This is a genomic window from Rhodanobacter sp. AS-Z3 (assembly GCF_029224025.1).
GTDB lineage: Bacteria > Pseudomonadota > Gammaproteobacteria > Xanthomonadales > Rhodanobacteraceae > Rhodanobacter.
In genome coordinates, this window is sequence record NZ_CP119392.1 from 3,320,190 (window position 1) to 3,435,532 (window position 115,343).

General features: G+C 61.9%; 109 protein-coding genes, 2 tRNA genes and 1 pseudogene (2 of these 112 cut by a window edge). 36 read left to right on the forward strand and 76 right to left on the reverse strand.

The window, feature by feature from the left end:
• The 8 genes from tssF to uvrB all read right to left on the reverse strand — a co-directional run.
• Positions 1–1,740, reverse strand: partial view of a type VI secretion system baseplate subunit TssF gene (gene tssF, locus PY254_RS14820; RefSeq protein WP_281012804.1) — the 5' portion only. Its footprint begins 144 nt before the window's first position; only the first 1,740 of its 1,884 coding nucleotides appear in the window; the start codon lies at positions 1,738–1,740; its stop codon lies off the left edge, out of view.
• 5 nt (positions 1,741–1,745) lie between these two features.
• The gene (gene tssE, locus PY254_RS14825) at positions 1,746–2,249 is read right to left on the reverse strand and encodes a type VI secretion system baseplate subunit TssE (RefSeq protein ID WP_281012805.1); all 504 of its coding nucleotides are present in this window, start codon (positions 2,247–2,249) and stop codon (positions 1,746–1,748) included.
• A gap of 17 nt (positions 2,250–2,266) precedes the next feature.
• On the reverse strand, positions 2,267–3,064 hold the full coding sequence (locus tag PY254_RS14830; protein WP_281012806.1) for a type VI secretion system accessory protein TagJ: 798 nt from the start codon (positions 3,062–3,064) through the stop codon (positions 2,267–2,269).
• A 48-nt stretch (positions 3,065–3,112) separates the two neighbouring features.
• Positions 3,113–3,607: an Hcp family type VI secretion system effector gene (locus PY254_RS14835; RefSeq protein ID WP_281012807.1), complete on the reverse strand. Its 495-nt coding sequence runs from the start codon at positions 3,605–3,607 to the stop codon at positions 3,113–3,115.
• 221 nt (positions 3,608–3,828) lie between these two features.
• Positions 3,829–5,322 (reverse strand): type VI secretion system contractile sheath large subunit, encoded by a 1,494-nt coding sequence (tssC, locus tag PY254_RS14840; RefSeq protein WP_281012808.1) that lies wholly within the window; start codon positions 5,320–5,322, stop codon positions 3,829–3,831.
• Positions 5,323–5,327: 5 nt separating this feature from the next.
• Entirely contained in the window at positions 5,328–5,846 is a 519-nt protein-coding gene (gene tssB / locus PY254_RS14845) for a type VI secretion system contractile sheath small subunit (RefSeq protein ID WP_281012809.1), read from the reverse strand.
• Positions 5,847–6,812: 966 nt separating this feature from the next.
• Positions 6,813–6,887 (reverse strand) — tRNA-Val (locus PY254_RS14850).
• An 88-nt stretch (positions 6,888–6,975) separates the two neighbouring features.
• Positions 6,976–9,000 carry an excinuclease ABC subunit UvrB gene (uvrB, locus tag PY254_RS14855; RefSeq protein WP_281012810.1) on the reverse strand — a complete coding sequence of 675 codons (2,025 nt, stop codon included), beginning with the start codon at positions 8,998–9,000 and terminating at the stop codon, positions 6,976–6,978.
• Between the two features lie 153 nt (positions 9,001–9,153).
• Between uvrB and PY254_RS14860 the strand changes: the two genes are divergently transcribed.
• The 7 genes from PY254_RS14860 to PY254_RS14890 all read left to right on the forward strand — a co-directional run bounded on the left by PY254_RS14860 (position 9,154) and on the right by PY254_RS14890 (position 16,795).
• Entirely contained in the window at positions 9,154–9,714 is a 561-nt protein-coding gene (locus tag PY254_RS14860; RefSeq protein WP_281012811.1) for a GspH/FimT family pseudopilin, read from the forward strand.
• Between the two features lie 222 nt (positions 9,715–9,936).
• Complete coding sequence (locus PY254_RS14865; RefSeq protein ID WP_281012812.1) at positions 9,937–10,374, forward strand: universal stress protein; 438 nt, start codon at positions 9,937–9,939, stop codon at positions 10,372–10,374.
• Between the two features lie 42 nt (positions 10,375–10,416).
• Positions 10,417–12,945 carry a cation-translocating P-type ATPase gene (locus tag PY254_RS14870; protein WP_281012813.1) on the forward strand — a complete coding sequence of 843 codons (2,529 nt, stop codon included), beginning with the start codon at positions 10,417–10,419 and terminating at the stop codon, positions 12,943–12,945.
• Between the two features lie 179 nt (positions 12,946–13,124).
• Entirely contained in the window at positions 13,125–13,736 is a 612-nt protein-coding gene (locus tag PY254_RS14875; protein ID WP_281012814.1) for a TetR/AcrR family transcriptional regulator, read from the forward strand.
• Entirely contained in the window at positions 13,733–14,884 is a 1,152-nt protein-coding gene (locus tag PY254_RS14880) for an efflux RND transporter periplasmic adaptor subunit (protein ID WP_281012815.1), read from the forward strand. Before PY254_RS14875 ends, PY254_RS14880 begins: the two co-directional genes overlap by 4 nt.
• A complete protein-coding gene (locus PY254_RS14885) occupies positions 14,881–16,083 on the forward strand; it encodes an ABC transporter permease (protein WP_281012816.1) in 1,203 nt (400 codons plus the stop codon). The genes PY254_RS14880 and PY254_RS14885 overlap by 4 nt, the downstream gene beginning before the upstream one ends.
• A 1-nt stretch (position 16,084) precedes the next feature.
• Positions 16,085–16,795, forward strand: a complete 711-nt coding sequence (locus PY254_RS14890) for an ABC transporter ATP-binding protein (protein WP_281012817.1) — start codon at positions 16,085–16,087, stop codon at positions 16,793–16,795.
• A gap of 33 nt (positions 16,796–16,828) precedes the next feature.
• Here PY254_RS14890 and PY254_RS14895 read toward each other — a convergent pair whose 3' ends face one another.
• The 5 genes from PY254_RS14895 to PY254_RS14915 form a co-directional block, all read right to left on the reverse strand.
• Positions 16,829–18,187: a sensor histidine kinase gene (locus tag PY254_RS14895; protein ID WP_281012818.1), complete on the reverse strand. Its 1,359-nt coding sequence runs from the start codon at positions 18,185–18,187 to the stop codon at positions 16,829–16,831.
• The gene (locus PY254_RS14900) at positions 18,187–18,861 is read right to left on the reverse strand and encodes a response regulator transcription factor (RefSeq protein ID WP_281012819.1); all 675 of its coding nucleotides are present in this window, start codon (positions 18,859–18,861) and stop codon (positions 18,187–18,189) included. Before PY254_RS14900 ends, PY254_RS14895 begins: the two co-directional genes overlap by 1 nt.
• 4 nt (positions 18,862–18,865) lie before the next feature.
• On the reverse strand, positions 18,866–19,462 hold the full coding sequence (locus PY254_RS14905; RefSeq protein ID WP_281012820.1) for a cytochrome b/b6 domain-containing protein: 597 nt from the start codon (positions 19,460–19,462) through the stop codon (positions 18,866–18,868).
• A gap of 26 nt (positions 19,463–19,488) precedes the next feature.
• Complete coding sequence (locus PY254_RS14910; RefSeq protein WP_281012821.1) at positions 19,489–19,761, reverse strand: PepSY domain-containing protein; 273 nt, start codon at positions 19,759–19,761, stop codon at positions 19,489–19,491.
• Positions 19,762–20,017: 256 nt separating this feature from the next.
• Positions 20,018–21,415 carry a GGDEF domain-containing protein gene (locus PY254_RS14915; RefSeq protein ID WP_281012822.1) on the reverse strand — a complete coding sequence of 466 codons (1,398 nt, stop codon included), beginning with the start codon at positions 21,413–21,415 and terminating at the stop codon, positions 20,018–20,020.
• A 177-nt stretch (positions 21,416–21,592) separates the two neighbouring features.
• Between PY254_RS14915 and PY254_RS14920 the strand changes: the two genes are divergently transcribed.
• From PY254_RS14920 to PY254_RS14965, 10 genes are all read left to right on the forward strand, one after another.
• Positions 21,593–22,984 (forward strand): MBL fold metallo-hydrolase RNA specificity domain-containing protein, encoded by a 1,392-nt coding sequence (locus PY254_RS14920; RefSeq protein WP_281012823.1) that lies wholly within the window; start codon positions 21,593–21,595, stop codon positions 22,982–22,984.
• A 211-nt stretch (positions 22,985–23,195) separates the two neighbouring features.
• Positions 23,196–23,447, forward strand: a complete 252-nt coding sequence (locus tag PY254_RS14925) for a hypothetical protein (RefSeq protein WP_281012824.1) — start codon at positions 23,196–23,198, stop codon at positions 23,445–23,447.
• Positions 23,444–24,406: a c-type cytochrome gene (locus PY254_RS14930; protein ID WP_281012825.1), complete on the forward strand. Its 963-nt coding sequence runs from the start codon at positions 23,444–23,446 to the stop codon at positions 24,404–24,406. Before PY254_RS14925 ends, PY254_RS14930 begins: the two co-directional genes overlap by 4 nt.
• Positions 24,406–26,103, forward strand: coding sequence for a cbb3-type cytochrome c oxidase subunit I (locus tag PY254_RS14935; RefSeq protein WP_281012826.1), 1,698 nt, complete (start codon positions 24,406–24,408; stop codon positions 26,101–26,103). Before PY254_RS14930 ends, PY254_RS14935 begins: the two co-directional genes overlap by 1 nt.
• A 205-nt stretch (positions 26,104–26,308) precedes the next feature.
• Entirely contained in the window at positions 26,309–27,070 is a 762-nt protein-coding gene (locus PY254_RS14940; protein WP_281012827.1) for a cyclic nucleotide-binding domain-containing protein, read from the forward strand.
• Between the two features lie 211 nt (positions 27,071–27,281).
• Positions 27,282–29,564, forward strand: a complete 2,283-nt coding sequence (locus PY254_RS14945) for a nitric-oxide reductase large subunit (RefSeq protein ID WP_281012828.1) — start codon at positions 27,282–27,284, stop codon at positions 29,562–29,564.
• An 84-nt stretch (positions 29,565–29,648) separates the two neighbouring features.
• The gene (locus PY254_RS14950) at positions 29,649–30,053 is read left to right on the forward strand and encodes a SirB2 family protein (protein ID WP_281012829.1); all 405 of its coding nucleotides are present in this window, start codon (positions 29,649–29,651) and stop codon (positions 30,051–30,053) included.
• The gene (locus tag PY254_RS14955) at positions 30,050–32,005 is read left to right on the forward strand and encodes a pyridoxal phosphate-dependent decarboxylase family protein (protein WP_281012830.1); all 1,956 of its coding nucleotides are present in this window, start codon (positions 30,050–30,052) and stop codon (positions 32,003–32,005) included. Before PY254_RS14950 ends, PY254_RS14955 begins: the two co-directional genes overlap by 4 nt.
• 14 nt (positions 32,006–32,019) lie before the next feature.
• A complete protein-coding gene (locus PY254_RS14960) occupies positions 32,020–33,126 on the forward strand; it encodes a PLP-dependent cysteine synthase family protein (RefSeq protein WP_281015242.1) in 1,107 nt (368 codons plus the stop codon).
• Entirely contained in the window at positions 33,123–33,923 is an 801-nt protein-coding gene (locus tag PY254_RS14965; protein ID WP_281012831.1) for a prephenate dehydrogenase/arogenate dehydrogenase family protein, read from the forward strand. The genes PY254_RS14960 and PY254_RS14965 overlap by 4 nt, the downstream gene beginning before the upstream one ends.
• 129 nt (positions 33,924–34,052) lie before the next feature.
• Here PY254_RS14965 and tatC read toward each other — a convergent pair whose 3' ends face one another.
• From tatC to PY254_RS15025, 12 genes are all read right to left on the reverse strand, one after another.
• A complete protein-coding gene (tatC, locus tag PY254_RS14970; RefSeq protein WP_281012832.1) occupies positions 34,053–34,817 on the reverse strand; it encodes a twin-arginine translocase subunit TatC in 765 nt (254 codons plus the stop codon).
• A complete protein-coding gene (gene tatB / locus PY254_RS14975; protein WP_281012833.1) occupies positions 34,814–35,224 on the reverse strand; it encodes a Sec-independent protein translocase protein TatB in 411 nt (136 codons plus the stop codon). Before tatB ends, tatC begins: the two co-directional genes overlap by 4 nt.
• A 9-nt stretch (positions 35,225–35,233) precedes the next feature.
• Complete coding sequence (tatA, locus tag PY254_RS14980; RefSeq protein WP_281012834.1) at positions 35,234–35,470, reverse strand: twin-arginine translocase TatA/TatE family subunit; 237 nt, start codon at positions 35,468–35,470, stop codon at positions 35,234–35,236.
• Between the two features lie 84 nt (positions 35,471–35,554).
• Positions 35,555–36,289 carry a nitrous oxide reductase accessory protein NosL gene (locus PY254_RS14985; protein WP_281012835.1) on the reverse strand — a complete coding sequence of 245 codons (735 nt, stop codon included), beginning with the start codon at positions 36,287–36,289 and terminating at the stop codon, positions 35,555–35,557.
• 2 nt (positions 36,290–36,291) lie between these two features.
• A complete protein-coding gene (locus tag PY254_RS14990) occupies positions 36,292–37,125 on the reverse strand; it encodes an ABC transporter permease (RefSeq protein WP_281012836.1) in 834 nt (277 codons plus the stop codon).
• Entirely contained in the window at positions 37,122–38,060 is a 939-nt protein-coding gene (locus PY254_RS14995; protein WP_281012837.1) for an ABC transporter ATP-binding protein, read from the reverse strand. Before PY254_RS14995 ends, PY254_RS14990 begins: the two co-directional genes overlap by 4 nt.
• Positions 38,044–39,288 carry a nitrous oxide reductase family maturation protein NosD gene (locus PY254_RS15000; protein ID WP_281012838.1) on the reverse strand — a complete coding sequence of 415 codons (1,245 nt, stop codon included), beginning with the start codon at positions 39,286–39,288 and terminating at the stop codon, positions 38,044–38,046. The genes PY254_RS14995 and PY254_RS15000 overlap by 17 nt, the downstream gene beginning before the upstream one ends.
• Before the next feature lie 131 nt (positions 39,289–39,419).
• Complete coding sequence (gene nosZ / locus PY254_RS15005; protein WP_281012839.1) at positions 39,420–41,420, reverse strand: TAT-dependent nitrous-oxide reductase; 2,001 nt, start codon at positions 41,418–41,420, stop codon at positions 39,420–39,422.
• 47 nt (positions 41,421–41,467) lie between these two features.
• Entirely contained in the window at positions 41,468–43,675 is a 2,208-nt protein-coding gene (locus PY254_RS15010; RefSeq protein WP_281012840.1) for a NosR/NirI family protein, read from the reverse strand.
• Positions 43,675–44,742: an FAD:protein FMN transferase gene (locus PY254_RS15015; protein WP_281012841.1), complete on the reverse strand. Its 1,068-nt coding sequence runs from the start codon at positions 44,740–44,742 to the stop codon at positions 43,675–43,677. The genes PY254_RS15010 and PY254_RS15015 overlap by 1 nt, the downstream gene beginning before the upstream one ends.
• Positions 44,743–44,810: 68 nt before the next feature.
• On the reverse strand, positions 44,811–45,116 hold the full coding sequence (locus PY254_RS15020) for a high-potential iron-sulfur protein (RefSeq protein WP_281012842.1): 306 nt from the start codon (positions 45,114–45,116) through the stop codon (positions 44,811–44,813).
• Between the two features lie 75 nt (positions 45,117–45,191).
• Complete coding sequence (locus PY254_RS15025) at positions 45,192–46,301, reverse strand: NAD(P)/FAD-dependent oxidoreductase (RefSeq protein WP_281012843.1); 1,110 nt, start codon at positions 46,299–46,301, stop codon at positions 45,192–45,194.
• Positions 46,302–46,742: 441 nt separating this feature from the next.
• Here PY254_RS15025 and PY254_RS15030 point away from each other — a divergent pair, with 441 nt between their 5' ends.
• From PY254_RS15030 to PY254_RS15040, 3 genes are all read left to right on the forward strand, one after another.
• A complete protein-coding gene (locus tag PY254_RS15030; RefSeq protein WP_281012844.1) occupies positions 46,743–47,729 on the forward strand; it encodes a universal stress protein in 987 nt (328 codons plus the stop codon).
• 227 nt (positions 47,730–47,956) lie between these two features.
• Positions 47,957–48,280 (forward strand): ferredoxin FdxA, encoded by a 324-nt coding sequence (gene fdxA / locus PY254_RS15035; RefSeq protein ID WP_281012845.1) that lies wholly within the window; start codon positions 47,957–47,959, stop codon positions 48,278–48,280.
• A 67-nt stretch (positions 48,281–48,347) separates the two neighbouring features.
• Positions 48,348–48,683 carry a cupin domain-containing protein gene (locus PY254_RS15040; RefSeq protein WP_281012846.1) on the forward strand — a complete coding sequence of 112 codons (336 nt, stop codon included), beginning with the start codon at positions 48,348–48,350 and terminating at the stop codon, positions 48,681–48,683.
• 135 nt (positions 48,684–48,818) lie between these two features.
• On the opposite strand, the gene PY254_RS15045 is transcribed toward PY254_RS15040, so the two are convergent.
• The 21 genes from PY254_RS15045 to grxD all read right to left on the reverse strand — a co-directional run bounded on the left by PY254_RS15045 (position 48,819) and on the right by grxD (position 71,813).
• Positions 48,819–49,316, reverse strand: a complete 498-nt coding sequence (locus PY254_RS15045) for a DnrO protein (protein ID WP_281012847.1) — start codon at positions 49,314–49,316, stop codon at positions 48,819–48,821.
• A 162-nt stretch (positions 49,317–49,478) separates the two neighbouring features.
• Positions 49,479–50,195 carry a purine-nucleoside phosphorylase gene (gene deoD / locus PY254_RS15050; protein ID WP_281012848.1) on the reverse strand — a complete coding sequence of 239 codons (717 nt, stop codon included), beginning with the start codon at positions 50,193–50,195 and terminating at the stop codon, positions 49,479–49,481.
• Between the two features lie 10 nt (positions 50,196–50,205).
• The gene (locus PY254_RS15055) at positions 50,206–51,414 is read right to left on the reverse strand and encodes a phosphopentomutase (RefSeq protein WP_281012849.1); all 1,209 of its coding nucleotides are present in this window, start codon (positions 51,412–51,414) and stop codon (positions 50,206–50,208) included.
• Complete coding sequence (locus PY254_RS15060; RefSeq protein ID WP_281012850.1) at positions 51,411–52,745, reverse strand: thymidine phosphorylase; 1,335 nt, start codon at positions 52,743–52,745, stop codon at positions 51,411–51,413. The genes PY254_RS15055 and PY254_RS15060 overlap by 4 nt, the downstream gene beginning before the upstream one ends.
• On the reverse strand, positions 52,742–53,494 hold the full coding sequence (deoC, locus tag PY254_RS15065; protein WP_281012851.1) for a deoxyribose-phosphate aldolase: 753 nt from the start codon (positions 53,492–53,494) through the stop codon (positions 52,742–52,744). The genes PY254_RS15060 and deoC overlap by 4 nt, the downstream gene beginning before the upstream one ends.
• Before the next feature lie 75 nt (positions 53,495–53,569).
• Complete coding sequence (locus tag PY254_RS15070; protein WP_281012852.1) at positions 53,570–54,229, reverse strand: PAQR family membrane homeostasis protein TrhA; 660 nt, start codon at positions 54,227–54,229, stop codon at positions 53,570–53,572.
• A gap of 61 nt (positions 54,230–54,290) precedes the next feature.
• Positions 54,291–55,499 carry a beta-ketoacyl-ACP synthase I gene (gene fabB / locus PY254_RS15075; RefSeq protein WP_281012853.1) on the reverse strand — a complete coding sequence of 403 codons (1,209 nt, stop codon included), beginning with the start codon at positions 55,497–55,499 and terminating at the stop codon, positions 54,291–54,293.
• A gap of 1 nt (position 55,500) precedes the next feature.
• Positions 55,501–56,016, reverse strand: a complete 516-nt coding sequence (gene fabA / locus PY254_RS15080; protein ID WP_281012854.1) for a bifunctional 3-hydroxydecanoyl-ACP dehydratase/trans-2-decenoyl-ACP isomerase — start codon at positions 56,014–56,016, stop codon at positions 55,501–55,503.
• Positions 56,017–56,145: 129 nt separating this feature from the next.
• Positions 56,146–57,594: an L-aspartate oxidase gene (locus tag PY254_RS15085; RefSeq protein WP_281012855.1), complete on the reverse strand. Its 1,449-nt coding sequence runs from the start codon at positions 57,592–57,594 to the stop codon at positions 56,146–56,148.
• Positions 57,591–58,616: a quinolinate synthase NadA gene (nadA, locus tag PY254_RS15090; RefSeq protein ID WP_281012856.1), complete on the reverse strand. Its 1,026-nt coding sequence runs from the start codon at positions 58,614–58,616 to the stop codon at positions 57,591–57,593. Before nadA ends, PY254_RS15085 begins: the two co-directional genes overlap by 4 nt.
• A 280-nt stretch (positions 58,617–58,896) precedes the next feature.
• Complete coding sequence (locus PY254_RS15095; RefSeq protein WP_281012857.1) at positions 58,897–60,135, reverse strand: hypothetical protein; 1,239 nt, start codon at positions 60,133–60,135, stop codon at positions 58,897–58,899.
• Entirely contained in the window at positions 60,116–60,397 is a 282-nt protein-coding gene (locus PY254_RS15100; protein ID WP_281012858.1) for a DUF2249 domain-containing protein, read from the reverse strand. Before PY254_RS15100 ends, PY254_RS15095 begins: the two co-directional genes overlap by 20 nt.
• Before the next feature lie 75 nt (positions 60,398–60,472).
• A complete protein-coding gene (locus tag PY254_RS15105) occupies positions 60,473–61,732 on the reverse strand; it encodes an alginate export family protein (protein WP_281012859.1) in 1,260 nt (419 codons plus the stop codon).
• A gap of 210 nt (positions 61,733–61,942) precedes the next feature.
• Positions 61,943–63,460, reverse strand: a complete 1,518-nt coding sequence (nirK, locus tag PY254_RS15110; RefSeq protein WP_281012860.1) for a copper-containing nitrite reductase — start codon at positions 63,458–63,460, stop codon at positions 61,943–61,945.
• A 125-nt stretch (positions 63,461–63,585) separates the two neighbouring features.
• Positions 63,586–64,347: a helix-turn-helix domain-containing protein gene (locus PY254_RS15115; RefSeq protein ID WP_281012861.1), complete on the reverse strand. Its 762-nt coding sequence runs from the start codon at positions 64,345–64,347 to the stop codon at positions 63,586–63,588.
• 217 nt (positions 64,348–64,564) lie between these two features.
• A tRNA-Asn gene (locus tag PY254_RS15120) sits at positions 64,565–64,641 on the reverse strand.
• Between the two features lie 69 nt (positions 64,642–64,710).
• On the reverse strand, positions 64,711–66,111 hold the full coding sequence (gene ppnN, locus PY254_RS15125; RefSeq protein WP_281012862.1) for a nucleotide 5'-monophosphate nucleosidase PpnN: 1,401 nt from the start codon (positions 66,109–66,111) through the stop codon (positions 64,711–64,713).
• Between the two features lie 129 nt (positions 66,112–66,240).
• Entirely contained in the window at positions 66,241–69,576 is a 3,336-nt protein-coding gene (locus tag PY254_RS15130; protein WP_281012863.1) for a TonB-dependent receptor, read from the reverse strand.
• A gap of 481 nt (positions 69,577–70,057) precedes the next feature.
• Positions 70,058–70,657 carry a YhgN family NAAT transporter gene (locus PY254_RS15135; RefSeq protein WP_281012864.1) on the reverse strand — a complete coding sequence of 200 codons (600 nt, stop codon included), beginning with the start codon at positions 70,655–70,657 and terminating at the stop codon, positions 70,058–70,060.
• A gap of 65 nt (positions 70,658–70,722) precedes the next feature.
• Positions 70,723–71,493: an SDR family NAD(P)-dependent oxidoreductase gene (locus PY254_RS15140; RefSeq protein WP_281012865.1), complete on the reverse strand. Its 771-nt coding sequence runs from the start codon at positions 71,491–71,493 to the stop codon at positions 70,723–70,725.
• Entirely contained in the window at positions 71,490–71,813 is a 324-nt protein-coding gene (grxD, locus tag PY254_RS15145; RefSeq protein WP_281012866.1) for a Grx4 family monothiol glutaredoxin, read from the reverse strand. Before grxD ends, PY254_RS15140 begins: the two co-directional genes overlap by 4 nt.
• A gap of 112 nt (positions 71,814–71,925) precedes the next feature.
• On the opposite strand from grxD, the gene PY254_RS15150 reads away from it, so the two are divergent.
• On the forward strand, positions 71,926–72,504 hold the full coding sequence (locus PY254_RS15150; protein WP_281012867.1) for a superoxide dismutase: 579 nt from the start codon (positions 71,926–71,928) through the stop codon (positions 72,502–72,504).
• Between the two features lie 75 nt (positions 72,505–72,579).
• Here the strand turns inward: PY254_RS15150 and PY254_RS15155 are convergent, their stop codons facing one another.
• The 3 genes from PY254_RS15155 to purE all read right to left on the reverse strand — a co-directional run bounded on the left by PY254_RS15155 (position 72,580) and on the right by purE (position 75,924).
• Positions 72,580–74,082 (reverse strand): SulP family inorganic anion transporter, encoded by a 1,503-nt coding sequence (locus PY254_RS15155; RefSeq protein ID WP_281012868.1) that lies wholly within the window; start codon positions 74,080–74,082, stop codon positions 72,580–72,582.
• A gap of 187 nt (positions 74,083–74,269) precedes the next feature.
• Complete coding sequence (locus tag PY254_RS15160) at positions 74,270–75,424, reverse strand: 5-(carboxyamino)imidazole ribonucleotide synthase (RefSeq protein WP_281012869.1); 1,155 nt, start codon at positions 75,422–75,424, stop codon at positions 74,270–74,272.
• The gene (gene purE / locus PY254_RS15165; protein ID WP_281012870.1) at positions 75,421–75,924 is read right to left on the reverse strand and encodes a 5-(carboxyamino)imidazole ribonucleotide mutase; all 504 of its coding nucleotides are present in this window, start codon (positions 75,922–75,924) and stop codon (positions 75,421–75,423) included. The genes PY254_RS15160 and purE overlap by 4 nt, the downstream gene beginning before the upstream one ends.
• A gap of 64 nt (positions 75,925–75,988) precedes the next feature.
• On the opposite strand from purE, the gene PY254_RS15170 reads away from it, so the two are divergent.
• From PY254_RS15170 to PY254_RS15185, 4 genes are all read left to right on the forward strand, one after another.
• Positions 75,989–76,258 (forward strand): Trm112 family protein, encoded by a 270-nt coding sequence (locus PY254_RS15170; RefSeq protein ID WP_281012871.1) that lies wholly within the window; start codon positions 75,989–75,991, stop codon positions 76,256–76,258.
• A 122-nt stretch (positions 76,259–76,380) separates the two neighbouring features.
• On the forward strand, positions 76,381–78,690 hold the full coding sequence (locus PY254_RS15175) for a DUF1631 domain-containing protein (protein ID WP_281012872.1): 2,310 nt from the start codon (positions 76,381–76,383) through the stop codon (positions 78,688–78,690).
• Entirely contained in the window at positions 78,687–79,544 is an 858-nt protein-coding gene (gene nadC, locus PY254_RS15180) for a carboxylating nicotinate-nucleotide diphosphorylase (RefSeq protein WP_281012873.1), read from the forward strand. The genes PY254_RS15175 and nadC overlap by 4 nt, the downstream gene beginning before the upstream one ends.
• A 72-nt stretch (positions 79,545–79,616) precedes the next feature.
• Positions 79,617–80,009: a DUF3301 domain-containing protein gene (locus PY254_RS15185; protein WP_281012874.1), complete on the forward strand. Its 393-nt coding sequence runs from the start codon at positions 79,617–79,619 to the stop codon at positions 80,007–80,009.
• 20 nt (positions 80,010–80,029) lie between these two features.
• Here PY254_RS15185 and PY254_RS15190 read toward each other — a convergent pair whose 3' ends face one another.
• The 5 genes from PY254_RS15190 to petA form a co-directional block, all read right to left on the reverse strand.
• Positions 80,030–80,467 (reverse strand): ClpXP protease specificity-enhancing factor, encoded by a 438-nt coding sequence (locus tag PY254_RS15190; protein WP_281012875.1) that lies wholly within the window; start codon positions 80,465–80,467, stop codon positions 80,030–80,032.
• A 10-nt stretch (positions 80,468–80,477) separates the two neighbouring features.
• Positions 80,478–81,116 (reverse strand): glutathione S-transferase N-terminal domain-containing protein, encoded by a 639-nt coding sequence (locus PY254_RS15195; RefSeq protein ID WP_281012876.1) that lies wholly within the window; start codon positions 81,114–81,116, stop codon positions 80,478–80,480.
• A 68-nt stretch (positions 81,117–81,184) separates the two neighbouring features.
• Complete coding sequence (locus tag PY254_RS15200) at positions 81,185–81,925, reverse strand: cytochrome c1 (protein ID WP_281012877.1); 741 nt, start codon at positions 81,923–81,925, stop codon at positions 81,185–81,187.
• A 13-nt stretch (positions 81,926–81,938) separates the two neighbouring features.
• A complete protein-coding gene (locus PY254_RS15205) occupies positions 81,939–83,240 on the reverse strand; it encodes a cytochrome b (RefSeq protein ID WP_281012878.1) in 1,302 nt (433 codons plus the stop codon).
• Entirely contained in the window at positions 83,240–83,845 is a 606-nt protein-coding gene (petA, locus tag PY254_RS15210) for a ubiquinol-cytochrome c reductase iron-sulfur subunit (protein ID WP_281012879.1), read from the reverse strand. The genes PY254_RS15205 and petA overlap by 1 nt, the downstream gene beginning before the upstream one ends.
• Positions 83,846–84,009: 164 nt before the next feature.
• Here petA and PY254_RS15215 point away from each other — a divergent pair, with 164 nt between their 5' ends.
• Positions 84,010–85,188 carry a S1C family serine protease gene (locus PY254_RS15215; protein ID WP_281012880.1) on the forward strand — a complete coding sequence of 393 codons (1,179 nt, stop codon included), beginning with the start codon at positions 84,010–84,012 and terminating at the stop codon, positions 85,186–85,188.
• A gap of 9 nt (positions 85,189–85,197) precedes the next feature.
• Here the strand turns inward: PY254_RS15215 and PY254_RS15220 are convergent, their stop codons facing one another.
• Complete coding sequence (locus PY254_RS15220) at positions 85,198–86,097, reverse strand: lytic transglycosylase domain-containing protein (RefSeq protein ID WP_281012881.1); 900 nt, start codon at positions 86,095–86,097, stop codon at positions 85,198–85,200.
• 454 nt (positions 86,098–86,551) lie between these two features.
• Here PY254_RS15220 and miaB point away from each other — a divergent pair.
• From miaB to PY254_RS15260, 8 genes and pseudogenes are all read left to right on the forward strand, one after another.
• A pseudogene (miaB, locus tag PY254_RS15225) lies at positions 86,552–87,886 on the forward strand (tRNA (N6-isopentenyl adenosine(37)-C2)-methylthiotransferase MiaB); the annotation flags it as partial.
• A 116-nt stretch (positions 87,887–88,002) separates the two neighbouring features.
• Complete coding sequence (locus PY254_RS15230; RefSeq protein ID WP_281012882.1) at positions 88,003–88,983, forward strand: PhoH family protein; 981 nt, start codon at positions 88,003–88,005, stop codon at positions 88,981–88,983.
• A gap of 38 nt (positions 88,984–89,021) precedes the next feature.
• Positions 89,022–89,498, forward strand: a complete 477-nt coding sequence (gene ybeY / locus PY254_RS15235) for an rRNA maturation RNase YbeY (protein ID WP_281012883.1) — start codon at positions 89,022–89,024, stop codon at positions 89,496–89,498.
• Positions 89,499–89,622: 124 nt separating this feature from the next.
• Positions 89,623–90,462, forward strand: coding sequence for a CorC family transporter (locus PY254_RS15240; RefSeq protein ID WP_281012884.1), 840 nt, complete (start codon positions 89,623–89,625; stop codon positions 90,460–90,462).
• 163 nt (positions 90,463–90,625) lie between these two features.
• Complete coding sequence (locus PY254_RS15245) at positions 90,626–91,828, forward strand: lipoprotein N-acyltransferase Lnb domain-containing protein (RefSeq protein ID WP_281012885.1); 1,203 nt, start codon at positions 90,626–90,628, stop codon at positions 91,826–91,828.
• 41 nt (positions 91,829–91,869) lie between these two features.
• On the forward strand, positions 91,870–92,889 hold the full coding sequence (corA, locus tag PY254_RS15250) for a magnesium/cobalt transporter CorA (RefSeq protein WP_281012886.1): 1,020 nt from the start codon (positions 91,870–91,872) through the stop codon (positions 92,887–92,889).
• An 86-nt stretch (positions 92,890–92,975) separates the two neighbouring features.
• Positions 92,976–93,533 carry an NUDIX hydrolase gene (locus PY254_RS15255; protein WP_281012887.1) on the forward strand — a complete coding sequence of 186 codons (558 nt, stop codon included), beginning with the start codon at positions 92,976–92,978 and terminating at the stop codon, positions 93,531–93,533.
• 232 nt (positions 93,534–93,765) lie between these two features.
• Positions 93,766–94,125 (forward strand): hypothetical protein, encoded by a 360-nt coding sequence (locus PY254_RS15260; RefSeq protein ID WP_281012888.1) that lies wholly within the window; start codon positions 93,766–93,768, stop codon positions 94,123–94,125.
• Positions 94,126–94,282: 157 nt separating this feature from the next.
• On the opposite strand, the gene PY254_RS15265 is transcribed toward PY254_RS15260, so the two are convergent.
• From PY254_RS15265 to PY254_RS15320, 12 genes are all read right to left on the reverse strand, one after another.
• The gene (locus PY254_RS15265; RefSeq protein WP_281012889.1) at positions 94,283–94,582 is read right to left on the reverse strand and encodes an STAS domain-containing protein; all 300 of its coding nucleotides are present in this window, start codon (positions 94,580–94,582) and stop codon (positions 94,283–94,285) included.
• Between the two features lie 11 nt (positions 94,583–94,593).
• Positions 94,594–95,778 (reverse strand): methyl-accepting chemotaxis protein, encoded by a 1,185-nt coding sequence (locus PY254_RS15270; protein ID WP_281012890.1) that lies wholly within the window; start codon positions 95,776–95,778, stop codon positions 94,594–94,596.
• A 16-nt stretch (positions 95,779–95,794) separates the two neighbouring features.
• Positions 95,795–96,886 (reverse strand): protein-glutamate methylesterase/protein-glutamine glutaminase, encoded by a 1,092-nt coding sequence (locus PY254_RS15275; protein ID WP_281012891.1) that lies wholly within the window; start codon positions 96,884–96,886, stop codon positions 95,795–95,797.
• Between the two features lie 83 nt (positions 96,887–96,969).
• Entirely contained in the window at positions 96,970–97,620 is a 651-nt protein-coding gene (cheD, locus tag PY254_RS15280; RefSeq protein ID WP_281012892.1) for a chemoreceptor glutamine deamidase CheD, read from the reverse strand.
• The gene (locus tag PY254_RS15285; RefSeq protein ID WP_281012893.1) at positions 97,620–98,498 is read right to left on the reverse strand and encodes a CheR family methyltransferase; all 879 of its coding nucleotides are present in this window, start codon (positions 98,496–98,498) and stop codon (positions 97,620–97,622) included. The genes cheD and PY254_RS15285 overlap by 1 nt, the downstream gene beginning before the upstream one ends.
• Positions 98,499–100,226, reverse strand: a complete 1,728-nt coding sequence (locus PY254_RS15290) for a methyl-accepting chemotaxis protein (protein WP_281012894.1) — start codon at positions 100,224–100,226, stop codon at positions 98,499–98,501. It lies immediately after the preceding gene.
• 13 nt (positions 100,227–100,239) lie between these two features.
• On the reverse strand, positions 100,240–100,746 hold the full coding sequence (locus PY254_RS15295; protein WP_281012895.1) for a chemotaxis protein CheW: 507 nt from the start codon (positions 100,744–100,746) through the stop codon (positions 100,240–100,242).
• A 112-nt stretch (positions 100,747–100,858) separates the two neighbouring features.
• On the reverse strand, positions 100,859–101,896 hold the full coding sequence (locus tag PY254_RS15300) for a porin family protein (RefSeq protein ID WP_281012896.1): 1,038 nt from the start codon (positions 101,894–101,896) through the stop codon (positions 100,859–100,861).
• 144 nt (positions 101,897–102,040) lie between these two features.
• Positions 102,041–103,777 carry a methyl-accepting chemotaxis protein gene (locus PY254_RS15305; RefSeq protein ID WP_281012897.1) on the reverse strand — a complete coding sequence of 579 codons (1,737 nt, stop codon included), beginning with the start codon at positions 103,775–103,777 and terminating at the stop codon, positions 102,041–102,043.
• 263 nt (positions 103,778–104,040) lie between these two features.
• Positions 104,041–106,038 (reverse strand): chemotaxis protein CheA, encoded by a 1,998-nt coding sequence (locus tag PY254_RS15310; protein ID WP_281012898.1) that lies wholly within the window; start codon positions 106,036–106,038, stop codon positions 104,041–104,043.
• A gap of 9 nt (positions 106,039–106,047) precedes the next feature.
• Entirely contained in the window at positions 106,048–106,410 is a 363-nt protein-coding gene (locus tag PY254_RS15315) for a response regulator (protein WP_281012900.1), read from the reverse strand.
• A 14-nt stretch (positions 106,411–106,424) separates the two neighbouring features.
• Positions 106,425–106,823 carry an STAS domain-containing protein gene (locus PY254_RS15320; RefSeq protein ID WP_281012902.1) on the reverse strand — a complete coding sequence of 133 codons (399 nt, stop codon included), beginning with the start codon at positions 106,821–106,823 and terminating at the stop codon, positions 106,425–106,427.
• 171 nt (positions 106,824–106,994) lie between these two features.
• Here PY254_RS15320 and PY254_RS15325 point away from each other — a divergent pair, with 171 nt between their 5' ends.
• Both PY254_RS15325 and PY254_RS15330 read left to right on the forward strand, forming a co-directional pair.
• Positions 106,995–108,191, forward strand: coding sequence for a flagellar hook-length control protein FliK (locus PY254_RS15325; RefSeq protein ID WP_281012903.1), 1,197 nt, complete (start codon positions 106,995–106,997; stop codon positions 108,189–108,191).
• Positions 108,188–108,439 carry a flagellar biosynthesis protein gene (locus PY254_RS15330; protein WP_281012904.1) on the forward strand — a complete coding sequence of 84 codons (252 nt, stop codon included), beginning with the start codon at positions 108,188–108,190 and terminating at the stop codon, positions 108,437–108,439. Before PY254_RS15325 ends, PY254_RS15330 begins: the two co-directional genes overlap by 4 nt.
• Positions 108,440–108,530: 91 nt before the next feature.
• Here PY254_RS15330 and PY254_RS15335 read toward each other — a convergent pair whose 3' ends face one another.
• The 9 genes from PY254_RS15335 to PY254_RS15375 all read right to left on the reverse strand — a co-directional run.
• A complete protein-coding gene (locus PY254_RS15335; protein ID WP_281012905.1) occupies positions 108,531–108,911 on the reverse strand; it encodes a DUF2802 domain-containing protein in 381 nt (126 codons plus the stop codon).
• Positions 108,901–109,377: a chemotaxis protein CheW gene (locus PY254_RS15340; protein WP_281012906.1), complete on the reverse strand. Its 477-nt coding sequence runs from the start codon at positions 109,375–109,377 to the stop codon at positions 108,901–108,903. The genes PY254_RS15335 and PY254_RS15340 overlap by 11 nt, the downstream gene beginning before the upstream one ends.
• A gap of 39 nt (positions 109,378–109,416) precedes the next feature.
• A complete protein-coding gene (gene motD, locus PY254_RS15345) occupies positions 109,417–110,472 on the reverse strand; it encodes a flagellar motor protein MotD (protein WP_281012907.1) in 1,056 nt (351 codons plus the stop codon).
• Positions 110,469–111,209 carry a flagellar motor protein gene (locus PY254_RS15350; RefSeq protein WP_281012908.1) on the reverse strand — a complete coding sequence of 247 codons (741 nt, stop codon included), beginning with the start codon at positions 111,207–111,209 and terminating at the stop codon, positions 110,469–110,471. The genes motD and PY254_RS15350 overlap by 4 nt, the downstream gene beginning before the upstream one ends.
• A 5-nt stretch (positions 111,210–111,214) precedes the next feature.
• Positions 111,215–113,086: a chemotaxis protein CheA gene (locus tag PY254_RS15355; protein WP_281012909.1), complete on the reverse strand. Its 1,872-nt coding sequence runs from the start codon at positions 113,084–113,086 to the stop codon at positions 111,215–111,217.
• A 13-nt stretch (positions 113,087–113,099) separates the two neighbouring features.
• Positions 113,100–113,738 carry a protein phosphatase CheZ gene (locus tag PY254_RS15360; RefSeq protein ID WP_281012910.1) on the reverse strand — a complete coding sequence of 213 codons (639 nt, stop codon included), beginning with the start codon at positions 113,736–113,738 and terminating at the stop codon, positions 113,100–113,102.
• On the reverse strand, positions 113,735–114,142 hold the full coding sequence (cheY, locus tag PY254_RS15365; protein WP_281012911.1) for a chemotaxis response regulator CheY: 408 nt from the start codon (positions 114,140–114,142) through the stop codon (positions 113,735–113,737). Before cheY ends, PY254_RS15360 begins: the two co-directional genes overlap by 4 nt.
• Before the next feature lie 64 nt (positions 114,143–114,206).
• Positions 114,207–114,935, reverse strand: coding sequence for an RNA polymerase sigma factor FliA (locus tag PY254_RS15370; protein WP_281012912.1), 729 nt, complete (start codon positions 114,933–114,935; stop codon positions 114,207–114,209).
• Positions 114,932–115,343, reverse strand: partial view of a MinD/ParA family ATP-binding protein gene (locus PY254_RS15375; protein WP_281012913.1) — the end only. Its footprint extends 542 nt past the window's final position; 412 of the gene's 954 nt are visible here — the last part of the coding sequence; its start codon lies off the right edge, out of view; its stop codon occupies positions 114,932–114,934. Before PY254_RS15375 ends, PY254_RS15370 begins: the two co-directional genes overlap by 4 nt.

Consider the following 115,343-nt stretch of genomic DNA (forward strand, 5'->3'; position numbering starts at 1 on the left):
GCCGGTACCTTCGAAAGCGCCGTCGTCGCAGGTCAAGGTGATCTCAAGCCCCCGTCCGAACGTGATCGGTCCGGGCACGGGCACACGCCTTACGATCGCTTGCGAACTGACGCCCTTTACGCCTTCGATCTGGCGTAATGCACTGGAGTCGAATTCATCGCAGTACAGAGTCAGCATTTCGCGCAATGCCGCGGCGCCTTCGCCAACATTGTTTTCCAGCAGCGACACGTAATTCAGCTGAAGATGACTCAACAAACGCCACGCAGTTTCACCGGAGGCCACCGACGCGCGCGGCTTGGTAGGGCCGGCAACACACCGAATGGCATCGACCGGCGCGCCCGTATCCAGGGTGAAATCCGTTTTTGACTTCCCTACCGGCATCTGCAGTGGCAGGTCACGGTTGGTGCACATCAACTGCATGCCGATCTGTCGCAACTGCGTCGAGTAGGGTGCGTCGTTGGAATCAACCAGCGAAATGAACATCTCGTTGCCGACGTAGCTTGAACGAGCGCCTTGCCGCCGTTGCCGCGAAGAGAGCAGCCGAGGTTCGCGTCGAATCGCGTAGTACGCCGAGTGCTGGCTGTGCCAGGTGCGCTCATCACAACCATAGAATGGCAGGAAACGTTGTTCGGGCTCCTGCTTGTCGCCGAAGCCCTCGACCTGGCCGATGCTGTGGATCTCGAAATCCATTGGCCGCGTGCGATCGGCCAGTACGTGATATTCGGTCTTGCCTTGCTGCAAGTGGATGCGATCAGCACGGCGCGGAAACAGATTGATGGCTGGCGTGCAGAACAGCTTGAAGTTGCTCGCATCCACCGCGTTGTGCAAGCTGGCGACGCTGCGGTCGAACAGCACCACAATCTCGAAGGCGTTGCCCTGCGCGCGCGAAAGCACCGATTTGAGCTGGGTGAATTCAGCGAACAGAAAGCGCGCCGGGCAAGCAAAATATTCCTGCAGCAGTCGATAGCCACTGAATGACCGACCACTGTAGGGAATCAAGCCCTCGTCATCGGCGAAACCCTTGCGATGAATATGGCTGGCGTCGAAGTGGCGGCTGATCGGACCACTGCTGCCCTTGGACTGCACCAGATAACCCACCGCGTTACCCAGAATTTGCTCGTAAAGGCGCTTGGGCAACTCATCTGCACCGGCGATAAATACGGGCAAGCTGTCCAGCGCCAGCATGTTTACCTGCGCACCGGCTGCCACCTGGAACTTCAGACGCAGACCGGCGCGCACGGTCTTGCCGGCAGGTGGCACCACGCCCGCCGCAGCAAGCGCCGCCGGCGTCTCAAAATACTTGGCCTCGGTCAATTCCACCGGCCACAGAGTCACGTCATGCGCCGTGCGGTATTCGCAGGCGGTGCGGTCATCATTGGCCGTCTGACTGCGCAGCGACGTATGCCGCGCAACTTTGCAGCCGGCCAGTAGCGCACTTTCCTTCATGTCGGGCTGCAACTGCACCACGGCCATCGACGGGATGGGCGTCAGGTAATGCGGGTACACCATTTCCAGCAAGTGCTGGGTAAACACCGGATATTGTGCATCGAGCTTGAGTTGAACTCTGGCCGCAAGAAAAGCAAAACCTTCCAGCAGCCGTTCCACATACGGGTCGGCGCATTCGAAGCCTTCGAGCCCCAGCCGCCCGGCAATCTTGGGATATTCGCGCGCGAACTCGCCGCCCATTTCCCGGACATGTTGCAGTTCACGGTTGTAGTAGCGAAGGAGATGCGGGTCCATGGCCGTCAACCGAAACTGTCGGAAATGCGGAATGTACCCGTTTCAAGATCGACTTCAGTCTTCAGATACAGATTCAGCGGTATCGGCTGCGCCCACATCTCTGACTCGATATTGAATACCAGCGATTGCCGATCCATGCGTAAACTGTCCGTATTGACCGTCACCTGGAGTGTGTTGGCGGTCAGCCGTGGCTCAAACGCCACGATAGCCGCGCGAATGCTTCGCTGCAGCGCGCTGGTGTCAACGCCCGAAAGTGCCGAACCGGTAAGGTCAGGAATACCAAAATTGAGCACCGATGCCGCGACCTCTGGATAAGGCTGCAGATCTTCTTCGGCACAAAGATTTACTGTGTTGAGCAGCCAGGAAATATCCCGAGTGACGCATTCACGCAGCCGGTTGGCTGATATGACGCGCTTTTCACGGCTTTCTTCCTGCTTGCCAGGCTCACTGTCAGTAAGCCGGTCCAGCAATGACGGTTGCAATCGTTCCTGAGTGGTCAGCTCGGCCATTTGGCTGTCCCTCCCGCTCAGTCAACATTGAAAGTGATGGAGCGGATATCCAGCAGCGGGTATTCAGCAGCATCCGTGGCAAACATGCGCTGCCCTTCGCCAACGAAAAACTCTCCACCCAAATCAGTCCACTCGGTTTTGCGCGCCAACACAACGTCACCGTCCGCGGAAGTCTCCGCGCCGGGATAGCGACAGGGTATGAAGCCAACCGCCTGCCCGCCATTCGACCAGGTAATCTGCACCGGCGCCCAGACCTTGTCACGCAGATCGCTGGGCGGATCGAATTTCAGTTCACTGATTCGCGAAAACGGGACCCATGCGTAACCACTCTTGGTCATGATTTCAAGGCAGGGGCCAAAGCGTGGGTCGGCGTCAGCAATCCATTCGAAAGGTACGCCGTCAATGCTGCCACTGACCGCATCAGCCTCTTCAAACGCCTGCTCGCGCAGTACTGACGCCTGCGCATGATGGCCTTCACCATTGAGCTTCAGCGCCTGCAACAGCAAGGCAAGCCATTGAGCCGGCTCACCGATCACCACCGGTGCGCGCCGCCCACTCAACACTTCCGCACGGGCCTTCTCGCCTTCCAACGCCACGTTGTAGGCGCTGACCATCAAGGTCGTGCCTGGGTCCAGTTCACCAGCCACCTTGAGCTGGTTCTGCGCCCGTTCCCACTGCCCCAGCAATGACAGCAACTGGAACATGAAAACCCGGCGTTTGGCATCCGCCGGGTTGCTTCGCACCTGCACCGTAAGAGCTTGCAGCGCCTCGTTCAGCCGGCCTTCCTTGAGCAAATTTTCGGGAGTGTTGTCCACGTAATAGCCTTGGTTGACGAGAGGAACGAGAGCGCTGCAGCGAAGCGATCAGGCAACTTCTTGCATGTTGTACACAAAGTCCTTGGAACCGCCGTCCTTCGCACCCTTGTCATCCTGCGGCTGGAACGAGAACTTGAACTTGCCGAAGTGCAAGGTGATGTTCTCGGTGAGGCGATCCTCACCGCCGCTGCCGCCGGTCGAGTACGAGGTCACCAGGATGCCTTCGCTCATTTCAATGGTCATGAAATCAGTCTGCTCACCGGTAGCATTGGTGACATAGAGCCACGCTGTATCGATGCGACCACCCCGGCACACCGCGTCCAACAGCGCGTTGGAGCAGCTGTCGACGTACTTGGTGATGGAAATATCCTGAACGTGGGCCTTGCCACCGCTGGCGCCGGCGCCGCCGTGAAGATCTCCGGTGTTGCTCGCGCCCCACGACCAAGCGAGGATCGGTACCTCACCCTTGTGGTGCTTGTGCTTGGACGAGCCCTCGATCTTGACCTTGCCCGAACCGAACTTGATGTGCATGTCGAATGCCATGGAAATTCTCCTGGATCACCTGCTGATGGATGAATGACGCCGCCGGAGGAGCTCTCCGAGCGGTCGGTCCGTTGTTGCCACACTGCTTCAATGGGGACGTCGCCGGCCATGAGCCGCCTTGAGCACCTTCCGGAAGCGACCGTCCCCCGTCGCATTCCTGCTTCACCACACTTTTGACGAAATCAGGCGGCACCAGCCCAGACCGGCGCCGCTGTTCCGTTTTACGCTTTGGCCGCCGACGGCAGACGCGACACCAGCCGCAACGAGACCGTCAGACCTTCAAGCTGATAATGCGGCTTGAGGAAGAACTTGGAGGTGTAGTAACCCGGTGCTCCCTCCACTTCCTCAACCACGACTTCAGCGGCAGACAGCGGCTTGCGAGCCTTGGTTTCTTCGCTGGAGTTGGCCGGATCACCGTCCACGTAGTTCATCACCCAGTTGGTGAGCCAGCTTTCCACCTGCTCACGACTGCTGAAGGAGCCGATCTTGTCGCGCACGATGCATTTCAGATAATGCGCAAAACGGCTGGCCGCAAACAGGTAGGGCAGACGGCAGCTCAGTGCCGCATTGGCCGTCGCGTCCGGATCGTCATATTCCTCCGGCTTGGCCAGCGACTGGGCGCTGATGAAGGCCGCCATATCCGAATTCTTGCGATGCACCAGCGGCATCAGACCCATCTTGTCCAGTTCGGCCGAACGACGGTCAGTGATGGCGATTTCAGTCGGGCACTGCATGTCCACACCACCATCATCGGTGGGGAAGGTATGCGTCGGCAGGCCTTCGACCGCACCACCGGACTCGATGCCGCGAATACGCGAGCACCAGCCATACTCCTTGAAGGAGCGGTTGATGTTCACCGCCATCGCGTAGGCTGCATTTTGCCAGGTGTACTTGGACGCATCATTCCCGGAAGTGTCTTCCTCGAAATCAAACTCTTCCACGGGATCGGTGGCAGCACCGTAAGGCAGGCGAGCCAGCGTACGCGGCATGGCGAGCGCCAGGTACTTGGCATCGTCCGACTCGCGCAGCGAACGCCACGCGGCGTAGTCAGGCGTCGAGAAGATTTTGGCCAGATCGCGAGGATTGGACAGCTCGTTCCAGCTGTCCATGCCCATCAATGAGGAATTGGCTGCAGCAATGAACGGCGCGTGCGATGCAGCAGCGACCTGCGCGATCCCGCCGAGCAATTCCACATCCTGCGGGCTGTGGTCAAAATAGTAATCGCCGACCAGGCAGCCATAGGGCTCGCCACCCAACTGACCGTACTCTTCTTCATACATTTTCTTGAAGATCGGGCTCTGGTCCCAGGCGGTGCCCTTGTAACGCTTCAGGGTCTTGCCCAGCTCTTTCTTGGAAATGTTCATCACGCGGATCTTCAGCTGCTGATCCGTCTCGGTATTGTTCACCAGGTGATGCAGGCCACGCCACGCGCTCTCGAGCTTCTGGAACTCCTCGTGATGCATGACATGGTTGAGTTGCTCGCTGATCTTGCGATCAATTTCAGCAACGTACGCATTGATGGTCTGGGTGACATCGTCAGACACGATATCGGACTTGTTCAATACCTGCTCGGCCAGCGTACGAACGGCGGACTCGACTTCGTCCTTGGCACGATCGCTTTTCGGCTTGAATTCCTTGTTGAGCAGCGCGGCAAAATCACCCGCATCGAGGGTCTCGGTAGCGCCGCCCTGTTCGGCCAGTTTCTCGGTTGCCATCGTGATTACTCCCCGTCCTTGCTGTCGTCGCCGGGCTTTGCAGCCGACACCAGTGATTGCAGCAATGCCGGATCGTTGATGGCCTGCGCGATCAGCTTCTCGGCACCCGCCTTGCCATCCATATAGGTGCCAAGGTTGGCCAACTGGGTGCGTGCCTCGAGCAACTTGGCGATCGGGCCAACCTTGCGCGCCACGGCCGCAGGTGAGAAGTCGTCCATGCTTTCGAAGGTGACATCCACATTGAGATTGCCTTCACCCGTCAATGTGTTCGGTACGGCGAACGAAACGCGCGGCTTCATCGACTGCAGACGCTGATCGAAATTATCGACATCGATCTCAAGTGCCTTGCGATCCTCTATGCCCGGGAGTTCGGCATTGTTGGCACCGGACAGGTCCGACATCACGCCCATCACGAACGGAACCTGCACCTTCTTCTGGGCGCCGTAAACCTCAACATCGTATTCAATCTGCACGCGTGGCGCACGATTGCGTGCAATGAACTTCTGACTGCTTTGCTTGGCCATGCCTTGTCTCCCGGTAAATGCTCTTCCAGTTCGAACGAAGTGCTCAATTCGGCGCGGCGTAAATCTGTCGCGTCGCAGAAACGCGGTAAATCGACGTAAGTGAAACGGCGCGCCACGCTGCCCCTGCGGCCATCATCTGTCGCGCTCACCTTTGCTTATATCGGGTAATGCTGCGAGTGCTGGCTGGACAACCCAGACTACGCAGATGCTGCGCCGCCAGATATTTCCATCAGGCAGGCACAACATTAAATTCGAGTTATTAGCAATTTCTTAATGCCGCGATCTGCAATGGCGAGTGTCACCCCGGCACACAAGGGAGGCACTGAATAATCCATCGGATATATCCGATTTCGGCAAATGCGTTCGCTGCCCCCCCCCCCTTTCGTTCCATGCAGTGGCCAGATTCAACAGGGCCTCTTGCTTCCCCGTCCATATCATTTCTACTTCGGGCTACGGCCCTTTCGGCGTTCCAACCATTCCATCGGTCTGCCAGGTGTAGCAGTCAGATGTAGTGCAAATCCATGAACCGTCGCCGTCGCAGTGACGCCTGACGCCATCACCCGTTGCGCAATGAACGAAGCCCCTGAATCCAACCCGCCGAAGCGCTCCCAAACCTGCACTTCACACGAATCCTGAACCCTGTTGGTTCGCCGGATAACGTACATCCGTAACCGCGTGTCTGCAAGCTGAATTTGGCGCTGATGCCCACGGCTCACCAGAGCCGCCCGATAGAGTCCCGCGATCCAGTCTGCCGAACACGACAATTACTGCCTGTTGACACTCATCGAAAGCACGCAATGCCGGCAATTCGTGTAGGCATGAGCCATCAAGGGCCGCATCCTGGCTGCAACCATCTGCCGCCTCGCCGACTGCAACAGACAACAAAAAAGCTGCCCCTAAGGCAGCTTCTTGTTTGTGCAATGCTAGGTGGACATCAACCGACAAATTCTGTCCACCTGCGAAAGGTGGTGGGCGGTACAAGGATCGAACTTGTGACCCCTACCATGTCAAGGTAGTGCTCTACCGCTGAGCTAACCGCCCGTATCGCGCCAGACCAGCTACGCGAGCCGCGCAGTATACGGGAGCCAACGGCGCTCCACAATATCCCGTGCCGAACCGGTTCGCTGCTTCAACGCAATGACTGCTCGCGCAACTGATGGATCTGGTCACGCAGCCGGGCTGCGTCTTCAAACTCCAGATTCTGGGCATGCTTGTACATTTGAGCTTCCAGCTTCTTCAGCATGGCTGATATCTGTTGCGGACTCAGGCCGGCGTAATCGGCCGCTTGCTCGGCCACGACACCATGGCTGCGGGATGAGGTCTTGTTGCCGCGACGATTGCCGGTCTCGCTGCGGGCCCCCTCCATGATATCGGCAATGCGCCGCACCACGGTCTTCGGGGTGATGCCATTGGCTTCATTCCAGGCCAGTTGCCGCTCGCGACGCCGGGCCGTTTCGTCCATCGCCGCCCGCATCGAGCGGGTGATGTTGTCGGCATACAGGATCGCCTTGCCGCGCACGTTGCGTGCCGCTCGACCGATAGTCTGGATCAGCGAACCGGTGGAACGCAGGAAGCCTTCCTTGTCCGCATCGAGCACCGCCACCAGCGACACCTCCGGCATATCCAGGCCCTCGCGCAGCAGGTTGATGCCGACGAGGACGTCAAATTCGCCCAGGCGCAGGTCGCGGATGATTTCGCTGCGCTCGACCGTTTCGATGTCCGAGTGCAGATAGCGCACCTTGATGTCGTGCTCGGACAGGTATTCGGTGAGGTTTTCGGCCATGCGCTTGGTCAGCGTGGTGACCAGTATGCGGTCACCCATGGCAATGCGCTTGTGCGCTTCGCTGAGCAGGTCGTCGACCTGGGTCCGCACCGGCCGCACTTCGACCTCCGGATCAACCAGGCCGGTCGGGCGCACCACCAGTTCGGTCACCGCGTCCCCGGACTTGTCCAACTCATAAGGCCTGGGCGTGGCGGAGACATAGATGGCGCGTGGAACACGGGCTTCCCATTCCTCGAAACGCAGCGGTCGGTTGTCCATCGCCGAGGGCATGCGGAAACCGAACTCCACCAGGGTCTCCTTGCGCGAGCGGTCGCCCTTGTACATGGCACCCAGCTGCGGCACGGTGACGTGCGATTCGTCGACCACCAGCAGGCCGTCGGCGGGCAGGTAATCAAACAACGTGGGCGGTGGCTCGCCCGGCTCGCGCCGGGTCAGGTGGCGCGAGTAGTTTTCGATACCCTGGCAGTAACCGACCTCAACCATCATCTCCAGGTCGAAACGGGTGCGCTGCTCCAGCCGCTGCGCCTCGACCAGCTTGTTCTCGCGATACAGGTATTCGAGGCGATCCTTCAGCTCGACCTTGATCGTCTCGATCGCATTGAGCACGCTTTCGCGCGTGCTGGCGTAATGGGTGCGCGGATAAACGGTGTAGCGCTGCACCTTGCGAAGGGTCTCGCCGGTGAGCGGATCGAACAACGCCATTTTCTCCACTTCGCCATCGAACAATTCGATCCGCAGCGCCTCGGTTTCCGACTCGGCCGGAAACACGTCGATGACCTCGCCGCGCACGCGGTAGCTGCCGCGACGCAATTCCATTTCATTGCGCGTGTATTGCAGCTCGGTCAACTGATGGATCAGCTTGCGCTGGTCGATACGCTCGCCAGTGGCCAAAATCAGCCGCAGTGACAGGTAGTCCTCCGGATTGCCCAGTCCGTAGATCGCCGACACGGTGGCCACGATGATCGAATCACGCCGCGACAGCAGCGCCTTGGTCGCTGAAAGCCGCATCTGCTCGATGTGTTCGTTGATCGACGAATCCTTCTCGATGAAGGTATCCGACGCCACCACGTAGGCTTCCGGCTGGTAATAGTCGTAATAGCTGACGAAGTATTCCACCGCATTGTTCGGAAAGAATTCCCTGAACTCACCGTAGAGCTGCGCCGCCAGCGTCTTGTTCGGCGCCATCACGATGGTCGGCCGCTGCACCCGCTCGATCACGTTGGCGATGGTGTAGGTCTTGCCCGAACCGGTGACGCCAAGCAGGGTCTGCGAGGCCAATCCTGCCTCGAAACCCTCGGACAGGCGGGTGATTGCCTGCGGCTGGTCACCGGCAGGCTGGTACGGGGCGACAAGTTGGAAACGATCAGTCATCGACTACAGATGTGGGCGCGGTGGGCCATTTTAAATCAGCCCTGCTGACAGCGCGTGTCACCAGAGGCCGACAACCATGCGTCTGCCGGACTGCTGGAACGAACGTACCTGCGACCTAGCATCAAGGTCCCGGTCCACGCAGGGAGCGAAACCGTGACGACACCCCTAAACATGACGTTCTCGCGGCGCCATGCCGGCTTCACCCTGATCGAGCAAATCATGGTGCTCGCCATCATCGCCATACTGACCAGCGCTGCTACGCCACCGCTGCGACGGCTCATGAGCCGCAATGAATTGCAGGTTGCCCAAAGCAACTTCATCGGCGCTCTGCAGCGCACCCGCGAAGCCGCCATCATCAGCGGCAAACGCTCCGTATTCTGCCCCTCTCATGATGGCGGCAGTTGCAGCGACGTCACGCGATGGGAAAACGGCTGGCTGGTTGGACATGACAGCAATGGCGATGGCCAGCCGGACCACGATCCGCTGAACGTGGGACAAGGTCATCCCGGCAAGCTGATCATCCAGAGCAGCAACGGTCGACGCCTGGTGCACTTTCGTCCCGACGGCACCGCTGGCGGCAGCAACATCACCTTGTTGTTCTGCCAGCCCGCGCACCCGGATGCTGCGCTGGTGGTCGTGGTGTCCAACGCCGGACGTATTCGCGGCGGACATGCCAGCAGCAATCAGGCGCAAGGCTGCGCCAGCATGCACTGAGGCGAATGCGCGCACCCAAGCTCCGCATGAGGCTCGATTGACGCCGATCAATACGTGCCTTCCGCAAGACGCCCATGCTTTCTGGGCACCCGCTCGCGGCTATCGCCACGGCGTGCACGAATGGGCCCCTCGATGAGTCGCAGCCTTGCCGTTTCCCGAGCAGCAATTCATCAAGAGCATTCGTTCCCTCCACGCCCTACCCGCAAAGCGAAGGAGTTGATCATGTTCCAGCACATCCTGATTCCCACCGATGGTTCCGAATTGTCCCTGCGCGCGCTGGACACGGGTATCGAACTGGCGGCTCGCCTGGGCTCGCGCATCCATGCCTTTCACGTGATCGCCCCGTTCCCTGCGTCCACCTATTTCGCCGAATTCGTGCTGGCCAACGAACCCACCTACACGCAGGAAGCCACCGCCAACGCCGAGCGCTACCTGACTGAGGCGCGCCAACGCGCCGAGAAAGCGGGCGTCCCCTGCGAGGTCAGCCACGAATTCGACGCGCGCCCCTATTCCGCCATCGTGGCGGCCGCGCACAAACACCAGTGCGAGCTGATCGTGATGGCCTCGCATGGCTGGCGCGGCTTCGATCGCCTGCTGCTGGGCAGCGAGACGCACAAGGTCATCCTCAACGGCGACGTCCCCGTGCTGGTCTGCCGTTAAAGCGACGCTCAACTTCCACTGCCGAAACGGCGTGACACGATCATGAGCACGTCCAATCAGACAACCAACTACATCGGACTCACGCCTGACGAAGCGGCAGTCAGGCTGGCCACGCCCGGCCCCAACGTGTTGCCTGGCAGTACGCCAAGAAGCCTGACCAGCATCGTGATCGGCGTGTTGGTCGAGCCGATGTTCCTGATGCTGCTGGTTGCCGGAGGGTTGTATCTGGCGCTGGGTGATCGAGCCGAGGCCGCCTTCCTGTTGTCGTTCGTGTTCGTGGTGATCGGTATCACCTTGGCACAGGAGCGCAAGACCCAGCGAGCACTGGAGTCGCTACGCGAACTGTCGGCGCCCCGCGCGTTGGTGATTCGTGGCGGGCAGGAAGTCCGCGTTGCCGGCAGTGAAGTGGTTGTTGGCGATCTGCTGGTGCTGCACGAGGGCGACCGAATTGCCGCCGACGCCGTGCTGCTGGACGGCCACCTGGAAGTCAACGAATCACTGCTGACCGGTGAGGCGGTTCCGGTGACCAAGCTTCCCGGCACGGAGAAAGCGCAGTTGTTCGCCAGCACCGTGGCGACCAAAGGCGTAGGCGTCGCCGAAGTCCACGCCACTGGCGCAGCAACAGCCGTTGGCCGTATCGGCCAGGCGTTGATCGCCACGCAGGAACCCGAGTCGGGTTTGCAACAGGCTTCGCGCCGGCTTATTCGCAACCTGACCATCGGCGGACTGCTGCTGGCCGCCGCCTATGGCTTGCTCAGCTGGTTGTGGGATGAGCGCGGCCTGCTGGAAAGCGTACTGTCTGGCATTGCGTTGACCATGGCCATCCTGCCCGAGGAAATTCCGGTCATCCTCACGGTGTTTCTCGCTCTGGGGGCGTGGCGCATTTCGAAACAGAAAGTGCTGACGCGACGCGTGCCGGCGGTGGAGGCATTGGGCGCCATATCGGTACTGGCAGTAGACAAGACCGGCACGCTGACGCAGAACCGCATGCAGATAGCCGAGTTGCGCCTGCCCGACGGGAGTTCGCATGACGAGCAGGCCATGGATCTGCCCGAGTCGTTCCATCCGCTGGTCGAGTTCGCGATGCTGGCCACGCCGATCGACCCGTTCGATCCGATGGAAAAAGCCATCCAGCAGTTCGGCACACGCTGGCTTGCCGGCACCGAGCACGTTCACACCGGGTGGTCGGCCGAGTTCGAATACGGCCTGTCACCCGATATTCTGGCAATGACCCGTGTCTTCCGCGGTGATGCGCGCGAGCAGCACTTGCTGGCCACCAAGGGCGCGCCCGAAGCGGTAATCGACCTGTGCCACCTGCCGGCCGCCGACAGCGCAGGCCTTTTGCAACAAGTTGAGACGATGGCCGAACGCGGTCTTCGCGTGCTCGCCGTCGCTCGCGGTCAGTGGAACGGTACTGGCTGGCCGAATTCCCAACATGACTTCGACTTCCGCTTGCTGGGGCTGCTGGGCTTCGTCGACCCGCCGCGCCCGGAAGTGCCCGCGGCGATCGCCGAATGCCGGGCCGCAGGCATCCGCATCATCATGATGACCGGCGATCACCCGGTTACTGCACGCGCCATCGCCCGTCAGGTCGGGCTGAGCGATCGAGCTGAGGTAATCACCGGCGCAGAGATGGTCGCACTGGATGACTCGGCACTACGCGAACGCCTGCGTCACATCGACCTGTGCGCCCGGCTCAAACCCGAGCAGAAACTGCGATTGGTGCAGTTGTTGCGCGCTGACGGTGAAGTGGTGGCGATGACTGGCGACGGCGTCAACGACGCGCCCGCACTGAAAGCCGCCGATGTCGGCATCGCGATGGGTGAACGCGGCACCGACGTGGCGCGCGAGGCGGCTGCACTGGTGCTGCTGGACGACAGCTTCGCCAGCATCGTCACCGCAATCCGCCAAGGCCGGCGCATCTACGACAACATCACCAAGGCGACCCGCTTCGTGTTCGCCGTGCACATGCCAATCATTGCGCTGGCGCTGGTACCCACACTGCTGCACTGGCCGGCGTTGTTGATGCCGGTGCATATCGTGCTGCTGGAGTTGCTGATCGACCCGGCCTGCTCGATTGTGTTTGAGGCCGAACCTGCCGACGACGACATCATGCGACGACCACCACGAGCCCGCACGCTGTCACCGTTTGCACGCGCCAACCTCGAATACGCGGTAATCCAGGGGCTGGGCTTCGCCGCGATCCTGCTGCTCGGCTACAGCGTATTGCTCCAGCAAGGCGTGAGTGCCGAACAAAGCCATACGGCCGTATTCGTGGCACTGATCGCCGGCTTGTTCCTGCTGATCCTCGGCAATCGATCCGTTTCCCAGTCCATGTTGGCTGGCCTGCATGCCAATAACCCGTGGCTGCCACGCATGTTCGGCGGCGTGCTCCTGTTGCTGGGCCTGGTCATCGGAGTGCCATGGCTTCGCAACCTGATGCAACTTGATTTGCCGGACGGCGCCGCCCTGGTCGGCGCCGGCGGCATGCTGCTGGTGGCGCTGGGCTGGCTCGAAGTCTGGCGCCGCGTCGCGGGCCACATCGGCAAGTGGAACCTGCGGACACGCTGACGCACGCCAGACATCGCGACCAATCCAGCACTACTTTCAGTTGCCCATGGCTGTCATCTGAGTCGACCCCGCTCAACGGCAGCGTGGATCGGGCTCATCATCCCGAGCAGACGTTGACACCGAGCAACATGCCGTTAAGATAGTAAGTAATTACTTACTTAAATGGACCGGAAACGATCATGGACCAGCCCGGCAAACGCCTGAATGCCGATGACCGCCGCGCCGTCACGGTGGAAGCGGTGGTCGCCCTGGCCTCCGAACAGAATCCCAGCGAGATCACCACCGCAGCGATCGCCACCCGGATGAAGCTGACCCAGGGTGCGCTGTTCCGCCACTTTCCCAACAAGGATGCGATCTGGCAATCGGTCATGGAGTGGGTCGCCGATCGATTGTTGACGCGGATCGAACGCGCAGCCGCCGCCGCCAACTCCCCCATGGCTGCGCTGGAAGCCATGTATCTGTCACATGTCGGCTTCGTCATCGAGCATCCTGGCGTACCACGGATGATCTTTGGCGAATTGCAGCGTGCCGAAGACACCGCCGCAAAACTCGCCGTGCAGACCCTGATTCGCCGCTATGGCGAGCGTCTGTGCGCGTTGATCGAAGATGGCAAGAGCCGCGGCGAGATGGACCCACAGCTCGACGCTGCGGCGGCGGCAACGCTGTTCATCGGCAGCATCCAGGGTCTGGTGATGCAAGCCATGCTGCTCGGCGACGGCAAACAAATGCGCAAGAACGCGCCCGGCGCATTCGCGATCTTCCGTCGTGGCATCGCGAGCACACAATCGTGAAACGCCTGCCGATCCAGCGCCGCAGCCTGACCCTGTTGGCCGTGTTACTGCCGATCGCGCTGTTGTTTGTCTACGTGATCCTGCGTTCCGGCCCGCTGGCACCGGTCGCAGTCACCGTCACCGGGGTGGTGACGCGCCCGGTATCCCCGGCGCTGTTCGGCATCGGCACGGTCAAGGCGCGCTACACGTATCGCATCGGCCCAACCTTTGCCGGCCGCATCAAGCAGGTCGATGTGCAAGTGGGCCAACGGATCAAGGCCGGGCAGGCACTGGGCGAAATGGACCCGGTCGATCTCGACGCGCGAATTGGCGCCCAGCAAGCAACCATTCGGCGCGCCGCAGCGCAGTTGCGCGAAGCGGATGCTCGCCAGCGTTATGCGCAGACTCAGCTGCATCGCTACGAACAACTGTTACCGGCCCATGCGATCAGCGAAGAAGTGGTCGCCACCAAACGTCAGGAATTCCAGATTGCCGATGCCGCCCGTAACGGTGCACGCGAGGATCTGACACGTGCGCAGGCCGATCAGGCTGGCTTGCTCGCCCAGCGTGGCAACCTGCGGCTGGTGGCACCGGTCGACGGTTTGGTCACCCTGCGCGATGCCGACCCCGGCACCACCGTGGTGGCGGGTCAGGCGGTGGTGGAACTGGTCGATCCTCACAGCATCTGGATCAATGTGCGCTTCGACCAACTCGGTGCACAAGGCCTCGCCGCGCAATTGCCGGCCAGCGTGGTGCTGCGCTCGCGCAGCCAGACCAGCCTGCCTGCACACGTCATGCGGGTGGAGCCAATGGCCGATGCGGTGACAGAGGAAACCCTGGCCAAGGTAACCTTCGATACGCTGCCACAGCCGCTGCCGCCACTGGGCGAACTGGCCGAAGTGACAGTCACCCTGCCCGCCCAGCCGGCAGCTCCGGTGGTGCCGAATGCCGCCATCCAGCATCTGAACAATGCGCTGGGCGTATGGCAATTGAAGGACGGCGGCCTGCACTTCACACCGGTGGAGCTGGGCGCCGCCGATCTCGACGGCAACGTGCAGATCAGCAAGGGACTCAAGGCCGGTGATCGCGTGGTGGTCTACAGCGAAAAAGCGCTTAACTCGCATAGCCGCATCCACGTGGTCCAGCATCTTGTCGGAACCTCGCAGTGATCAGCCTGGCCGGCCGCGACATCCTGCATGCCTGGGGCAAGTTCGTGTTCACCGGCATCGGGTTGGGTCTGCTGATCGGCGTCACCTTGACCATGGCTGGCGTGTATCGCGGCATGGTCGACGACGGCAAGGCACTGCTCGACAACAGCGGCGCGGACCTGTGGGTGGTGCAGAAGGACACCCTGGGCCCGTATGCCGAATCCTCCAGCGTGCCCGACGATACATGGCGCGCGATCCGCGCCATGCCCGGCGTGGTCGAAGCCGCCAACGTCACTTATCTCACCATGCAGGTACGCAAGGGCGATAGCGATGTGCGCGCGATGATCGTCGGCATCGCCAACGGCCAGCCCGGCACGGCCGGCTGGCCGCCGTATCTGGTCGCGGGCCGGCAGATCACCCGCAGTCACTACGAAGCGGTAGCCGATATCGCCACCGGCTTCGCCGTCGGTGACCCCATTCGTATCCGCCGCAATCGATACACCGTGGTCGGCCTGACCCGTCGGATGGTCTCGTCCAGCGGTGATCCGATGGTGTTTGTTCCGCTGAAGGACGCACAGGAAGCACAGTTCCTAAAAGACAACGATGCGATTGTGCAAAGTCGCCGGCGCACCGCCGAAAACCCCGCCTTCAATCGCCCCGGCGTGCCGGGCTTGCTGGATGCGGTGATCGCCTCGCAAAGCGGCAATCCTTACGTCAATGCGGTGCTGGTCCGCGTCGCGCCCGGTCATGCGCCGGAAGCGGTGGCGCAATCCATCCGCCGATGGAAGCGCCTTACCGTCTACACCCGTCCGCAGATGGAAGGCATTCTGGTCGGCAAGCTGATTGCCACCTCGGCCAAACAGATCGGCATGTTCCTGGTGATTCTCGCGGTGGTCAGTGCGGCCATCGTGGCGTTCATCATCTACACGCTGACGATGGACAAGATTCGCGAGATCGCCGTGCTGAAACTTATCGGCACAAGGAACCGCACGATCGCCGCGATGATCATGCAACAGGCGCTGGTGCTGGGCATGATCGGCTTCGTGGTCGGCAAGATCACCGCGACCTTCGCCGCACCGCTGTTCCCCAAGTACGTGCTGCTGATCCCTCGTGATGCGGGCCTCGGCCTGCTCGGCGTGCTGGTGATTTGCGTGCTGGCCAGCCTGGTGGCTATTCGCGCCGCGCTGAAGGTTGATCCGGCCGAGGCGATCGGAGGCTGAGATGACCGGCAAAGGCATTCTCATCGAAGGCTTGAGCAAGCGCTACGGCAGCGGCAGCACCGCCGTCGACGCACTGAAGAACGTCAACATGCACGTCGCACCCGGCGAAGTGGTCGGCCTGATCGGGCCGTCCGGGTCGGGCAAGAGCAGCTTGCTCAAATGCCTCGGCGCGGTGATCGACCCAAGTGCCGGCCGCATGGTGCTCGGTGGCGAAGTGATCCTCGACAACGGCTGGAAAATCTCCGACTTGCGCGCCTTGCGCCGGGACAAGATCGGCTTCGTGTTCCAGGCGCCGTATCTGATCCCGTTTCTGGATGTCACCGACAATGTCGCCCTGCTGCCGATGCTGGCCGGCGTAGCCAACGCCGAAGCGCGTCGGCGCGCGCATGAACTGCTTGCCGCGCTGGACGTGGATCACCGCGCCGAGGCGATGCCAGCGCAACTTTCCGGTGGCGAACAACAACGCGTGGCGATCGCCCGTGGTCTGGTCAACCGCCCACCGGTGATCCTCGCCGACGAACCGACCGCCCCACTGGACAGTGTGCGCGCGCTGGCGGTGATCCGCATTCTCAACGAAATGGCGCAGCAGTTTCAGACCGCCATCATCGTGGTCACCCACGATGAAAAAATCATTCCCACGTTCAAACGCATCTATCACATTCGCGACGGCGTGACGCATGAGGAAGCCGGTGAAGCTCGCGCGTTTACATGACGCCACAGGATCTGGACGGCCAGATAGCCGGCCTTAACCTGCCGGATGCAGCGCCTGCGGCAGGGTCAGCCGAACTCGCGCGCCACCCAACGGTGATCGTTCAAAGGCAAGCTGCCCGTGATGCAGCTTGGCAATCGCCTGGGCGATGGAAAGACCCAGCCCACTACCCTCACCCACGCTGCCTTCAGGCCGGTGAAACCGTTCCACCAAACTGGCCGGGTCAGTCGTCGAAAAGCCGGTGCCACTGTCATTCACTTCAAGCTCGACGTGTTCCGACGAACCGCCCACACGCACATTGATCCGTCCGTGAGCCGGCGTATGCCGCAAGGCATTGTCGAGCAGGTTTTGCACCAGAATTCCGAGCAGGCCTGCGCTGCCGAGAACAAAGTCGTTACCGTCGTGATCCAGCGACAACTCGACCGAGCGCATCGCAGCAGGCTCGCTGATTTCGCGCAACGCGGCCTCGGCCACACGCACCAGCCGCAACGACCCGGCATCATCCAGTTCAGTCAGCTGCTCCACGCGCGCCAGCAGCAACAACTGCGTGACCAGTCGCTGCATACGATCCAGCGCCTTGTGTGCACGCTGCAGATGCTGCGCACGCGCGGTGGCGTCCTCACTACGGCCTGCAAGGTCCAGCTCCAGCCGCAGCGTTGCCAGTGGATGCCGAAGTTCGTGCGCGGCATCGGCGGTGAAGCGGCGTTCGTGCTCCAGCCCGAGCTTGAGCCGCTCAACCAGTTGATCAACCACCCGCGTGAATGACGCCAGCTCAACCGGCACCTGGTCATCGGTAAGTGCGGGAATCAACGGTACCGTGCTGGCGGACAGCCTGCGGGTCAGCCGACGCAGTGGCTTCAGACCACCACGCAATCCGACATATACGGTAGGCGGCACCAGCACCAGCAACGCCAGCAAGGCCAGCAAGGTCGGCGCGAGCAGTTTGCGCAGCAGTTCGTCGCGTTCGTCCAGCGGTGCGGCCACTTGTATCCAATACTGTCGCTCACTATCCCAGCCCTGGAATACCCGCCAGCGCCGCGTGGCGTAAGTCACCGTATGAAAATGGGAGTCACCAGATGCAAAGTTCAGTGCCGGCAGTTCGGCACTCTGCATCAGCAGCTGCCCCTGTGCATCACGCAGCACGATGGCCGGGCGCTGGGCGCTGGGATCGGAGTCGACGACCTGCTTGTGTGGAAGGCGCACGGCGTCGTCTTGATTCGGCGTGACCGGCATTACCGCGAACACGCTCGCGGTGGTGCGCACCAGCATCTGATCGAAAATTTCGTCGACCTCATGCACGCTGCGCCAGCCGATCCAGCTCACCGCAATGATCCATACCAGCACGATGCCGGCAACCAGCCGCACCACCAGGCGTCGGTTCAGCGACGGCCGCATCACGCCAGCTCGGCTTCAGGAGAACGGATGGCGTAGCCGATGCCGCGCAAGGTGCGTATCCAGCCCGGTCCCAGCTTGTGCCGCAAATGATGGATGTGCACCTCCACCGCGTTGCTGGCCACCTCCTGATCCCAACCGTACAACGCCTCTTCGAGCTGGTCGCGTGAGTAGGCGCGACCCGGATGGCGGATCAAGGTTTCCAACAAGGCGTATTCGCGCGCGGTCAGTTCCAGGGCTTCGCCATCGAGCGTGACGCGACGCGCAGCCGGCGTGACTTCCAGCGCACCCAGACGGATGGCCGGTTCGATCTGGCCGTCCGCCCGCCGCAACAACGCACGCAGCCGCGCGGCGAGTTCGTCCAGATGCACCGGCTTGACGACGTAGTCGTCGGCACCGGCATCCAGCCCGGCCACCCGATCCGGCAGCCCGTCACGGGCCGTCAGCAGCAACACCGGGGTGGCGTCTTTTTGCCGCCGCATGCCCGCAATGATCGCCGGGCCACTGCTGCGTGGCAGGTTCCAGTCGAGTATCGCGGCCGCATACTCCGTGTCGTTCAAAGCTGCCGCTGCCTGGGCGCCGTCGGTAATCCAGTCCACGGCATAGCCGAGCAGGCGCAGGCCATCGGCCAGCGCCTGTCCCAGTGACTGATCGTCTTCGGCTAACAGGATCCGCATGGCTTCATTCTTGTCGCGTGGCTGGGCGGCTCACTTGACTTGGCGCAAGTCGCGGCGCTTTTTTGCTGGCTGCGGCATCCTGCCCCAGTGCACGCTTGCGGCCGTGAACCATGGCCGCGATCAGGTTTTCACCGTAGTGCAAGCTCTCGCCAACGGCCGCCAACACATGCACGACCACCAGCCCCAGCACGCCGTACGCCAGCGCTTCATGCAGTCCCTCCAGCCAGCTATCGCCGAAGAACCGATCGGTGGTTTGCAGCCAGCCGGTGAAGGCCACCAGCAATACGCCACCTAGCAGTGTCAGGATCATCACCGCCGCGGCCGGGTTGTGCCCCAGTTGCCTGCGTGATCGCCCGGCAAGGCGGTCACGCAGGTAATGACGCAGACGATCGGGTCCCGGCACCCAGTTGCTGAAACGGGCATGGTGCGTGCCGATGAATCCCCACACCAAACGCACGGCGATCAATCCCAGGATGGCGTAGCCGAAACCACGATGAACCAGCTCACCCTCCTCGGTAAAAAAGTTGGCGAGGAACAGGCCTGCCAACGACCAGTGAAACAGGCGGACCAACGGGTCCCAGACCTTGACTGTGGCGTTCATGGGCTTGTCCTCGCGCGGATGGATGATCAGCCGCCCTTCTGCTTGACGATGCGGCCATCGGTCGGGTCGAAATAGATCTCCACGTTCTTGCCGGCCTTGTCCTTGCCATAGATTTCGTAGCAATTGCCGGTGACCTGGAACACCTTGATGGTGTAACCCTGATCAAGGACCTTCTGTTTCATCGCCGCTTCGGTCAGCCATTGCGCACGGGGCGCGCTGGTGCACTGCGGCGAGGCAAAGGCGGACGCCGACAACACGGCGGCAGCAAGCAACAGGGGTGCAATGACGATGCGTTTCATGGCGCTTCTCCGGTATCGGCATGATTGCCTTGGGTGCCATTCCAACCGCAGTGGCTTATGCCAGTCTTAAGAGGCTTGTCATCACGCACGCGTACATCGCCGATATCGATATCGGCGCACGAACTGTTGTCGGGTTAACAAGCGGATACTCGGGCGACGCAAGGATCGAATCGCAGCGTCTTCAACGGCCATCGTCAGGCAGATATCGCAGCACAGATGCGCGTATCTGCTGAGGCCACCAACAGCGATCAAGCCGCTACGGAGCTGGTGGCGCGGAACTCGCCGTTGCAGCCATCACCGCCCGGTCGCGCCCGGTATTCTTGGCTTCGTAAAGCGCAGTGTCCGCACGCTTGATCACTGCAGCCGCGTCATCGCCGGGGGCAGACTGGGCCACACCAATGCTGATGCTGACCAGTCGACGCGGCCACGCAAAATTGCGAAAGGCATCAAGCACCCGCTGCGCCACTTCGTTTGCCTTCGCCACATCAGTCGCCGGCAACAGCAGGGAAAATTCCTCGCCGCCGTAACGTGCAGCCACGTCGGACGGGCGCACCGCGGCAGCCAGCAAACGGCCGGTGATGCGCAACACCTCGTCGCCGGCCAGGTGGCCGAAGCTGTCGTTGTAGCTTTTGAACTTGTCCAGATCGAGCATCAACAGCGAGAACACCGTGTCGTGTTCGCGATGCCCCTGCAGCAGACTGTCGAGGGTATCGTCGAACGCCCGCCGGTTGGCCAGCCCGGTCAGAGTGTCGGTATCGGCATCGGTGCGCAGTTGGGTCGCTTCCATGCGCTGCCGTTCCAGTTTGTCCAGCAACAACGCCACCCACCAGATCAGCCATGCCACGGCGCTACCACTGACCACGGCCATCAGCGAAAACGCCATCACGTTTGGCAAGCCCAGCCAAGACTGGAACAACTCGAAAGCATAGGTAAACGCCACCGGCAGCAACAGCGCCGGCAACAATACGCGGCGCGAAAATGCGCCACCGAGCGTGGCCGCCGTGGTGACTCGGGTAAGTCCTACGGTGGGTGTTACCGATAGCCATCCCAGCGTGGCTAGAACCAATAGCAAGGCCGTCGGGATCGGCACCCTGCTGAAGGTGGAATCATCGATGCCTTCCCACGCAAGGCCGTGCGACGCCAGCCCGGTCATCGCAATCGCCAGCAGTGCAATCGCCAGTGTCTCGCGCAGCCACAACCAGCGACGCACGGATACCAGCAAGCCCACGCCGCCAAGCAACACAAACGCCACTCCAGCAAAACCCACCATGCGCCGCGGTGGCAAGCAGGACAGACAGGCCGCCGAACTGTCCGACCAGAGGTTGATGCCCAGACCCGCCGCAGCAACATATTCAATCAGTTCGACCGCACCCATGCCCAACACGATCATCGACAGCAGAGCAGCGAAACGAGCCCGCCATCCACGCTCGGTGTGGCTGAGCAACAGCGAGCTACCGGACAAGCCAAAGCCGATTGCCGTGCTGACGCTGTTCCACAACTCGCCCGGCACCGAACGGGCCAATCGCGGCAGATTCCACCACCAGTCTGCCAGCAAGGCCAGGGCGACCACGCACATCAGCACGCCCACGGCGCGCGAAAAGAACTGATAGCCCTGCACCACGCGCGGGTCTTGATGGAACGGCACTGCTGTCATGTCAACATCTCGTCCCCAGGGACCGGCAACCACAGATGCGCAGCTCAAGCCCAGCCATGGGCAAAACGCCGCGTGTTCGTCCCTGTCGGGTTGATCCGGGTCAACCCCATCCTTCTTGCAACCTGCCACAGTCTAACCACGAACCGTTCGGAAATTGCACCAGCGAGGCGTGCTTTCATGATCATCTACAGCTGCCACGGCGGCGCCAAGCAGGTTACCGGCTCCTGTCACCTGATCACCTGCAACGATAGAAAGGTGTTGATTGACTGCGGCATGTTTCAGGGTAGCGACGAGGTTGAGCGTGGCAACGCTGAACCCTTCGGCTTCGATCCGGCCGGCATTGATGTCGTACTGCTGACACATGCCCATCTGGATCACTGCGGACGGATTCCCCTGCTGGTCCGTCAGGGCTTTCGCGGACGCATCATTGCCACTGCCGCCACGCGCGAACTGGCCCGCATCGTAATGCTCGATTCGGCCGGCATCCAGGAAGAGGACGCACGGCGGGCACAACGCAAAAACCGTCGTGCTGAACCGGTGAAGCTGCCGCTGTACAGCATGGACGACGCGCTGCATGCGCTGGACTTCTTCGCTGCAGACGTCAGCTACGACGAAACCATACCGATCGTCGACGGCATCCGCGCGCGCTTCCTGGATGCCGGGCACATCCTCGGCTCAGCCTCGATTCTTCTCGACATCGACGACGGCACGCAGCAGCGCAGCATGCTTTTCTCCGGCGATCTCGGCAATCCGGGCCGACCGATACTGCGCGACCCGACGCCTGCGCCGGCCGCCGACTATGTGGTGATGGAGAGCACCTACGGCGATCGCCCGCATCGTTCGGTACCTGATTCAGTCGACGAGATGTACCAGGCGATTCGCGACACCGTCACCCGTCGCGGCAACGTGGTGATTCCCAGCTTTGCACTCGAGCGCACCCAGGAAATTCTGTATTACCTGCACCGCGGCTTGCGAACCGGTGCGATCCCGCAACACGTGCGGATCTTCCTGGATTCACCCATGGCGATCTCGGCCACCGAAATTTTCCGACGTCACCCGGAATGCTTCGACGTCAACTTCCAGCAGGAACTGCAGCACGGCGACCCGTTCGCCATGCCCGGCCTGCATTTCACCCGCGAGACGGCTGAGTCGATGGCGATCAACAACGTCGACGGCGGCGCCATCATTCTGGCCGGTTCGGGCATGTGCAATGGCGGGCGCATTCGCCACCACCTCAAGCACAATTTGTGGCGCGAGCGCAGCAGCGTGGTCTTCGTCGGCTATGCCGCCGAAGGCACGCTGGCACGACGCATTGTCGACGGTGCAGCGAGCGTGCGCATCTTCAATGAGGACATTCCGGTGCGCGCGCAGGTGTGGACAATCAACGGCTTTTCCGCGCACGCCGACCAACCGTCACTACTGGCGTGGCTGGGCGAGCAACCACGGCGCAAGGTATTTCTGGTGCACGGCGAATACGACCGCGGCATGCATGCCTTGCAGGAAGTGCTGGAACAGCGTGGCTTCCACTGCCAACTACCGGGCCCACATGAGCCGATAAAGATCGACTGAGCGGAGATGCCGTCCGAAGAAGGCGGAATTCCCTGCGGTACACGTACCGCAGTTACCCCAGCGAAATCAGGGTTCGACTTGACCTGCGTCAGGTCCCGGGTATCAGGCCACGCCTATATTCAAGCCGCTTCACCTGCGAATCCTTCGTTGGAGGGCTCGCCGTTTCTCGAAGCTTTCGACCATGTTCGAATCAATCTCGGGGGAACATCGCATGACGCATCGGATCACGGATCTGACGATTTCAGTACTGGCCTGCGTGATCGCCGTACTGTTGTCCTGGCCATTCTGGCGCAGCTACGCGTATTGGCCAGAGTCCCACCTGGCATGGTTGATCTACTTCGTCACCGGCTTTGTTCTTGCCGTTTACGTGTTCTACGTTTTCATCGGCAGCCTGCGCATCCTGTTCCTGCATGACACGCAGGAACAAGGCACCGCCGCCACAGACAAGGCGAAAATCTCATGAGCTGTGGAGTCGGCGGCAGCAGTTGTGAAACACCGCGACGCCGGGGGGCCTTTGTGGTGCTTGGCATCCTCGCGCTGGTCTTCGTTGTCCTTTCGATCTTTTCCTTCCTGAAGTCGCGCGGCCAGGTAACGCCTGACACGATCTCCTTCGGCCAGTATCAGGCTGCCGACGGCAAGCGTGTGTTTCAGGCCTACAACTGCATGGGTTGTCACACCATGGTCGGCAACGGTGCGTATCTGGGCCCGGACCTCACCGAGGAATACAAGCATGCCGGCCCGGCCTGGCTGGCAGCGTTTCTGCCAGCGGCCGGGGGCTGGCCGACCAAGGCATCGGTACACGCGCAATTGCTCGACCCCAATCAACTGGCTGATCTGGGCAGCGACTCGATCGATGACTATCTGAAGAAATTCCCCGGCGCAGCTCAGCGCATCGAGCGTCGCGGCGGTGGCACCTCGATGATGCCAAACCTGCCGCTGACCAAGGACGAGATTGGCCAATTGATCGCCTACCTCAAGTACACCTCGGCGATGAACACCGAAGGCTGGCCGCCCAAGGTTGAGGTGCAGGGGCTGGATCATCGCCTGCAGTTGGCGCATGGCACGATGCCCGCAGCACTCGCAGCGGCGCCCGCAGCATCCCCGACCGCGCCAACTGCAGCGGACCCGGCAGCGCACGGCGCACAACTGGTCAAGGACAACGGCTGCCTGGCTTGTCATGCCATCGATGGCAAACGTCTGGTCGGACCCGGCTGGGGCGGCTTGTACAACTCGAAGGTCAGTCTTGCCGATGGCAGCTCGGTCACTGCCGACGATGCTTATCTGGAGGAGTCGATCCGCAAACCCGACGCGAAGGTCGTCGCGGGCTATCCGGCCAGCGTGATGCCGGCCTATGCCAGCTTGCTCAAAGACGACGAGGTCAACGCCATCGTGGCCTACCTCCACACCCTGGAGAAGCAGTGATGCAGATCGAATACCAGACCCAAAGGCTCAGCCTGCGCTTCTTCATGTTGATGCTGGTGCTGTTCGTCATCCAGGTCGGCTACGGCATGTTGCTGTCGGTCCAGCAAGTTGACCCGACCGTGCTTGCCGGCGTGATGAATTTCAACGTCGCCCGCGCCGAACATCTCAACCTCGGCATCCTGTGGATTTTGTGCGGTTTCATTGGCGCCATCCTGTTTGTCAGCCCGCTGCTGTCCAAACGCGAGATGTTCGCGCCGTGGCTGATCAAGCTGCTGTTCTATGCCCTGATCGTGATTGTGCTGTGGAACATGTTCACCCTGCGGCTGGCCCAGGTTGGCATCGCCGGCTGGTGGCATGGGCAGCCGTGGTTGCAGCAAGGGCTGGAGTATCTGGAACCCGGCCGCATCGCCGGTGTACTGGTGCTGGTTGGTTTCGCGATTCTTGCCTTCGTGGTGCTGCGTACCTTCCCGCCGGTGCGTCAATGGAACGAAATCCACTGGGGTCTTGGCCTGGGCGTCAGTGCACTGATGGTGGTGTGGGTGTTTGGCCTGTTCTATGTGGCGCGACTGGACCTGCAGGAATACTTCCGCTGGTTCGTGGTCCACTACTGGGTCGAAGGCGTTTGGGAAGTCATCCACATCACCCTGGTCGGCTTCCTGCTGGTGCTGATGTTCAAGGTCGACATCAAGTCGGTCGGCTTTGCGGTGTTCTGGGGCGTGGCGCTGGTGTGGCTGTCTGGCCTGATCGGTAACGCACACCATTACTTCTGGATCGGCACACCGGCGTTCTGGCAGTTCTGGGGCTCGCTGTTCAGTGCACTGGAACCGCTGCCGCTGGTGTTCTGCTTCTGGCACATCTATCTGGATGCGCATACCAACAAGCGCCCGCTGGAAAATGCACCGGCGTTCTACTTCATCTTGGGCTCGGTGGTGCTGGAGCAGATCGGCGCAGGCATCCTCGGTTTCAGCATGACGTTCGCGCTGACCAACGTGTGGTCGCACGGCACCTGGATCACGCCGGGACACGGCCACCTGGCCTTGTTCGGCACCTTCGGCATGCTGGGTATCGCTGCGGCGTACTTCGCGGTGCCTATCATGCGCCAGGTAAACAACTACGACCAGCGACTGGGCAAGCTCGGCTTCTGGCTCTTGCTCACCGGCATGCTTGGCATGGCCTTCGCCTTCAACCTCGGCGGCACCGTGCAAATCTATGTCTACCGCATCCTCGGTCTGGACTGGTTTGGTGGCGACGTCGCGCATGCCATGGGCGTGTTCAAACTGCTGCTGCCGCTGTTCGGCGTCCTCTTTGCAGTGGGTGCGCTGGTGGTGGCTTATGACCTGATCACCCTGGGCCGTCGCATCAGCGCTCCGGCTGGCACGGACGCACATGGCGGTGCCGCCACCGTGCATCCGGTTACTCGCTGGGGTCGTCCACTGAGCGGTTTCGAAGCGGGCATCTGGTTACTGATGATGTGGGTGTTCGGTGCAATCATCACGCTCGGCTTGCTCAGCTTCAACCTGCCACGCGTCCGCGTGGAGGGTGACCCCACCCTGCCGTATCTGTTGGCCGGCATCGGTTACCCGGGCCTGCTGCTGGTGACCTTGCTGTTCGTCTGGCGCTTCCTCGCCTCGATGGAAGCACGCACCTACGCGGTCGAAACGCCGTCGCTATTGCGGATACTTCCCGCGCAAGCGTGAGCAAGGATTGACGTCGAATTCGACGACGACAGATGGACGAAGAAAGCTGCCGGCGAATACCGGCAGCCTTCTCCGTTTGCAAGCAACGCAGCCATGCCCACGTCTTGCACAAGCTTGGCCGATCACACGCCATGTTATTGTTCAGCCGCGTACCATGCCGGTTCCGCGCCTATCCGGGCGCGCGGCAGGCGCCGCTGAGGGCGTGATGGAACCAATCCCCGACGTGCTGGACCTGAACCAGCTTCGCCGCAGTTGCTCATCCTGTGCATTGAGCGAATTGTGTCTGCCCGCGGGCATCGACGGCGCCGATCTGGCCAAACTGGACATGGCAGTCCGCGACAAACGCACGCTTGAGCGCGGTGGCGCGCTGTATCGCGACGGCGATCCGTTCCATGCACTTTATGTGGTGCGCTCCGGCTCGCTGAAGACCTTCGTGCAAGACCACACGGGCGCGGTGCAGATTCTCGGCTTCCATCTTCCCGGCGATATCATCGGCTTCGACGCGTTGGCCACGGATCAACACGTCAGCCAGGCCGAGGCCCTCGAACGCAGCAGCATTTGTGAGTTGCCCTACGATCGCCTTCAACAAGTCACCGCCGAAGTACCGGCACTGCAGCGCCAGTTGATGCGTGTGATCAGCCGCGAAGTGATCGAGGAACACCGGCACACGGTGGTGCTGGGCCGGCAGCAGGCGCAGGAGCAACTGGCGATTTTCCTGAAGAGTCTGTCCGATCGCTACCAGCGACTGCAGCGCGACGGCACCATGCTGACCTTGTCGATGTCCCGCTACGACATCGCCAACTATCTCGGACTGGTGGTCGAGACAGTCAGTCGACTGTTCTCGCGCATGGAAGAAATGGGCGTGCTCGAAGTCAATCGCAAAGCGGTGCGCATTCGTCAGCCCGAACTGCTCGCCAGCCTCTGTCACGGCAGCAGCACGGCAGCGAAGAGCCGCGACGCCCGCTGAGCGGAAACGTTGGCAGCACCCGGCAGCGATCTTGCACACGCATTCCAACGAATTGCCCTGCCAGCAACGAGGCTGGGCATTCCCAACGCATGTGTGCCCAAAACAACACCGCGACAATTCGCGCACCGTGCCGCAGCCACAACTTGACCTGCATCAACGTCGCCAACAGCCACCTCCGCGAGCATGCGCGCATCTTTAAGGGAGATGCACCATGAGTACCACTCGAAAACTCTGGCTGGGATTGGCGGCGTTGCTCGTCACCTCCTTCGCCGTACTGCTGTGGGTCGGCAAGGAGGTCCATCAGCAGGCACCCCCGATCCCCACCGCAGTCGTCACCACCGACGGCCAGACCTTGTATACCAAGGCCGATATGGACGTGGGCCGCGAGGTCTGGCAGAGCATTGGCGGTCAGCAACTGGGGTCCATCTGGGGCCACGGCGCCCTGCTCGCGCCGGACTGGAGCGCCGACTGGCTGCATCGCGAAAGCATGGCCATGCTTGACCTGCTTTCCCGCGATGCCGGCCTGGGTCCGTACGACACGTTGACGGCACAGCAGCAGGCACCCCTCAAGGAACGCGTGCGGGAAGAGCTGCGTACCAACACTTACAACGCAGCCACCAACACCATCACCGTCTCGGCATTGCGGGCACGCGCGATGGAAGCCGTGGCTGCACACTACATGAGCCTGTTCAGCAACGACCCGGCCACGCACCAGCTGCGCGAAACCTATGCCATGCGCGAGAACACCGTGCCGGATATGGAGCATCGCCGCGAAGTCACTGCGTTCTTCTGGTGGACAAGCTGGGCCACGGCCACACAGCGGCCGAACGAGGCGATGAGCTACACGCAAAACTGGCCGTACGAACCGCTGGCTGGCAACTCGCCAACCTCGACCAGTTTCCTGTGGTCGGTCTTCAGCATCCTGTTCATGATCTTCGGCATCGGCCTGCTCGGCTGGCATCACGCGCGTCAGGTCAATCACGAACCGCTGCCAACCATTCCCACGCGCGATCCGTTGACCGAATTCAAGGCCACGCCTTCGATGAAGGCCACCGGAAAATATTTCTGGACCGTGCTGGCATTGTTCCTCGCACAGATCTTGCTGGGTGCCACCACCGCGCACTATCAGGTGGAAGGTCAGGAGGCCTATGGCTTCGCGCTGGCCAACTATTTGCCGTACAGCCTCACCCGCACCTGGCATACCGAACTGGCGGTGCTGTGGATCGCCACCGCGTGGCTGGCCACCGGTTTGTATATCGCCCCGCTGATCTCCGGCCATGAGCCGAAGTTCCAGCGCCTCGGAGTGAACTTCCTGTGGGTGTGCCTGCTGATCATCGTGGTCGGCTCGTTCGCCGGCCAGTGGTTCGCGGTGATGGACAAGATGGGCCTGCAGTACAACTTCTGGTTTGGTCATCAGGGCTGGGAATACACCGACCTCGGTCGCTTCTGGCAGATCTTCCTGTTCATCGGCTTGATGTTGTGGCTGTTCCTGGTCGGCCGCGCGTTGTGGCCGGCGATGGATCGCAACAAGGAAGGCGCCTCGATCGTCGGCCTGCTATTCCTGTCCACCGTGGCGATCGGCCTGCTCTACGGTGCCGGCCTGATGTGGGGCGAGCACACGCATATCGCGATGGTTGAATACTGGCGCTGGTGGGTGGTGCACCTGTGGGTGGAAGGCTTCTTCGAAGTGTTTGCCACCGCCGTCATCAGCTACCTGTTCGTTCGCCTTGGCCTGCTGCGCGTCACCACGGCCACCACCAACGTGTTGTTCGCCACCATTGTGTTCATGGCGGGCGGCGTGTTGGGCACCCTGCATCACTTGTACTTCAGCGGCACCACCACCGCGGTGATCGCACTCGGCGCCAGCTTCTCGGCACTGGAAGTGGTGCCATTGGCATTGATTGGCCTGGAAGCCTACGACACCTGGAAGAAGCAGCACGCGGCACCGTGGATGGCCCGCTATCGCTGGCCGATCATGTTCTTCGTGGCGGTGAGTTTCTGGAATCTCGTCGGCGCTGGCTTGCTCGGCTTCCTGGTCAACACACCGATTGCGCTTTACTACATGCAGGGGCTGAACCTTACCGCCACGCACGGCCACACCGCCCTGTTCGGCGTGTACGGCATGCTTGGCCTGGGCCTGATGCTGTTCTGCCTGCGCGGCATCAAGCCGGAAGCACAGTGGCGCGAGGGTCTGCTGCAGAGTTCGTTCTGGCTGCTCAATATCGGCTTGTCGATGATGGCCGCGCTGACCTTGTTGCCACTGGGCATCCTGCAATTGAAGGCCGTACTTGATCACGGCTACTGGTTTGCGCGATCCGCCGAGTTCATGGATCAGCCCATCGTCCACATGCTGGTGTGGATGCGCGTACCGGGCGACACCTTGTTTGCCTTCGGCGCACTGCTGATCGCGGTGTTCGTGGCGGCGCTGTGGCTTGCGCCAAAACGTCGCACTGTCGACGCTCCGCTGCCACAGGCCGTTACCGAAAGCGCCTGAGCACACGTCACATGACCCATATCAGGGCGCGTCGCGAGGCGCGCCCTGATCCTTGCAGCCTGCAGAAAGCCTTACGGAACGCCGGTGCTCGAGTTCTATCCGCAAATCAAATGGGTGCACATTATCTGCGTACTGGCCAGCGGATCGCTGTTCGCCATGCGCGGGTTGTTGACCCAGTTCGGCTACACCAACGCCGCGCAGTGGATGCCGCTGCGCTGGCTCAGTTACGCCATCGACACCAGCTTGCTCACCGCGGCGCTGATGCTGGTCAGCATCCTGCCCAGCGCCCTGTTCGCCAACGGCTGGCTCACAACCAAACTGGTGTTGCTGGTGTTCTACGTGGTGTTTGCCACGCTGGCACTGAAGCGTGCGCGCACGCCGCGCGCACGGCGTGGCTTCCTCATCGCCGCACTGGCCACCTTCATCTACATGCTTGGAGTGGCACGCATGCATCACCCACTTGGCTGGCTGCATGGATGGATCGCATGAGCCCCGCACAACCCTTCAACCATGACGAACCGCGTGACCACACGCTGGACGCCTGCTTCCTTGGACCCTACGGTGAGAACGACGCGCTGCTCGAAAAAATGATGGTCGAGTTCCTGCGCGACCATGTCTACTGGCGGCGCAATTTCCATCCGGAAGATCCACCGGCCATCGGCACCGGCGCCGCCCACCATCCGGACTACCTGGCGTTCGAATCGCGCATGCGACGCGAACTGCATCAGCTATCGGCGGCCCTGAAAAAATCGGTGCCGTTCCACAGCCCACGCTACATCGGCCACATGGCCTCGGACCTGCTGCTACCCGGGCTGGCCGCACAGATGTTGACCCTGCCCTACAACCCCAACAACGTCAGCGAGGACGCCGCACCGGTCACCGTCGACATGGAGGTGCAGGCTGGCCTGCAGCTGGCGCGCATGCTGGGCTATCCGCATGATCCGGCACAAGATGGGTGCGCGTTCGGCCACCTCACCTCTGGCGGCACCCTGGCGAACTATCAGGCGCTACGGCTGGCGCTCGCGTTGAAGGCCTTCCCGGTGGCGCTACGCACCGCGCAAGCACCCGAGCTGGAATTGCCCAAGGACGACTGGAGCGCGTTCAATCTGAGTCAGTCCGCCAGCATCGGATTACTGACCGCATGGCAGTCGTGGCTCGCCGTGCAGACGTCGGACGAGCGCTCCCGCTGGCTGCAACGCGTGGAGCGCGAGCGCATCGAGCAACGCGGGCTGGTCGGCTTCTTCGCCGCCCATCCGACACTGAAGGTGCCACTGGTATTGGCGCCGGTGACCGCGCATTACTCGTGGAGCAAGGGACTGAAACTGCTCGGCCTGGGTCGCGACCAACTGGAGTTGCTGCCCACCGAAGGCATGCGGCTGGACCCGTCCGCCTTGCACGCCACCCTGGAACGCTGCGCTCGCGAGCAGCAAGCAGTACTGATGTGCGTGGCGGTGCTGGGTGGCACCGAATACGGCACCATCGATCCGATCGATCAGGTACTCGCTGCGCGTGAAGTCTCCCGCGAACGCGGCGTGGATTTCGCGGTGCATATCGATGCGGCCTGGGGCGGCTATCTGGCCACCCTGTTCCGTAACGAGGACGGCTCACTGCGCTCACGCGAAGAAGTCGGCGCCGACTACACGCAGTTTCCCACGCCGGCTGTGCATGCGGCATTCGCCGCACTGGCCGCCACCGATTCAGTTACCGTCGATCCGCACAAGTTGGGCTATCTGCCGTACGGGAGCGGCGCCTTCATCTGCCGTGATCATCGCGCGATGGCCTTGCTGGCGGAGCGTGCCGATTACGTCTTCCATGGTGGCACGCCGAAAGACTATCTGGCGCGCTACCGCAGTCTCGGCCAGTTCATCCCGGAAGGCTCCAAATCGGGTGCGGCCGCAGCCGCGGTCTACGTTACCCACAAGGTGTTGCCGCTGGACCATGCACACTTCGGCCACCTGCCACGCGCCACCGTGCGCGCCGCCGAAACCTTCCATGCGGGCGCACAACGCTTCGCACTGGAGCTGGCCGACTGCGTGCAGGCGCTGGTGCCGTTTGCCCCGGACAGCAACCTGGTCTGCCTCGCACTCAATCTGCGTGGGAATACTTCGATTGCGGTCGCCAATGCCTTCGTGCGCGAACTGCACGACGTGCTGCGCTGTGACCCGCGTCAGCCACTGCAGACGAAGGAATTTTTCGGCTCGGTGACCACGCTGCGCCCGGACATGCTGGGGCCAGCACAGACGACGCGTATCTTCAACGCACTCGGCCTGGACACGAGTTCGATTGATCCGGACGAAGACCGCTTGATGATTCTGCGCCATACCTTGATGAACCCGTTCCTGATCGATCATGAGAACGGCATCAATTACATGGACAAATATTTCGAGTTCCTCGGGCGCCGCATACGCGTGTTGCGTGGCAGCACGAACAACCAGTCATGAAACCGGAATCCTTCATGGAAAGCCCGCTGCGGCTGATCAACTATCAACAGGATGCGGACCGCCGCTGGCTGCACGATGCGCTGACGAAACTGGCGCAGGAATCCGCGCGCTCGGCCGACACCCACCTGCTGAAGCTGAACTTCCCCGGCTTCCACGGGATCGACTTCTACTTCAAGGACGAAGCCGCGCACCCCAGCGGCAGCCTGAAGCATCGACTGGCCCGTTCGCTGTTTCTGTATTCGCTGTGCAACGGGCGACTGCGCGGCGGCCAGTCCGTGGTGGATGCTTCGTCCGGCAGCACCGCGATCTCCGAGGCGTGGTTTGCGCGTCTGCTGGGCCTGTCGTTCACGGCGGTGATGCCGGCCGGCACCGCACCGGGAAAAATCCGCGACGTGCAGTCGCTTGGCGGCATTTGCGATCTGGTCGACGACCCGGCACAGGTGCACGCACGTGCCGCCGAACATGCCACCGACGGCGCCTGCCATCTCGACCAGTTCGGCCTTGCCGAGCGTGCCACCGACTGGCGTGGCAACAACAACATCGCCGAATCGATCATCGGTCAACTGGCGCTGGAAGCCGAACCGGAACCGGCATGGATTGTGTGCGGCGCCGGCACCGGCGGCACTTCAGCCACGATCGGTCGTTACCTGCGCTATCGCCGACTGCACACCCGGCTGTGCGTGGCCGAGCCGGTTGGCAGCGCCTACGTGCGTGGCTGGCGCCATCGCGACGCGAGCGCCGTGGCCAGTCAGCCTACCTTGATCGAAGGTATCGGTCGCCCGCGGGTCGAGCCCGGCTTCATTTTCGACGTAGTCGATCGGGTCAGTGAAATTCCCGACGCCGCATCGGTTGCCGCTGCGTGGTTGCTGGAAGACCTGTTCGGCCACCGTTACGGCGGCTCGTCCGGCACCAACCTGGTCGCCTGTCTGCAACTGGCTGCCTCGATGCGAGCACGTGGTGAGCGCGGCAGTATCGTCAGCCTGTTGTGTGACCGTGGCGAACGCTACGCACAAACCTTGTTCGACCACGATTGGCTGCTCGCGCACAAGCTCGACCTCGCACCCTGGGATACCGCCTTGCGCAACAGCCTGGCCAGCGGCTGCATGCCGACAGTGCGATGAACCTGCCCGTTTCGGGAACGGCCAACTTCGCCCTGCTCGGCTACGGGCGTTTCGGCGAGGCATTCGCACAACTGCTGCTTCAGGCGGGTCATCAAGTAAGCGTGTGGGACGCGCAAGCGGAAGTTCCTGAAGCATTGGCTGCCGCGTCATTGAACGACGCCGTCAAAGACGCGCAATGGATCGTGCTGGCGATGCCCGTGCCAAACATGCGCGACTCACTGCATACGCTACGTCCGCTGCTGCATGCCGGTCAGATCGTGCTCGACGTGGGCAGCGTGAAAATGCATCCATGCGGCGCCATGGACGAACTGCTGGGCGACGCGATCGCGCATGTCGGCACGCACCCACTGTTCGGCCCGCTAAGTCTTGCGCGTGACGAGCGCCCGCTGCGCACGGTGATCTGCGCATCCCCTCGTCATCCGCAAGCTGCCGAGCGTGCCAGCGAATTGTTTGTCGCGCTGGGTTGCGAGGTCATCGAGCAAGACCCCGAAACACATGACCGCGCGATGGCCAAGACCCACGTGCTCGCGTTCTTCATCGCCAAGGGGCTGATCGATATCGGTGTCGACGACGGCATGCCGGTAGCGCCTCCCTCGTTCCAGGGCATGAAACACATGCTCGCCGCCGTACGCGGCGATGCCGGACACTTGTTCTCTGCGATCCAGCGTGAGAATCCGTTCGCTGCTTCGGCACGTGCGGAGTTGCTGGCCGAACTGCAACGCGTACACCAGCAACTGTTGGCAGAACTAAATGACGATGACCTCGCCATCCCCCTGCCGGACGCGTCAACAACCTGAGTCTCCACGACCTGTGCCGCGTCCTCCGGCGTCTAGCGTCGAAACAGCACGGGCAGCGAGTCAGCGCGCCTGCCTTGGCACATCCCACGTTCGCTGGCGGATACAGACCAAACTTCGCGTGGCGACAACTTAGTCCCCGGCATCCACTTTGGCTGGTGCCACCAGCCATCGCACTGCCAGCATGCCCAACTCGTAAAGCAGATACATCGGCACGGCCAGCATGATCATCGAGGCGATGTCTGGTGGTGTGATGAAAGCAGATAGGGCGAACGCACCGACAATCGCGTAGCGGCGGCTTTTGCGCAGCGTAGCAAGATTCACGACACCGACGGCAGCCAGGATCACTACGGCTACGGGCACCTCGAAGCACAGCCCGAAGGCAAAGAAAACCAGCATCACAAAGTCGAGATAGTGACTGATGTCGGTCATCATCTCGACTCCGCCGGGCGTCATTGCCGTGAGAAAGCGAAAGGCTGCCGGCAGCACCAGCAGGTAGGCGAACGCGCAGCCGACGTAGAACAACAGCAAGGCCGCAACCAGCAAGGGGCGCGCTAGGCGCTTTTCCTTTTGGTACAGGCCCGGACTGACGAATGCCCAGAGCTGATACAGGATCATCGGCATGCTGACCAGCAGGGCCACGTAGAAAGCCAGCTTCAATGGGGTCAGAAACGGACTGGTCACCTCGGTGGCAATCAGGTGTGCGCCGTGGGGCAAGCGGGCAACCAGCGGCTCCGCCAACAGCGAATACAGGCGATTGGTTACCGGTACCAGCGCCAGCAGCAAGAGCAGGACCGTAGCGACGGCCTTGATCAGACGCGAGCGCAACTCCAGAAGATGCGTGAACACGCCAGACTGAAGGTCCTCCGCAATCCCGCCAACATCAGGACTTGTCACGACAGCACCTCCGCGTGCGCTGCTTCGCGCCGGACCTCAGCCTTGTCGGATGGGAGAGCGGCCAACGCAGGTGTCGGCGCTACCTGCTCCAGCGAGACCGCCTCAGGCAGCGCCGATGGTTCCAGTCCGGCCAGCGTTGTTTGCACGGGCTTCTGCAGGTCATGCATGGCGGCGTCCAGGGCACCCTTGGCGACATCGCCCTGCTTCGCGACTTCAAGCGCCGCGCGCCTGATCTCCTCCACCTGCAGCTCGCGCTCCACTTCGGCACGCACGCTGTCCCAGCTACCACGCACGCGGCGGAGCACGGCGCCGGCGGTTCGGGCAGCGCCAGGCAGCTTCTCCGGCCCGAGCACGATCAGCGCGAGCACCGCGATGAACAATAGTTTGGTCAGACTGAAATCGATCACCAACTAGGCCTACCTGGATTTCACATCGACAGTTTCCGGCGTCCGCGGGGTGGGGCGGCTGTCGGCGGACTGCGGATCGGCGCGCAACAACGCGGCGTCATCGCGCGTCGCATCATCGTCGCCATTCAGGCTTTTCTTGAAACCCCGGATGGCCGCACCGAGATCCGGTCCAATCTTGCTCAGCTTGCCCGTGCCGAAAATCAGCACGACCACGACGGCAAGGATAAGTAGATGCCAAATGCTCATGGGTATTCCTGATTCAATGTGGGATGGAAGAAAGACAAGGAGGTCTGGAAAGTCGGCCACGCAAACGTGTCGACCTGCTGCATCTCAGTGCGCCCTGTCGTCAGCTACAGCGTGCTGATGCCCCGGGGCAGCCGGGTCTGTTTCGAGCGGATCCGTGTGCCTTCTGTGCAACAGATCGAAGTGTTCGTCCTGTGCTGCCAAGGGCGAGCCGGAAGCAGCATGAGGTGCCGCGACACATGCCTTGGCCAAGGGGGCAGCCGGCGAGCCGGGGACTGGACAGGCGCTCCCGAGCAACGAGGTCAGCTGAGGCGTCACCTCGGAAAAACGCAGCAACTCACCACCATGTGCACGCATGAAGGCATCCGCGTCCTGACGGGCGGCGAACGACGCGAACGTCGGACCCATCAAGCCGGTCAGCGGCTGCCACGCCACATACCAGGCCGAACGCGCATCGACGAAGGTCGCCGCCGCGTTCGAGGGATGCTGCCAGTTGATTTGCGCACTGTCCTGCACCAGCAGTTGCTGCAGTCGGGTCTGGTTTTCCGGATCCAGCACGTACGCAAAGAAGTCACGCGTCGAACCGAATTTCAGGGGCGCTTTGTATCCCTGCACCCACGCCTCGCCGCGCGGACCCGGCCCGGCATCGATATACATCCCGCAAACCGCACAGGCATCACCCTTGTCGATGTCCAGTGCGTCCTGTTGCGGCGGGGGCTGGTTGCTGCCGCAGGCCGCAAGCAACAGGGTGACAAGCACCGCCAGCAAGCCATCACGGGCAGCGAAGCGGGAAGGCTTGCGATGCCGATATGCGTTGTACATTTTCATACTTCCTTCCGGCGAAACAGGAACTGCGCCAGCGCAAACGGCGTGACGACCCACAGCAGCAGGGCCAGATAAAGGACCCAGAGCGGATACACGTGGGTGGCGGTCATACCCATGAACAGCTCGTTGCCGCTACCCGAACCCAGCGTGGTGAGATTGATCAGACGGAAGATGTCGATCGGGTTGAGGTAGAGCAGGCGCGGGAACACCGACTGCTCCCACGTGCTGCCGCCACTCAATACAAGCACGGCGAGCAGACACAGATCGAAGATGATCACCGTGAGCAGCCAGGTCACCAGCGCCAGACCCGCGGCCCGCGCCTTGTCGGCGGTGGTGACGCTGATCACGCTGGCCAGCGCCACGAAACTTGCACCGAGCATGGACGCGCTCAACACGAAGTTGCCGATACTCAGCCAGGCGGCTACCGAACGCGCCTCTGGCTGCATGATCTGGATGATCGCCACGGCCACGCCGAATCCCACCAGGGTGGCCGTGGCCAGCGCGGCGCAATGGCCGACGAACTTGCCGGCCACCAGCTCGGCTCGGGAAATCGGGTAACTGAGTACCAGCAACAAGGTGCCGTTGTCCTGCTCGCCAACCACCATGTCGTGGGCAAGCAGCAGTCCGATCAGCGGCACCACGAAGGCGGCCAGCGTGGTCAGACTGGCCAGGGTGGCATCGAACGACGTGAAGCCGACCTTGCCCGCAGCCGCTCCACCAAAGTAGGAGATGCTCAAGGCCAGCACGGTAAACAGCACGGCAACGGCAATCGTCCAGCGACTGCGAAAGTCGTCGCGGAATTCCTTTCCGGCAATGATCGCCATGCTGTTCATGATGTTTGTCCCGCGTCTCGTTTCGTGCTCGCACCGAGGTGGTCATACAATCGTGCCAGCGAAGCCTCCTGCACCACGATATCCGCAATCGCCGGGTCGGCAGCGAGCCGTTGCAGCAGCGCCAGCTTGCCTCCTTCGGCAATCTGGATCTCGAAGCGGCCATCGGGTCTGGCCAACTGGCTGAGACCGAGCTCGTCGGTCTGCCGCGCGAACGCCGCGGGATCGGCAGCGTCCTTCAGCTGCACCACCACCACGCCAGGAAGCCCCGATTGCTTGCGCAACTCGCTGATACTGCCCGCTGCCAGCATCTCGCCCTGGCGCAGTATCAGTGCGCTATCAATGTGTGGCTCAAGCTCGGCCAGCACGTGGGAAGAAACCAGCACGCTGTGTCCTGCGGCGCGCAGCTTGCCCACGATGTCGTAGAGCTCGCGCGTGGCCTGCGGGTCGAGACCGGCGGTGGGTTCGTCCAGCACGATCAACTCCGGCGAGGCCAGCAAGGCCTGGGCAAAACCGAGGCGTTGCCGCATGCCCTTGGAGTACGTGGAAACACGCCGGTCCTTCGCGTAGTCCAGACCCACCAGCTGCAGCAGTTCAATGGTCTGTTGTCGTGGCGCGCGCTTCAGGTTGGCCAGGTAACGGATCACTTCGCTGCCGGTAAGGTTGCCGTAAAACGCCACGCTCTCGGGCAGATAACCGATACGTCGACGCAGCGCCACCGCCTGACTGCCCCATGGCGATTGCCCCAGCACCTCGACGTGGCCGCTGGTCGGCTTGATCAGCCCGAGGATCAATTTTATCAAGGTGGATTTGCCGGCACCGTTGTGGCCCAGCAATCCGACGACCTTGCCCATTGGTACGGACGTCGATATGCCAGCCAGGGCAGCCACGCCCTTGTAGTGCTTGGCCAGCGAGGAGATTTCAACGGCGTGGTTCATCGGCGCTCGCTCGCAGTTTTTCGGGAATACGCATCAAGGGGTGACTGTCCTGCACAGCCGGTGGGGTGAACACCGGGAACGCGCGCTGCACGTAGCGCATCAGCAGCACGGACGGGCTGGACATCAACACGCGCGCGCTCGGGTACTTCCACAGCAACACATCGACGCCGTCGTTCGGCCGATAAGGCACATCACCGACGCCGTCGCCGTCGAGATCCCAGCCGAGATAATTGCTCCAGTAGTTGCCCTTGCCATCGACCGACCATTCGTCGGCCACGTTCTGCACGTACTTCACCTGCGTGCGATTGTTGACGAAGGCGTTGCCGTAAACGTGGTTGTCCTGCGAGCCGGCGGTGATGTGAACGCCGATTGGCGAGTCGGCCAGCAAATTGTCGTGAATGCGGTTGAACTCGGAGTTGTAGACGAACAGCGCCTTGCCCTCGGCGCCCTCCATCACTTGCCCATCCCCGGTGAAATCACCGGTGATGTCGCGGATCTCGTTATGGCTGATGTCACTGTAGGTGACATAGTTGAACAGGATGCCGTAGGTGGAATCATTCACCAGATGGTTGTCGATCACGCGCATGTGACTGGAACTCATCAAGGCCATGCCACCGACGTTGTTCGAACTGATATTGCCCTGCAGGGTTTCCTGCTTGGTATACATCTGGTGCACGCCGTACCTGACCTCATGGATATGGTTGTTGACGATCAGGTCGTCGTGGCTCACGTAGTCATAAATGCCATCGCGCGTTCCGGACACATCGTTGTCCCTGATCTCGCACCAGGCGTCGTTCCACAGATGGATGCCGTCACCGCGATCAGGCATGCGCAGTTCGGCGATACCGGTGATGACGTTGCCGATCACCCGCACATGCTGCGGGCCGTCCAGGTACACGCCGAAAAGGATGTCCTTGATCCGGTTGTTCTCGATGACCGCACCGTCCACATCCTTTTCGATATAGACGCCCGCATTCATCGCCGTGAGGTCACGACCGGAGTTGCGAATCGTCAGGTTGCGCAGGGTGACCCCGGCGACCCGGATTCGCACGACGTCGCCCTGGCCATCGCCATCGAGAATGGCGCCGGACTGACCCTCCAGAGTGACCGCTCGGTCAAGCACGAGATGTACGTGATGCACCCCGGGGGCGACCTTGATGACCGTGCCAGGTGCTGCCGCGGCAACGAGATGTTGCAGATCATCTTCAGCGTGAACCGTCGATGCCATGGCCATCGCCACGACGGCAAGCACCCACACGAACCAGCAAGCAAGGTATCTGTTCGAAGCCCGGCTCGAACCGTCCCGATAAGGTGCGCCTTCCGCCGCAGCCGAGTATCCGGCGGAAAGCGCACGATTCATCAGGCCTCCACCAGCATCCGGCCGCGCATCTCCAGATGCAGTGCATGGCAGAAGAAGGTGCAGTAGTACCAATGCACGCCGGGCTTGTCGGCGACGAAAGTCACCGACGAAGTTTCCTGCGGGCTGATCTCCATGTTGAGGTCGTAGTCGGTGAGGCAGAAGCCGTGGCTCAGGTCCTCGATGGTGTCGACGTTGGTGACCACGATGGTGACTTCATCGCCCTTCTTCACCTTGAAGCTGTCCAGACCGTACTTCGGCGCGGAACTGGTCATGTAGACGAAGACCTTGTTGCCCTCGCGGATGACCTTGCTGTCGCTCTCCAGGGTGACGCCGTGCTTTTTGGCCTGGGCAACCGTTTCGGCGAAGAACGGATCGTTGCGCTCCCACTTCCGCTTGATTTTCCCCGCCAGCATCTTGGCCGGGATGATCACCGCGTCATGCGGCTCGGAATAGACCGGCTCATCCGCCACCAGCACCATCTGGTCGCCGGAAATGTCGATCAGCTGATCAAGGTCGGGATGCAACGGGCCGGTCGCCAGGAACCGGTCCTTGGAGAACTTGTTCAGCGACACCAGCCACTTGCCATCGGCGTCGCGCGTCTCGCCCAGCGAGGTGTGGTTGTGGCCCGGCTGATAGGCAACATCGAGCTTCTGCCGCAGGTAGTTGGTCTTCTTGCCCGCATAGTCGTCGATCGCATCCTGGATGTTCCACTTCGCCATCTGGCTGTCGATGAACAACGTGGTGTACGCATTGCCACGCCCGTCGTAGGCGGTGTGCAACGGTCCCAAGCCCAATTGCGGCTCGGCCACCACCGCATCACGCGGGTCCTTCAGCTTGCCGGCGAAGTAGTCGTCGACCTTGCTCCACGCCATCAGGCTCACGGTGGGCGACAACTTGCCGTTGGCGGCGAAGTACTTGCCATCCGGGCTGGCGTTGAGGCCATGCGGACTCTTCGGTACCGGGATGTACATGGTCAGGTCCGAACCATGGCGACCATCCACCACTGGTACCTTGGACGTGCCGATCGTCTTGAACTTGCCTGCTTTCACCGCGGCCTCGATGCGCGCAATGTTGAACACCACCACCCAGTCGCGCTCGCTCTGCATCATGCCGGCCAGGTCAACCGCGCCTTCGCTGTTGTAGCAGGTGGAGGCGGCGTACTTGCCCTCGTAATCGCAATCGGTATTGTCCAGGTTGCCGTCGACAATGACTTGCCACGCCATCTCCATGGTGTCGCCATCGATGGCCGAGAACATGGTTTGGTATTTCTTCGGATCGTCCAGGTCGCGGCCGTCATTCGGGCTGGGAATCCGGAATTCCGCGTTGGCGAACACATAGCCGGTACGCGGTTCACGCTGCACGCGCATGCCGTGGATGGCCTGCACGTTCGGGATCTTGGTGATCTTGTCGCAACGCATGACATCGCAGCGGATGCGCGCCACACGGGTGCCCGCCTTGTCGTTCATGAACAGGTAGCGCCCGTCATAGTGACCGCCGGTCTGACTCATGTGCGGGTGATGCAGATCGCCACCGCGCGGGAACTTCTCGCCCAGCACGCGCTTGCTCTCGTTGGTGATGCCCCAGCCGACCGCGAAGTCGGTGTTGAACACCGGTATCCGCATCAACTCGCGGAACGATGGCAGACCCACGATGCGCATCTCGCCGGATTGGCCGCCGCTCCAGAAGCCGTAGTACTCGTCCAGCTTGCCGGGGGCCACCTCGTGGCTTTCCAACTTCTTTTCGTGGTCATCCGCATGCTTTTCGTGTTCGTCCGCATGGGCTTTGCCCGTCGCCGCGTGTTCGCCCGGCGCAGCGCGACCACAGCCGGCCAGCAAGACACCGCCCGCCCCGGCCAGCCCCGCCAGCGCACTGACCTTCATGAAATTGCGTCGCGACGCGCTTCCCGGCTGGCCAGGCAAGGACGCGACCTCGTCTTCGGTCAGTGCCCTGATCTGGCCGGCATTTTGTTCCGGGTTCTGGTCGTTGGTCTTGTCGCTCATGGCTGTCGCTCCTCAAAAGGTGATGGAACCCCAAACTGATCGCCGCGCTACTCGTGTACTTCCGCCGGCGTATCGGCATCTTCCGCACCCACCACGAATACCGGCGTCGGCAGCGGGCGCGACGCGCCCTCGCGCTTCTCGCGCTTCTTGCGACGCTCGACCAGTGGTGGACATTTGCGATCGTTGTTGTAGGTGACCTGGCAATCCAGGCAGTAGTGACACTCGTTGTAGTTGATCGGACCCAGCGGGCTGATCGCCCTCACCTCGCACTCGACCGCGCAGACCTGGCAGGGATGTCCGCACTCCTTGCGCCGACGCAGCCACTCGAACAGGCGCCAGCGCCCCGAAACCGCCAACCCGGCACCCAGCGGGCAGACGTAGCGGCAATAGATCTTGTTGGTGAAGGCCGCTGCGGCCAGCAGGCCCACGGCGAACAGCACGTAGCCCCACGACCGCATGAAGTGCAGCGTAACTGCGGTCTTGAACGGCTCGATTTCCGCGAAGCGCTCGGCCAGGCCCACCGACTGCAGCGACAGGCCGAACAGAAACAGCAGGATCACGTACTTGATCGCCCACAGCCGCTCATGCACGTACGACGGCGGCTCCAGTTGCGGCACCTTGAACTTCACCGCCAGCTTGTTGATTAGCACCTGCATGGCGCCGAACGGACACAGCCAGCCGCAGTACACGCCGCGTCCCACCAACAGCAGCGACACTGCCACGAAGGTCCACAGGATGAAGATCAGCGGGTCCATCAGGAACGTGGTCCAGTGGAAGCCGTGCATCACCGAATTGACGAAGGTGAGAATGTTGACCACCGACAACTGGGCCAGGCCATACCAACCAATGAACACCACGGTGTAGATCAGGAAGCCGACGCGGACGCGCTCCAGCAGCTTTGGCCGCTTGACCACCCAGTCCTGGAAAACCAGGATCAGCGACAGGAAGAACAGTCCGGCCACCAGCACGGCGATCTGGAAGCGCTTGGCGTACCAGATCTTCACCCACAGCGGTGCGTCATCCGGGATCGGACTGACCGTGGGCTGGGTGACGTAGTCGGCCGGTATCTGATAGCTGCCCGAAAACGTGTTGTAGATGCTTTTCAGCGGACCCACCTGCCGGTTCACCAGCAACTGCAGCGTCCAGGGTGCACCGGGATTGAAGCCTTGCCCGTGGCGCAGGATGAAGATGCCCTTCTCGTTGAACGACGGCATCCCCGCCAGATCCGGCTGGTCCAGCACCACGAAGTCGCTGTCCTTGAACAGGAACAGCTTGCCCGCCTGCATCACATGCAGCCGGTCGAACACGCCGCCGCGCACATAGCCGACGCCCTTGAACGAGTACAGCCCGTTGGCGACCACCGCGACGGCCTCGTCACCCGGCTTGAGGCCCTGCATCATGGTGGCGTAACCCGAAGCACCCAGCAGGTTACGACCCACCGTGGGCGGCGTGATATCCGCGTAGTAGAGATCGATGAACTCATCTTTCTCGCGACCAGCTACCGGCGCGGTGGGATCATCGATCAGGCCACTCTCCGGCTGGCCCTTGAACGCATCAGCGACCATGCCGCGATCAAGATGCAGTCGGCGAAACGCGCCATTGCCGGTCAGCTGCGTCCAGTCCGACGGTTTGAAGTAGTCGGTCTTGATCGTCGCCGGCGCACTGGCAGTGGGCTTGCGCCCGCTGACGAGATTCCGCGACACGGCCACTTCCAGCGCGGCGTTCATGATCGTCTCATTGACCACCATCGAGGTCACGGTGGCACTGCTGATCGCGTCGATCTTTATCGAGCCCGGCGCACTGCTGCCACCGACCACGATCTGGTCCTTCACGTTGTGGCCGATGTAGCGCGCCACAAAGTCGTACAACCTTTGCACCGGAATGCCGACCAGCAGGATGGGCTCGTTCTGCTGGAGCACCTTGGTGCCGAGAATCTTTCCGTTCTGGTCGATCGCCACCAGGATGTTGACCGGATCACCCGAGTACGCCGGCACCGGCGCCACCATCACCGACTCGAACACGTAACCGATCACCTTGTCGCCGTTGTAGACGGCAGCGGCCGGCGGCTTGCCGGTGATGTCATCAAAGCGCGTGGCGGCAGGGAAGTAGCCCTTCACCTCGGGGAATTTCTGATCGATGCCGGCCACCGCGTCCAGCGATACCAGCATCAGCAGGCAGGCCATGCCCAGCATCAACAGCCGGCTGCCAAAACGACTCGCGCGGCGACCCGAATTCTTGATCAACAGGGCGCGCATCAGACCACCTCTGCCTGGCCGGAAACCTGCGGCAGGTCGCGCGAACGCCAGCTGCTGCGAGCGTCTCTGGAAAAAACCAGCCACTGGTCGTTCTGCGCCGCCATCACTTCACGCAAGCGCGGCAGCGGAATCGAGGCAGCGGCCACGCTCATCGCATCGGCATCCACCGAGGTTTCGGCCATCACCGTGACGCTGGAATAGTTCAGTGGCGAGTAGCCGGTATGCGGGTTGATCACATGGAACAGTTTCTTGTCGGACGAATAGAAAATCCGGTAGTTGCCAGACGTGCCCAGCGCGGCGTTGCGCAGGGAAACGATGGACGCAACCTGATTGATCCTGCCCGGATCGACGATGCCGACATGCCATTGCCGCTTCAGGCTGGTGCCGGAGATCGCGCGCACGTCGCCGCCGGCATCGACCAGGGCGTACTCGATACCGGCAGCCTGCAATGCAGCGATGCCTTGATCGATGACGTAGCCCTTGGCCAGGCCATCCAGCGTCACCGCCATGCCGGGCTGACTGAAACGCACGCCCTGCGCATCCAGCACGATCCCGCGGTAGTTGATCAACTGATCGCGTTGAGCGATCTGCTCGCGAGCGCGGGCATCGAGTACCGCAGGCTGTCGCATCGATTCGAAATAGCGCAACACCGGCAACACGCTGATGTCGAAGTCGCCCTCGGTCACCGCCGAGATCGCCAGCGACCGCTGCAGAACCTCTCTCAACTCGGACGGCAGCTGATCCAGACGGCCGTCGCGGTTCAGACGCGCCACCGGGCTGACCGGATCAAACCGGGTCAGCACCGCCACGCTTTCCGCCATGCGGCGGAATGCAGCATCGATCGCAACGCCCGCCTGGTCGACGTCGTCCGACAGGCAGGTGATGGCCACGGACGTCTGCATCAGCGTCTGTTCCCGGCGCACCTCGAACAGATTGTGTTCGCGCCGAAGCACGAACCAACCCGCCCCGCTGACCAGCCCGGCCGCTGCCGCCACGCCGGCAACGGTCTTCAGGAGTTTTCGACGCGAAGGCGAACCCAAGCCTTCCGCTGCTACCGGAACATGCATGACATCAGCCTCCAACAGTTGTGGATGAATCGACCCAACCTTGCAGGTGAGGCAGTGGCCGCCTTGCTTCAGGCTTTCCGTGCATACATCACGCACCAGCCCTTCGGTGCGATGTCACCTTCGACGACCTTGCAGGTACCTTTGTCCGTCGCCGTTTTTCCGGGGATGAAGTGAATGCAGTTGTCGCACTGGTCCGCGCCATGCGGGGTGGCCTGATACATCGCCACGCTCTGGGATGCCTTGGCCGCCTGTGCCCGTGCGGCCCCGGCCTTCAGCAAGCCGGTAGCCGCAACGGCACCGACTGCGGCGATGGTGATACCGCTGCGGATCAGCGTACGACGACTTTCATTGATGTTGTCAGTGATCTCTTTCATGCGACTCTCTCTGTGGTGGCGGTAGAGGTTTAGGGCTGGACGGTCGGCAAGCGGTCTGCACTGGCGCTTCCGCTTTCACGGGCCAGCCAGCGGTTTCGGGGCGGCAGAGCTGGGCGTTTGCGGAGTGACACCGGCAAAGTCGGCGTCAACATCGACGCTGACGCCAAGCCGTCGACGCATGAGCGGACTGGTAGTGGTGTATTGCAACGGGACCTTCTTGCCGGGAGTCAGGTATTCGCCGACGGCGAACGCACACAATGCCGCTTCATGGAAGCCCGACAGGATCAGCTTCTTCTTGCCCGGATAGCTGTTGACGTCGCCCACCGCGAAAATGCCTGGCGTCGAGGTCTGGAACGTGGCGTTGTCGACCGCTAGCTGGTGATACTCCAGCGTCAGTCCCCATTCGGCGATCGGGCCGAGCGCGGGGTGCAGTCCCCATAACACCAGCAACTGCTCCGTCTCGATGCGCCGCACCACGCCGCTGCCCACGCGCACACGCACCGACTTGAGCTGATCCTCCGCTGTCTCCAGCCCCACGATGTCACCTTCGAGAAACTGCATGCGACCTTCATCGCACAGTTCCTGCATACGCTTGACGTGGGCCGGCGCTGCGCGGAATTTGGAGGACCGATGTACCAGCACAATGCTGCGTGCACGATCGATCAGCGCCAGGCTCCAGTCCAGTGCGGCATCGCCACCACCGGCGATGACCATATCCTTGCCGTCGAAGAATTGGGGATCCGTGACCTTGTAGTGCAGCGACTTGCCGACGAGGCTGGCAGCCTCCGGCATGTCGAGCAGGCGCGGCGAGAACGCGCCCAGCCCGCCGGCGATGATCACCACGCCCGTGTCGAAGCGCGTACCGGTATTCGTGGCAACTTCGAAACGGCCGGTGTCCATGCGCCGCACCAGCGAGACCGTCTCGTCCAGATGAAACTGCGGTGCGAAGGGCCGGATCTGCACTTGCAGGAGCTCGATCAACTCTCGCCCCGTGCACGCAGGCACGGCCGGAATGTCATAGATCGGCTTGTCCGGATAGAGCTCGATGCACTGACCACCGACCTGCGGCATCGAGTCGATGACATGCGCACTCAACCCGAGCAATCCGAGCTCGAATACCTGAAACAGACCTGCCGGACCAGCTCCGACGATAACCGCGTCGGTACGAATCGCCACATCATTCACTGAAATGCATACCTCACGCGAGTCCATAGCTTGTATGAAAGCCTGAGCCACAAAGACGCACGGACTCTTGACGCCAGTCAATTCCACTGGCTTCGTGGCGTGCGGCGTGATGCCGCATCAAGGAATGCGTTTCAATCGTCATCGCGAGGCATTTCAATTCGCTGCCGTCTTTGCAAACCAACACCTTCATCAGTGTCACAGCAGCCCTCATGGCCTTTAACCCTGATGTCGCGCGAGAAGCGTCAGCTGAAAAGAAACCACGCAGGCCTTTCGAACCACGCGCACTCGTCGGTAGTCGCTGGAGAGTGACGATAGGGCCGACAGCGCTGCTTCGGTAGGGTCGGAAACTACCCATAGGCCCGGCTCCGTCGCGGCGGAGAGGCCGCCGACCCTCGTCTGTCCACCCTCTGCTCCAGCTGCCCTGCTCGTTGGTGACGCCAGATGACCATTTGGTCGGTCCTTCAGACCGCGAAGCGATTCCAATCAACTTGCGCTTCGCCTGAACGACACATCTGCGGGAGTAGAGTCCGGCTTCACGCCGTCGACCCTCGTCTGAATGGCGAACCTGTCCGCCCACACAAGGAGCGAGTCGTCATGTATGCGACCCTGATGGTTTACCTGGACCCGTTTGCTGACAATGCGCACCTGCTGCACATCACTGCAGACTTGGCCGAGCGCCTTGATGCCAGCGTGCTCGGCGTTTCAGCCTGCCGACTGGTTGGGGTCGACTACGACGTCGGCGGGATTCCGGGCGGCGTGGTCGACGTGGGCCACGGCGAACTCATCGAGGCCATGGAAGCGGCCAGGCAGGCGGCGCTGGCCGTCTTCCAGGGATCTGGACGTCATATCGAATGCGAATGGCGTTCCATACTGCACCCCGGTCCGCTGGAAGCGTCCGTGATCCGCCAGACGCGCAGCGCCGATTTGGTGATTGCTTCGGCCAATTACCGCGAATCGCTGACACGCGGCACGCCCTATCTGAATATTGGCGATCTGGTGATGCAATCGGGACGGCCCGTGTTGATCATTCCTCCGGCAATCACCGAGTTCAAGGCACGCAAGATACTCGTTGGCTGGAAAGATACCCGCGAAGCGCGGCGTGCAGTGGCCGATGCGTTGCCATTGCTGCAAATGGCCGAACGCGTGGTGCTAGTTCAGATCGCCAACAAGAAGGACATCGAGCAGGCCGAACACGGCGTGGCAGATGTGGTGAGTTGGCTCAAGCGACACCAGGTGCCAGCGCAAGGCATGACGCTCGCCGAGCACGGGCGCAACGGGCCCCAGCTCGCTGAGGTCGCCATGACAGAGGGTATCGATTTGATCGTTGCCGGCGCCTACGGACATAGCCGCTTCCGCCAATGGGTGCTGGGTGGGGTGACCCACAATCTGCTGCTATATGGAGACTTGTCTGCACTGGTTTCGCACTGACGAGCAGTCGGCAGTGTTCTCATCGAGACGAAGCTCGACGATCGCGAAAAGTATTGCCTTGGACCGTCACGCGATCAAAACAGTACCCTGGCAAGCAACTGCAATTGCCCTGAATCAAGCTCCGCCTACAACATCAAGCCTAGGCCTCATTTGATCGTCGGGCCGCAGATAAAAGCGTCCAGCTCGCCATCTGAGTTTGTTGATCAATACACGAGTACGCTGCAACCATGACTCACGTAGTCACTGACAATTGCATCAAGTGCAAATTCACCGACTGCGTCGTGGTGTGTCCGGTCGATTGTTTTCACGAAGGCGCCAACTTTCTCGCCATCGATCCGGAAGAGTGTATCGACTGCACGCTGTGCGTACCCGAATGTCCGGCCGATGCCATCTTCCTCGAAGAAGATATCCCGGCCGGTCTGGAGCACTTCGTGCAGATCAACGCCGAACTGGCTCCATCGTGGCCGGTGATCGACGCGAAGATCCCGGCGCCCGCGGATGCCGACCAATGGAACGGCGTTGCAACGAAACTGCCACAGCTGCAGCGTTGATCACGAGTAGCTGGGTAACCAGTTGCTGTCACCGTTTGATAGCCAATCCTCCCAATCGAGAAATCTCATGGCACTTCATCACGCCGCATCTGGCGAAATTGTTGACGTTCGGCCGCTTGGCGAAAAGCTGAAGCAGGAAATCCCGGTTACCCTGGTCAAGACTCCACGCCTTCAGGTGTTTCGATATGTCCTGCTCGCGGGCAACGCGTTCGCTGAACACAAGGTGCGCGACGGGATCACCATTCAGTGTCTCGAAGGCGTTGTCGAATTCACCTCGCATGAGCGAACACAGCTGCTGCACGCGGGCGAGCTCGTCTACCTCGGCGGAGACGTCCCGCATGCTCTCAAGGGAATCGAGGACGCTTCGGTGCTGGTGACGATCGTATCGGGCAAGCTGGCATGAGAGACCTTCGGCACGGGCGAAGGTCTCCGGTACTTGCTCACTGCTGAGCGCGCTACAAAGGCATGAGCACGCAGCCGGATGTTCGGTGCAACGGGCTGCACGTTGAGGTCAGGACAAGTCGCACCCAGGCACGACTCAAGGCTCGTCGTGCATTTCCTGCATCGCCGGCGCTGGATTGTTCCAGCCCGGATCATTGAAATAGTGCGGATAGTGCGAAAGCGCTTCACGCATCTCGGCTACCGCCTTGACGTTTTTTGGATTGGACTGCAGCGCCTGTGCTGCACCAAGCAGCGGCGCCAGAATGCCGTGCAAGGCCTCGTCGGGTTCGGCACTCAGCTTGCAATGGGTGAACATGAAAGTCACCGCGTCCTCCACTTCCACAGCGCGATCGACTGCCATCGGCGCGCTCATGTGACCCATTTCGTAATGGCGCAGTTGGTCCACTGCGGTGTAGGCACGGCGAATGCCTTCTCGCAACGAAGCATCCGGTACCCAGTGCTGCGCCGGTGATGCCGCGGGTGTGGTAGTCGCCGGTGCAGCATGGTGCTCGTGCGTGTGCTGCGGTGCGGCCTGTACCGAAACAGCGAGGCCGAGGCCACAGGCCAGTACCAGAACGGTGCGAAGGTGTTTCATGCGGAATACTCCGGCAAGCGGCATGGATGCCGCGGATGGAACGATGCTAACCCGCGGGCACGCGTCCATGGCTGACCCACATCAACCGCAGCGTCACTGGCACTGCGACCAGCTGCCGCAGGCCGCGTGCGGGTCAGGCAGATGCGTGTCCTGCCACCCCACTCAGCCTTCGGGCGTCGGCAACAGGCTGTCCAGCACCAGCGCGGTCATCCGCGTCAGCCCCTGCTCACGCTCATTCGGCGGCATGTGGATATCACGCTGCAAATGATCGCTGACGGTCAGCACCGACAACGCCTGAAAGCCTTCGCGCATCGCCACGCCGTAAAGTCCGGCTGACTCCATCTCGATGCCGTGGATGCGGTGCGCCAGCATGTGCGCGGTCAATTGTGGATCACCGGCGTAGAAACAATCCGTGCTGAAGACACCGCCAAGACGCACGCCGATGCCACGTCCACGAGCTCCATCCACCACCGCCCGAGTCAGTTCGAAATCCGCGCAGGCGGCGAGGTCGTGGCCACCAAAATTCAGGCGATTGAAGTTGGAATCGGTCGATGCCGCCTGCGCCACCAGGATGTCGCCCAGCTCGATATCACCAACGCCACCGCAGGTGCCCACGCGCACGATGCGGCGCACGCCGAACACGCGCGCCAGCTCGGTGGCGTAGATCGCACACGAGGGAATGCCCATGCCGCTACCCATCACCGACACGCGCATGCCGCGATAGTGGCCGGTGTAGCCGAGCATGTTGCGCCGCGTGTTCACCTCGCGCGCATCGTCGAAAAGGGCGTCGGCGATATGCCGTGCACGCAGCGGATCGCCGGGCAGCAACACGGTGTCGGCGATCAGGTCAGGGGCTGCATCGAGGTGAGGTGTGGTCATGTGTCGGCCATCAATCGGGAAGCAGGAAACTGCGACCTGCCGCCAACGGCGGCAGCCCCAGATGCGCGGCCATGGTCTGACCGATGTCGGCAAAACTGCTGCGCTGGCCGACTGCGCGCGCACCGAGCCCCGGCCCATGCACCAACGCAGGAATGCATTCACGGGTGTGGTCGCTGCCCGGCCAGGTTGGATCGCAGCCGTGGTCGGCACTGATCGCCAGCAGATCACCCGGGCGCAGCGCGTGCAGCAGTTCGGGCAGTCGCGCATCCAGTGCTTCCAGCGCGGCGGCGTACCCGAACACGTCACGACGGTGGCCATACACCATGTCGAAGTCGACAAAGTTGGTGGCGATCAAACGGTGGTTGCTGGCTTGCGCCATCGCCGTCAGCGTGGCGTCGAACAGCGCATCGTGGCCATAGGCGTGGATGACGCGTGACACGCCGCAGTGGGCGAAGATGTCGTCAATCTTGCCAATCGCAATCACCTCGCCGCCATCGGCCTGCAAGGCATCGAACAGCGTGGGCGCCGGTGGCGGCAACGCATAGTCGCGCCGGTTCACGGTGCGGCTGAAACCGGCGTCCGCGTTGCCGGTGAACGGCCGTGCGATCACCCGGCCGATGTTGTAGTCCGCCAGCAAACCACGCGCCAGTTCGCATACGCGATACAGACGCTCAAGTCCGAACGCTTCTTCATGCGCGGCAATCTGAAACACTGAATCGGCCGAGGTGTAGACGATCGGGCGACCACTGCTCAGATGTTCCGCACCCAGCCGCTGGATGATTTCAGTACCGGAAGCATGGCAGTTGCCGAGCACGCCGGGCAGCCCGCCCTGTTCCACCAACGCTTGCAACAGTTCAGAGGGGAACGAGTCCTCAGCCTGCCCGAATACGCCGAACGGTTCGGTCAACACCACGCCAGCCGTTTCCCAGTGACCAGACGGTGTGTCTTTGCCGCGCGCACGTTCCACCGCGTGGCCCCACAACGCTTCCGGCGCAGGCATGTTTTCAAATCCGGCGGCGGCCCGACCATGCGCTGCGGCGTGCGCCTGTGGCAGGCCCAGTCGGGTGAAATGTGGCAGACGCAATGGGCCGCGTGCTGCAGCGGCGCAGGCGGCAGCAATGTGTCCAAAAGTGTCAGCGCCGGCGTCACCGTAGTCAGCCGCGTCGGGCGCAGCGCCGAGCCCCAGCGAATCAAGCACCAACCAGATCACGCGACTCATCCCACACACTCCGTCGGCACGTGCCAATGCCACAGCGGCTCCAGCGGCGGCGCCTTCAAGGCAAGGCGAAACGCCTGACGCACGCGTGCCTCGACCCTGCCCGCGGCGCCTGCATTGCGTGCATGCACGATCGCCAGCGGCTGCCCTTGCTCGACCGCGTCACCGCGCCCGATCACCTCAGCCAGGCCCACGGCATGGTCGATCGCCTGACCCGGATGGGTGCGCCCGCCGCCCAGATCCACCACCACCTGCCCCAACGCACGCACGTCGACTGCCGCGATATGACCCGACATCGGCGACAGCACCGCCTGCTGCACCGGCGCCGCTTCAAGATAGGCTTCGGGACGTTCCAGCAAATCGGCCGGCCCACCCAACAGCGACACCATGTGGGCAAACCGTTCCGCCGCCGCACCCGACGACAGCGCTGCGCGTAGCCGGCTGTCTGCATCGGCCCGGTCATGACAAAGGCCACCCATGCCCAGCAATTCGGTAGCCAGCTCAAGCGTCAACGCGAGTAGTCGCGGGTTGTTGCCACGACCGCACAGCAGGTCGAGTGCCGCGCGCAGTTCCAGCGCATTGCCGGCTTCGCGACCCAGAACCTGATCCATGTCGCTGAACACCGCGCGCATGTCCAGCCCGGTGCCGCGTGCTGTCGCCAGCATGCGTTCGGCCAGAGCCCGCGCTGCAGCCATGCCCGGCAATTGCGCACCGTTGCCGGTCTTGATGTCGAGCACCAGCGCCTGCGCGCCACCGGCCAGCTTCTTGGACAGGATCGAGGCGACCATCAACTCGGCTACGTCCACCGTGGCGGTGACATCGCGCACCGCATACAGCCGACGGTCTGCCGGTACCCAATCGGCGCCTTGACCGACGATCGCGCAACCCGCCGCGTGGACCACCTCGCGCAAGTGCGCGGTGGTGGGATGCACGTTGTACCCGGCAACGCTTTCCAGCTTGTCCAGCGTGCCGCCGGTGTGGCCGAGACCACGTCCGGAAATCATCGGCACATAGCCGCCACACGCGGCCAGCAGTGGTGCCAGCAACAGGCTCACGCCATCGCCCACACCGCCGGTGGAATGCTTGTCCAGCACCGGGCCAGGCAAATCATCCCAGCGCAGTTGCTGGCCGGAATCGCGCAGCGCCAGGGTAAAGTCGCGGCACTCCTCCACGCCCATGCCGCGCCAGGCCACCGCCATCGCGAACGCGCCGACCTGACCTTCGCTCCACGTATCGTTGCCGATACCTTGTGCAACCGCGCGCAGCTCTGCCGGCTCGAGCCGTTCACCGTTGCGCTTGCGACGAATAAGACTGGCGGCGGACAAGCCATTCATGCGACGGACGATGCGATCGTGCACAGTTCGCCGAACAGTGCGCTGGCACCGATCCGGAAGTGCGCTGGATCACTCCAGCCCGCGCCCAGCCGCGTCTCAGCCATCTGCAGATACATGGTCGCGTCCGCCAGCGTGCGGATGCCGCCGGCGGCCTTGAAGCCACAGCGACCACCGTCGGCGGCAATCGCATCGAGCATCACGGCCGCGGCGGCCGGCGTTGCATTGACCGGCACCTTGCCGGTCGAGGTCTTCAGAAAATCCACGCCTTCTTCGAGACCGATCGCGCACGCAGTACGGATCAACCCAGGCGTCGCCAGCACGCCGGTTTCCAGAATCAGTTTCAGCACCACGCCATCCGTGCACACCGCACGGCAAGACCTGACCACCGTGCGCACGCACGCTTCGTCGCCATCCAGCAGGCACCGATACGGCAACACCAGATCAATCTCGTTGGCGCCCGCACCCAGCGCACGCTGCGTCTCGCGCTCCACCCTGGCCGGGTCACCCGCCCCATCGGGGAAATTCACGACCGTGGCCACCTTTACCGTCGTGCCCTGCAGGCAACGGCGTGCGGTGGTGATGTGCTCGGGGTAGAGGCAGACCGCGGCAGGCAGGCATGGGGCCGCCGTGGCGGATGCACACAAGGCCTCGATCTGCGCCGGCGTGTCATTCTCGCCCAGGCTGGTCAGGTCAAGCAGGGATAACAGACGCAGTGCCAGGGCACGCGGACTGGGGGCATCGATGGACACGGGCTACTCCACGGATCAGTTCCCGTGAAGCGTAAGACACTCGCAAGGCCCCTCCCTTGATCTATGGCAAGCCGATCAGAAGGTGTAGCGCAATACCGTGAAGTAGTGGCAACCGGTACCGGCCAGCACGAACAAATGCCAGATGAAGTGGCTGTAGCGAACGCGCTCGTGCAGCAGGAAGAACACCACGCCCAGGGTGTATGCGAGCCCGCCAGCAAGCAGCCATGCCAGACCACCCGGCGCCATGTGCAGCCACAGCGGGCGAATGGCGATCAGCGCCGCCCAACCCATCGCCACGTACAGCGCGGTGGACAGCCGATGGAAGCGTGCGCCCACCGCCAGCTTGAAGATCACACCCAGCAAGGCCAGCCCCCAGATCACCCCGAGCATCGACCAGCCCCAACTGCCGCGCAGGACACCCAACGCAATCGGCGTATAGGTACCGGCAATCAACAAGTAGATCGCCGCGTAATCGAAGCGCTGCAACAGCTCCTTGATGCGCTGATGCGGTATGGCGTGATACAGCGTGGACGCCAGATACAGCAGCACGGCACTGGCGCCGAACACCGCCGACGCCACCACCGCGGTGGTACTGCCGCTGTGCCATGCGGCAATGATCAGGATCGGCAGGGCGGCCACCGCCAGCAGCAAGCCGAGGCCGTGGCTGATGCTGTTGGCGATCTCTTCGCCGAGCGTGGAATCACGCGAGAGTGTTGAAGCCACTGGCGAAGACATGCAGGGGGAAACTCTTGGAGGAATGGGCGGCTGCCACGAGGTCAGCCGCCGCTTTGCAGACTCAGACCTTGGCAAATACCAATGTGCCGTTGGTACCGCCGAAGCCGAAGCTGTTCGACATCACCGTAGCCAGCTTGGCCGCCCGACTCTCGCGCAGGATCGGGAAGCCCTCGGCACGCGGATCAAGCTCGTCGATGTTGGCCGAACCAGCCATGAAGCCGTCGTTGAGCATCAGCAGGCTGTAGATTGCCTCGTGCACACTGGCTGCACCGAGCGAATGGCCGGTCAATGCCTTGGTCGAAGACAGTGGCGGCACCGCCGTACCGAACGCCTCACGCACCGCGTTGAGCTCGATGATGTCGCCCAGCGGCGTAGAGGTGCCGTGGGTATTCAGATAATCGATCGGCGCCGCCACATTGGCCATCGCCATCTGCATGCAGCGCACCGCGCCTTCGCCCGACGGGGCGACCATCTCGGCACCGTCCGACGTCACGCCGTAACCCACCAGCTCGGCATGGATGCGTGCGCCGCGTGCCTTGGCGTGCTCGTACTCTTCCAGCACCAGCATGCCGCCGCCACCGGCGATGACAAAGCCATCACGGCCGACGTCATATGGACGCGAAGCGGATGCGGGGGTTTCGTTGCGACCGCTGGACAGCGCGCCCATCGCATCGAACTGCGAGGTCATGCCCCAGTGAACTTCTTCGCCACCGCCAGCAAACACCACGTCCTGCGCACCATGGCGGATCAGGTCAGCCGCGGCACCGATGCAATGCGCCGACGTGGCGCAGGCGGCAGAGATGGAATAGGTCAGGCCGAGAATGCCAAACGCAGTCGCCAGCGTCGCCGACACCGTCGAGCACATCGTACGCGGCACCATGTACGGACCGATCTTGCGCACGCCCTTGTTGCGCAGCAGGTCGGCCGTTTCAATCTGCCACCGTGGCGAACCGCCGCCGGAACCGGCAATCGCACCGATACGCGGATGACGAATCTGTTCCAGCGCCAGCCCGGCATCGGCAAGGGCATCGCGCATGGCCACGTAAGCGTATGCAGCGGCATCACCCATGAAGCGTTTCAGCTTGCGGTCGATCTCGGCGTCCAGGTCGATCTGAGGCACACCGGCGACATGACTGCGCAAGCCCAGTTCCTTGTACTCAGGCACTTCATGGATACCGCTGCGGCCTTCACGCAACGCACTTGTCACGCTGGCCAGCGTGTTGCCCAGGCAGGACACAATACCCATGCCGGTTACTGCGACACGACGCATCTCAAAAACCCTCGGTAGTCTGGAACAGGCCGACGCGCATGTCGCTGGCCTCGTAGATCAGGCGGTCATCGACGAAGGTCTTGCCATCGGCAATCACCAGGCGCAGCTTGCCGCGCATCACGCGACGGATGTCAATTTCATAACGCACCACTTTCGCCGTCGGCATGACCTGGCCGGAGAACTTCACGTTGCCCACGCCGAGCGCGCGACCACGACCGGGTTCACCCAGCCATGGCAGGAAGAAACCGCTGAGCTGCCACATCGCATCGAGGCCAAGGCAACCGGGCATCACCGGGTCACCGATGAAGTGGCAACCGAAAAACCACAGGTCCGGATGGATGTCCATTTCGGCATGAATGTGACCCTTGCCGTAAGCACCGCCTTCTTCGGAAATCTCCGTAATGCGATCGAACATCAGCATCGGAGGCGAAGGCAGACGCGCGTTGTCGTCACCGAACAGTTCGCCGCGACCGCAGGAGCGCAGCTGTTCGTAGTCGAAGGAGGAAGGACGTGTCATGGGGTACTCGCGGGGTGAGGAAAGCCAAGTGTGCCAGTTGGATGGCTTTCTGTCTTGACACCCATCAAGTATGGCTCGCGCCGTACGCACGCGCATTGAGCGTGAAACTCGCCGCGTGATGCCATTGTTTCAATGCGGGCAGCCCCGATCCTCGCGCCAATGGGCGCCCAGGGATTGCCGCCGCAACCGCATGGCGCGCAGCAAGGCCTTGGCCAGACGTGCCTGCCAGCCAGCCGGGGCCAGCGCGGTGCAGATGCGCCAGGCATCGCGCAAGGAGGTGGATTCACGCACCGGGCCGGCCGCCTGCCACAGCAGTTCATGCAAGACCGCGAGCTGTGCAGCGGGCAGGCTGTTGCCACGTTCGACCAGTTGCATGGGTTCATCACGGATCACCGGCGCATCCGCGTTCGCCAGCAAACGGCCCAGCCGACGTCCACAAACCACACCCTCCAGCAGCGAATTGCTGGCCAGCCGGTTGGCGCCATGCACACCGTTGCAGGCCACCTCGCCCACCGCATAAAGACCCGGCACACTGGTGCGCCCGTCAGCGTCGGTGGCCAGACCGCCCATGTGAAAGTGTGCCGCAGGTGTGACTGGCAGCGCGGCAAGCCGTGGATCAAACCCGTGCGCCAGACAAGTCGCCAGCACGGTCGGAAAGCGTTGTTCCCAATCACCAGCCACAGCAGTGGCATCGAGCCACACCCGTCCACCCGCCGCCCGCACGGCAGCCACGCGCCGCGAGACCACATCACGCGGGGCCAGATCACCCTGCGGATGAATGCCGGCCATCAGCGCATGGCCGTGGTCATCGAGCAATCGTGCGCCGGCACCACGCAAGGCCTCGGTAACCAATGGCAGACAGTGACCCGGCACATCGAGCGCGGTGGGATGGAACTGCACAAACTCCAGGTCGCGCGCCTCGGCACCCGCCGCAAGACCCAGCGCCAAGCCGGCACCATCCGCGCCTGGCGGATTACTGGTACGCGCATACAAGGCGCCGATACCACCGGTGGCCAGCACCACGGCGGCCGCCTCGACCTGTTCATGGCGACCGCGCTCATCGCAGGTGCGCACGCCGACCACGCGTCCTTCCTGCATCAGCAGACCATCAACATCCACGCCACCACGCCACTGCACATGCGCGGCCGCCTGCGCTTGCGCACGCAACGCAAGCACCAGCGCGGCGCCACTGGCGTCGCCGCCGGCGTGCACGATGCGTGCTTGGCCGTGTCCGCCTTCACGACCAAGCTGCAGATCACCAGCGCTATCGCGATCGAATGCCACCGCTTGCGCCTGCAGCCACGCAATCGCCGCAGAAGCTTCGGCAGTCAGCCATTGCACCATCGCCACGTCGTTATGATGGGCTCCGGCTGCCAGCGTATCGATGGCATGTGCAGCTGGCGTGTCCTGCGGATCAAGCGCTGCGGCAATGCCGCCCTGCGCCAGCGCACTGGCGCTGCCGCAGCCATCATGGGCGCGACACAGCAAGCGCACCGATGCTGGCCCCGCCGACAACGCGGTTGCCAGCCCAGCCACACCGCCGCCGACCACCACGATTGGCAGGTGCGCGTGTCTCACACGCTTTCACGCCGGCCCACCGCCAGCATGCGTTCCAGCGCGGCACGCGCACGCAGGCTGACATCGGCAGGAATTTCGATCACATGCTTCATGTCGCGCAAGCAAGCGTAAATGTTTTGCAAGGTAATCCGCTGCATGTGCGGACACAGGTTGCACGGCTTGATGAACTGCGTTGCCGGGAATTGTGAGCGCAGGTTGTCAGCCATCGAGCATTCGGTGATCAACGCCACGCGAGCCGGCTTCTCACGCTCCAGCCACTTGCCCATCGCGGTGGTGGAACCGACGAAATCGACTTCGGCCAGCACCTCGGGCGAACATTCCGGGTGCGCCACCAGCTTCGCGCCGAACTGCTCGCGCGCATGTCGCGCCTGTTGTCCGGTGAACTTCTCATGCACCTCGCAGCGCCCATGCCATAACACCAGCTCGACTTTCGTCTGGCTGGCGACGTGGCGCCCCAGGAATTCATCAGGCAGGAAAATCACCTTGTCCGTGCCGATCGACTCGACCATCTGCACGGCATTGGCCGAGGTGCAGATCGCATCGGACTCGGCTTTCACCGCTGCAGAGGTATTCGCATAGCTGACCACCGGCACACCCGGGTGCTGTGCGCGCAAAGCCCGCACGTCAGCCGCAGTGATCGACGAGGCCAGTGAGCAGCCGGCTTCCAGGTCCGGAATCAACACGGTCTTTTCGGGCGCGAGAATCTTTGCGCTCTCGGCCATGAAGTGCACACCGCACAGCACGATCAGGTCGGAGTCACAGTTGGCGGCTGCCTGAGCCAGCCCCAGCGAATCGCCGGTGATATCCGCCACGCCGTGGAAGATTTCCGGCGACTGGTAGCTGTGCGCCATGATCACTGCGCCGCGCTGCTTCTTCAGCTTGTTGATCGCGTCGATCCACGGCAGGTGCAGCGGAATTTCCAGACACGGCACCAGCGGCTCGAGGCGTTCGGCCAATGCCGCATATTCGTGTTCGAGTTCGTCGCGCCAGACCGGCACGGGCAAGGTTGCGAGGTCAGTCATCGTGGTCGTTGATCCAGGGAAAAGCGCAACGCGTCAGACGAGCTCGCCGCGCGGTGCGGAAGGGTCGGCGCAGGAAAAACGCGCTGCGCGAGTGATCGCCATGCGCGGACCCGGCGGTTGCGATGCTAGCCGCGGCAGCCAGCGGATCGATGCAAGACGTGGCCGTGCTGTCACAAGTCTCGGTGACAACAAGCACAATGCAATGGCAGCAGGATGGGTCAGCTGGTACATGGTGGCCGGCATCATGAGGGCAGCTACGGTAGTGACGCCTTGACCCAGATCAACGGCGCGCGCGCAAAAAGTGATTGGCGCGCCGTCGCACACCGAGCAGCGTCCAGGAAAGCAGACCCCAGAGCAGAACCAAGGCCACGCCCGCCATGCGCGCCAACCATACGGACGGCCAAATCACGGCCATGGGCAGTAATAGCAGCGGAACATGCGCGAGCAACACGCGATGCTTGTCCACGTCTGGCAGCAAGCGCTGCACGCCCGGAACCTGGACGCCACGACCACACTGTCGATGCAATTCGATCCAGCCGATGAAGGGCACGATTTCCAGCAACATGGCAATCACCAACAGCGGTAACGCCAGACCCAGGCCAAGCGCACCAGCAAGCATCCCACCCGGCAGAATCGGCAATGCCACAGCGGCAAGCGCCAACGCCAGCATTCCGGCGCGCCAACTGTTTACCAACGGACCCCGACGCAAACGCGCGGAACGCCACTGCAGCCAAAGCACCGCGCCAGCAAATAGAAGTACGAGCACGCCAACCCCGATAGCCAACCATCCCGCGCCGCCGATCACATGCCACCACGCGCCAGCACCTAATAGTGAAACCGCACCGGCCAACCATGCCGCCTGTACCGGCACGGGCACGGTACCGGTGCCCTGAAACATCGGCATCACCACGCGAGCCACGCTGGCCATCAGCACCACCACCCAGCCCAGCACACCCCAGCTCGCATGCACGTCGGCTAGCCGCACCAGCGGAAGGCTGATTTGTCCAGCCAGCCCCAGCGCAAGCAGGCAGCCGAGCACGGCGGTAGCGAGTGCGAACGCTAGAGCGGTACCGAAACCCGCACGCAACAAAGGTTGGCCAACCGCCGTAAGCAAGCCCGGCACGACCATCCACGCAAGGGTGACGAAGGCCAGCGCCAGCACCATCGCTGCCCCGAGCAACAGCAGCGGCCATCGCTGGTGCATGCCGATGACCAGCAACAGCGCGCCAAGATTGAGCAGACCATGCAGCCACCAACCGCAGCGCACCCCGCCACGCAGCGTCACGCCACCCGCGGCAGGAAGGAACTGCAGGATGCTGCCGAACATGGCATTGCCAAGTACACCAAGGGTGAACACGTGCACCAGCGCCAGCGTGGCGGGTTGCCAGCGCATGCGCAGGGCGGCATCACCGTCGACGATCAGCAGCAGGCCAGCCAGTACACCCCACAGCGGCACCGTGAGCAGAAAGCGCCGCGGCAGCGAGGCGATCGGCGCCTGCTCAAGCCGCAGCTTCGTCATCGTCTGCCGGACAACGGATCAGTACGCTGGCTCCGCCGGTCGGCAGCAGCGCGGCAGTAACCTGCAACCCACGCGCCTGCAACACATCCAGCAACGGAGTCGGCAACAACGGCGTGAGCACCTGCAACGACTGCCCCGGCTGCAAAGCATCGGCGGCAGCCAGCGCACGTATCATCGGCTCAGGCGAGGGTAATCCGCGCAAGTCGAGTTCGAGCAACAAGGTGCCCTCGACTTGTCCATCAGTGAGTGAGGTTTTGTGCATGCTGCCATCTGAACGCGGAAGCGCTGCGGGCGCGCTGACCTGGATCAACCCACCCGCAGCTCAGTGACCCTCTGCTCAGCGAGCGCTGGCCAAACCACGTGTGCCGCGCCACTCCAGCTGCAACCAGACTTTCGCGCTGTCACGGCCAAAGCCGTCAGCCTGATAGTTGCCTACCTTGACCAGACCGCTAAGGCCGGTGGCCAGCGGAAACGCCAGTGAGGCATCCCATTCACTGCCATAGCGACCGCCATGATCGGCATGATAGTCGTGCCACACCACGGTCCACGCCAGCTTGCTGCCAACGCCGGCCGAACCGAAGTTGCCATTGACGCCGACATAGCGATCATTCAATCCACCCGCCGGCGTGACATTGAACTGGTCGTCCCAGCCATTGAATCCGTGCAAGGTAGCGAGTGGCGTCTGCAGCGCATGCACGCCGTTGCCACCCAGATGTTCCCAGCCCGCCTTTGCGGTGATGCCGGACTGTGTCCAGCTCGGTTCGAGCAACCAGTAGCTGTGCGAAAAACTCAGCGGGTTGTTGGCATAGTCAGTTTGCCGCGCACCCTCCACCGTCCAGCCCAAACCGTTACCGTCGCGCAGGGCCTTGCCGGTCCAGCGCAGGCCGTAGGTTGCGCTGGAAGCGCTGGCCACGTCACGGTCCTCGTGCAGGTAGGCGTAGCCCGTCCACTGCTGCGTGCCCCGAGTCCACGCCGCATTCAGCAGGTGGGTATTCAATTTGCGCTCGCGCGCCAGAGGATTAAGCGCGTCATCACCGGCGACCCGATGCACGCGGTCAAGCCAGTCATAGCTCACCGTCAGTGCTGACAACGGCTGCCATTGCAGCGCAACGGCATCGAAGGTTTGTTCGTGCTGACGCCAGCCACTGTTGCCGACCCATCGTTGGTTGTCGATGAGCAGGCGCTGACGACCCACCGTTGCACCGAACTGACTACCCTGCCAGCGCACCCAGTACTGGTTGAATTCGCTGCCCTTTGGGTCGGTAACCGCGGGATACAGGCTGCGCCCGTTCGCTCCGCTATTGTAATGATCACCGGCACTGGCGACGCCCGCACCTTCCAGCAAACCGCTCCAGCCGTTACCAAACTCCGCATGCAGGCCAAGCCGCACGCGCAAGGTATCTGCCGTCGCGTTGCGGGTGAACGCATCATCATCGACCTGCTCATCGCGCAGACGGGCATCCCACTGCAGTTGCAACGACGGCCCGGTCGCCGCGACCGGTGCGGCCATGCTGGCGGGCTCTCCGGCAGCCCATGCCGGTGCGGCCACAACAGCCATCAGACAGGCCATGGCAAGGCGGTTTCTCGTGTGTTTCATAGTGTTGCTCCCTTGTAGTTGGCGGCAGTCTCTTCCCGCAGCAACAGACACGAGCTGACTTCGATCAAGTCATCTGCAGGCAGATGGGCACTGTGACAACGCGCCGCGCCGCGCCTGAAACGACAACGCCGCCCACCGGGGCGGCGTTGTTTTCATCTCGCCGTGATCTGAACGTATGGACGTCCAGACGTGGCGTCATTTTGCTAACGATCAGTGCCCCGCGGGAGCCGCCGGAACCACCGCCGCACGCGCCGTGGCAACTTCGTCCTTGCTGACCTGCCCACCCGGGTTGCCCCAGCTGTTCAATACGTAGGTGAGAATGTTCGCTACTTCGTCGTCGTTGAGCTGACTCATCGGCGGCATCACCGAATCGTACTCGTTGCCATTGACCGTGATCTTGCCGGTCAGGCCATGCGTCACGATGGTCATGGCACGCTTTGGATCAGCCGCGAGGAAGGACGACTTCGCCAGTGGCGGGAACACGTTGGCCAGACCTTCGCCATTCGCCTGATGACAAACCGAACAGGTGCCGGTGAACAACTGTTTGCCTGCGGCGATCTGATCGGCCTTGGTCAGCGTGCCGGCGGCATGCGCGTTTGCGGCGGTGGTCACTGCCTTCAGGTTCGGCTCCGAACGGTCACCCAGGTAAACCGAGTCCACTTCCTTGCCCGAATAGATCGACTTGTCTTCCGGGCCGTCCACCTTGAGGATGCCCAGCGCACCCTTGTTGAACGCACGGAAGATCGAGTGGTCGACCAGCACGTAGCTGCCCGGCACGTCTGTGTGGAACTCCACCAAGGCCGCGCCACCGGACGGAATCAGCGTGGTCTGCACGTTGTGCTGCGCCACCGTGCCGCCTTCCGGCTGCACCTTGTCGAAGATCTCGCCGATCACATGGAAGCTGGACACCAGGTTCGGGCCACCGTTGCCGACGAACAGGCGCACCGTTTCGTTGGTTTTTGCGGTCAGCGCATTGTCGCCGGTGAGCGAGCCTTCCTTGCCGTTGAACAACACATAGGTCGGACGCTCGTCGATCGCCTTTTCCATATCGAAGGGCTGATGACCTTTCTCGCGGTACTTGCCGGTGGTGTAGAAATCGCCCTGCATCACGTAGTACTCGTGATCGACCGGCGACAAGCCCTCTGGCGGCTCAACCAAGATCAAGCCGTACATGCCGTTGGCAATGTGCATGCCCACCGGTGCGGTGGCGCAGTGGTAGATGAAGATGCCCTGGTTCAGCGCCTTGAAGGTGAATTGCGACTCATGCCCTGGCGCGGTGAAGCTGGACGCGGCGCCACCGCCCGGTCCGGTCACACCGTGCATGTCGATGTTGTGCGGCATCTTGCTGTTCGGCGCGTTCTTCAGGTGGAACTCCACCGTATCGCCTTGGCGCACGCGGATGAAACTGCCCGGTACGGTGCCGCCGAAGGTCCAGAACGTATAGCTGACGCCTTCGGAGATCGGCATTTCCTTCTCGATCACTTCCAGCTCGACGATCACCTTCGCCGGGTAGCTGCGATGGATCGGTGGTGGCACGTGCGGCGGGCTGGTCAGCACCGCGTGGATCGGCTCGCCGATCGGTGGACCGAAGTCACCGTGGGTAGCCGCGATCGCGGCCGGACTGGCATCTGCCTGGCCCACCGGCGACACCGAGGACGACTTGCCTGAGCAGCCGGCGAACACCAACGCGCTTGCCGCAACAAGGGCGAGGAACAACGAACGTGACATGGGTTTCTCCCTGTGATTTCTGATCGAGATCGTAGGGAGTCGCGCCAAACCGCGCTTGACGCAAGTCATGTCCGTTGCAAGAAAACAGCGCGTGCGTCAAGCCGCCACAGGCGCGAAAAAAATGCTCAGCGCGAAAGCAGGTTTCGGCCCATCTGGCGCAAGCGTTCGGGGTCCCGCAGCACCAACTCGCGGCCCTCCAGTTCGATCAATTTCTGATTGCGGAAACGGCTGAGCACCCGGCTCACCGTCTCGGCCGCCAGCCGCAGATAATTTGCGATGTCTCCACGCGACATGCTGAGGTAGAACCGCGTGCCGGAAAAGCCGCGTTCCTCATAACGCGAGGCTAGATCGGTAAGAAACGCAGCCATGCGCATGTCGGCGTTATGGTCACCCGCCAGCAAGGTAGCCATGCCCAGTTCCTTGCTGATCAGCCGAAACAAGCGTTGCTGCACCGCCGGCATACGCGTGGCAAGAGCACTCATGGCGGGGAACGAGAACCGACAGAAATAGGCCGTATCCAGTGCCACGGCATCGCATGGGAACTGGTCCGGATAGATCGCGTTGAGACCGATGACTTCGCCCGGCAGATAAAAGCCCAACACCTGCTCGTGCCCCTCGGCGTCGACCATGCGCGTTTTCACCGTACCGGCGCGCACCGCAAAAATCGAACGGAACGGATCGCCGGTACGGAAAATATGTTCACCGGCATGGAATGGCCCGACGTGTTCGACCAGACAATGCAGCTCCAGCAACTCGGGCTTGCCGTAACCCTCGGCAATGCAGGCACCGGAAAACGCGCAGGTGCGACAGAAATGCGTTTCGTCGCCGTCGTCGGCAATCGGATTGGGTGGCTCGGGCAGGCGGCCTGCCGGGTTGTTGCGGCGCATGGGAGACCTTGGAAGTCGCGCGAGTCAAACCTGGCGCGCTGACGGCAGGATACAACCGGCACGCCAACGCACTGGGAATATATCGCGATGATACGCACTGGCGGCAGCAACGGCAGCGCAATCCGCCGGGCATGTCGTCGCACCACCACGCCAGCGCCCGCTTTTCCTCGCCAGAAAAGAACAAGGGCCGGCATTGCTGCCGACCCTTGTTTGCATTTGGCGCCCGAAGTTGGACTCGAACCAACGACCCCCTGATTAACAGTCAAGTGCTCTAACCAGCTGAGCTATTCGGGCGTGAGCTGCGTAGTTTGCTGAGCAGGTCGCTGCCTGTCAAGCCATCATGCGCGATTGCTGCAAATTTTTTCAGCCAGCAAGCACCCGATAGCATGGCTCGTACGCAGAGCCGCCGGGAAGCTTCATGCGGTGTTGCGCAACAAATGCCTGCAACAGCTTGTCCAGTGCCTGCATGATGTCGGCATCACCGTCGATAACGAACGGACCGTTCTTCTCGATCGCCTGCACGCCCTCTTCCTTCACGTTGCCAGCGACGATGCCGGAGAACGCGCGGCGCAGATCCGCCGCCAGTTCATGCAGCGGTCGACCATGCCGGATCTGCAGTGCGCGCATGGCCTCGTGGGTTGGCCGGAACGGCTGCTGGAATTCCAGCGGAATCTGCAGCGCCCAATTGAAGAAGAACGCATCCTTGGTGTCGAGCCGGTTGTGACGGACCTTGTCCAGGCCCTTGATCATCGCGCGCGCCACTTCCTGCGGGTCACCCACGACAATCTGGTAGTGCTGCGCCACTTCGTCGCCCAGGCTAAGCCGCAGGAAGCGGTCGATCTGCTCGAAATAGGCGGCCGACTGGGTCGGTCCGGTGAAGATCAGCGGGAACGGCGTGCCGGCGTTGTCCGGGTGCAGCAGGATACCCAGCAGATACAGAATTTCTTCGGCCGTGCCGACGCCGCCAGGGAACACGATGATGCCGTGCCCAAGGCGCACGAAGGCCTCCAGCCGCTTCTCGATGTCCGGCATGATCACCAGGTGATTGACGATCGGATTCGGCGACTCGGCCGCGATGATGCCCGGCTCGGTGATGCCGATGTAGCGGTTGTGCCGGCGACGCTGCTTGGCATGCGAGATCGTGGCGCCCTTCATCGGCCCCTTCATCGCACCCGGGCCGCAGCCGGTGCAGATATCCATCCCGCGCAGGCCAAGCTGATAACCGACCAGCTTGGTGTAGTCGTATTCTTCGCGCGAGATCGAATGGCCGCCCCAGCACACCACCAAGTTCGGATCCACCTGCGGCCTCAAGATGCGCGCGTTGCGCAGGATCTCGAACACGCCCTGGGTCAACGCCGCGGACTCATCGAGGTCGAAGCCGACCTGCTCCATCTGGGTTGAGACGTAGACGATATCGCGTACTACCGCGACCAACAGCTCGTTGATGCCGCGGATGATCTGGCCGTCCACAAAAGACTGTGCCGGCGCGTTGGTCAGCTCGATCTTCATGCCGCGATCCTGCTGCAGCACCTGGATGTCGAAATCGGGGTATTGCTCAAGAATCGCCCGCGGGTCGTCGCTGACATTGCCTGAAGTCAGCACCGCCAGCGCACAGCGTCGCAACAGTGCGTGCAGACCGGAACCGCTGGCGCCACGCAGACGGGCCACTTCGTGGCGCGACAGCACGTCCAACCCACCGATCGGCGAAATGCGGGCGCTCACAACGCCGGCTCTGGCGGGCGCGCCCTTGTAGGTGTCATTCATTCGATTACTTCTCCCTGGCCGTTCCATCACGGCCGACCCGCTAGCTTCCTGCGTGAACCACGAAATGGTCAAGCATAAAAAAACCGGCGCCTTCGCAGGCGCCGGTTGCGTTTCAGATCAAGGCGCCGATCAGAACGTGTACTTCACCGTCAACTGCACCGCCCAACGCTGAGCCAGATCGCTCGGGAAGGTCGAGGTCGGTACCTGCTGCGGGCTGTAGTGGCCGTTGCTATCGATGTAGTTGCTGCACTTTGCGGCACCACCACAGCTGATGTCGTAGATGTATTGACCGTTGGCATCCACGCCATAGAAGTCAGCCAGATTGCGGTAACCCGGGAAGTTGGCGCGCTTCTCGATACCCCAGTGCTTGTTCAGCAGGTTGGTGAAGTTGTACAGGTCAAGCTTGATCTTGCCCTTGTTGCCCTTGAACAAGCCCGGAATTTCCTGACTGAAGCTCAGGTCGATCTGGTTGAGCCAGCCTGCACGGTCGCCGTTGCGACCAGCGACACCACCCTGATGGTCCTTCAGATAGTCATTCGACTTGATGTAATCGTAGAACTGCTGAATCAGCGCCGGATCGGTACCCGCACGGAAAGAAACCTGACCCGGGTTCGGAATGAAGACGAGGTCATTACTGACGCCGTCACCATTGGCATCGTTGCCGAACGTCCAGCTGTACGGCGACGCGTTGTGGCCGTCGTAGAACAGGCTGGCACTGGTGGCGTAGTTACCGAAGAAGCGATGCTGCCAGTTCAGTCCTGCGATCACCCGACGCGGGATTGAATAGCTCGACGAACTCGCCTCATTCTCGTTCGGGTTGAAAACGTAATTGTTGTTGTAGGACGACTTGGCAACGCTGCTGGCACCCGGGTTCACTTCCGTAGCGCGACTCCAGGTAAAGCCGACCATGCCCGACCAGTCAGTCGAGAACGGCTTCTTCAACGACAGCGCAAAGCTATCCGCACTGCCACGACTGGTGTTGGCCAGATTGATGGTGCCGTCGGAGAAAGCGCCATTGGCAAGGTAGCGTGCGATCTGACCGGTTGCCTTCGGATCGCCCAGCGGATTCTTGTAATAGGTGAAGCGGCCATCCGGCAGCACGCCGGTCGGGGCTCCCACGTTCAAGTTCTGATAGAGAATGCCATCACGCACCTTGATGTGCTGATAGTCCGCGGTAGCGATCAGACCCCACCACGGCAACTCTTTGTCCATGCCGACACTGAACTTCCAGACACTGGGAATGCGGAAGCCCGGCGAGAGGGTGTTGACTGTCTGCTGCCCCGAACCGACCACACCGTCCGACTGGTTATGCGCATCGGGAGAGAAAGCCGGCAAATTGACATTGCAGGGTGCTTTCTGGGTCGGACCGCAATTGAACTGGGTCTGGGTTGCGCCCGAATTGGAATAGATGTTGCCAATCCACACGCCCGGCGGGTTGGAGATGAACAGGCCGGCACCACCGCGCAACTGGGTCAGGCGTTCGGTATCGAAGTTGTAGTTGAACGACAGGCGCGGCTGCACAACTCGGTTGCCATCGATGTTGACCTGGTTGGTCGTACCGAAACCACCCTTTGCTGCCGTTCCCGTTTGCTTAACCGGGTTGTAGCTGCTGGCGATCGGCGCCGCCGCGAACAGCGGATTGTAAGCCGGCAAGTCACTCATCAACGGAACATCGACGCGGATGCCGTACTGGACCGACAGGTTGTTGGTGACCTGCCAGGTATCCTGCAGGAACACGCCCCACTGCTTGAGCTGGAAGTTGGCCGCGGCATCGGCAAGATTGCCGCTGGTCGGACGGCTGTAGCGATACTGGTAGTAATTTCCGGCAGCAAAGTTTTGCAGGCCGCTATTGGGACTGGTCTTCAGATCCTCAAACGTGTAACTGCCGAAATAGTTCTGCAGGAACAGGTTGTAGGCAGTGTCCCTTTCATAGTCAAAACCACCCTTGATGGTGTGATCCCCGGCATAGTACGTGCCAGCCCACGCGGCATTCAGCGTCTTCACGTCCAGGATGTTCGCCTGGTACGAATAGTTGGTACCGAACTCCACGGCTGGGCCGTTGTAGTTCACGGGATACACCGTGATATCCGGCAGGTCGCCACCCGCGACCGGGCTGCTGCCCTTGTGGAACTTGGCGTACGAGAACGTGGTGTCGGTCGAGAACGAGTCGGACCAATCGTCGTAGAAGTGCAGCGCGTAGCTGGTGTTGTTGGTGGCAGAGTTGTACCAGCCACTGGAAAGCACCAGTTTGCTGCTGGTGCCACCGATAGTCGGCTTGCTTTCCTTCGTCTGGCTGTAGGTGAAGCTGGCACGATGGCTGTCGCTGATGTTCCAGTCGATCTTGCCGAGATAACGCTTGTCGGTCAGATCCGTGCTGCCACCACCGGCGGTACCGATATCCGTGATGCCGTACTTGCTGGCTGCAATGGCGCGCACCTGATCGATCATGTCCTGGGTCAGGCCACTGACGATGACGCTGGCGCCACTGCCTTCCGGACCATAGGGACTGCCCGAACCGACCTGCTTGCTCTTTTCGGCAGACAGGAAGAAGAACAACTTGTCCTTGATGATCGGGCCACCGACGGTAGCGCCGCCAGTCCACTGGCGATCAAAGCCATTGAACGTGGCATCGCTTTCGTTCTTGCCGATCATGTTCTGGTTCTGGAACACGTAGTAGACCGAACCATGGAAATCGTTGGTGCCGCTCTTGGTCACCGCGTTGACGGTGGCACCCACGCCGCGACGGGTGGCAACGTCATAGTTCGCGGTCGAGATGTTGTATTCCTCGATCGTGTCCTGCGAGATCGGCGTACCCAGGGTCGGCAGGCCGTTGGCATTCAGACCGAACGGGTCATTCGCACTGACCGAGTCCACCGTGATGTTGTTGTAGCGGCTGTTCTGACCGATGGCCGAGAACGAACCGGCAGCGCGATCGGTAACCACGATGCGCGGATCGAGGCGCACGATGTTCTGGATCGAACGATCCGGCGTCGGCGTCGCTTCGATTTCGCGGCTCGACACATTGGTCGAAATACCCTTGTTGTCCGGCGAGAAGGTCTGCGCCAGCGAATTGGCCGAGACGGTCACGCCCTTCAGATCCACTGCGGACTGAGTGCTGGCGCCGCCCATGGTCAGGTTGACCGCGGATTCCTGGGCCAGCTGCAGGTAGACATTGTCCTGCTCGGCCTGAGCCAGGCCGGCCTTGGAAACGGTCACATCGAACGGGCCGCCGACGCGCAAGCCCTTCGAGGCATAACGACCGTCAGGACCGGTGGTGACGATTTTGGTGGTGCCCGACGGCTCATGCACGATCTGCACGGTGGCACCGGCAACTGGCTGGCCGCTCGCGTCAAGCACGCGGCCGCTGATCGAAGAGGAGGTGTCCTGCGCCATGGCAGGTACCGACGCAGCCAGCAACGAAGCAATGGCAAACGGCAGGAGTTTGGTGCGAATTCGGCTATTCATTCTGGATCGACCCTCAGGCTCGCAACGAAAGGAAAACTTTGATTTGAGGGTCAAAAACGCACCTCGGCCCGGCAAAAGCCGGGCGCCGTATCGGCACGATCCGTGACCCCTGTTTTGATAACGAGCGATCCCAACAACCACCTGGATCGCAAGAACATCTGTGCACGCGATCCACTCAGTCGCGGCTTTGTTAAATGATTTTAACGACATTGTATGGCATTTCTGTTGCGTTTACACGCCCCGAATGGCATCTCGCCACTGCCAGAAGCAAAGCTCAATGTGCTTTAAAATCAGTTACATATTGTCATGCAAGCAAATTCTTGCGGCACCCTGCAGGGCCCTGAGTGATATTTCGGCCATGCCGAAATCGGCGCGCGTGTCGTGATATCCAGCAGACTTGGGCCGAGCTGCTTCCGCAGGAATTCACAGCCTGCAAACAGCTATACCGTGGGAGGCCGCTGGCTCTGCGAAACCGACCGTCTCAGATCGCCATGTGCAGGAACGCCGCCACGCCGGCCATGAACATCTGCACCGAGAGCGCAATCAACAGCATGCCCATCACCCGCTCCAGCGCCGTGAGCACGCTTTCACCGAGCCAGCGGAACAAATAGGTGGCGCTGAGCAGGATCAGCGCGCTGGCCAGCCAGGCCAGCAACAGGGCGATGGTCCAGTCGGCGGTACGACCAGGCTGGGTATTGGTCAGCAGCAGCAACGCGGCCATCGCCGAGGGGCCGGCCACGCCAGGTATCGCCATCGGCACGATGAACGGCTCGCCGCCACCGGACTTGCCGAAGATGCCGCTGCCGTCGGCCGGCGGAAACACCATCTTGATGCCGATCAGAAACAGCACGATGCCACCGGCAATGCTGATCGACTCCTGCTTGAGCTGAAGCAGGCGGAGGATGTACTGGCCGCCGAACAGAAAGGCCAGCAGCACGCCCAACGCAATCAGCAACTCGCGCACCATCACGTGGCGGCGACGCTTCGGCGGCACGTCCTTCAGCAAGCTCAGGAACAGCGGGATATTGCCCAACGGGTCCATGATCAGGAACAGCAGGATGCCCGCGGATAAGGTGGTCATCTGCGATTCCATCTCGACTCCATTGTGTGCAAGACGCCTGAGCGTCGCCGTTGAGTAGCGGACGCTTAGTCTGTCCGCAAGTCCATGATCGTGCCACGCGCAGCGCTGGCCTGGGCGCTCAGCAAATGGATGACCGCCGCCGCGGCGGTATCCGGCAACGGTCGCTGCAGGATATCCTCGCCGAAGTATGCCATTTGCCGCAGCGCGGTGCGCATGGGCGCGGGCAGCAAGGCATGCACGCGCAAGGCACCGGCGTCATTTTCTTCGTGCAGGATCGCCGCGAAGCGTTCCAGCGCCGCCTTCGACGCACCATAAGCGCCCCAGTGCGCGCGCTGCAGCAGCTCGGGGTTATCCAGCACGAACACCACGGCACTGTCGTCGGCCTGGGTCAGCAACGGCAGGCAGGCCTGGGTCAGCGCGAACGGTGCATTGACGTTGACATGCATGGCGCGCAACCAGGCGTCCGGCTTGTGCATGGTGATCGGGGTGAGACCACCGAAACTGACGGCCGCATGCACGATGCCATCCAGACGTCCAAAGTCGCGCTCCAGCCCTTCGGCCAGCGCGGCGTAATCCTTTGGCGTGGCCACTTCCATATCCAGCGGGTGGATGACCGGCTCGGCCAGGCCTTCCGCCAGCATCGCATCGTAAAGTTGTTCAAGCTGACGCTTGCGCTTACCGGTGATCACCACGGTGGCGCCGGCGCGTGAAGCGGCACGAGATACCGCGCCGCCAAGGCCGCCATAGGCGCCCGTAACCAACACCACGCGACCCGCCAGGGTGTCACTCGCTGGCTGCCAAGCTGTCGGCAAGTGTGAAAAAGGCAGCATGCTCACCGTGCCACTCCGGCGACGTCGCTGGCCATGCGCGAGAGCTCGCCCGCCGCTTTCAGTTCTTCGATGATGTCGCAGCCGCCGATCAGCTCGCCCTGGATAAACAGTTGCGGGAAGGTGGGCCAGTTGGAAAAATGGGGCAAAGCTGCACGGATCTGCGGATCAGCCAGCACATTGACCGCATGGAACCCTGCCCCGGCATCTGCCAGTGCCTGGGCCGCGCGGCTGGAGAAGCCACACATCGGAAACTTCGGCGTGCCTTTCATGAAAAGCACGATGGGATGCGCGGCCAGCATCGCCTTGATTTGCTCGTTGATGTCCATAGTTCGGTGATTCATCTTTACAATGCAGGCAGAGCGCTATTGTATCAGCCAGCTGTCGGCTGCCGCCCACTGCGCCGACCTTTTCCCCCAGCCAACGTCAAGGAGCCTCATCATGGCGATCGAACTTCCCCCGCTTCCGTACGAAAAAAACGCGCTGGAGCCGCACATTTCCGCTGAAACCCTGGATTTCCACTACGGCAAGCATCATCAGGCCTATGTGACCAATCTCAACAAGCTGATCGAAGGCACCGAGTTTGCCGACGCCTCGCTGGAAGACATCATCAAGAAGTCATCCGGTGGCATGTTCAACAATGCCGCGCAGGTGTGGAACCACACCTTCTACTGGAACTCGATGAGCCCCAAGGGTGGCGGTGAGCCCAGCGGCAAGCTGGCGGACGCGATCAACAAGGCGTTCGGCTCGGCCGACAAGTTCAAGGAAGAATTCAGCAAGTCCGCCGCCGGCAACTTCGGCTCGGGCTGGACCTGGCTGGTGCAGCGTCAGGATGGTTCGCTCGCCATCGTCAACACGTCGAATGCGGCCACGCCGATCACCGGCACTGACAAACCACTGTTTACCGCCGATGTGTGGGAGCACGCGTACTACATCGACTACCGCAACGCCCGCCCGAAGTATCTGGAAGCGTTCTGGAACCTGGTGAACTGGGACTTCGCGGCGAAGAACCTCGCCTGAAACCTGCGCGTCTGAAACAAGAAAGCGGAGCCGGTAGCGGCTCCGCTTTTTTTGTGCTTCATGGTCTGCGCCTGATCAACCGAGCCGGTCATCGGCCAGGTGATAGTGCGGATCTTCGGCAGCGTTTGATTCGACCATCCCGCCAGCCTTGAGCAACAACTCGGCGCAGTCCGGACTCAGATGGCGCAGGTGCAGGCGCTTGCCCAGCTTCTGATAGCGCTCGGCCAGCGCATCAATCGCCTCGATGGCCGAGTGATCCATCACCTTGGCGGCACCGAATTCGACAATCACCTGCTGCGGATCGTCCTTCGAATTGAACAGATTCTGGAAGTTTCGCGTCGAGGCAAAGAACAACGTGCCTTTCAATTCATAGATGCGCCGACCCTCAGCGTCGACACGCGTCTCCACCTCGATCTGACTGGCATGCTGCCAGGCAAATACCAGCGCCGAGATCACCACGCCCAGCACCACCGCCACCGCCAGGTCGGTAAAAATAGTCACCACCGTAACCGCCACAATCACCAACGCATCTGCCCGCGGCACCTTGCCCAGTACGCGCACACTGCCCCACGCAAACGTCTTGGCCGAGACCACGAACATCACGCCGATCAAGGCCGCCAGCGGAATGCGTTCGATCAACGTCGAACCGAACAGGATGAAACTGAGCAGGCCCAGCCCGGCGACAATGCCGGACAGTCGATGTGTGGCTCCCGCGCCGACATTGATCATGCTCTGGCCGATCATCGCGCAACCACCCATGCCACCAAAAAAGCCAGTGACGATGTTCGCCGTACCCTGCGCCAGACATTCCCGATTGGGTTTGCCGCGGGTATCGGTCATCTCGTCGATCAGGTTCAGGGTCAGCAGCGACTCGATCAGGCCAACCATCGCCATGATCAGCGCATACGGAAACACGATCCTCAGCGTGTCGAGATTCCACGGCACGTCAGGCAGATGGAAGCTGGGCAAGCCGCCCTTGATCGAGGCGAGGTCGCCAACCGTGCGGGTATCAATGTCGAGGAAGTTGGTCAGCAGCGCGACCGCCAGGATCGCCACCAGCGCCGACGGCACCGCCTTGGTCACGCGCGGCAGCAGATAGATGATCACGATGGCCAGCGTAACCAGCGCAAGCATCACCCATAACGCCCGACCGACAATCCAGTGTCCCTGCTGCTGGAAGTGCGGCATCTGGGCGAGAAAGATCACGATGGCCAGACCGTTGACGAAACCCAGCATCACCGGGTGCGGCACCATGCGGATGAACTTGCCCAGCCGCAACACGCCGAACAGCAATTGCAGCAAACCCATCATCACCACGGCGGCAAACAGGTATTGCACGCCTTGCTGCACTACCAACGCCACGATCACCACCGCGATCGCCCCCGTGGCACCGGAGATCATTCCCGGCCGACCACCCAGCACGGCCGTGATCAGACACATCATGAAGGCGGCATACAAACCAGTCAGCGGATTGACGTGGGCGATCACCGCAAAGGCAATCGCCTCGGGCACCAGCGCAAATGCCACGGTGAGACCGGACAGCGTGTTGTTCTTCGCTTGCGCGAATGAAAGAAGCATCAACAGTTCCTGCAGTGATCGTTGCCGCAGCGGCATCCAACGACGCCGCGCCACCAGTCAACCGGATTCAGCGGTCACATATGGCACCCGATGACCACGGTGCCGAGAAAACGCCGGGGACACCTGCCACGCCGGCGGAAAAACTTCGGCCATGGTAGTGACATCACCCGGCCGGTTTTACTGTGCTTTACGACAATGCGTCGATGGTGGGGCGAACCTGCGCCTGACGCGCCAGCGTCACGGCCAAGGTGTCCAACCGATCTGCCAACACCGCAGGCTCGGCCGCACACACCGTGGCATGGCCGACCTTGCGCCCGGGTCGCGATTGCTTGCCGTAGTCGTGCCAATGCGCGTCGGCCGCCCCGAGCACGCCAACCGGATCAGGCAACTCGCCAATCCAGTTGAGCATCGCCGACTGTCCGCGTGCGCTGGTGTCACCCAGCGGCATGCCAAGCACGGCCCGCACATGGTTTTCGAATTGACTAGTGCATGCACCTTCGATGGTCCAGTGACCGGAGTTGTGCACGCGCGGCGCCATCTCGTTGCCCAGCAGTTGACCATCCTTGACGAACAGCTCCAGCGCAAACACCCCGACATAGCCCAGCCGTTCGGCCAGGATGCGGGCCAGCTCGGTGGCACGGCCCTGCAGCACATCAATATCCGGCGCAGGCGCAAGACTCATCGACAACACGCCGTCGACATGCCAGTTGCGGGTGAGTGGCCAGGTGCGGAACTCGCCGTCGCGACCGCGTACGGCGATCACCGAAAGTTCGCGTTCGAACGGTACGAAGGCCTCGAGAATCAACCCGTGCGCCGAAGCCTGGGCGCCGAGCGCAGCCCACGCCGCATCAGCATCGGCCACCTCATGCAAACGGAACTGGCCCTTGCCGTCATAACCGAGACGCCGGGTTTTCAGAATCGCCGGTGCGCCGACTGCAGCCAGTGCCTGATCCAGTTGCTCGCGAGTATCCACGGTCATGAAGTCCGGGGTGGGCAAACCGCACTCGCGGAACAGCGTCTTCTCGTCCAACCGATCCTGTGCGACCGCCAACGCGTGAGGCGCCGGAAATACGGCGACACGCTCCGCCAGCCAGCGTGCGGTCTCAGCCGGCACGTTCTCGAAATCGAAGGTCACCACGTCGACCTGGGCGGCGAATTTTTCCAACGCGGCGTAGTCGGTCCAGTTCGCGACTACCAGCGGAGCGACCTGTCCGGCGCAGGCATCAGCCGCGCTGTCCACCACCAGCGTTTTCACGCCCAGCGGAGCGGCCGCCAGCGCCAGCATGCGGGCCAACTGGCCACCGCCGAGTACGCCCAGCACGGGCTGCTTGCGCTCGCTCATTGACGTGGGTCCGGCTGTTCCAGCACGGCCTGAGTCTGCCGCGTGCGCCAATCATCCAGCGCACTGGCCAGGGCCGGATCGTGCAAAGCAAGTACCGCGGCGGCCAGCAGGCCGGCATTTACCGCACCGGCGCGACCGATGGCGAGGGTCCCCACCGGAATGCCGGCCGGCATTTGTGCGATCGACAGCAGTGAATCCATGCCATTGAGGGCCTTCGACTGCACCGGCACACCGAATACTGGCAAGCGAGTTTTCGCCGCCAGCATGCCGGGCAGATGGGCCGCCCCACCCGCGCCGGCGACAATCACCTGGATACCGCGCTGCAGCGCCTGCTCGGCATAGCTGAACAGCAAGTCCGGCGTGCGATGTGCCGAGACCACCTGGACCTCATGCGCCACGCCCAATTCGGTCAGCACAGTGGCCGTGTGCTGCATGGTTTCCCAGTCCGAACGCGACCCCATCACGACGCCAACGCGCGGCTGCATGCTTGTTCCTGTCATGGCCGGAATGCCCAAAAACGGCTATTGTACGGGCTTTCACTACCTCGGCACACCCAAGCAACCCATGGACAAGCGCCTGCTCGATATTCTGTGCTGCCCCGTCAGCAAAACGCCATTGCGGTCGCTGGCCAAACGCGAACTTGACGTACTGAACGACGGCATCAGCGCCGGCAAAGTTGACACCGTCGCCGGGGTCAGCCTGCGCGAGCGCGTCAGCGAAGGCCTGATCACCATAGATCGCAAGCTGATCTACCGGGTTGAGGACGGCATTCCGGTGATGTTGCCCGAAGAAGGTATTGGCACGCTGCAACTGAGCGACTTTCCGGCGGTCTGAAGCCTTGTTCATGTGCTGAAACGTGTACCAGCGCATGACACACGAGCCTTTTTTGGCTTATTGTCGTCACCTGCGCGATCCGATACAGGTATCGTAGCGCGTCATGTTCCTGGGGTTTGGCGATGAATGAAGCCACCGATCCATCCCGAGTCGTCAATCTGGCCCAACGCATGGCTCCGGCCAGCGAACGCGTCGGTGAACTGCTGAGCTCCGTTCGCAGCATCGCCAACAAGCACTTGCACCAGTGGATTGGCAACGCGTTCGAACACGTCGACGATGCCTTGTTCGACCTGGCTGAAAAGGCCGAAAACAACGCCACCCAGATGCACTACTTCGACGGCATGCGCGAAGTACGCAAACAGCGTCCATCGGTGGAGCGCCAGTTCCTGGCCGCCATCAGCCGCTGCATTGCAGAGCTCGCCCACCCGCCCAAGGCGCCAGCGCCGCCCGCCGTGGGGCCGCAAGGTGGCCTGGAACTGTCACTGGTCGCGGACAACGAGCTGGAAGAATCGCTCGCCATCACCAGCATGATCGGCAAGAACGAATCGCGACTTTCGCGCGACCTGTTTTCGGTCAATCAGCGACTGTCGGTCATTTGCGGCGGCACCAAGGTCGACGAGACCAACAACCCGGTGGCGCCGGCAATCCTCAGCCAGTCGTTCCGCCAGGCCCTGCATGAACTCAGCGCCGACATGCGCGTCAAGCTGATCATCTACAAGTTGTTCGACCGCTATGTGCTGTCCTGTCTGGAAGAACTTTACCGGGACATCAATGACGAACTGGTGCGTGCCGGCGTGCTGCCGCAGCTGCGCCATGAGATTTCCCGTGGCGGCAACGCCCGGGCCGCCGGCGCGAGCCACCAGGCTGGTAGCGATCAGGGCGACAACCCAACCAGCACCGAAGACGGCGGCGAGATTCCCAGTGATCTGCTGCAGACCTTGCATGCGCTGTTCAGTGCGCGCCGTCCGGCTATCGACGGCGCCGGGGTGGGTGGCACCAGCTCGTCTGGTGGTGTGAACCTCTCCAGCGGCCCGTTGCCATCGGCCAACGAGTTGCTCGGCGCACTGAGTGTCCTGCAAAGCCAGATCGCCAGTACCGGGCCGCTACGACATGCGCATCCGGACGATGCGACGGAATTGAGTCGCGAGGTGTTGCAGCTCAAGGGCCAGCTGATGGCGCAGCTTGGCGCGCTGCGCGGCGAAAAGCCCAGCAAAGTTGCCAACATGGACGAGGACACGATCGACTTGGTCGGTATGCTGTTCGAGTTCATCCTGGAAGACCGCAACCTGCCAGCGACCATGCAGGTGATGCTGGCACGCCTGCAGATTCCGTACCTCAAGGCGGCGATCCTCGATCGCAAGCTGTTTGCGCATCGTCAGCACCCCGCGCGCCGGCTGCTTGATTGCCTGGCCGAACAGGCCAAGGGCTGGTCGGAGGAGTCCGATCGCGACCAGCGCCTGCATGACAAGGTCAAGTCAATCGTCGACCAGTTGCTGCATGATTTCGACGACGACATGAGCATCTTCGAGCGACTGCTGACCGATCTGCAACAGTTCCAGGAGATCAACAAGCGCCGCTCCGAAGTGGCCGAACAGCGTGTTGCCGAATCCACCCGCGGTCGCGAAAAGCTTGAGCAGGCGCGCCGTCGCGCGGCACGCGAAATTCTCGACCGTATCGGCGAACAAAAACTGCCGCCGCTGGTACGCGGCGTGCTGGCTCGGGCCTGGGCGAACCATCTGGTTCTCACCATGTTGCGCGAGGGCGAGGATTCGCCACAATTCAAGAGTGCGCTGCGCTTCATCGACGAGTTCATTGCCAGCACGCGTACCCCGCCTGATGCCGCAGGCCGACAGGTGTTGCGTTCGATGCTTCCCGGCATCGAACGTGCGTTGCGTCTTGGCCTCGCCAACGTGGCGTTCCAGGAACAGGATGTCGAACGCCTGCTCGCTCAGTTGCACGCCTATTACCGGCAGCAGCTCGGCGATGCCGCGGAGTCCACCGACGTGGTCACGGTCGAGGAAGACGCCGCCATGCTGGCGATTCCCGACAACATTCAGCCGGTCATCGAGAGCGCGCGCGCCGCTGAAGTCGAGATGGACGAAGACGTCGCCGAAGTCCCGCTGGATAGTCCGGAATGGCATCAGGTATTGGCGCTGCAACCCGGCACCTGGCTTGAGTTCTGCATGCCCGACGAGGCGATGACGCGGGCGAAGCTGTCGTGGATCAGCCCGATGAGTGGCCGCTACCTTTTCGTGAATCGTCGTGGCCTGAAAGTGGCCGACTATTCACCGCGCGAACTGACCGAACTGATGACCGGAGGTCAGGCCCGGGTGTTGGCTGCGAACGCATTGTTCGATCGCGCCATGACCGCCATCGTCGACAAGCTGAGCCAGACCGACGCTTCCACCCCGCCGGACACCGCCACCGAATGAGCCCGGTTCCCTCGCTGACAGCACCTGCTGCCGATCAGATCGCACTGGATATCGAACGCGCCCTCGCCGAAGATCTCGGCGAGGGCGACGCCACCGCCGACCTGCTTCCGGCAGACGCCCGGGCGCACGCCGAGCTGACCTGTCGGGATGCGGCAGTCATCGCCGGCACGGCGTGGTTCGACGCCTGCTTCCGCCGGATGGACCCCGCCGTGCAGATCGCCTGGCTGGCCCAGGACGGTGACCATGTGCTACCCGGCACGGTCATCTGCCGGCTGTCCGGTCACGCCAGGTCACTGGTCACCGCCGAGCGTTCCGCACTGAATTTCCTGCAATTGCTTTCCGCTACCGCAACGCTCACCGCCCGTTACGTCGCGGCCGTGGCGGGTACCCACGCACGAGTGCTGGACACACGCAAGACCATTCCCGGTCTGCGCGTGGCGCAGAAGTATGCGGTTCGCTGCGGCGGTGGTCACAACCATCGCATGGGCCTGTTTGACGCGATCCTGATCAAGGAGAACCACATCATTGCCGCCGGCAGCATTGCCGCTGCAGTGACGGCGGCGCGCCAGGCGCATGCCAGTTTGTTGCTGGAAATCGAGGTGGAGAATCTCGACGAGTTGGAGCAAGCCCTCGGTGCGGGAGTTGACCGGATCATGCTGGACAACTTTTCCCTGGCAGACATTCACGAGGCCGTGCGCCGCACGGCAGGAAACGTTGCACTGGAAGTTTCCGGCAATGTCGATCTGAATACGATCGGCGAATTCGCCCGCACTGGCGTCGACTTCGTATCCGTTGGCGCGCTGACCAAGCACGTCCATGCTGTCGACCTGTCGCTGCGCCTGCAGCTGGTGTGATTGGCGTTGCGCACAGCAGCCGGCACATCCTGCCGGCTTGCGGATGGTCGATGGCACCCACACACTGTGCTCATGAGTGACGCATTCAATCTGCTATTGCTGCTGGGCCTGGTCGCGATCGTGGCACTGTGGCTGAAGCTCAGCCGGGCGCGCGAACGTGCGGTGTACGAGGCTCGGCGCCAATGCCATCAGCACGGACTGCAATTGCTGGACGAAACAGTCGGTTTGCGCGCGCTGCGCGTGCGACGCGTCAACGGCTTGCGCCGGATCGAACGTTGCTACGGCTTTGAGGTGAGCATCGACGGGCATGATCGCGAGTCGTGCCGACTGTGGATGCTTGGCGATGCCGTCACCAGCCTCAGCCTTCCGGTCACCGAGCGACTACCGCACGAGCAAGCCACCGACCGCGCCTCTACCAGCAATGTGCTCCCGTTTCGCCCACGCCAGAATGACCGTCTGAATTGACGGCGTTGCGCGGGATCGCCCTATTTCACCACGCGAAGATGCGGCGCGCCGCGTGCGGGCTTGGCGCCTGCGGCATCGCTGTCGCTGGTCGCGGAAACGGTGTCATCAGACTCGGGCGCAGGTGGCGGGGTTGGTGGATCACCACCGTCTTCTTCGGCGGGAAACATCATGCCCTGGCCATTTTCCTGCGCATAGAGCGCCAAGACCGCGTGCACGGGAATCTGGATCGACTGGCTGACCCCGGAAAAACGTGCCTGAAAACCGATCCAGTCGTTGCCAAGGTCAAGATTCGCTACCGCCCTCATCGCGAGGTTAAGCACGACCTGTCCGTTCTTGATCACCTGAGGAGGCACGCGGACACCGGGAAAACCGGCATCCACCAGGATATACGGGGTTAGTTCGTTGTCACTGATCCAGTCATAGATCGCCCGCAACAAATACGGACGATTGGAACTCATGGGAACGACTTCATTTTTGCTCATGGTCTTGCCGCATCGCCTTTTCCTGATCGGTCATGCTGCGCGCAAAACCCTGACTGTGAAACAAACGCTCGCCATAGTCGATAACCGGTTTGCCTTGTTTGCCCAAATCCACCCCGAGCCACGGCAATCGCCAGATCACCGGTGCGACCAGGCAGTCGAGCAGACTCATTTCCGGGTTCAGGAAAAACTTTGCTGCCTTGAACAGCGGCACTGCAGCAAGCAAATGTCCGCGCAGACGCTTGCGTGCCGCATCCGCAGGGCGGCCACCGGAGCGAATGATGTCTACCTCGGTCAGCCAGTCCTTCTCGATGCGTACAGCTGCCACCCGCACACGGGCACGCGACTGCGGGTCGATCGACATCAGCGGCGGGTGCGGGTAACGCTCATCGAGGTATTCGCAGACCACTGAACTATCAAACAAGGTCAGATCACGGTCGACCAGGGTCGGCGTGCTGGCATACGGGTTGAGGTCGATCAAGTCTTCCGGCGGATGGGCCGGATCAACCAGTACGCGTTCGTAGCTGACTCCCTTCGCTGCCAGTACCAACCGGGCACGATGACATTGCACATCATCGGCGGTGGTGTAGAGCGTAAGTACGGTACGCGAGCGAGCGCTTGGGACCATGCGATTCCCCATCGGTGAGACGACTGCGGCGGCTCAGGGCCGCCGCAGTCGGTTGATGCCATCCGCTATCAGTGGACGTCCTTCCAGTATTCCTTCTTGAGCATGGACGCCAGCAGAGTAAAGAACGCCAGGAACAACAGCACCCACACACCGTAGTGATGACGCTCCAGCGCGGCCGGTTCGGACGCGTATTCCAGGAACGTCGTCAGATCGCGGCTGGCCTGCTGGAACTGTGCCGGCGTCATCTTGCCCGGCTGAGAAAGCACCAGCTTCTCGACCTTGGCATCCTCTCCCGGCTTGGCCTCGGACATCACGGCCGTCTGCGTACCCTGCAACTCCCACAAGGGGAACGGCATCGAGGCGTTCGGGAACACTGTGTTGTTCCAGCCCACCGGACGACTCGGGTCCAGATAGAACGAGTTCAGATAGGCGTTGACCCAGTCCGCGCCCTTGGCGCGAACTTCCAGCGACAGATCCGGCGGTGCCTTGCCAAACCACTTGGCCGCCATCGTCGCCGGCATGTGGGAAACCACGGTTTCGCCGAATTGGGCGCCAGTGAAATTGAGGTTCTCCATCACCTCTTTTTCGCTCAACCCCAGGTCGCTGCCGATCCGCTCGTAACGCATGTACTTGAGCGAGTGACAGCCGACGCAGTAGTTGAAGAACAGCTTGGCGCCGCGCTGCAGCGAAGCCTGGTCCTGCACATTGGTGCCGGCGGGCGGCAAACCGCCCTCTTCCGACGCCTGCACCGACACGCTGCCGACGATCAGACTGAACGCCAACGCCACCGGGAAGATGTATCGCTTCATTAGCAGTTGCCGCTTAGTCATGCGTCGTCACCCGTTCCGGAACCGGCTTGGTCTTTTCCCAGCCGAAATATGTATAGGCCCAAAGGAAGCCAAAGAACCCGAAGTAGACCGCCGTCATCACGCGACCGAACAGGTTTTCCCAGAAGGTGACGTCGATATCACCAAACCAGACCGGCATGACCTCGGCGGTAACACCCGCACCAACCGCACCCAGCGAGATGAAGGACACCACGAACAATCCCAGCGCCACCTTGAAACCGAGACCGCGGTAGCGGATCGACTTCACCTTGCCGCGATCGAACCATGGCATGCCGAACAGCACGGCGATGGCACCGAACATCGCGATCACGCCCCACACGGCCGAGCCGAGGAAGGACGGGATCATGCGCACGATCGCGTAGAACGGAGTGAAGTACCAGACCGGCTTGATGTGCGAAGGAGTCGCCAGGTTGTTCGCCGGAATGAAGTTGTCGTGTTCCAGGAACCAGCCACCAAAGGTTGGCGCAAAGAAGATGATGAACGCGGCAATCATCAGGAAGAAGCCCACGCCGACCAGATCCTTCACCGTGTAATACGGGTGGAACGGGATGCCATCCGCCGGCTTCAGCGCGTCCCAGCGATTGCCCTTGGGACCTTTCTTGATTTCCACGCCATCGGGGTTGTTCGAACCCACTTCGTGCAACGCGGCAATGTGCAACACCACCAGCAACAGCAGCACGATCGGCAATGCGATCACGTGCAGTGCAAAGAAGCGGTTCAACGTTGCATCGGCCGGCAGGAAGTCGCCCATGATCCATTCCACCAGCGTGTTGCCGATGTACGGAATGGTGCCGAACAGCGAGATGATCACCTTCGCGCCCCAGAACGACATGTTGCCCCAAGGCAGCACATAGCCCATGAACGCCTCGGCCATCAACACCAGGAAGATCAACATGCCGAGCAACCACACCAGCTCGCGCGGCTTCTTGTACGAGCCGTAGATGATGCCGCGGAACATGTGCAGGAACACCACCACGAAGAACAGCGAAGCGCCGGTGGAGTGCATGTAGCGGATCAGCCAGCCCCACTCCACATCACGCATGATGTACTCGACCGAGTTGAAGGCTCCCGCCGCACTCGGGTTGTAATTCATGGTGAGGAAGATGCCGGTGACGATCTGGTTGATCAGCACCAGCAGCGCCAGCGAACCGAAGTAGTACCAAAGGTTGAAATTTTTCGGCGCGTAATACTCGGTCATGTGCGCGCGGTACATCGGCGCCATGCCGGGTGCCCGCTCGTTGACCCAGTCACCGATACTCGTGAATACGTTGGCCATTAGCCAGCCTCCTTCGGATCCACGCCAATCTGGATGGTGCTGTCATCAATGAAATGATACGGCGGCACCGGCAGGTTCTTCGGCGCCGGAACGCCCTGGAAAACGCGGCCGGCCAGGTCGTAGCGCGACTTGTGGCAAGGGCAGTAGAAGCCACCCTTCCAGTCCGGATCGAACGGCTCGGGCTTGATCTCCGGCACAAAGTCGGGGACGCAGCCCAGATGCGTGCAAATACCGATCATGACCAGCCATTCCGGTTTGATCGAGCGCGCTTCGTTCTGCGCGTACTTCGGCTGCTGGTCGGCGGAGGCACCGTCGGACTTGGGGTCCACCAGACGCGAGTCCACCATTGGCAAGGTAGCGAGCTGGGCCTTCGTGCGGTTGAGCACGAACACCGGCAGACTGCGCCACGACACGGTCAGCAACTGCCCGGCCTCGATCTTGGCCAAGGATTGGGTAACCGGAGCACCAGCGGCCTTGGCGCGCGCGCTGGGTTCCCACGACTTGATGAAGGGCACAGCTGCCGACACGATTCCTATGCCACCAACCACCGCAGTGGTTGCTGTAAGGAAACGGCGGCGGCCGTGATCGACGACTTCGTTCGCCATCAGGCTCTCCGGATTACATTGTTCGGCATTGGGGCACAGGCATTTTGGTGCCTGCAAAAATCGCGTTAGTGTAGCGTCAGGCCCCGCCCCGTACAATAAACCGCATCGCGGCAAAGTCCAGCCGCGGCACCCCTCGTCACGATCGCCGGAACCCGACCTCCGACATGAAACATGCCGCCGGCACGCTTTTGTTCATTGCCCGCTTCGCCATTCTCGGCCTGGCGATGGCCTTCGTGGTCGGCCTGTTCTGGCCCGGCAGCGGCGAACGACTGCGCGCGCGCGTCGGCCTTGCACCGCTGGATCACGCGGCCGTCAGCCAGCCGCACGTAGCTACTGGCCCGGTCTCCTATGCCGACGCGGTCGCGGCGGCTGCTCCCTCAGTGGTCAACATCTACGCCAACAAGATTGTCACCGAGCAAGCGCTGCGCATGTATGACAATCCCCTGCTGCAGCAATTATTCGGCGGCCAACCCACAACTTATCAACACCGGGAACAGACCCTGGGCTCGGGCGTGATCGTCAATGCGCAGGGCTACGTGCTCACCAACAACCACGTGATCGCCCACGCCGCGGACATCCAGGTGCTGTTGTACGACGGCCGCATCGCCAAGGCCAGCCTGGTTGGAGCCGACGAGGAATCCGACCTGGCCGTATTGAAGATCGACGCCAGCAACCCGCCCGTCATACCGATTGCCACTCAGCCGCCCCGTCCAGGCGACGTGGTGCTGGCGATCGGCAACCCGCTCGGCCTCAACCAGACCGTCACCATGGGTATCGTCAGTGCGATCGGACGTCAATTGAACAGCTCCAGTGCCGAAGACTTCATCCAGACCGACGCGGCCATCAACCTGGGCAACTCCGGCGGCGCACTGGTCAATGCCGAGGGACAGCTGGTCGGGATCAACACCTTGCTGATCGGCAAGGCTGCCGGCGCCGAGGGCATCGGCTTCGCCATACCGGTGGCCACCGCAAAGAAAGTGCTGGACCAGATCATCGCCACCGGCCACGTCGTGCGCGGCTGGCTGGGCGCCGATTACGCTTTCGTCCCGGTAGCCGCCAACAGCGGCTTGCCTGCTGCTGCTCGCGGCGTCCTGGTCACCACGGTCTATCCAGGCAGCCCCGCCGCTCTGGCAGGGATACAACCCCGTGACATCCTGCTGCGCATTGGCAGCAACGATATCCTCGGTCCGGCAGATTTGCGACGCTACGAAGCCGCACTGAAGCCGGGCAGCAAGGTTGAGGTATCCGGTTTGCGCAATGGCAGCCCGTTCCATCTCGAAGCCACCGTGGCACAACGACCGGTGATGGAGTCCAGCAACGCGCCCATCGGCGGCGCGGAATAGCAAGACCCGTCAGCCCGGGGTGCGCGAGGCCACTGACTGGTGAATGGCCGCGCCATAGCGCTTGCGCAAGGTACCGACTCGCTCCACGTACACCTGCGTCTCGGCATACGGCGGCACGCCCTTGTAGCGCTGTACCGCACCGGGACCAGCGTTATAGGCCGCCGCAGCCAGCCGTTCATCACCGTTGAAATCATGCAGCAGCAGGCTGAGATAGCGCGCGCCGCCACGGATGTTCTGGTCACTGTTGAACGCATCCAGCACACCCATGTCGCCCGCCGTACCGGGCATCAGTTGCATCAGCCCCTGCGCGCCCTTGAGCGACATCGCGCGCGGATTGAACGCACTTTCGGCATGGATGATCGCGCGCAGAAAGGCCTCATCGACGCCGTACTCGATACTCGCCGCGCGAATGGTGTCCGCGTAGGCGGTGAGATTGAGCGACACACTATTCCAGCGCACAGTGGAATGCAGGTTGCAGGCGACACACGTTGAGATATAGGTAAACAACATGGTCACCGCATGACCGGATCGGCCCACCTGAGGCAGATTGGTGTATTCGACGCTGCCGTCGGCACGCACGATTCGATAAACCGCACCGCGCAATACCTTGTCGGCCGATGACTCCGCGGCCGGCCCTGTCGCCGCGGCGGCGGGTCTCTCGTGATAACTCCACTGCCCGGGCGGCGCGGTCGACGAACCACCTTTGGCGCCAACGGCGGCGAGCTTGCCCACCGGAGTCGCATTGGTTTCGACCGTTCCGCGCACGTCGGCCAGCGAAGTCGACGCAGCCGCTCCGGCCGACAGCTTGCGGCCGGAGGTGAGCACGGCGGCACTGACACCCGTCAGCGAGGTGCGTGGCGGTGGCACCGTGGAGCGCTGACGTACCGGCTCGGCGGTATAGCTGCGCATTGCCCGGCAACCGTGATATCCGGCCTTGCTGCTGCTGTACACCGCCTCGCCGTTCGCACCGGTGCATTGATAAAGCACACCGGCATGAGCTTGCTGCCATGCCAACAGCCCACACGCCAGCGCGACCCCGCCAAGGATCGTGCGTAAAGGTGAGCGGCGAAGCCGTCGAGCGACGATTCCCCCATGACATGCGGCGTCAACCATGGACGCAGTGTGCCGCCACGCGCCGCCAGCGCCAAGTGTGCGCCGGCGATTTCGTGCGCCACGCAGCGTTTTCCACGGCAATCGCGCAAGTTGCCGCAGTGACGGAAGCCAGCTGCAAGTGCTTGATCCTTCATGTCGAATTAGTGGCAGGCAGACCTCCGCAAGGGTAAACTGCGCGGTTCACACGGCTGCGTGCCGTGTCTCACGAACCACGGTATCCCCAGTCATGAGCGGCAACCCGACGCCTCCAAAACTCTTCATCAAGACCCACGGCTGCCAGATGAACGAGTACGACTCGGCCAAGATGGCTGACGTGCTGAAGGCATCGCACGGCATGGAGCTGACCCAGGACGAGTCGGAAGCGGACGTGATCCTGATCAACACCTGCTCGATCCGCGAGAAGGCGCAGGAGAAAGTCTTCAGCCAACTCGGCCGCTGGAAGCAGCACAAGAAGGACGGCAAACCGGTGCTGATCGGCGTCGGTGGCTGCGTGGCATCGCAGGAGGGCGAGGCGATCGTCAAGCGCGCACCGTATGTGGATCTGGTATTCGGCCCGCAGACCTTGCACCGCCTGCCACAACTGATCGACCAGCAGCGCAGCAGCGGCAAGCCCCAGGTAGACATCAGCTTCCCCGAGATCGAGAAGTTTGACTGCCTGCCCGAGCCGCGCGCCGAAGGCCCGACCGCGTTTGTGTCGATCATGGAAGGCTGTTCGAAATACTGCAGCTACTGCGTGGTGCCATACACGCGTGGCGAGGAACTCAGCCGCCCGTTCGACGACGTGATCGTTGAAGTGGCCAAGCTTGCCGCGCAGGGCGTGCGCGAAGTAAACCTGCTCGGCCAGAACGTCAACGCGTATCGCGGGCCGACCTTCGACGGCGGCATCGCGGACCTCGCCGTGCTGATTCATGCCATCGCGCAGATCGACGGCATCGGCCGGATCCGCTTCACCACCTCGCATCCGCTGGAGTTCTCCGACTCGCTGATCGAGGCCTATGCGAACGTGCCGCAGCTGGCCAACTACCTGCATCTGCCGGTGCAAGCCGGCTCCGACCGTATCCTCAGCGCGATGAAGCGCGGCTACACGGCACTGGAATTCAAGCAGAAGATCCGCAAGCTGCGTGCGGTGCGGCCGGACATCTGCGTGTCGTCCGACTTCATTGTCGGCTTCCCCGGCGAGACCGAGGAAGACTTCGCCAAAACCATGAAGCTGATCGAGGACATCGGCTTCGATCAGAGTTTTTCCTTCATCTTCTCCTCGCGCCCAGGCACGCCCGCAGCTGGCCTGGTCGACGACACCCCGGCCACAGAAAAGCATGATCGGTTGATGCGCCTGCAGGCGGCAATCAACGCCAACGCGAAAGCAATCAGCGAGGCGATGGTCGGCAGCGTGCAGCGCGTGCTGGTGGAAAAGCCCAGCACCCGTGATCCCAGCGAACTGATGGGCCGCACCGAAAACATGCGTTACGTGAATTTCCCCGGCAACCCGCGCCTAATCGGCCAGTTCGTCGACGTGGAGATCACCGAAGCAATGGCCAACTCGCTGCGTGGACAAGTGAAACTCACCGATGAGATCGACGCCTGAGAGCTTCGTTCTTGTAGCAGCGCACCCTGTGCGCGACGCTTTCGTCGAACGTTGCCAAGAGCATCGCGCACAAGGTGTGCTCCTGCACCGGCCAACCATCGCAGCATAGAGGTTCCATGACCAACGGCATCAACCAGCGCGACTTCACCCTCGAGCCCGAAGACAACGCTCGCCTCGCCAATCTGTGCGGGCCGTTCGACGAACATCTGCGCCAGGTCGAGCTGCGCCTGGGTGTGGAGATCAACCACCGCGGCAGCATCTTCCAGGTGCTCGGCGAGGACGCCACCGCCCGTGCGACCGAAAAGATACTGCGTGCGCTTTATGCCAGCACCGAAGACGAGGCATTGACCGGCGCGAAGGTCAACCTGCATCTGGCCGAGTCGGGCGTCGACGCGATCAGCGATGACGCAGATGGCACCCAGGAAGTGGTGATCAAGGTGAAACGCGGCGTGATCAAGGGCCGCGGCCCGAATCAGGCGCGCTACCTGCACGCGATCACCAGCCACGACATCAACTTCGGCGTGGGCCCCGCCGGCACCGGCAAGACCTATCTGGCGGTAGCCAGCGCCGTGGAGGCACTGGAAGCCAACCGGGTACAGCGCCTGATTCTGGTGCGCCCGGCGGTCGAAGCCGGCGAGAAGCTGGGTTTCCTGCCTGGCGATCTTTCACAGAAGGTCGATCCTTATTTGCGCCCCTTGTACGACGCGCTTTACGAAATGCTCGGCTTCGAAAAAGTCGCCAAATTGATCGAGCGCAACGTCATCGAAATTGCCCCGCTGGCGTATATGCGCGGACGCACCCTCAACGACTCGTACGTGATTCTCGACGAGGCGCAGAACACCACGGTCGAGCAGATGAAAATGTTCCTGACCCGCATCGGTTTCGGCACGGTAGCCGTGATCACCGGCGACGTCACCCAGGTCGACCTGCCGCGCAGCACGCGCTCGGGTTTGCGCCAGGCCGTGGAGGTGTTGCGTGGTGTGAGTGGCATCAGCTTCACGTTCTTCACCTCGCGCGACGTCGTGCGCCACCCGTTGGTGGCAAAGATCGTGCGCGCGTATGAGGCGTTCGAGCAGAGCGAGGGAGACGGTGCGTGACCTCACATCAGGACAATCAGCGCAGGGAGCGGCCTGCCATGTCGTCGCCTGCATCCTTCGGCCAGGGCAACTTCCACATCGGCTACGCAATCCCTCGCGCAGGCATCCCCGCCGCAAACAGTTTTCGCCGCTGGGTGCGCGTCGCTCTCCATGGCGCAAAACGCCGCAAGCCGGTGGAGCTGTCCATTCGCATCGTCGACGCTGATGAGGGCCGAGCGCTCAATCTGCAGTATCGCGGCAAGGATTACGCCACCAACGTGCTGTCATTTCCCGCCGAACTGCCGCCTGGGGTGATGCCGTCCTTGATCGGCGACCTGGCCATCTGCGCGCCAGTGGTGCTGCGCGAGGCCACCGAACAGGGCAAGTCGCCGCGCGATCATTGGGCTCACCTGACCGTTCACGGGGTGCTGCACTTGCTCGGTTACGACCATCTGGAGGATGCCGAAGCCGAGGCGATGGAAGCTCTGGAAACCCGCATCCTGGCGGGTCTTGGCATCGCCGATCCGTACGTTTGAACGGCCCGGCTTCCGCTCTTCACTGTTGCACGTTGTCACACCTCGACACCGACGCCCTGAAGCGTCCGATTTTTTCCGCTAGAATCAGGCTTCCGCCCGCTTTCGGGCCGAAGCCCAACGAGTAATGAGCGACGACCCTGGCAGTACCAGCGGCCCGGCCCACCGAACCTGGTGGGATCGACTGGGCCACATGTTTTCCGGCGAGCCACGCAACCGCGACGAACTGATCGAGGAGTTGCGCTCTGCCCAGACCAACGGACTGCTGTCCGTGAACACCCTCACCATGGTCGAGGGTGCGATCAAGGTCACCGAACTGAGCGTGGACGACGTCATGGTCCCGCGCGCGCAAATCGTGATGCTGGCCGCCGATGCGGCGCTGTCTGACATCCTTGCCGCGGTGGTGGTATCCGGCCACTCGCGCTTCCCGGTGCACGGCGAGGACAAGGACGAAGTTCTCGGCATTCTTCTGGCCAAGGACTTGCTGAAGTACTTCGGTTCGGCCGAGCATTTCGATATCCGCTCCATCCTGCGTCCAGCCGTGTTGATTCCGGAGTCGATGCGGCTGAACGTGCTGTTGGAAGAGTTTCGCCTGACCCGCAATCACATGGCCCTGGTGGTCAACGAGTACGGCGGCGTGGCCGGCCTGATCACGATCGAAGACGTCCTCGAGCAGATTGTTGGCGAAATCGACGACGAGCACGACGACGAGGAAGAGCCCGAGCTGATGCATGAGCAGCCTGGCGGCGACTGGCTGGTCAGCGCACTGACTCTGATCGAAGACTTCAACGAACAGACCGGCGCCAGCTTTCCGGACGAGGAATACGACACCGTCGGCGGCATGGTCACGTCCGAGTTCGGACATCTGCCCGAAGTCGGTGAAGAAGTGACCATCGGCGATTATCTGTTCCACGTCACCGAGGCAGACGATCGGCGGGTGCAGGGTTTCCGCGTAGTTCGGCAATAAGCCCTGCCGAACTACGCTCTCAGGACGGGCACTGCCCGCCTTGTGCCGGCCTGTACCGTTCATCGACAGCCGGCGGGCAGTGCCCGCCCTACGCCACTGAGTCAGTCCCGTTCAAACGGGCGGCTTCTGCAGCATCGAAACACAACAGGACAAGGTTGAACTCATGCGACAGATCGGTTTCGCGCTCTTGTGGCTCACGCTGTGGCTAACCATTTCACCAGTGCATGCGAGTGTGGCCAATGCGCCCGGCGCCAATCTGGAAGTGTCGCTGATCACCTACGGCCCAGGCGAAACCTATTGGGAACGCTTCGGTCACGACGCCATCGAAGTACGCGACACCGCCTCGGGCGAGGCGATCAGCTTCAATTACGGCGTGTTCGATTTCAACGAAGCGAACTTCTTCGTCAACTTCGCCCGCGGCCGCATGCACTATCTGATGGATGCGGCGCCGACCAGCGCCGATGAACGCTACTACGTCGAAGCCGGTCGTTCGATCACCCGCCAGCCACTGGCGCTCGATGCGAACCAGGCCAACGCACTGCGGGATTTCCTGCTGTGGAACCTGCGCCCGGAAAACGCCGGCTACAACTACGACTACTACGCAGACAATTGCACCACGCGCGTGCGCGATGCACTCAACCGTGCACTGGGCGGCGTCCTCGTCACCCAACTGAGAGCCCGTGCCGGCGGGATGACTTACCGCCAGCAGACCGATCGCCTGATGAGTGCGCAACCCTGGCTGATGCTGGTGCTGGACCTCGGCTTGGGGCCGTATGCCGACCAGCCACTCAACGCCTGGCAGGAAAGCTTCCTGCCCGAAGTACTGCAGGAACAGCTGCGCCAGGTGAAGCTGGATGACGGGCATGGCGGCACGCGCCCGCTGGTGCTGGGCGAACAGGTGGTTTCGGCAAACCGCTTGGATGTGCCGCCGCGGTCGCCACCCGATCTGCGCCTGTCGTTGGCAGCCGCCGGGCTGTTGTTTGCTGCGCTGATCATGCTGGCTCGGCGCAACTGGCCGACGGGTTACGCGTTGCTCGGCACCCTCTACCTGAGCGCCGCCGGCTTGATTGGTGTCGTGCTGCTTGCACTGTGGACCCTGACCACGCATCACTCGGCCTGGGCCAATGCCAATCTGCTGCTGTTCAACCCACTGGCATTCCTGCTGTTTCCCACCCTGTGGCGAGCACGTCGCGGCCTCGCAGCCTCGCGTTTCATCGACGGAATCATCGCCCTGCAGTTGCTGGCCTGCATGGTCGCGGTCTTGCTGCATGTACTTCCCGGTACGGTGCAGCAAAATCAGCCGTGGCTGCTGTTCGCACTGCCAGTCTGGCTTGCCCTGGCGTGGAGCTTGCGCCGCCACCGCTGATTCGCGTTGCCCCGCCTGCTGCCGCGGGGCATCATGCAGGGATGAACCTCACTGCTCCTGCCACCGAATCTCCGCCACCCTCTGATCAGCCGATGGTGGTCAACTGCATCGCCTATCGACAGGATGGCAGTCGCATTGGTGACATCACGCTCGATGCCATCAGCGATGTCATGGCTGAACCGGACACCTTCGTCTGGGTTGGACTGCACGAGCCGGATGAAGAGCTGTTGCTGAAAATCCAGCAGGAATTCAACCTGCATGATCTGGCCATCGAGGACGCACACGCCGCGCACCAGCGCACCAAGATCGAGGCCTATGGCGACTCCTTGTTCCTGGTGGTGCAGACCGCGCAGTTGATCGACGGACATCTGGCTTTCGGCGAGACGCACATTTTCTTCGGGCCGCGTTACCTGGTCACGGTACGCCATGGCGCATCACTATCCTACGCACCCGCCCGACGCACCTGCGAGAACACGCCAGAATTGCTGGCAAACGGACCCAGCTACGCGCTCTATGGCGTGCTCGATTTCATCGTCGACAACTTGTTGCCGATCGTGCGCGACTTCCGAGAGGAAGTGCAGCAACTCGAGCACGACATCTTCGGCGAAACGTTCAAGAGCAGCACGATCCGCCGGCTGTATGACATGCAGCGCGACCTGATGACCTTGCGGCTGGCAGTAGCGCCGTTGCAAGACATCGTGCAGCAGTTGATCCGGCTGTACCCGAACCTGATTCCCGAAGAGCTGCGCGCCTACTTCCGCGACGTCTACGACCACGCCTTTCGCGTCAACGAAGCAATCAGCGCCATGCGTGAAATGCTCACCGCAGCGATCAACGTCAATCTGTCGCTGGTCAGCCTGCGCCAGAACGAGGTGATGAAAAAGCTCGCCGGTTGGGCCGCCATGCTTGCCGCACCTACCCTGCTTACCAGTTGGTACGGCATGAACTTCACCCACATGCCCGAGCTTAGCCGGCCATGGGCCTACCCCGCGATGATCGTGGTGATGGGCTGCATCGTCGGCGGCATCTACATCGGGCTGAAGCGCGCCCGCTGGCTGTAGTTGGGGGCAGCAAGCCAGCCGACGGTTGTCGCCGGAGTGCGGAACCGCGAACATGGAGAACGCTTTCCATCATGACGCGCTGACCAATGAACGAATCCGCCAATCGCATTCCCGCCGACGCCAACGCACCGGTGGAAACCCTTTACGAAGGCCGTTGGCTGAGTTTGCGCAAGCGCGGCCGCTGGGAATATGCCGAGCGCAACAACCCCGGTGGCGCGGTGATCATTCTGGCTGTGACGCCCGAAGACAAGGTGCTGTTCGTCGAGCAGTACCGCGTGTCGATCCTGCAGAACACCATCGAGATGCCGGCAGGCCTGGTGGGTGACCTGCCCGGACAAGCCGACGAAGACATTCTGCTGGCCGCACAACGCGAGCTGGAAGAAGAAACCGGCTATCGCTGCGAACGCGTGGACTTCATTCATCGAGGGCCGTCGTCATCCGGCATGAGCACCGAGATGATCGCCTTCGTGCGTGCCTGGCAGTTGGCGAAAGTCGGGCCTGGCGGCGGCGACGATAGCGAAAACATTGTGGTCCATGAAGTACCGCGCGCCAGCGCCGGCGCCTGGTTGTTCGCCCGCGCGGCGGAAGGTTATTCCATCGATCCGAAACTGTTCGCCGGACTGTGGTTCATCGAAAACAGCTGAGCACAAGCGGCGCTCAGCCTTGCCAGAATCACGGCTCATCGTGGCCCGCCTCATATTCGTCGAAAATCCGACAATTTCGGCAAATTCAGGATTACTTTGGGTAAAAGCCAGCAAAAAAGCGCATGACTCGGCGAACCTTCATGCCAAAAGTGTGAACTGGTTCCTAAAGTTGAGACCACGGCAGTCGATGACGAAGTACCCACGTCACAATGTCACTGGAACCTCTTCGCCCATGAAAACCTTGCTCTTCTCTTGCGTACTCCTGTTGGCGCCCGTTGCTGTCCACGCCGAGTGCACCGCCAAGGACTTCGCGATCACGGATTTCAAGCCGGCAGCCGGCGCTGCCGCAGGTGGTCGGATGGCCATGCCCGGCAATCTGGTGAACAATTGCGCCACCGCCTCGGCTGCCCAGATTCGCATTGAAGTCAAAGATGCGTCCGGAAGCGTAGTCCAGTCCAAGCAGGTGTGGCCTGCTGGCACGTCCAATCTCGAGCCGGGCAAATCCACGCATTTCGATCTGGGGCGCCTGTTTCGCTATCAGCCAGGCATGGCCAGCTTCACCGCCAGCGTAGTAGACGTGCGCACCTGGTGAATTGACCCGCATGCAGACAGCAAAAAGGCTCCGGAAGGAGCCTTTTTGCTGTCTGTGCCGGCGTTTCTGCCGAAGGGGGGGATGAAGGCAAAACGACGCGCCTCGTACGACGGCGCAGGCAAGTCACCGGGAGGGGAGATCCGGGTGAACAAATGCCTCAGTGCAGCACGAACAGCTTGTCGAAACCGGCCACGCGCAAGGTTCCTCGCAGCTCACTGCCGGCATTGACGATACGAATATCGGCACGATCGGCACCGGCATGTTCGCGTAGCAGCAACAACATGCCCAAGGCCGAACTGTCCATATGGGTTACCTCGCCCAGATCGATAAGGTAGCTGCGTGCCACCCTGGCTGGGCCCAGGCAGGCGTCGTGAAACGCCCGATGGACGCTGAAATCAAAGCGCTCGCCCAGTTGCAGGGTGATGCAATCTTGTTCGCTGTCGTGATGAACGATCATGGTGCTGTCCTTCAAAAGAGTTCGATCTCGCCGGCATCCATCGAGCTTTGCAGCGCCGGGCCGCGAGCACGCAACCGTGCCTTCTCGCGCTGCACCGCCAGGCGGCTGCGCACACGCTGAGCGCGTTCTTCCAGCGCATCGGCTTCCAGCGGCACACAGGCCAGTTCCTCGATGTCACGCGTGCACTCGGCGGTGACTTCCTGGAGTTCCACCAACCGCGTACGCGTCTGCGCGATCAGCTGGCTCAGAATGTCCTCGAACTGCAGCGAACGAATGGTAGTGGAGACATCGCTACCCAGTCCGCGGTTGATCTCGACCACCTGGTCAGCAACGGCACTGGTACGGGCGTCACTCTCGGTGACATGGGCCATCATCGCGTCGATGTCCCCCTTGGCCGACAGCGCAACATTCAGATCCTGCGACGCCATTGCACCAACCAGACCGCGCAACTGCTCCATCGCGCTACGAGCGCGTTCGACATGGCTGCCGATTTGTTCGTTGAACTGATTGGAGTTGCTTGCGAGGTTGCGGATTTCGCCCGCTACCACCGCAAAGCCGCGGCCTGACTCTCCGGCACGAGCGGCCTCGATCGCGGCGTTCAACGCCAGCAGATTGGTTTCTTCGGCAATCGTGTTGACGTTCTTGAGCAACCCGAACACGGCATCCATTTCCTTCGCCATGCCGTCAATGCGATAGACGATGCGCAAGCTCTCTCGCGACATCTGCACAATCATGCCAACGAAGTGCTGCAGCAGGTCACCGGTACGCGTGGCGAAGTCCTGAATCGAAACGCCGCCATCCTGCACATCGATGATCTGTTTCAGGAGCGACTGCTGCATCGCCGTCTTGTTCGAAAGGCCGTCAAAGCCACCGCCAAGTTCCAGCACGGCATCGCGCAACAGGTCCAGTCCCTGATGCAACTCACGAGTAGCGTGACCGAGTTCATCAACCAACGCACCCCGGACGTCTTCCAGCGCCTCGCGTACCGGTCCCGCATTATTTCCGGGCATGGCCCTTGGCGCAGCCGATTGGGCCGTGTGCTGCGAGCTTTCGAGCATCCACACGACAGTCAATACGATGACCAGCAAGGGCGCCAGCCATACCGAATGCCAGATCAGGGTCGCGAGCAAGGCCAGCACACTGGCGATACCAGCGCGAAGCGGAAGCCTGGCAGGGAGCAAGGAGGTGAGAGTCATGAGGTGATCCCTGGTATCAGCCGCGCGCAGCGACAAGATGGGGTTGACGCGTCAAGGCGAGCAGACGCGCTGCAATATTGTCGAGTGGCTGCATTTCACTGGCGGCGCCGAGCTTCCAGGCGGACCCGGGCATGCCCCAGACCACCGAACTTTCTTCGTCCTGCACGAGCGTGGCCGCACCAGCCTGGCGAAGCTCAAGCAGACCGCGGGCGCCGTCGTCACCCATGCCGGTGAGCAGCGCGGCAATGGTGGCGGCACCGGCGCTGGCCGCCATCGAACGGAACAGCACGTCCACGCTCGGCTTGTGCCGATTCACCGCCGGACCGTCATGCAGGCGGCAGACGTACTTGGCGCCATCCCACATCACCAGCAGGTGCTGGCCACCGGGTGCGATATAGGCATGCCCGCTCTGAATCGGCTGACCGTCGCGTGCTTCACACACCTTCATCGCCGAACAACGATCCATACGCTCGGCAAACGGGCCACTGAAAGCCGCCGGAATATGTTGGGTCACCAAAATCGGCGGAGCATCCGGCGGCATCGATTCCAGCACGACGCGCACCGCTTCGGTACCGCCGGTGGAAGCACCGATGGCGATAATCGGACTGCCGCCGCGCGAACCGGCAGTCTGCGCGCGCGGCAACACGGCGTCGGCGGTCAACCGCGGTGCCACGTCCATCCGGGTGACGGTGGTACGTGCTCGCGGCTTGGTGCGCGCCGCGTGTTTCACCTTTTCGCAGATTTCCTGCGCGCTCTCACCGAACCGGCTGGCCAGGTCATGATCGGGCTTGGCGAAGAAGTCCACCGCGCCAAGCTCGAGCGCACGCAAGGTCACCTCGGCACCCTCGACCGTCAACGAGGACACCATCACCACCGGCATCGGCCGCAGCCGCATCAGGTTTTCCAGAAAGGTGAGTCCGTCCATGCGCGGCATCTCGACGTCCAGAGTCAGCACGTCGGGGTTGAGTTGCTTGATCTTGTCGCGGGCAATCAGCGGATCAGCCGCCGTACCTACCACTTCGATGGCCGGATCGCAGGCAAGCATCGTCGACATCAGCTTTCGCACCAATGCAGAATCGTCGACTATCAGAACTCGCACTCTTTCCATTGCTTTCCCGTGTCGCCTTGCCATAAAAGCACGCCGCCCGCCGAAGCGAGGCGCCGCCGTGTTGAAGTCACTCTGAAGTAGCGCTAGAAAAGCTCAACCTCACCCGTTATCGGATCATTTGCCAAACGCTTGAGGTAACCCTTCTCATCAGCCACCAGTGCCACGTCGTCCTTGCGTCGCAACTGGCGCACGCGCGCCCGACCACTGTGCGGAAAGAACTGCACCTGCCGCGGATAGATATCACCCAGGTCAGATGCCACCAGGGTGAGGTTCTCGGTAGCGATATAACGCTGCGCAAACTCTATGTTGCGCTTGCCCACATCGCTCATCTGGGCCAACACCCTGCCGCCACCAAATATCTTGACGCGCATGTCGGCACGCTGACCACCCGCCTTGATGATGGAATTGATCAGTTGTTCCATGGCGTCGCTGCCGTACCGAGCAGCGCGACCGACGGTGGAGGACCAGCTGTCACGCTCACCCACCGGCTCGGGCAACATGAAGTGGTTCATGCCACCCAACCCACGGCGCGCGTCGTGAATGCAAGCCGAAACGCACGAACCCAGCACTGTACTGACCAGCTCTTCCTGATCACTGACGTAGTACTCGCCCGGCAACACTTTCACCGTCACGCAGGAATGGGTTGGGTCCCAGAACCGCCGCAGATGCTCAAAGCCGGGCGGTGCCGGGGAAACCACCGGTGTTGTCCGGCGTTCGGCAAGCCGAATGTTCATCAACGATTTTTCCGGTAAACGGTGCGACCGATCAGCTCGAAATCATCGTTGATCCCATGCAGCGACTCGCTGTGCCCGAGAAACAGATAGCCCCCGATCGGCAGCAATTGCGCGTAGCGCTTGAACAGCTTCTGTTTCGTCGGCTGGTCGAAATAGATCACTACGTTGCGGCAGAAAATCGCGTCGAACGGCCCACTCATCGGCCAGTCATGCAGCAGGTTGAGCGGCTGAATGGTGACCAGTTCGCGCAGCCGGGGATGCACACTGGCCAGACCGTCGAACTCACCCGAGCCACGCAACAGCCAGCGACGGCGACGCTCGTCGCTGATGCCAGTAAGTCGATCCACCGGATACACGCCTTTGCGCGCAGTCTCCAGCGCCTGCGGCGACAGATCCGTGGCAAGAATCTTTGCGTCGACATTGGCGGCGCCGCGCTTTTCCAGCGCCTCGGCGAGCACCATGGCCAGCGCATACGGCTCTTCGCCGGTGGAGCATCCAGCCGACCAGATGCGCAGACGGTCTCCACCACGGCGCTTGTGATCGATCCAGCGCGGCAGCAGTTCGTCGATCAACAGATCGTAATGGTGCATCTCGCGAAAGAACGAGGTGACGTTGGTGCTGATCACGCTGGCAAGCTCGCCGAGCTCACCCTCCGGATCGTTGCGCAGAAGCTCGCAATAGCTGGCAAAGCTGGGCAGGCGCAGCGCTCGAAGACGGCGGAACAGGCGTCCCTGCACCAATTGTCGTTTGTGTTCACCCAGCGAAATACCCAGGTGGTCGTAGACGAACTGCCGCAGGAACGTGAATTCGGCATCACCCAAGGCCGGGCCTTTGCTTGCCGCCGATTCATCGTCAAGCGTAGCCGTCGTGGTGCTCATTCAGAACTCCTTCCACGCACCGCCACTGGTTTCGGCAACGGCTTTCCGGGCCGGTGCGGGCGAGGATTTGCGCACGGCGGCAAGCACAGCCTCGGTGGCAACCACCGCGCTGCGCGCAGCGCCTGCAGAGGAAGCAGAAACAGCGACGTCATTCTCGCCCAGCTTGAAGAAGCTCACCTGGCGACTAAGCTCACCAGCCTGCTCGTGCATCTGTCGCGCCGCGGCCGAGGCCTCTTCGACCAGCGCGGCATTCTGCTGGGTCACTTCATCCATTTGCATCACCGCATTGTTGACCTGATCGATGCCGGCAGATTGTTCCTGACTGGCCGCTGCGATCTCGGCAACGATGTCGGTCACCTTTTTCACGCTTTCCACGATGTCGGACAATGCCTTGCCGGATTGGTTGACCAGTTCCGAACCGGTACGCACTTTTTCCTCACTGTCGTTGATCAGACTTTTGATCTCCTTGGCGGCGCCTGCGCTGCGCTGCGCCAGGCTGCGCACCTCGGACGCGACAACCGCAAAACCTCGACCCTGCTCACCGGCACGGGCAGCCTCGACGGCCGCGTTCAAAGCCAGCAAGTTGGTCTGGAAGGCAATCTCCTGGATCAAGCCCACGATGTCACCGATCTTGCGGCTGGACACATCGATCTCGCCCATGGCCGCAATGGCCTTGGCCGCCACCTGACCACCCAACTCCGCCTGTTCGCGCGCACCGACAGCGAGCTGATTGGCGTGGCTGGCATTTTCCGCATTCTGCTTCACGGTGGAGGTCATCTCCTCCATCGAAGACGCCGTTTCCTCCAGACTGGAGGCCTGTTCCTGAGTGCGCGAGCTGAGGTCGTCATTGCCACGCGCAATCTGCTGGGCTGCGGTACTTACCGCTTCGGCGCCCTCGTGAACCTCACCCACAATGTCACTCAACCGCTCATCCATGACCCGGAAGGCTTCGATGAGTTTGCCCAGTTCGTCATTTCTGACAACCTGGATTTTGTGACCCAGTTGTCCCTGCGCAATGGCGTTGGCATAACCGATCGCCCGGCTCAGCCGGGTGGTGATCGAGCGAATCAGCAACACCGCGAGAATCAGCGCCACCAGCAAACCGGCCAGCAATGACGCCACGGTGATATTGCGCACGAATTCGTAGGATTTCTGTTGCTTCAGGTAAGTCTGCTGCGCAATCGCGCGCTGCTGCTCGTTGACCTTCTCCAGCCGGCTCTGTCGGTCCAGCATCAACGGCCGCAACTGCATGTCCAGCAGATCGGGCGAGCTTTCGTCCTTGGCCGCCAGCGCGTCGAGCAAGTCCTTGCTGTTGGACTTCATATCGGCATCGGTTGCCGTCCAATCCTTGTACAACTTTTCCACCGAGCCATCCATCGGAATGGCTTCAAGCTTCTTGCGCGCCTGCAGGATGTCGAGCTGCGCCTTGTTGAAGTCGTCGATCTTCTGCTTCATCTGATCAGGCTGGTTGATCAGCGTGGTAGCCGCACCCAACGCGATGTACGACAACAGCGACCGCCCGGCGATGATGGAAACCAGATTCGCTGGCACCAATTCATCTTCGTAGATCTTTCTGGTTCCGTCATTTTGCATCTTCATGGCGCCAAGGCCGATCACCGCCCCCACGATCAGCATGACCCCAAGCAACCCCAGCACACTGATAAGGCGGACCTTGACGCTCAACGTCGGCAATGTGGCAACACGCGTCAGAATATTCTTGATCTTCATTGATCTTCCAGGTTCAAGCGGCAACTTCGACTTCCTGGACGTGCGATAGCGCAGCGTCCAGTTTTTCAACCTCGTCAGGACGCATCAGCTTTTCCACGTCCAGCAGCATCACCATGCGCTCGACATGGGTTGCCAGACCCTTCAGGTACCGGGTTTCCACCACCGCGCCCATGTCCGGTACCGGCTTGATCGCTGCCGGGTCGATGTCGACCACGTCGGACACGGCATCAACCACGATGCCGAACAGGCGTTCGGCCACGGCCACAATGATGACCACGGTGCTGTCGCCATAGGCTTCGCGCTCCAGACCGAAACGCAGACGCAAGTCCATGATCGGGACAATCGCGCCACGCAGATTCAGCACGCCGAGCAGATAGGCCGGCGTCTGGGGAATGCGGGTGACCCTTGACCAGCCACGAATTTCCCGCACGGACAGAATGTCGACGCCGTATTCCTCACCCGCCAGGTTGAAGGTCAGTTGCTGCACGGTCGGCGCCGTGCCCTGGTCGTTCTCATACATGGAAGGGTCACCTCATGAGGGGCTTGCGAATGCGATTTTCCCCAACTGTGTCGGCGAGAAAGCCCGAAACTTGAGTACGCATCCCGACGCTGCCGAAAGCTGGCTGGGCAGGTCAAAATGCCCATTCGGTCCACAGGCCTGCTTCGTTGCTGGTACGCATCAGGTTTCCGGCGCTCTCCAGTGCGTTGTGCTTGAGAACCAAGGCCAGCCGCAGTTTCTTCAACGGCTTCCACTCCACGCCGGCATCGGCATAAGTAGACTTGCGCGACGGGGTAAGCAGGCGATTCGGCTTGCTGTAGTCGTAGCGCGCAAACACGCTCCATCGGGGTGCTATCCGCAGGCTCGCCCAGCTCGACCAATTGCTTGCCCGGTCGCTTTGCACGGTGTACAGATTCGCCCAATTGCTGGCATAGGCGTAACGCGCACCAAAGCGCCAGATGTCATCGGCATACGCCGCCATCAGGTCGATGCGACGAGCAGTGTGGTACAGCGGCCGCAGAGGATCATCGTTGGCGGCCAGTTGGCCATCGTAGCCACCCAGTGCCAACACCGTGTTTTTGCTGGTGTGCCACGCCAGCAGCGCCTCAACGTCGGCGCGATGACCGTGAGTGGGCTCTTTGTAACCACCGCCGCTCACCACCGACACAGCCAGATCCACTGTCGGCGCCAGCCGGGTTTTCAAGTGCACGCCCCAATCCGCCACGCTGTCGATTTTTTGCATCGATGTACCGATCGAATCAACGTAGCGATAGCCATACCATTGACTATTGAAGGCCAGCAGCGGCATGTCGTCGACGCCGACGCGTACCACGGTGGCAGGGCCAAACTTGCGCTGCACGTAGAGGTGCTTTATCCAAAAATCGGCATCGGGATGGCCCCGCAGCCAGTTGATGTCGGTGGTGAGGTGTGCCGACCAGACCGGATCGAAGGCATAGTCCGCATCCAGATAGAGTCGCTTCAGGTCAGCATCCGGCGCGCTGCCTTGGGTATGTGCGACATGGTTGTTCTGCTGCAACTGACTGATGTCGGCAAACAGCTTGCCACCGAAGGTGAAGTCAGCTGCGTGGGTACTTGCGCAGGTCAGGCTCAACACGGAGACAAGCACCAATGCTGAAACTCCGCGTCGGGCTGATGGCGGCAAGGTATGCATGGAAATTCCTTGATTGCTTGCCCGTCGTGCCAGCGCCATCATCGATGGCCAGCTTGTCCGAATTACGACCGGCGGTGATTCAGCAGCGATGGCCGCACCAAGCTGCCATCGCTTTACCGAAATGTTCGATCATGGGGTGTCGACTCAGAACTCAGTCCATGCGCCAGATGAACTAGCGGCCGCCTTGGCCGAAGCCGGCCGCGAGGCTTCTGCGCCCTGCCCGGCGGCAGCCTTGCGCGGCAGTGATGCCACGCGAGGCGCCGCGGAAGAAGCCACCACCGCCAGCGGCAACAGAGCCGCCTCGGCTGTTCCGTCCAAACGGAAAAAGGTCATTTGTCGCTGCAGCTCGCCGGCCTGATCCTGCATGGCGCGCGCCGCTGCCGAGGCCTCTTCGACCAACGCAGCGTTCTGCTGGGTCACCTCGTCCATCTGCATGACCGCGCGGTTCACCTGGTCGATGCCGGTGGATTGCTCCTGACTGGCCGCGGCGATCTCCGCCACGATGTCGGTAACCTTTTTCACGCTGTCCACGATGTCAGCCAGCGCCGTGCCGGACTGGTCCACCAGTTCACTACCTGCCTGAACCTTTTCGACGCTTTCGTTGATCAGCCCCTTGATTTCCTTCGCTGCCGACGCGCTGCGCTGAGACAGATTGCGCACCTCGCTAGCTACCACGGCAAAGCCGCGGCCCTGCTCACCAGCACGGGCCGCCTCCACCGCCGCATTCAACGACAGCAGGTTGGTCTGGAACGCAATCTCGTCAATCAGGCCCACGATATCGGCGATCTTCCGGCTCGACGCGTTGATCTCACCCATCGCGGCCACCGCCTGTGCCGCCACCTTGCCGCCACGTTCGGCCTGCTCGCGGGCGCCACTGGCCAGTTGGCTGGCAAAACTGGCGTTCTCCGCATTCTGCTTCACGGTGGAGGTCATCTCCTCCATCGACGCGGCGGTCTCCTCAAGGCTGGAGGCCTGTTCCTGCGTACGCTGGCTCAAATCATCATTGCCCTTGGCGATCTGCCGGGCTGCCGTGCTCACCGCATCGGAACCCTCCTGAACCTCGGCGACGATACTGATCAGCTTGTCGCGCATTCGCACCAACTCACCCAACAAGCTGCCTTCGGCAAACGTCTTGCCGCCGTCATCCTTGTTGAGATCTCCATTGGCTATGCGTGCCGCCATGGAAAGGGCGAAGTCGGGTTCGCCGCCAATGCTCTTGCGAATGCTGCTCATCGACAGCCACACCAGCAAGGTGACCAGGAAGGCGATCGCACCTGCTTCTGCCAGGTGAACTTCAAGCGATTCCCTGAACTGGGCGTTGATGTCGTCGTAATACGCCCCAGCGGCCAGGTTCAGGTTCCACGGCTTGAACAGTTGTGAATAGGTAACCTTGTCCTTGGTGCTGCCATCCGGCATTTTCTGCACATAGGTGATCAGATCGTGGCCAGCCTTGACGTCACCCTCGGACATGAGTCGATAGTGCTGCATGCCGTTGGCGTCAGTCTCTGCACTGACATCCTTGCCAGTCCAGTTCGGGCGCAGCGGATGCATGCGCATGACCAAGTCGGTGTCGAACACGAAGATGTAGCCGGCACCCTTGTTCCAGCGCATCTCGCTGATTTGCGCCAGCGCCAGCTTCTGGGCCTCGACCTCGCTGAACTCGCCTTTGACGGCACGCTCATGAAATCCATTGGCTACAGACGAGGATGCCTCGATCGTGCTGCGCAACGTGTCCTCGAGCCCTTGCATCTGCCGGGCACGAGTGGCAAATGCGCCAAGCACCGTGAGGGTGACCAAGCCGGCTATCACCGCTGCCACCACCAGCGCCACCCGCGCGTTGAGACTCATTCGGCTGAACGACCAACGCTTGAGTGAACGCATATCGCAGACCCCTCGAAACCGCAGGAAACCAACACTCGAACTGGCCGAACCTATCGAGCCGGGAAAGACCGATGCGTGGGCATAGAAACGTCAGGCACCCCGAAAACGCCAGTAGCAAAAACACGTGCATCAAAAACAAGAAGGCTCGGGTCAGAAGGGCATCACGGCGATTTCGAGCACCAGAAAAACGCAACGCCACGTTCAGGCCACGACACTTTCGTCACCGCCGCCCCCGTTTCACCGCGCCGTGTTGATGAGCGCGATCAAGCGGCCTTGCTTCGCTGCTGACCCAGACGTACCACTCCACTGACATCAACGATCAGCGCAACCGATCCATCGCTGAGAATGGTGGCGCCAGAAATACCCTGGACGCGCTGGTAATGCGCCTCCAGCGACTTCACCACGGCCTGTTGCTGACCCAGCAAATCATCCACCAGCAAGCCGACGCGCTTGCCCTCTTCCTCGACTACCACCACGATGCCTTGCTCGATGTTGGTAATTGCGTCCTGGCAACCAAACGAGCGGTACAGACGCATGATCGGCAGGTAGGATTCGCGAAAATGGAACACTTCGCCGCCACCGGCGATTTTGCGGATCATGTCGGGCTGCAGGCGCAGCGATTCGATGATCGAGATCAACGGCACGATGTAGCGCTCGCCACCCACCGCCGTGACCAGACCATCGATGATGGCCAGCGTCAGCGGCAGCGAGATGGTGAACACACTGCCCTTGCCGGTCTGGCTGCGCACACCGACGGTGCCGCCAAGATCGCGCACATTGCGTCGCACGACATCCATGCCGACGCCACGTCCGGAAAGATCGGTAGCCTGTGCCGCCGTGGAGAAACCCGGCTGAAAGATCAGTTCCGCCACTTCGGCGTCATCGAGTTCCTGGCCGACCCGGATCAAGCCGCGCTGCTCGGCCTTGCTGATGATCGCGGCGCGGTTCAGACCCGCGCCGTCGTCGCTGATCTGCACCACGATATTGCCACCTTCGTGGTAGGCATCCAGGCGCAGCGTGCCGGTTTCCGACTTGCCGGCGGCGCGACGCTTCTCGGGTGACTCCAGGCCGTGATCGATCGCGTTGCGCACCAGATGTACCAGCGGGTCGCCGATCTTTTCCAGCACCGTCTTGTCCAGCTCGGTGTGTTCGCCATGCAGTTCCAGTTTGACCTGCTTGCCGAGCTTGTTTTCTAGATCACGCACCAAGCGCGGGAATCGATTGAATACCGAGCCAATCGGCAGCATGCGTATCCGCATCACGCTTTCCTGCAACTCACGCGTGTTGCGCTCCAGCTGCAGCAGACCTTCGCGCATCCGCTCCAGCTGCGATGGGTCGAAGTTTTCGGCGATGTCACTGAGCATGGACTGGGTGATCACCAGCTCGCCCATCATGTTGATCAGGGCATCCACCTTGTCGATGCCTACGCGAATCGAGCCGCCATCGCTGGAGGCCGAGGCCGTCTCACGCACCGCCCGCGGTGTCGAGCCCGCCTTCGGCGCCACCGCAGCAGGTGCCGCAGGCGCCGGCTCAGCGGCCGCAGTCGCCTCCACCGGATCGATGGAAAGTTCACAGTCGCCGTCGACCCAGTCAAATACCGCAGCAACGTCTGCTCGGGTTACTGACGCGTGCAAGCGCAGCTCCCAACCCAGGTAGCACTGACCCGGGTCGAGCTGGGCCAGTTGCGCGGGTGCCGCTTCAACGACAAAGGCGCGCAGCACTTCCAGCCGACCCAATTGCTGCAATTCCCGAAACAGTCGCAGCGGGTCATTACCGGTTTGCAACAAGTGTGGCAAGGCGATGAAACGGATGTTCCAGGCTTCCACCTGAGCGGCCTTCGGTGCAGCAACCACGGCTGCCGCTGCGGGCTCTCCACTGACGAGGGTATTGAGCTCGACGCGGAGCGCCTCGCTTTCAGCGTCCGCCACAGGTTCGCCACTGCGCGATCGCGCCAGCATCGCGCGCAGACAATCCACCGATCGCAGCAACATGTCGATCAGTTCGGCATCCACGCCTCGCCGCTCGCTGCGCACCTCTTCCAGCAGCGACTCCGCCACGTGAGTGAACGCCGCCACGTCGGTAAAGCCGAAGGTGGCGGCGCCGCCCTTGATCGAGTGTGCGGCACGGAAAATGGTGTGGACCAGTTCGGTGTCGGTCGATCCCGAGTCCAGTGCCAGCAACGCCACTTCCATCGCGTCCAGCCCTTCCTGGCTCTCTTCGAAGAAGGTCTTGTGGAATTGACTCAGATCGACGGTGCTCATGGGTGTTCCTCAGCCCAGGACGCGCTTGACAGTGGCCAGCAACTGCTCCGGATCGAACGGCTTGACCAGCCAGCCGGTAGCGCCGGCTGCCTTGCCTTCCATCTTTCTTTCGGTATGCGATTCAGTGGTCAGCATCAGGATCGGCACGCCCTTGTAGGCATCCAGCGCGCGCAACGCACGTACCATCGAAATGCCGTCCATCACCGGCATGTTGACGTCGGCCAAAACCAGCGCGAACGCGTTTTCACGCGCGGCATCCAGCCCCAGTTGACCATTCTCCGCCTCGGTCACTTCGTAGCCGGCGCCGCGCAAAGTGAAGGCCACCATGCCACGCATCGAAGCCGAGTCGTCTACCGCAAGAATCTTTGCCATGCTGCCACCTCGCATCAGGCCGACGTTGCCGCCGGCAGGTTCAATAACTGTTCAAGACCGAGGACGCCCGCCGCCTCGTCCAGGATTTCATGGGTGCCGCGCCATACCAGGGTGCCGCCGTGTTGCTCCAGCTCACGCCGGAACAGCACCAGCAACTGGAGCGCCGCGGTATCCACACGCTCAAGCTCCGTCGAATCGATCACGATCTCGCCGGCCTGCAGTACCGCTTCCAGTTGCGCCTTCAACGCCGTCTGGGCACCCAAACGGCAGTCGGCCGGAAGCCGGATGACCGAGATGGCAGCACTGTCTGCAGCCGAAGCCGTCACGGGCGGATGATCCGCCGCATGCAGTTTTTCCGTTCGCTTGCCGCCCATGCCAATGACTCCACGCATTACAAGCATGCGCTTGCTCATCGTTTATCGACCGATCACCGATTCGCTTTAGCGGGACTTTGAAGTGCCACGTCGACAGACGTGGCACACCGGCGAAACTTTGCCTTGAATCCGCACTCAAGTATTCCGGGATTTGGCCGATGTATCCTCGATCGCCCTTTTGCCGCCCCGCGTCTAACGCAGGAACCCTGCTTGAACATCCCTCCGATAAGTATTGCTGCGCTTACCTGGGCTGGTGCCGCTTCCGGCACCACGGCGCAGAGCTGGCGCATTGGTACCGTGCTGTCAGCCCGACCGCTGGGGGTAAATCCGCAGGGGTTGCTGGTGTTGCAGGTTGGCGCAATGACGGTTGAGGCGGATGTGGCGCACGCCCAGTTGCCCTCCCAATTCCAGGTTCGGGTGCTCAACATGGGCGCGCAACCCCAGTTGGAGATCCTCTCGCAAAGCCCGGACCCTACTTTCCAGCGCATGCTGCGTGAACGGCTGCCGCAACAGGACAGTTACGCCCCGTTGCTGGCTACTCTGTCGGCCTTGGCCCAGCGCCCTGCACTGCGCCAGCTGCCGCCAGACATCCGCACCGCACTTGCCGTGTTGGAGCAAGCGCTGAGCACGCCTGCAGAGGTTACCCGCGGGGAAGGATTGCGGGAGGCGATCCGCAACAGCGGCATGTTCTTTGAGTCCGGCCTGCTCGCCCCCCAAGGCAACGGACAACCGGCAGCGGGCGCCGATGACTGGAAAGGCGCCCTGCTGCGCCTGCTCGGCTTGCTCGACAAGCGGGTCGCGACGGCACCGCGCAACCCGAACGCCGCCGACAGCGCAACCGACAAAGGAACCACGGCACCGCTTCATCCCGACCGCGATAACGTCGATCCGCCGCTGCTGCAACGCGGGCTGCAACCCCAGGCGAGGCTGGGCCTGCCGCAGATGGCTGATGACGATGTAACGGCCCTGCTGAGCCGCTTGCATGGCGATGCCAAGGCCGCACTGGCACGGGTCGAGGTAGCACAGCTGGATGCCAGCGCCCATCCAGCCACCGCCTGGATTGTCGAGATTCCCGTGCGTGGCGAGGATGGCAATGATGTGCTTCAGGTAAAGCTGGAGCACGGCGCCGATGTAGTTGATGGCGCGCCGAGCTGGACCATGGGCTTTGCACTCGACCTGCCCGCACTCGGCCCGGTTCAGGGTGAGCTGCAGCTACGCGAGCCGCGCCTGTCGGTACGGTTGTGGGCAGAGCGCGTCGACACAGCGCAACGTCTGGAACAACAGTTCACCCCATTACGTCAGCGCCTGGCCGCGTGCGGCGTGCTGCTTGACCAGTTGAGCTGCCAGGTAGGCGTGCCGCAAACCCCGGGACGGAGCAGTGCACTGCTGCTGAAGGCAATCGCATGAACAGCCAACCACCTCTGCGCCGGGTCAGCCTGCGGCTGGCCAGTAGTAACGATGAAGTCAAACCGATGCAGGAACAGTCGCTGGAACTGCTGTTTGCGCGAGCCAGGGAAGCCGGCATACCCCTACACCATGACGCCCAGATCGCTGCACTGCTCGCGGCCTTGCGCCTGCGCGACGACGTACCGGTTCAGTTGTACGCTTCCGCCGCGTCCGTGCTGGCAGCCATTTATGACGCTGCCGGGGAATAGCTCGGCCGCGTTCGATGCCGGTGGCGACCACAACCCGCTGTCATCAAGACTCGTTGCAATCAGGACTCGCTGTAATCAGGACTCGCTGTCATCAGGAATTGGCGGGATGCATCTGCATGACCAGCCGGGCCTCGTCGCGAGACAACCCGCAACGGCTCACCAGATGTTCGAGGTCGGCGCCTTCGCGCGCCAGTTGCTGCGCCAGTTCATAAGCCTGATGCGTGGGCGGCGGTGGCGCCTGTTCGATCTGCTGCATCTGCTGTTCGATCTGCTGCATCTGCCGCTCCACTCGCCCCAGCGCGGTGACCAGCATTGAAGTGGGCACGTCGGTACAGGCTGCTTGTGAGGTCTCGTGCGACAACAAGTCGATGCGTTGCTGCAACTGCATCGATTGCCGCCACAAACGCAACAGCAGAGCCGACTGCAGCACCGCCAGCAACAGCAATACGGAAACGCCTAGTTCAAGCCACATGACCAGCGTCTCCGCGCAGTCGACACAGTCGGGATACGTCGAGCATGGCCACAAAACCACCCTGCCAGGACATCACGCCCGTTACCGGATCATCACTGCGGCTGGCTCGACCCGGCGGTGGCGGCTCGATGGTGATGCCATCAGTACTCAGCAGCTCGCCGATGGCGTCCACCCGGACGCCCACCAGATGGCCACCATGCACCAGCATGACAATGCGCACGCGGGTCAGATCTTTAGTGGGCTGCGGCACACCCATCCGCCGGCAACCATCCAGTACCGGAACGATCCGTCCACGCAGATGGCGCACACCCAGCACATCGTCAGGAGCACCCGGCACCGGCGTGACATCACCGTCACGAATCACTTCGTTCACCGCAATCAGAGGCACGGCGTAAAGTTGCGCGCCGATTTGGAACGACAGCCATTGCCGGCTAGCCTGCGCAGAGGCGGACTCGATGGCGCTCATTCAGGCATCCTGCGGTCATTGAAAAAAGTCATCTGGATTCTAGCGGTCCGGACCGGCACGTCGCGGTATTGAACGAGACGTTTCCACAACAGCCGCTGGTGAATGTTCGGCAGACTGCGCCTCAACCGCGATGTCGGATGGCGTAGTCGGCAACCTGGAGCGAGCGATGACCACGGGTGGCAACGTCGGGCGGGCCAATGCCGCAGGCAGATTGTCGGTTACGGGCGTCGGCCCTGGGGCAGCGGCAATATCGTGCAGATCGTTGGCGTCAGTCTCTTCGCGCTGAGGTTTCGTCTGGTCATTCATCACCACGACAATTACCCGCCGATTCTGGTTACGGCCTGCCACGGTGGCATTGTCGGTCACCGGCCGCACTTCACCCCAACCGATGATGCCCAGGCGGGCGGGGTCGACGCCGCTGGCGGCAAACAGACGCGCCACGCTGGCCGCCCGTGCTGCTGACAATTCCCAGTTCGACGGAAACTGCAGCGTGTTGATCGGAACATTGTCGGTAAAGCCTTCCACCCGTAACGGATTCGGGAATGGCGCGAGAATTGTGGCCAAATTACTCAGTACCGCGTTGGCCGTCGTGGACAGCTGAGCCACCCCGCTGGGAAACAGAATGTCGGTGCGAATTTCGATCTCCAGCCCATCCTGCTTGCGCCGCACGACCACCATCTTCTGCTCGATCAGCGGCTGCAATGCCTGGCGAACCTGATTTTCGATTCGCTGGAGGTTCTTCTGCTCCAGTTTGTCGTTGCCGACGCCGGGACGGCTGCCTGCACCGGCTACCGGTGGCGGCCGCAACGCTATCGGCAGCGCAACCGGGCTGACCGCCGCGCCGGTTTGCTTGACCGACACTGCCGCCGACGTATTCACCTTGCCCGGCGTGGCCGGCGAGGGCGCGGCAGTGCTGCCGCTGGAACCATTGAATGCCTGTATGAGTGAATTGGACATCACCCGGTACTTGCCTTCATTGACCACCGACACCGCGTACATCACCACAAAGAACGCAAGCAACAAGGTCATCAGGTCGGCATAGGGGATGGCCCATGCTTCGTGATTGAGGTGCTCCTCGTGCTTGTGCTTCCTCATTCGATGTAACCCTGCAGGCGGGTCTGAATCTGCCTTGGATTGTCTCCTTGCGCGATCGACACCAGCCCTTCAATTAAAATTTCGCGCATGAGGGACTGCTTGCCCACCAGCGCCTTCAGCCGTGCCGCCATGGGCAACATGAACATATTGGCCAAGGCCACACCATAGATTGTGGCGACAAATGCTGCCGCAATACCGTGACCCAGTTTGCTCGGATCAGACAGATTCTGCATGACCGCCATCAGGCCCATCACGGCACCGATAATCCCCAGCGTGGGTGAATAGATGCCGGCGTTCTCGTAGACCTTGGCACCAGCCAGATCGATCGCTTCGCGGGTGCTCATGTCGACTTCCAGCACGCTGCGAATGGCGTCTGGCTCGCCACCATCAACCAGCAATTGCAAACCTTTGCTGATGAACGGGTCCTTCTCGACCTCAATCTGTGGCTCCAGCCCGAGCAGACCCTGGCGACGGGTGATTTCGCTCCAGCCCACCACCCGGCTGATCAGGTCATGCGGCCGATGCTTCGGCGTCTGGTAGACCATTTTCGCCATCGACAGCGCACGCTTGATTACGGTGCCCTGGTTCTGCACCAGCAAAGCCGCCAGCGTGCCGAAGAACACGATCACGAAGGCCGCCGGATTCCACAGCGCTTCCACTGTTGAGCCCTTGAGGATGGTGCCAAGAATGATCACCACAAACCCTAGGATCGTACCGGCGGTGCTTATTCTGTCCATGGCCATCAGCCTTCCAATTGCAGCGCAGCAAACAACTCACCCGTGCCCGCAACCAGGCCAGCCAGATCCATCACCAGCGCCAGCCGGCCATCACCGGTGACGGTGGCACCGGCGATGCCGGAAACGTCCACGAACAACGGACCGAGCGGTTTGACGATGACGTCTTCGCGACCCAGCACTTCATGCACCATGCAACCGATGCGCTGATGGCCAATATGCAGCACCACCACATGCCGCGCCGCACCCGGCTCAACTCCGACCCACAGCGAAAGATCCGCCAATGGCAGGGCGCGACCGCGATGATCAGCCACGAGCCGGCCATCCAGCTCGCGATCCTGACCCTCGGTCAGTTCGAATACCTCGGCCACGTTGCCCAGTGGCAACGCCAGCAAACGGGTCTCCACGCGCACCATCAGCACCCGCAAAACAGCCAGCGTCAGCGGCACGGTCAGTTCGAGCTCACTGCCCTTGCCCAGTCGCGACTGCACGCGCAAGGTGCCACCCAGTTCGGCTACGCGGGTCTTCACCACGTCCATGCCGACGCCTCGACCGGAGATGTCCGATACGGTTGCCGCCGTGCTGAAGCCGGGCCTGAAAATCAGTTCAAAGCATTCGTTCTCACTCAAACGTGCTGCCTGGGCGCTGTCGATCACACCTTTTTCGACGGCCTTGCGGCGCAGTACTTCCGGGTCCATGCCCTTGCCGTCATCGCTGACGGAAATCACGATGCGCTCGCCACGCTGGCTGGCCGACAGGCAAATACGGCCCTTGCGCGGCTTGCCCATTTGCTCGCGGTCGTCCGGCATTTCAACGCCGTGATCCAGCGCGTTGCGCAGCAGATGGATCAGCGGATCGGCAAGCGCCTCGACCAGGCTGCGATCCAGATCGGTACCCTCGCCCTCAAGCACCAGCTCTATATCCTTGCCCAGCTGTCGCGCCAGATCGCGCACGATCCGCGGGAAGCGTTGAAACAGGCGACCGACCGGCTGCATGCGCATGCCCATGGCCGCGCCCTGCAGGTCGTCCGTCACCCGGTCCAGCTCGCTGGCTGCGGCAGCCAACGTGTCGTCACCGAGGCGGGCCGCCAGGCTCAACAATCGATTTCGCACCAATACCAGTTCACCTGCGTGATTGACCAGCAAGTCCAGTCGCGCGGTATCCACACGTACCGAATTTTCTGCCGCCACGGCTTGTCGAGCAGCCGGTGCGGGAGCGGCATCCGTCGGTGCCGATACGGCTGGCGACTCGGGAGCCGCAGCGGGCGCCGCCACATTCGAGATGTGCTTGCCATGCAGCGAATCCAGCAGCGCCTCGAATTCATCATCATCGATGGTTTTGCTTGCTGCCGGCGCAATCGCCACCGGCGCCGGCTCGACTGTGCCAGGCACGGCATTGCCGTACATGCTGTCCAGCAGCGCTTCGAATTCGTCGTCGTTGATCGGCGCACTGTCTGCCACCGGTGCTGCCACCGGCGCCGCTGCCACTACCGGGGCAACGACGCGGGGCAGCAACGATTTCAACAGTGCCGGCGGCGGCATCTTCAAGGCCGTATCGGCGCTGACTGCAGCCATCATCTCGTTGAGCAGATCAAGCGACTGCAACAACGCATCCATGTGATTGGCGTCCAGCGCAACCTTGCCGTTGCGAGCTTCGTTGAGCAGATCTTCGGCATGGTGGCAAAGCAGCACCATCGGCTCCAGCGCAAGAAAGCCAGCGCCACCTTTCACCGTATGGAACGCCCGAAACACCGCGTTCAGCAATTCGCTGTCACGTGGCGCTGTTTCCAGCGCCACCAGCTGCTCGCTGAGGCGCTCCAGCAATTCGCCGGCCTCGACCAGAAAATCCTGGCGTAGCTCGAGGTCGAATTCGGCACTCATCGGGACCCGGTCCTCAAAATCCGAATTCGCTGAGCAGCCGATCGGCCTCTTCCTGACTGGATATCTTGGCCACGCTGGCAGGCATTTCGCTGCCAGCCAACGCACCGGTCAAGCGCACCAGTTCCAGCAAGGTCGATTCCACCGTGCCGATAAACCCATCGACTTTCTTGATGCGCTGTCCGGTCAGATCCTGCCACGACTGCGCCACGACCATGTCGGCAAGACCGTCGCGACAGTTGGCGGCGAAGGTGGTCGACTCACGTGCCAGCGCGGTGGCTGCCGCGTCGGGAGACTTTTCAAGCAGAGTGACGGCATTGCCGATCAGCGAATCCGCCTGAGGACTGATCCGTTCGGCAAAATCGATGGTGCCATGCGCGGCCTTGCTGCTCAGCTCCAACGCTTCCTGCAGATACAAACGGGCATTGGCAACGTTACCGGGGAAGCCTTCCTGGGCAAGATCACCACCCAAGCGGCGCACGGCATCGTGCAGGTCGCGGGCGAGCTGGCCGAGTGCGCGGAACATGTGCTGTTCGCGCTGACGCACCATCACGTCGAGGGCGTGTTCGAAGGCTGGACCTTCGGGACTGTTCAGCAGGTCGCGCAACTCGACGGGCAGATCTTCGCTGATCGCGGTGTCATTCGTGGTGCTCATGCTGTTGCCCCGCTGGCGGCAATGCGCTCGAAGATCTTGGTGAGCTTTTCCTTGAGCGTATCGGCAGTGAACGGCTTGACGACATAGCCATTAACGCCAGCCTGGGCGGCTGCGATGATCTGCTCGCGGTTGTTCTCGGCGGTGACCATCAACACCGGCATACCCTTCAGCGACGGCTCGGCACGGATCGCCCGCAGCAAGTCGATGCCCGTCATGTTCGGCATGTTCCAGTCGGTCACGACCAGATCAAACGGATTGTTGCGGAGCATGACGAGCGCGTTCTCGCCATCGTCGGCCTCCTGGATCAACGTGTTGGTGAAGCCAAGTTCCACCAGCAAGTTGCGAACGATTCGCCGCATGGTGGAAAAATCATCTACCACCAGGATTTTCATGTTCTTGTCCAACGCTCTCTCCACATGCGCTACAGGGCCATTCGCGGCCCTTGAAATGGTCAGATGCCGCGGCTGATCAGCCGCGCCAGCCGGTAAGTCTTGCGCGAAGCCGGAGCACGGACTGCCCATGGATCTGGCAGACACGTGATTCACTCACCCCCAGCACCGCGCCAATTTCCTTCAGGTTCAATTCCTGCTCGTAGTACAACGACATCACCAGTTGCTCGCGCTCGGGCAGGCTGGTGATCGCTTCGGCCAGCGCATCCCGCATGCCATCACGCTCGATGCTGTCCTCGGGACCCAGACTGCCCTCGTCGGCAACATCCATGACTCCACTTTCTTCCCCGTCATCCGAGGCGGTCAGGCTGAGCAAACGCACACATGCCGCATCGGCCAGTACCTGGTGATATTCCTCGGCACTGATGCCGAGCCGTCGCATAACCTCCTTCTCATCCGCTTCCGCGCCGGTTTCCGTTTCGACCTGACGAATCATCTCCGCCACTTCGCGAGTCTTGCGATGCACCGAGCGGGGAGCCCAGTCCGTGCGTCGCAACTCGTCCAGCATGGCGCCGCGTATGCGAATACCCGCATACGTCTCGAAACTGGCCCCTCGATCCTGGGCAAAATTTCGCGATGCTTCCAGCAAACCGATCATTCCCGACTGAATCAAATCTCCCACATCGACACTGGCTGGCAGCCGCCCCATCAGGTGATAGGCGATCCGTCGTACCAGCGGCGCGTGCCGCTTTACCAGTTCATCGGCACTCTCACGGGAAACCTGTAGATATTCCGATGCCACGCTCATTTTGGTACCCCATCAGCCGGTACGGTCCGACCGCCAAAAAAGGCGATCCGGTCGAGAGCTGTGCGGTCCGGTTCCGCCCACTTATCGACCAACTCTGCCAATTTCTTGAATGCCTGCGCCGAATGGCTCGACGGCCACAGGTCGACGACGGCACATTGCCTGCGGATAGCCTGCCGCAGGCGCTCGTCATGCGGTATCCATCCGCTGAAATCGATCACCACATCGAGAAACCGGTCACTGACCCGCGCCAGCTTCTGATGCAGCAACCGCGCATCCCCCTCGTTGCGAACCATGTTCGCCACCATGCGCACCCGTCGAACACCGAAGTCACGGTTGAGCACCTTGGTCAATCCATACGCATCAGTCAGTGATGCCGGCTCGTCGCAGACCACCAGGATCACCTCGGAG

Excerpts from the sequence above, each read along its gene's own strand:
- tssE (WP_281012805.1), bottom strand. The coding sequence starts at position 2,249 with ATGGCCGAGCTGACCACTCAGGAACGATTGCAACCGTCATTGCTGGAC.
- PY254_RS14835 (WP_281012807.1), bottom strand. The coding sequence starts at position 3,607 with ATGGCATTCGACATGCACATCAAGTTCGGTTCGGGCAAGGTCAAGATC.
- tssC (WP_281012808.1), bottom strand. The coding sequence starts at position 5,322 with ATGGCAACCGAGAAACTGGCCGAACAGGGCGGCGCTACCGAGACCCTC.
- tssB (WP_281012809.1), bottom strand. The coding sequence starts at position 5,846 with ATGGCCAAGCAAAGCAGTCAGAAGTTCATTGCACGCAATCGTGCGCCA.
- uvrB (WP_281012810.1), bottom strand. The coding sequence starts at position 9,000 with ATGACTGATCGTTTCCAACTTGTCGCCCCGTACCAGCCTGCCGGTGAC.
- PY254_RS14865 (WP_281012812.1), top strand. The coding sequence starts at position 9,937 with ATGTTCCAGCACATCCTGATTCCCACCGATGGTTCCGAATTGTCCCTG.
- PY254_RS14870 (WP_281012813.1), top strand. The coding sequence starts at position 10,417 with ATGAGCACGTCCAATCAGACAACCAACTACATCGGACTCACGCCTGAC.
- PY254_RS14875 (WP_281012814.1), top strand. The coding sequence starts at position 13,125 with ATGGACCAGCCCGGCAAACGCCTGAATGCCGATGACCGCCGCGCCGTC.
- PY254_RS14890 (WP_281012817.1), top strand. The coding sequence starts at position 16,085 with ATGACCGGCAAAGGCATTCTCATCGAAGGCTTGAGCAAGCGCTACGGC.
- PY254_RS14895 (WP_281012818.1), bottom strand. The coding sequence starts at position 18,187 with ATGCGGCCGTCGCTGAACCGACGCCTGGTGGTGCGGCTGGTTGCCGGC.
- PY254_RS14900 (WP_281012819.1), bottom strand. The coding sequence starts at position 18,861 with ATGCGGATCCTGTTAGCCGAAGACGATCAGTCACTGGGACAGGCGCTG.
- PY254_RS14905 (WP_281012820.1), bottom strand. The coding sequence starts at position 19,462 with ATGAACGCCACAGTCAAGGTCTGGGACCCGTTGGTCCGCCTGTTTCAC.
- PY254_RS14910 (WP_281012821.1), bottom strand. The coding sequence starts at position 19,761 with ATGAAACGCATCGTCATTGCACCCCTGTTGCTTGCTGCCGCCGTGTTG.
- PY254_RS14915 (WP_281012822.1), bottom strand. The coding sequence starts at position 21,415 with ATGACAGCAGTGCCGTTCCATCAAGACCCGCGCGTGGTGCAGGGCTAT.
- PY254_RS14920 (WP_281012823.1), top strand. The coding sequence starts at position 21,593 with ATGATCATCTACAGCTGCCACGGCGGCGCCAAGCAGGTTACCGGCTCC.
- PY254_RS14925 (WP_281012824.1), top strand. The coding sequence starts at position 23,196 with ATGACGCATCGGATCACGGATCTGACGATTTCAGTACTGGCCTGCGTG.
- PY254_RS14930 (WP_281012825.1), top strand. The coding sequence starts at position 23,444 with ATGAGCTGTGGAGTCGGCGGCAGCAGTTGTGAAACACCGCGACGCCGG.
- PY254_RS14935 (WP_281012826.1), top strand. The coding sequence starts at position 24,406 with ATGCAGATCGAATACCAGACCCAAAGGCTCAGCCTGCGCTTCTTCATG.
- PY254_RS14940 (WP_281012827.1), top strand. The coding sequence starts at position 26,309 with ATGGAACCAATCCCCGACGTGCTGGACCTGAACCAGCTTCGCCGCAGT.
- PY254_RS14945 (WP_281012828.1), top strand. The coding sequence starts at position 27,282 with ATGAGTACCACTCGAAAACTCTGGCTGGGATTGGCGGCGTTGCTCGTC.
- PY254_RS14955 (WP_281012830.1), top strand. The coding sequence starts at position 30,050 with ATGAGCCCCGCACAACCCTTCAACCATGACGAACCGCGTGACCACACG.
- PY254_RS14960 (WP_281015242.1), top strand. The coding sequence starts at position 32,020 with ATGGAAAGCCCGCTGCGGCTGATCAACTATCAACAGGATGCGGACCGC.
- PY254_RS14965 (WP_281012831.1), top strand. The coding sequence starts at position 33,123 with ATGAACCTGCCCGTTTCGGGAACGGCCAACTTCGCCCTGCTCGGCTAC.
- tatA (WP_281012834.1), bottom strand. The coding sequence starts at position 35,470 with ATGAGCATTTGGCATCTACTTATCCTTGCCGTCGTGGTCGTGCTGATT.
- PY254_RS14985 (WP_281012835.1), bottom strand. The coding sequence starts at position 36,289 with ATGTACAACGCATATCGGCATCGCAAGCCTTCCCGCTTCGCTGCCCGT.
- PY254_RS14990 (WP_281012836.1), bottom strand. The coding sequence starts at position 37,125 with ATGAACAGCATGGCGATCATTGCCGGAAAGGAATTCCGCGACGACTTT.
- PY254_RS14995 (WP_281012837.1), bottom strand. The coding sequence starts at position 38,060 with ATGAACCACGCCGTTGAAATCTCCTCGCTGGCCAAGCACTACAAGGGC.
- PY254_RS15000 (WP_281012838.1), bottom strand. The coding sequence starts at position 39,288 with ATGGCATCGACGGTTCACGCTGAAGATGATCTGCAACATCTCGTTGCC.
- nosZ (WP_281012839.1), bottom strand. The coding sequence starts at position 41,420 with ATGAGCGACAAGACCAACGACCAGAACCCGGAACAAAATGCCGGCCAG.
- PY254_RS15010 (WP_281012840.1), bottom strand. The coding sequence starts at position 43,675 with ATGCGCGCCCTGTTGATCAAGAATTCGGGTCGCCGCGCGAGTCGTTTT.
- PY254_RS15015 (WP_281012841.1), bottom strand. The coding sequence starts at position 44,742 with ATGCATGTTCCGGTAGCAGCGGAAGGCTTGGGTTCGCCTTCGCGTCGA.
- PY254_RS15020 (WP_281012842.1), bottom strand. The coding sequence starts at position 45,116 with ATGAAAGAGATCACTGACAACATCAATGAAAGTCGTCGTACGCTGATC.
- PY254_RS15030 (WP_281012844.1), top strand. The coding sequence starts at position 46,743 with ATGACCATTTGGTCGGTCCTTCAGACCGCGAAGCGATTCCAATCAACT.
- fdxA (WP_281012845.1), top strand. The coding sequence starts at position 47,957 with ATGACTCACGTAGTCACTGACAATTGCATCAAGTGCAAATTCACCGAC.
- PY254_RS15040 (WP_281012846.1), top strand. The coding sequence starts at position 48,348 with ATGGCACTTCATCACGCCGCATCTGGCGAAATTGTTGACGTTCGGCCG.
- PY254_RS15045 (WP_281012847.1), bottom strand. The coding sequence starts at position 49,316 with ATGAAACACCTTCGCACCGTTCTGGTACTGGCCTGTGGCCTCGGCCTC.
- deoD (WP_281012848.1), bottom strand. The coding sequence starts at position 50,195 with ATGACCACACCTCACCTCGATGCAGCCCCTGACCTGATCGCCGACACC.
- PY254_RS15055 (WP_281012849.1), bottom strand. The coding sequence starts at position 51,414 with ATGAGTCGCGTGATCTGGTTGGTGCTTGATTCGCTGGGGCTCGGCGCT.
- PY254_RS15060 (WP_281012850.1), bottom strand. The coding sequence starts at position 52,745 with ATGAATGGCTTGTCCGCCGCCAGTCTTATTCGTCGCAAGCGCAACGGT.
- PY254_RS15070 (WP_281012852.1), bottom strand. The coding sequence starts at position 54,229 with ATGTCTTCGCCAGTGGCTTCAACACTCTCGCGTGATTCCACGCTCGGC.
- fabB (WP_281012853.1), bottom strand. The coding sequence starts at position 55,499 with ATGCGTCGTGTCGCAGTAACCGGCATGGGTATTGTGTCCTGCCTGGGC.
- fabA (WP_281012854.1), bottom strand. The coding sequence starts at position 56,016 with ATGACACGTCCTTCCTCCTTCGACTACGAACAGCTGCGCTCCTGCGGT.
- nadA (WP_281012856.1), bottom strand. The coding sequence starts at position 58,616 with ATGACTGACCTCGCAACCTTGCCCGTGCCGGTCTGGCGCGACGAACTC.
- PY254_RS15095 (WP_281012857.1), bottom strand. The coding sequence starts at position 60,135 with ATGACGAAGCTGCGGCTTGAGCAGGCGCCGATCGCCTCGCTGCCGCGG.
- PY254_RS15100 (WP_281012858.1), bottom strand. The coding sequence starts at position 60,397 with ATGCACAAAACCTCACTCACTGATGGACAAGTCGAGGGCACCTTGTTG.
- PY254_RS15105 (WP_281012859.1), bottom strand. The coding sequence starts at position 61,732 with ATGAAACACACGAGAAACCGCCTTGCCATGGCCTGTCTGATGGCTGTT.
- nirK (WP_281012860.1), bottom strand. The coding sequence starts at position 63,460 with ATGTCACGTTCGTTGTTCCTCGCCCTTGTTGCGGCAAGCGCGTTGGTG.
- PY254_RS15115 (WP_281012861.1), bottom strand. The coding sequence starts at position 64,347 with ATGCGCCGCAACAACCCGGCAGGCCGCCTGCCCGAGCCACCCAATCCG.
- ppnN (WP_281012862.1), bottom strand. The coding sequence starts at position 66,111 with ATGAATGACACCTACAAGGGCGCGCCCGCCAGAGCCGGCGTTGTGAGC.
- PY254_RS15130 (WP_281012863.1), bottom strand. The coding sequence starts at position 69,576 with ATGAATAGCCGAATTCGCACCAAACTCCTGCCGTTTGCCATTGCTTCG.
- PY254_RS15135 (WP_281012864.1), bottom strand. The coding sequence starts at position 70,657 with ATGACCACCTTATCCGCGGGCATCCTGCTGTTCCTGATCATGGACCCG.
- grxD (WP_281012866.1), bottom strand. The coding sequence starts at position 71,813 with ATGGACATCAACGAGCAAATCAAGGCGATGCTGGCCGCGCATCCCATC.
- PY254_RS15150 (WP_281012867.1), top strand. The coding sequence starts at position 71,926 with ATGGCGATCGAACTTCCCCCGCTTCCGTACGAAAAAAACGCGCTGGAG.
- PY254_RS15155 (WP_281012868.1), bottom strand. The coding sequence starts at position 74,082 with ATGCTTCTTTCATTCGCGCAAGCGAAGAACAACACGCTGTCCGGTCTC.
- PY254_RS15160 (WP_281012869.1), bottom strand. The coding sequence starts at position 75,424 with ATGAGCGAGCGCAAGCAGCCCGTGCTGGGCGTACTCGGCGGTGGCCAG.
- purE (WP_281012870.1), bottom strand. The coding sequence starts at position 75,924 with ATGACAGGAACAAGCATGCAGCCGCGCGTTGGCGTCGTGATGGGGTCG.
- PY254_RS15170 (WP_281012871.1), top strand. The coding sequence starts at position 75,989 with ATGGACAAGCGCCTGCTCGATATTCTGTGCTGCCCCGTCAGCAAAACG.
- PY254_RS15175 (WP_281012872.1), top strand. The coding sequence starts at position 76,381 with ATGAATGAAGCCACCGATCCATCCCGAGTCGTCAATCTGGCCCAACGC.
- nadC (WP_281012873.1), top strand. The coding sequence starts at position 78,687 with ATGAGCCCGGTTCCCTCGCTGACAGCACCTGCTGCCGATCAGATCGCA.
- PY254_RS15185 (WP_281012874.1), top strand. The coding sequence starts at position 79,617 with ATGAGTGACGCATTCAATCTGCTATTGCTGCTGGGCCTGGTCGCGATC.
- PY254_RS15190 (WP_281012875.1), bottom strand. The coding sequence starts at position 80,467 with ATGAGTTCCAATCGTCCGTATTTGTTGCGGGCGATCTATGACTGGATC.
- PY254_RS15195 (WP_281012876.1), bottom strand. The coding sequence starts at position 81,116 with ATGGTCCCAAGCGCTCGCTCGCGTACCGTACTTACGCTCTACACCACC.
- PY254_RS15200 (WP_281012877.1), bottom strand. The coding sequence starts at position 81,925 with ATGAAGCGATACATCTTCCCGGTGGCGTTGGCGTTCAGTCTGATCGTC.
- PY254_RS15205 (WP_281012878.1), bottom strand. The coding sequence starts at position 83,240 with ATGGCCAACGTATTCACGAGTATCGGTGACTGGGTCAACGAGCGGGCA.
- petA (WP_281012879.1), bottom strand. The coding sequence starts at position 83,845 with ATGGCGAACGAAGTCGTCGATCACGGCCGCCGCCGTTTCCTTACAGCA.
- PY254_RS15215 (WP_281012880.1), top strand. The coding sequence starts at position 84,010 with ATGAAACATGCCGCCGGCACGCTTTTGTTCATTGCCCGCTTCGCCATT.
- PY254_RS15220 (WP_281012881.1), bottom strand. The coding sequence starts at position 86,097 with ATGCGCAGCTATACCGCCGAGCCGGTACGTCAGCGCTCCACGGTGCCA.
- PY254_RS15230 (WP_281012882.1), top strand. The coding sequence starts at position 88,003 with ATGACCAACGGCATCAACCAGCGCGACTTCACCCTCGAGCCCGAAGAC.
- ybeY (WP_281012883.1), top strand. The coding sequence starts at position 89,022 with ATGTCGTCGCCTGCATCCTTCGGCCAGGGCAACTTCCACATCGGCTAC.
- PY254_RS15240 (WP_281012884.1), top strand. The coding sequence starts at position 89,623 with ATGAGCGACGACCCTGGCAGTACCAGCGGCCCGGCCCACCGAACCTGG.
- PY254_RS15245 (WP_281012885.1), top strand. The coding sequence starts at position 90,626 with ATGCGACAGATCGGTTTCGCGCTCTTGTGGCTCACGCTGTGGCTAACC.
- corA (WP_281012886.1), top strand. The coding sequence starts at position 91,870 with ATGAACCTCACTGCTCCTGCCACCGAATCTCCGCCACCCTCTGATCAG.
- PY254_RS15255 (WP_281012887.1), top strand. The coding sequence starts at position 92,976 with ATGAACGAATCCGCCAATCGCATTCCCGCCGACGCCAACGCACCGGTG.
- PY254_RS15260 (WP_281012888.1), top strand. The coding sequence starts at position 93,766 with ATGAAAACCTTGCTCTTCTCTTGCGTACTCCTGTTGGCGCCCGTTGCT.
- PY254_RS15265 (WP_281012889.1), bottom strand. The coding sequence starts at position 94,582 with ATGATCGTTCATCACGACAGCGAACAAGATTGCATCACCCTGCAACTG.
- PY254_RS15270 (WP_281012890.1), bottom strand. The coding sequence starts at position 95,778 with ATGACTCTCACCTCCTTGCTCCCTGCCAGGCTTCCGCTTCGCGCTGGT.
- PY254_RS15275 (WP_281012891.1), bottom strand. The coding sequence starts at position 96,886 with ATGGAAAGAGTGCGAGTTCTGATAGTCGACGATTCTGCATTGGTGCGA.
- cheD (WP_281012892.1), bottom strand. The coding sequence starts at position 97,620 with ATGAACATTCGGCTTGCCGAACGCCGGACAACACCGGTGGTTTCCCCG.
- PY254_RS15285 (WP_281012893.1), bottom strand. The coding sequence starts at position 98,498 with ATGAGCACCACGACGGCTACGCTTGACGATGAATCGGCGGCAAGCAAA.
- PY254_RS15290 (WP_281012894.1), bottom strand. The coding sequence starts at position 100,226 with ATGAAGATCAAGAATATTCTGACGCGTGTTGCCACATTGCCGACGTTG.
- PY254_RS15295 (WP_281012895.1), bottom strand. The coding sequence starts at position 100,746 with ATGTATGAGAACGACCAGGGCACGGCGCCGACCGTGCAGCAACTGACC.
- PY254_RS15300 (WP_281012896.1), bottom strand. The coding sequence starts at position 101,896 with ATGCATACCTTGCCGCCATCAGCCCGACGCGGAGTTTCAGCATTGGTG.
- PY254_RS15305 (WP_281012897.1), bottom strand. The coding sequence starts at position 103,777 with ATGCGTTCACTCAAGCGTTGGTCGTTCAGCCGAATGAGTCTCAACGCG.
- PY254_RS15310 (WP_281012898.1), bottom strand. The coding sequence starts at position 106,038 with ATGAGCACCGTCGATCTGAGTCAATTCCACAAGACCTTCTTCGAAGAG.
- PY254_RS15315 (WP_281012900.1), bottom strand. The coding sequence starts at position 106,410 with ATGGCAAAGATTCTTGCGGTAGACGACTCGGCTTCGATGCGTGGCATG.
- PY254_RS15320 (WP_281012902.1), bottom strand. The coding sequence starts at position 106,823 with ATGAGCAAGCGCATGCTTGTAATGCGTGGAGTCATTGGCATGGGCGGC.
- PY254_RS15330 (WP_281012904.1), top strand. The coding sequence starts at position 108,188 with ATGAACAGCCAACCACCTCTGCGCCGGGTCAGCCTGCGGCTGGCCAGT.
- PY254_RS15335 (WP_281012905.1), bottom strand. The coding sequence starts at position 108,911 with ATGTGGCTTGAACTAGGCGTTTCCGTATTGCTGTTGCTGGCGGTGCTG.
- PY254_RS15340 (WP_281012906.1), bottom strand. The coding sequence starts at position 109,377 with ATGAGCGCCATCGAGTCCGCCTCTGCGCAGGCTAGCCGGCAATGGCTG.
- motD (WP_281012907.1), bottom strand. The coding sequence starts at position 110,472 with ATGAGGAAGCACAAGCACGAGGAGCACCTCAATCACGAAGCATGGGCC.
- PY254_RS15350 (WP_281012908.1), bottom strand. The coding sequence starts at position 111,209 with ATGGACAGAATAAGCACCGCCGGTACGATCCTAGGGTTTGTGGTGATC.
- PY254_RS15355 (WP_281012909.1), bottom strand. The coding sequence starts at position 113,086 with ATGAGTGCCGAATTCGACCTCGAGCTACGCCAGGATTTTCTGGTCGAG.
- PY254_RS15360 (WP_281012910.1), bottom strand. The coding sequence starts at position 113,738 with ATGAGCACCACGAATGACACCGCGATCAGCGAAGATCTGCCCGTCGAG.
- PY254_RS15370 (WP_281012912.1), bottom strand. The coding sequence starts at position 114,935 with ATGAGCGTGGCATCGGAATATCTACAGGTTTCCCGTGAGAGTGCCGAT.